General features: G+C 60.0%; 95 protein-coding genes, 1 tRNA gene and 3 pseudogenes (2 of these 99 running past the window's edge). 48 read left to right on the top strand and 51 right to left on the bottom strand.

Annotation, left to right across the window (positions count from 1 at the left end; translation table 11 throughout):
• From BLU11_RS13500 to BLU11_RS13540, 9 genes are all read left to right on the top strand, one after another.
• On the top strand, window positions 1-279 hold the 3' end of the coding sequence (locus BLU11_RS13500; protein WP_090274221.1) for a nitrous oxide reductase accessory protein NosL. 303 nt of this gene lie to the left of the window's left edge; the window shows 279 of its 582 coding nt (coding positions 304-582); the start codon falls outside the window, past its left edge; the stop codon is at window positions 277-279.
• A 60-nt stretch (window positions 280-339) separates the two neighbouring features.
• Window positions 340-534 (top strand): twin-arginine translocase TatA/TatE family subunit, encoded by a 195-nt coding sequence (gene tatA, locus BLU11_RS13505; protein WP_172828716.1) that lies wholly within the window; start codon window positions 340-342, stop codon window positions 532-534.
• Window positions 535-618: 84 nt separating this feature from the next.
• Window positions 619-1716 carry a methyl-accepting chemotaxis protein gene (locus BLU11_RS19700; RefSeq protein WP_090274223.1) on the top strand — a complete coding sequence of 366 codons (1098 nt, stop codon included), beginning with the start codon at window positions 619-621 and terminating at the stop codon, window positions 1714-1716.
• A gap of 94 nt (window positions 1717-1810) precedes the next feature.
• Entirely contained in the window at window positions 1811-2056 is a 246-nt protein-coding gene (locus tag BLU11_RS13515; RefSeq protein WP_090274225.1) for a glutaredoxin family protein, read from the top strand.
• A gap of 172 nt (window positions 2057-2228) precedes the next feature.
• Window positions 2229-2678 carry a hypothetical protein gene (locus BLU11_RS13520; protein ID WP_090274228.1) on the top strand — a complete coding sequence of 150 codons (450 nt, stop codon included), beginning with the start codon at window positions 2229-2231 and terminating at the stop codon, window positions 2676-2678.
• Between the two features lie 137 nt (window positions 2679-2815).
• Window positions 2816-3376, top strand: coding sequence for a hypothetical protein (locus BLU11_RS13525; protein ID WP_090274230.1), 561 nt, complete (start codon window positions 2816-2818; stop codon window positions 3374-3376).
• Window positions 3377-3391: 15 nt separating this feature from the next.
• Complete coding sequence (locus BLU11_RS13530) at window positions 3392-3658, top strand: DksA/TraR family C4-type zinc finger protein (RefSeq protein ID WP_090274232.1); 267 nt, start codon at window positions 3392-3394, stop codon at window positions 3656-3658.
• An 11-nt stretch (window positions 3659-3669) separates the two neighbouring features.
• Window positions 3670-4653 (top strand): diacylglycerol/lipid kinase family protein, encoded by a 984-nt coding sequence (locus BLU11_RS13535; protein ID WP_197674197.1) that lies wholly within the window; start codon window positions 3670-3672, stop codon window positions 4651-4653.
• Complete coding sequence (locus tag BLU11_RS13540; protein ID WP_090274234.1) at window positions 4650-5462, top strand: metallophosphoesterase family protein; 813 nt, start codon at window positions 4650-4652, stop codon at window positions 5460-5462. The genes BLU11_RS13535 and BLU11_RS13540 overlap by 4 nt, the downstream gene beginning before the upstream one ends.
• Here the strand turns inward: BLU11_RS13540 and BLU11_RS13545 are convergent.
• Window positions 5459-6175, bottom strand: a complete 717-nt coding sequence (locus tag BLU11_RS13545; protein WP_090274237.1) for a YebC/PmpR family DNA-binding transcriptional regulator — start codon at window positions 6173-6175, stop codon at window positions 5459-5461. The two genes, BLU11_RS13540 and BLU11_RS13545, sit on opposite strands and share 4 nt — an antisense overlap.
• Before the next feature lie 165 nt (window positions 6176-6340).
• Between BLU11_RS13545 and BLU11_RS13550 the strand changes: the two genes are divergently transcribed.
• The 3 genes from BLU11_RS13550 to BLU11_RS13560 all read left to right on the top strand — a co-directional run bounded on the left by BLU11_RS13550 (window position 6341) and on the right by BLU11_RS13560 (window position 9536).
• Window positions 6341-7060 carry a transporter substrate-binding domain-containing protein gene (locus BLU11_RS13550; protein WP_090274239.1) on the top strand — a complete coding sequence of 240 codons (720 nt, stop codon included), beginning with the start codon at window positions 6341-6343 and terminating at the stop codon, window positions 7058-7060.
• The gene (locus tag BLU11_RS13555; RefSeq protein ID WP_090274240.1) at window positions 7057-8013 is read left to right on the top strand and encodes a cation diffusion facilitator family transporter; all 957 of its coding nucleotides are present in this window, start codon (window positions 7057-7059) and stop codon (window positions 8011-8013) included. Before BLU11_RS13550 ends, BLU11_RS13555 begins: the two co-directional genes overlap by 4 nt.
• Window positions 8014-8315: 302 nt before the next feature.
• Window positions 8316-9536 (top strand): BaiN/RdsA family NAD(P)/FAD-dependent oxidoreductase, encoded by a 1221-nt coding sequence (locus BLU11_RS13560; protein WP_407920213.1) that lies wholly within the window; start codon window positions 8316-8318, stop codon window positions 9534-9536.
• Here the strand turns inward: BLU11_RS13560 and lnt are convergent.
• On the bottom strand, window positions 9484-11151 hold the full coding sequence (gene lnt / locus BLU11_RS13565) for an apolipoprotein N-acyltransferase (RefSeq protein ID WP_157718679.1): 1668 nt from the start codon (window positions 11149-11151) through the stop codon (window positions 9484-9486). The genes BLU11_RS13560 and lnt overlap by 53 nt on opposite strands.
• Before the next feature lie 760 nt (window positions 11152-11911).
• On the opposite strand from lnt, the gene dbpA reads away from it, so the two are divergent.
• Window positions 11912-13291 (top strand): ATP-dependent RNA helicase DbpA, encoded by a 1380-nt coding sequence (gene dbpA / locus BLU11_RS13570; protein ID WP_090274244.1) that lies wholly within the window; start codon window positions 11912-11914, stop codon window positions 13289-13291.
• Between the two features lie 174 nt (window positions 13292-13465).
• On the opposite strand, the gene BLU11_RS13575 is transcribed toward dbpA, so the two are convergent.
• The 6 genes from BLU11_RS13575 to tkt all read right to left on the bottom strand — a co-directional run bounded on the left by BLU11_RS13575 (window position 13466) and on the right by tkt (window position 19732).
• Window positions 13466-13939, bottom strand: coding sequence for a hypothetical protein (locus BLU11_RS13575; RefSeq protein ID WP_090274246.1), 474 nt, complete (start codon window positions 13937-13939; stop codon window positions 13466-13468).
• A 3-nt stretch (window positions 13940-13942) separates the two neighbouring features.
• The gene (locus BLU11_RS13580; RefSeq protein WP_090274248.1) at window positions 13943-14218 is read right to left on the bottom strand and encodes a hypothetical protein; all 276 of its coding nucleotides are present in this window, start codon (window positions 14216-14218) and stop codon (window positions 13943-13945) included.
• Window positions 14219-14266: 48 nt separating this feature from the next.
• Window positions 14267-15331, bottom strand: a complete 1065-nt coding sequence (gene fba, locus BLU11_RS13585) for a class II fructose-bisphosphate aldolase (protein WP_090274249.1) — start codon at window positions 15329-15331, stop codon at window positions 14267-14269.
• A gap of 143 nt (window positions 15332-15474) precedes the next feature.
• Window positions 15475-16635, bottom strand: a complete 1161-nt coding sequence (locus tag BLU11_RS13590) for a phosphoglycerate kinase (RefSeq protein ID WP_090274251.1) — start codon at window positions 16633-16635, stop codon at window positions 15475-15477.
• 50 nt (window positions 16636-16685) lie between these two features.
• Window positions 16686-17729, bottom strand: coding sequence for an erythrose-4-phosphate dehydrogenase (gene epd / locus BLU11_RS13595; RefSeq protein ID WP_090274254.1), 1044 nt, complete (start codon window positions 17727-17729; stop codon window positions 16686-16688).
• A 2-nt stretch (window positions 17730-17731) separates the two neighbouring features.
• Window positions 17732-19732 (bottom strand): transketolase, encoded by a 2001-nt coding sequence (gene tkt / locus BLU11_RS13600; protein ID WP_090274255.1) that lies wholly within the window; start codon window positions 19730-19732, stop codon window positions 17732-17734.
• Between the two features lie 229 nt (window positions 19733-19961).
• Between tkt and BLU11_RS13605 the strand changes: the two genes are divergently transcribed.
• Window positions 19962-20951, top strand: a complete 990-nt coding sequence (locus BLU11_RS13605) for an ArsR/SmtB family transcription factor (protein ID WP_090274257.1) — start codon at window positions 19962-19964, stop codon at window positions 20949-20951.
• 60 nt (window positions 20952-21011) lie between these two features.
• A complete protein-coding gene (metK, locus tag BLU11_RS13610) occupies window positions 21012-22202 on the top strand; it encodes a methionine adenosyltransferase (RefSeq protein WP_090274259.1) in 1191 nt (396 codons plus the stop codon).
• A 30-nt stretch (window positions 22203-22232) separates the two neighbouring features.
• Here the strand turns inward: metK and BLU11_RS13615 are convergent, their stop codons facing one another.
• Window positions 22233-22694 (bottom strand): c-type cytochrome, encoded by a 462-nt coding sequence (locus tag BLU11_RS13615; protein ID WP_090274261.1) that lies wholly within the window; start codon window positions 22692-22694, stop codon window positions 22233-22235.
• A gap of 72 nt (window positions 22695-22766) precedes the next feature.
• Between BLU11_RS13615 and ahcY the strand changes: the two genes are divergently transcribed.
• The 3 genes and pseudogenes from ahcY to BLU11_RS13630 all read left to right on the top strand — a co-directional run.
• Complete coding sequence (gene ahcY, locus BLU11_RS13620; protein ID WP_090274263.1) at window positions 22767-24173, top strand: adenosylhomocysteinase; 1407 nt, start codon at window positions 22767-22769, stop codon at window positions 24171-24173.
• A gap of 120 nt (window positions 24174-24293) precedes the next feature.
• Window positions 24294-25133: a methylenetetrahydrofolate reductase [NAD(P)H] gene (gene metF, locus BLU11_RS13625; protein ID WP_090274265.1), complete on the top strand. Its 840-nt coding sequence runs from the start codon at window positions 24294-24296 to the stop codon at window positions 25131-25133.
• Window positions 25134-25292: 159 nt separating this feature from the next.
• Window positions 25293-26684, top strand: a pseudogene (locus BLU11_RS13630) (DEAD/DEAH box helicase); the annotation flags it as partial.
• 181 nt (window positions 26685-26865) lie between these two features.
• On the opposite strand, the gene dld reads toward BLU11_RS13630, so the two are convergent.
• From dld to BLU11_RS13645, 3 genes and pseudogenes are all read right to left on the bottom strand, one after another.
• Window positions 26866-28590: a D-lactate dehydrogenase gene (dld, locus tag BLU11_RS13635; RefSeq protein WP_231702205.1), complete on the bottom strand. Its 1725-nt coding sequence runs from the start codon at window positions 28588-28590 to the stop codon at window positions 26866-26868.
• Window positions 28587-29726, bottom strand: coding sequence for an FMN-dependent L-lactate dehydrogenase LldD (lldD, locus tag BLU11_RS13640; RefSeq protein ID WP_090274269.1), 1140 nt, complete (start codon window positions 29724-29726; stop codon window positions 28587-28589). The genes dld and lldD overlap by 4 nt, the downstream gene beginning before the upstream one ends.
• A gap of 43 nt (window positions 29727-29769) precedes the next feature.
• A pseudogene (locus tag BLU11_RS13645) lies at window positions 29770-31463 on the bottom strand (L-lactate permease).
• Window positions 31464-31667: 204 nt separating this feature from the next.
• Here BLU11_RS13645 and BLU11_RS13650 point away from each other — a divergent pair.
• The 3 genes from BLU11_RS13650 (at window position 31668) to BLU11_RS13660 (ending at window position 33980) form a co-directional block, all read left to right on the top strand.
• Window positions 31668-32432 (top strand): FCD domain-containing protein, encoded by a 765-nt coding sequence (locus BLU11_RS13650; RefSeq protein ID WP_090274271.1) that lies wholly within the window; start codon window positions 31668-31670, stop codon window positions 32430-32432.
• Window positions 32433-32516: 84 nt separating this feature from the next.
• Window positions 32517-33116 carry a DUF3617 family protein gene (locus BLU11_RS13655; RefSeq protein WP_090274273.1) on the top strand — a complete coding sequence of 200 codons (600 nt, stop codon included), beginning with the start codon at window positions 32517-32519 and terminating at the stop codon, window positions 33114-33116.
• Window positions 33117-33179: 63 nt separating this feature from the next.
• Window positions 33180-33980, top strand: a complete 801-nt coding sequence (locus BLU11_RS13660; RefSeq protein ID WP_172828693.1) for a universal stress protein — start codon at window positions 33180-33182, stop codon at window positions 33978-33980.
• 56 nt (window positions 33981-34036) lie between these two features.
• Here the strand turns inward: BLU11_RS13660 and BLU11_RS13665 are convergent, their stop codons facing one another.
• On the bottom strand, window positions 34037-35221 hold the full coding sequence (locus BLU11_RS13665) for an acyl-CoA dehydrogenase (protein WP_090274277.1): 1185 nt from the start codon (window positions 35219-35221) through the stop codon (window positions 34037-34039).
• 256 nt (window positions 35222-35477) lie between these two features.
• Here BLU11_RS13665 and BLU11_RS13670 point away from each other — a divergent pair, with 256 nt between their 5' ends.
• Window positions 35478-36389: a LysR family transcriptional regulator gene (locus BLU11_RS13670; RefSeq protein ID WP_090274278.1), complete on the top strand. Its 912-nt coding sequence runs from the start codon at window positions 35478-35480 to the stop codon at window positions 36387-36389.
• Window positions 36390-36470: 81 nt separating this feature from the next.
• Here BLU11_RS13670 and BLU11_RS13675 read toward each other — a convergent pair whose 3' ends face one another.
• From BLU11_RS13675 to BLU11_RS13745, 15 genes and pseudogenes are all read right to left on the bottom strand, one after another.
• The gene (locus BLU11_RS13675; RefSeq protein WP_090274280.1) at window positions 36471-37229 is read right to left on the bottom strand and encodes an iron ABC transporter ATP-binding protein; all 759 of its coding nucleotides are present in this window, start codon (window positions 37227-37229) and stop codon (window positions 36471-36473) included.
• On the bottom strand, window positions 37226-38191 hold the full coding sequence (locus tag BLU11_RS13680; RefSeq protein ID WP_090274283.1) for an iron chelate uptake ABC transporter family permease subunit: 966 nt from the start codon (window positions 38189-38191) through the stop codon (window positions 37226-37228). Before BLU11_RS13680 ends, BLU11_RS13675 begins: the two co-directional genes overlap by 4 nt.
• Window positions 38182-39138 carry an iron chelate uptake ABC transporter family permease subunit gene (locus BLU11_RS13685; RefSeq protein WP_197674198.1) on the bottom strand — a complete coding sequence of 319 codons (957 nt, stop codon included), beginning with the start codon at window positions 39136-39138 and terminating at the stop codon, window positions 38182-38184. Before BLU11_RS13685 ends, BLU11_RS13680 begins: the two co-directional genes overlap by 10 nt.
• A gap of 86 nt (window positions 39139-39224) precedes the next feature.
• Window positions 39225-40154, bottom strand: coding sequence for a siderophore ABC transporter substrate-binding protein (locus BLU11_RS13690; protein ID WP_090274287.1), 930 nt, complete (start codon window positions 40152-40154; stop codon window positions 39225-39227).
• A gap of 199 nt (window positions 40155-40353) precedes the next feature.
• Window positions 40354-40929, bottom strand: coding sequence for a YceI family protein (locus BLU11_RS13695; protein WP_090274290.1), 576 nt, complete (start codon window positions 40927-40929; stop codon window positions 40354-40356).
• A 26-nt stretch (window positions 40930-40955) separates the two neighbouring features.
• Window positions 40956-41510 (bottom strand): cytochrome b, encoded by a 555-nt coding sequence (locus tag BLU11_RS13700; RefSeq protein WP_090274293.1) that lies wholly within the window; start codon window positions 41508-41510, stop codon window positions 40956-40958.
• Window positions 41511-41785: 275 nt separating this feature from the next.
• The gene (trpC, locus tag BLU11_RS13705) at window positions 41786-42580 is read right to left on the bottom strand and encodes an indole-3-glycerol phosphate synthase TrpC (RefSeq protein WP_090274295.1); all 795 of its coding nucleotides are present in this window, start codon (window positions 42578-42580) and stop codon (window positions 41786-41788) included.
• Entirely contained in the window at window positions 42577-43626 is a 1050-nt protein-coding gene (gene trpD, locus BLU11_RS13710) for an anthranilate phosphoribosyltransferase (protein ID WP_090274297.1), read from the bottom strand. The genes trpC and trpD overlap by 4 nt, the downstream gene beginning before the upstream one ends.
• Before the next feature lie 20 nt (window positions 43627-43646).
• Complete coding sequence (locus tag BLU11_RS13715) at window positions 43647-44243, bottom strand: aminodeoxychorismate/anthranilate synthase component II (RefSeq protein WP_090274299.1); 597 nt, start codon at window positions 44241-44243, stop codon at window positions 43647-43649.
• A 10-nt stretch (window positions 44244-44253) separates the two neighbouring features.
• Complete coding sequence (trpE, locus tag BLU11_RS13720) at window positions 44254-45732, bottom strand: anthranilate synthase component I (RefSeq protein ID WP_090274301.1); 1479 nt, start codon at window positions 45730-45732, stop codon at window positions 44254-44256.
• Between the two features lie 70 nt (window positions 45733-45802).
• Window positions 45803-46585: pseudogene (locus tag BLU11_RS13725) on the bottom strand (phosphoglycolate phosphatase).
• A gap of 1 nt (window position 46586) precedes the next feature.
• Complete coding sequence (rpe, locus tag BLU11_RS13730; RefSeq protein ID WP_090274305.1) at window positions 46587-47261, bottom strand: ribulose-phosphate 3-epimerase; 675 nt, start codon at window positions 47259-47261, stop codon at window positions 46587-46589.
• An 89-nt stretch (window positions 47262-47350) separates the two neighbouring features.
• Window positions 47351-48136 carry a co-chaperone DjlA gene (gene djlA, locus BLU11_RS13735; RefSeq protein ID WP_090274308.1) on the bottom strand — a complete coding sequence of 262 codons (786 nt, stop codon included), beginning with the start codon at window positions 48134-48136 and terminating at the stop codon, window positions 47351-47353.
• 3 nt (window positions 48137-48139) lie between these two features.
• Entirely contained in the window at window positions 48140-48817 is a 678-nt protein-coding gene (murU, locus tag BLU11_RS13740) for an N-acetylmuramate alpha-1-phosphate uridylyltransferase MurU (protein ID WP_090276506.1), read from the bottom strand.
• A 2-nt stretch (window positions 48818-48819) separates the two neighbouring features.
• Entirely contained in the window at window positions 48820-49809 is a 990-nt protein-coding gene (locus tag BLU11_RS13745; protein WP_231702206.1) for an aminoglycoside phosphotransferase family protein, read from the bottom strand.
• A 190-nt stretch (window positions 49810-49999) separates the two neighbouring features.
• Here BLU11_RS13745 and BLU11_RS13750 point away from each other — a divergent pair, with 190 nt between their 5' ends.
• The 11 genes from BLU11_RS13750 to BLU11_RS13800 all read left to right on the top strand — a co-directional run bounded on the left by BLU11_RS13750 (window position 50000) and on the right by BLU11_RS13800 (window position 63768).
• The gene (locus BLU11_RS13750; protein ID WP_090274312.1) at window positions 50000-52657 is read left to right on the top strand and encodes an LPS-assembly protein LptD; all 2658 of its coding nucleotides are present in this window, start codon (window positions 50000-50002) and stop codon (window positions 52655-52657) included.
• Window positions 52647-53936: a peptidylprolyl isomerase gene (locus BLU11_RS13755; protein WP_090274314.1), complete on the top strand. Its 1290-nt coding sequence runs from the start codon at window positions 52647-52649 to the stop codon at window positions 53934-53936. Before BLU11_RS13750 ends, BLU11_RS13755 begins: the two co-directional genes overlap by 11 nt.
• Window positions 53937-54929 carry a 4-hydroxythreonine-4-phosphate dehydrogenase PdxA gene (gene pdxA / locus BLU11_RS13760; protein WP_090274316.1) on the top strand — a complete coding sequence of 331 codons (993 nt, stop codon included), beginning with the start codon at window positions 53937-53939 and terminating at the stop codon, window positions 54927-54929.
• Window positions 54926-55738, top strand: coding sequence for a 16S rRNA (adenine(1518)-N(6)/adenine(1519)-N(6))-dimethyltransferase RsmA (gene rsmA / locus BLU11_RS13765; protein ID WP_090274318.1), 813 nt, complete (start codon window positions 54926-54928; stop codon window positions 55736-55738). The genes pdxA and rsmA overlap by 4 nt, the downstream gene beginning before the upstream one ends.
• The gene (gene apaG, locus BLU11_RS13770) at window positions 55731-56114 is read left to right on the top strand and encodes a Co2+/Mg2+ efflux protein ApaG (RefSeq protein WP_090274320.1); all 384 of its coding nucleotides are present in this window, start codon (window positions 55731-55733) and stop codon (window positions 56112-56114) included. The genes rsmA and apaG overlap by 8 nt, the downstream gene beginning before the upstream one ends.
• Before the next feature lie 7 nt (window positions 56115-56121).
• Window positions 56122-56934 carry a symmetrical bis(5'-nucleosyl)-tetraphosphatase gene (locus BLU11_RS13775; RefSeq protein ID WP_090274322.1) on the top strand — a complete coding sequence of 271 codons (813 nt, stop codon included), beginning with the start codon at window positions 56122-56124 and terminating at the stop codon, window positions 56932-56934.
• Window positions 56935-56986: 52 nt separating this feature from the next.
• Window positions 56987-57307 (top strand): thiosulfate sulfurtransferase GlpE, encoded by a 321-nt coding sequence (gene glpE, locus BLU11_RS13780; protein WP_090274324.1) that lies wholly within the window; start codon window positions 56987-56989, stop codon window positions 57305-57307.
• Between the two features lie 301 nt (window positions 57308-57608).
• The gene (locus BLU11_RS13785; RefSeq protein ID WP_090274326.1) at window positions 57609-59531 is read left to right on the top strand and encodes a PrkA family serine protein kinase; all 1923 of its coding nucleotides are present in this window, start codon (window positions 57609-57611) and stop codon (window positions 59529-59531) included.
• Window positions 59532-59606: 75 nt separating this feature from the next.
• Window positions 59607-60878, top strand: coding sequence for a YeaH/YhbH family protein (locus tag BLU11_RS13790; protein ID WP_090274330.1), 1272 nt, complete (start codon window positions 59607-59609; stop codon window positions 60876-60878).
• The gene (locus tag BLU11_RS13795; protein ID WP_090274333.1) at window positions 60875-62428 is read left to right on the top strand and encodes a SpoVR family protein; all 1554 of its coding nucleotides are present in this window, start codon (window positions 60875-60877) and stop codon (window positions 62426-62428) included. The genes BLU11_RS13790 and BLU11_RS13795 overlap by 4 nt, the downstream gene beginning before the upstream one ends.
• 95 nt (window positions 62429-62523) lie before the next feature.
• On the top strand, window positions 62524-63768 hold the full coding sequence (locus BLU11_RS13800) for a multifunctional CCA addition/repair protein (protein ID WP_090276508.1): 1245 nt from the start codon (window positions 62524-62526) through the stop codon (window positions 63766-63768).
• Between the two features lie 116 nt (window positions 63769-63884).
• On the opposite strand, the gene folK is transcribed toward BLU11_RS13800, so the two are convergent.
• The gene (folK, locus tag BLU11_RS13805; protein ID WP_090274335.1) at window positions 63885-64445 is read right to left on the bottom strand and encodes a 2-amino-4-hydroxy-6-hydroxymethyldihydropteridine diphosphokinase; all 561 of its coding nucleotides are present in this window, start codon (window positions 64443-64445) and stop codon (window positions 63885-63887) included.
• Window positions 64442-64804 (bottom strand): dihydroneopterin aldolase, encoded by a 363-nt coding sequence (gene folB / locus BLU11_RS13810; protein ID WP_090274337.1) that lies wholly within the window; start codon window positions 64802-64804, stop codon window positions 64442-64444. The genes folK and folB overlap by 4 nt, the downstream gene beginning before the upstream one ends.
• Window positions 64805-64860: 56 nt before the next feature.
• Here folB and plsY point away from each other — a divergent pair, with 56 nt between their 5' ends.
• Window positions 64861-65445, top strand: a complete 585-nt coding sequence (gene plsY, locus BLU11_RS13815) for a glycerol-3-phosphate 1-O-acyltransferase PlsY (protein WP_090274339.1) — start codon at window positions 64861-64863, stop codon at window positions 65443-65445.
• Between the two features lies 1 nt (window position 65446).
• Here plsY and tsaD read toward each other — a convergent pair whose 3' ends face one another.
• The gene (tsaD, locus tag BLU11_RS13820) at window positions 65447-66478 is read right to left on the bottom strand and encodes a tRNA (adenosine(37)-N6)-threonylcarbamoyltransferase complex transferase subunit TsaD (protein ID WP_090276510.1); all 1032 of its coding nucleotides are present in this window, start codon (window positions 66476-66478) and stop codon (window positions 65447-65449) included.
• Between the two features lie 223 nt (window positions 66479-66701).
• Here tsaD and rpsU point away from each other — a divergent pair, with 223 nt between their 5' ends.
• The 5 genes from rpsU to BLU11_RS13845 all read left to right on the top strand — a co-directional run bounded on the left by rpsU (window position 66702) and on the right by BLU11_RS13845 (window position 73737).
• Window positions 66702-66917: a 30S ribosomal protein S21 gene (gene rpsU / locus BLU11_RS13825; RefSeq protein WP_090274341.1), complete on the top strand. Its 216-nt coding sequence runs from the start codon at window positions 66702-66704 to the stop codon at window positions 66915-66917.
• Window positions 66918-67179: 262 nt separating this feature from the next.
• Window positions 67180-69051 carry a DNA primase gene (gene dnaG / locus BLU11_RS13830; protein ID WP_090274343.1) on the top strand — a complete coding sequence of 624 codons (1872 nt, stop codon included), beginning with the start codon at window positions 67180-67182 and terminating at the stop codon, window positions 69049-69051.
• Between the two features lie 88 nt (window positions 69052-69139).
• Window positions 69140-70996: an RNA polymerase sigma factor RpoD gene (gene rpoD / locus BLU11_RS13835; RefSeq protein ID WP_090274345.1), complete on the top strand. Its 1857-nt coding sequence runs from the start codon at window positions 69140-69142 to the stop codon at window positions 70994-70996.
• 166 nt (window positions 70997-71162) lie between these two features.
• Complete coding sequence (locus tag BLU11_RS13840; protein WP_197674199.1) at window positions 71163-73547, top strand: penicillin acylase family protein; 2385 nt, start codon at window positions 71163-71165, stop codon at window positions 73545-73547.
• 113 nt (window positions 73548-73660) lie between these two features.
• A tRNA-Ile gene (locus BLU11_RS13845) sits at window positions 73661-73737 on the top strand.
• 46 nt (window positions 73738-73783) lie between these two features.
• Here the strand turns inward: BLU11_RS13845 and BLU11_RS13850 are convergent.
• Window positions 73784-74959: an MFS transporter gene (locus tag BLU11_RS13850; RefSeq protein WP_090274347.1), complete on the bottom strand. Its 1176-nt coding sequence runs from the start codon at window positions 74957-74959 to the stop codon at window positions 73784-73786.
• A 97-nt stretch (window positions 74960-75056) separates the two neighbouring features.
• On the opposite strand from BLU11_RS13850, the gene BLU11_RS13855 reads away from it, so the two are divergent.
• Window positions 75057-75767 carry an AzlC family ABC transporter permease gene (locus BLU11_RS13855; RefSeq protein WP_090274349.1) on the top strand — a complete coding sequence of 237 codons (711 nt, stop codon included), beginning with the start codon at window positions 75057-75059 and terminating at the stop codon, window positions 75765-75767.
• Entirely contained in the window at window positions 75764-76072 is a 309-nt protein-coding gene (locus BLU11_RS13860; RefSeq protein ID WP_090274351.1) for an AzlD family protein, read from the top strand. The genes BLU11_RS13855 and BLU11_RS13860 overlap by 4 nt, the downstream gene beginning before the upstream one ends.
• Window positions 76073-76099: 27 nt before the next feature.
• On the opposite strand, the gene BLU11_RS13865 is transcribed toward BLU11_RS13860, so the two are convergent.
• Window positions 76100-77464, bottom strand: coding sequence for a sensor histidine kinase (locus BLU11_RS13865; protein ID WP_090274353.1), 1365 nt, complete (start codon window positions 77462-77464; stop codon window positions 76100-76102).
• Window positions 77465-77529: 65 nt separating this feature from the next.
• Here BLU11_RS13865 and BLU11_RS13870 point away from each other — a divergent pair, with 65 nt between their 5' ends.
• Entirely contained in the window at window positions 77530-79521 is a 1992-nt protein-coding gene (locus BLU11_RS13870) for a TonB-dependent receptor domain-containing protein (protein WP_090274355.1), read from the top strand.
• On the opposite strand, the gene BLU11_RS19585 is transcribed toward BLU11_RS13870, so the two are convergent.
• Window positions 79511-79762 (bottom strand): winged helix-turn-helix domain-containing protein, encoded by a 252-nt coding sequence (locus BLU11_RS19585; RefSeq protein WP_231702207.1) that lies wholly within the window; start codon window positions 79760-79762, stop codon window positions 79511-79513. The two genes, BLU11_RS13870 and BLU11_RS19585, sit on opposite strands and share 11 nt — an antisense overlap.
• 114 nt (window positions 79763-79876) lie before the next feature.
• The gene (locus BLU11_RS19590; protein ID WP_231702208.1) at window positions 79877-80206 is read right to left on the bottom strand and encodes a response regulator transcription factor; all 330 of its coding nucleotides are present in this window, start codon (window positions 80204-80206) and stop codon (window positions 79877-79879) included.
• 163 nt (window positions 80207-80369) lie between these two features.
• Between BLU11_RS19590 and BLU11_RS13880 the strand changes: the two genes are divergently transcribed.
• From BLU11_RS13880 to BLU11_RS13890, 3 genes are read left to right on the top strand one after another with little or no spacing between them, the layout of a single operon-like run.
• A complete protein-coding gene (locus BLU11_RS13880) occupies window positions 80370-80684 on the top strand; it encodes a hypothetical protein (RefSeq protein ID WP_090276515.1) in 315 nt (104 codons plus the stop codon).
• Complete coding sequence (locus BLU11_RS13885; protein WP_090274357.1) at window positions 80681-82297, top strand: PepSY-associated TM helix domain-containing protein; 1617 nt, start codon at window positions 80681-80683, stop codon at window positions 82295-82297. The genes BLU11_RS13880 and BLU11_RS13885 overlap by 4 nt, the downstream gene beginning before the upstream one ends.
• On the top strand, window positions 82294-82617 hold the full coding sequence (locus BLU11_RS13890) for a DUF3325 domain-containing protein (protein WP_090274359.1): 324 nt from the start codon (window positions 82294-82296) through the stop codon (window positions 82615-82617). The genes BLU11_RS13885 and BLU11_RS13890 overlap by 4 nt, the downstream gene beginning before the upstream one ends.
• 51 nt (window positions 82618-82668) lie before the next feature.
• Here BLU11_RS13890 and BLU11_RS13895 read toward each other — a convergent pair whose 3' ends face one another.
• The 4 genes from BLU11_RS13895 to BLU11_RS13910 all read right to left on the bottom strand — a co-directional run bounded on the left by BLU11_RS13895 (window position 82669) and on the right by BLU11_RS13910 (window position 90152).
• Window positions 82669-85884 (bottom strand): efflux RND transporter permease subunit, encoded by a 3216-nt coding sequence (locus BLU11_RS13895; RefSeq protein WP_090274361.1) that lies wholly within the window; start codon window positions 85882-85884, stop codon window positions 82669-82671.
• Entirely contained in the window at window positions 85881-87089 is a 1209-nt protein-coding gene (locus BLU11_RS13900) for an efflux RND transporter periplasmic adaptor subunit (protein ID WP_090274363.1), read from the bottom strand. Before BLU11_RS13900 ends, BLU11_RS13895 begins: the two co-directional genes overlap by 4 nt.
• The gene (locus BLU11_RS13905) at window positions 87090-88580 is read right to left on the bottom strand and encodes an efflux transporter outer membrane subunit (RefSeq protein ID WP_090274365.1); all 1491 of its coding nucleotides are present in this window, start codon (window positions 88578-88580) and stop codon (window positions 87090-87092) included.
• A gap of 159 nt (window positions 88581-88739) precedes the next feature.
• Complete coding sequence (locus BLU11_RS13910) at window positions 88740-90152, bottom strand: hypothetical protein (protein ID WP_090276518.1); 1413 nt, start codon at window positions 90150-90152, stop codon at window positions 88740-88742.
• A 284-nt stretch (window positions 90153-90436) separates the two neighbouring features.
• Here BLU11_RS13910 and BLU11_RS13915 point away from each other — a divergent pair, with 284 nt between their 5' ends.
• Window positions 90437-91666: a benzoate/H(+) symporter BenE family transporter gene (locus BLU11_RS13915; protein ID WP_090274367.1), complete on the top strand. Its 1230-nt coding sequence runs from the start codon at window positions 90437-90439 to the stop codon at window positions 91664-91666.
• Between the two features lie 246 nt (window positions 91667-91912).
• On the opposite strand, the gene BLU11_RS13920 is transcribed toward BLU11_RS13915, so the two are convergent.
• Window positions 91913-93697: an acyl-CoA dehydrogenase C-terminal domain-containing protein gene (locus BLU11_RS13920; protein WP_090274369.1), complete on the bottom strand. Its 1785-nt coding sequence runs from the start codon at window positions 93695-93697 to the stop codon at window positions 91913-91915.
• A 673-nt stretch (window positions 93698-94370) separates the two neighbouring features.
• Complete coding sequence (locus BLU11_RS13925; RefSeq protein WP_090274371.1) at window positions 94371-96161, bottom strand: acyl-CoA dehydrogenase C-terminal domain-containing protein; 1791 nt, start codon at window positions 96159-96161, stop codon at window positions 94371-94373.
• Window positions 96162-96332: 171 nt separating this feature from the next.
• Between BLU11_RS13925 and selO the strand changes: the two genes are divergently transcribed.
• The gene (selO, locus tag BLU11_RS13930; RefSeq protein ID WP_090276519.1) at window positions 96333-97766 is read left to right on the top strand and encodes a protein adenylyltransferase SelO; all 1434 of its coding nucleotides are present in this window, start codon (window positions 96333-96335) and stop codon (window positions 97764-97766) included.
• A 140-nt stretch (window positions 97767-97906) separates the two neighbouring features.
• Complete coding sequence (locus tag BLU11_RS13935) at window positions 97907-99697, top strand: SLC13 family permease (RefSeq protein WP_090274373.1); 1791 nt, start codon at window positions 97907-97909, stop codon at window positions 99695-99697.
• A gap of 51 nt (window positions 99698-99748) precedes the next feature.
• Here BLU11_RS13935 and BLU11_RS13940 read toward each other — a convergent pair whose 3' ends face one another.
• From BLU11_RS13940 to BLU11_RS13990, 10 genes are all read right to left on the bottom strand, one after another.
• Window positions 99749-101023 (bottom strand): bifunctional O-acetylhomoserine aminocarboxypropyltransferase/cysteine synthase, encoded by a 1275-nt coding sequence (locus BLU11_RS13940; RefSeq protein ID WP_090274375.1) that lies wholly within the window; start codon window positions 101021-101023, stop codon window positions 99749-99751.
• Window positions 101024-101052: 29 nt separating this feature from the next.
• Window positions 101053-102141: a uroporphyrinogen decarboxylase gene (hemE, locus tag BLU11_RS13945; protein WP_090274376.1), complete on the bottom strand. Its 1089-nt coding sequence runs from the start codon at window positions 102139-102141 to the stop codon at window positions 101053-101055.
• A 640-nt stretch (window positions 102142-102781) separates the two neighbouring features.
• A complete protein-coding gene (locus BLU11_RS13955) occupies window positions 102782-104200 on the bottom strand; it encodes an FAD-dependent oxidoreductase (RefSeq protein WP_090274381.1) in 1419 nt (472 codons plus the stop codon).
• Between the two features lie 94 nt (window positions 104201-104294).
• Window positions 104295-108743 carry a glutamate synthase large subunit gene (gltB, locus tag BLU11_RS13960; RefSeq protein ID WP_090274383.1) on the bottom strand — a complete coding sequence of 1483 codons (4449 nt, stop codon included), beginning with the start codon at window positions 108741-108743 and terminating at the stop codon, window positions 104295-104297.
• 473 nt (window positions 108744-109216) lie between these two features.
• Window positions 109217-110752: an AAA family ATPase gene (locus BLU11_RS13965; RefSeq protein WP_172828694.1), complete on the bottom strand. Its 1536-nt coding sequence runs from the start codon at window positions 110750-110752 to the stop codon at window positions 109217-109219.
• A gap of 16 nt (window positions 110753-110768) precedes the next feature.
• Complete coding sequence (gene aroB, locus BLU11_RS13970; protein ID WP_090274387.1) at window positions 110769-111848, bottom strand: 3-dehydroquinate synthase; 1080 nt, start codon at window positions 111846-111848, stop codon at window positions 110769-110771.
• A gap of 113 nt (window positions 111849-111961) precedes the next feature.
• Window positions 111962-112477 carry a shikimate kinase AroK gene (gene aroK / locus BLU11_RS13975; protein WP_090274389.1) on the bottom strand — a complete coding sequence of 172 codons (516 nt, stop codon included), beginning with the start codon at window positions 112475-112477 and terminating at the stop codon, window positions 111962-111964.
• A 5-nt stretch (window positions 112478-112482) separates the two neighbouring features.
• Window positions 112483-114657: a type IV pilus secretin PilQ gene (gene pilQ / locus BLU11_RS13980; RefSeq protein WP_090276522.1), complete on the bottom strand. Its 2175-nt coding sequence runs from the start codon at window positions 114655-114657 to the stop codon at window positions 112483-112485.
• A gap of 57 nt (window positions 114658-114714) precedes the next feature.
• Window positions 114715-115239, bottom strand: a complete 525-nt coding sequence (locus BLU11_RS13985) for a pilus assembly protein PilP (protein WP_157718680.1) — start codon at window positions 115237-115239, stop codon at window positions 114715-114717.
• 2 nt (window positions 115240-115241) lie between these two features.
• Window positions 115242-115343 carry the 3' portion of a type IV pilus inner membrane component PilO gene (locus BLU11_RS13990; RefSeq protein WP_090274391.1) on the bottom strand. It continues 522 nt past the right edge of the window, so only the last 102 of its 624 coding nucleotides appear in the window; its start codon lies off the right edge, out of view; it ends in the stop codon at window positions 115242-115244.

The following is a 115343-nucleotide window of genomic DNA, read 5'->3' on the forward strand; positions in this document are numbered from 1 at the left end:
CAGTGGGATCAACCTGATGACAGCCACCTGATCGACGCCACGCAGGCCTGGTATGTCGCCGGTACACCACTGGCGGGCGCAATGGGCGCCTCACTGGCTTCCTTCGCCGACCAGCAGGCAGCTGAAGCACTGGCGAATGAGCACAACGGAACGGTCATGCAGTTTGACGAGATTGACCAGGAGTTCCTGCAACAGGCAGCTGCAGCGCAGCACAGCGATATGCATGAAGCGATGCAGCACGGCGATATGCACGACATAGTGGACGGCGAAATGCATTAAGGCCTGAACACGACACAACCACGCCGGTCCAAGGCCGGCTCACTGCACGTAACGGAGTAAATCGACATGATGGGCATCAGTATCTGGCAACTTGTGATCATTCTGCTGATCGTGGTCATGCTGTTCGGCACCAAGCGGCTGCGCGGTCTGGGTTCGGACGTAGGCAATGCCATCAGCGGATTTCGCAAGGCGGTGAATGATGGCGAAAGCAACCCTCAGGCACTTGAGGCAGAGAAGCTGAAAAGCCAGCAGTAAGCTGCGACAAATTGCCCACCCTGGCTAACGTTCTGGCGGCCTCGGCCGATATGAAAGGAAACGAATCGGCAGGCAGAGGCAACCATGTGGCGCAGCGGTAGAAATGAAATACAGGCACTGCAGCAGGACAAGCAGCGACTTGAAGCGGAAGCAGCCAGGCAAGCCAAGCACATACAGCAACTGGAACAAGAGCTGGCAGATAGCCAGCGCCGCCACCAGCGTCAGCTGGATTACTACCGGGATGTGTCCGGCAACCTGATCCGTTTCAGCACCTCTGTCACCCACCTCGGCGATTCCTTTGAATACCTGGCCGGTCAGCTCAATCTCGACCAGGAGCATGCCGGTCAGGTGGCCACTGCCGCGCTGAGCAATCAGCAGCGCTTCGACGATCTGCAACACAAGGCCACGGCCATGGAGAGCGGGCTGATCGGCGCGTCTCGTCAGGTCGAAACGCTCTCCGATCACTCCGCGGAGATCAACGGCATCGTCGACCTGATCGGTGGCATAGCCAGTCAGACCAACCTGCTGGCGCTGAACGCCGCTATTGAAGCCGCTCGTGCCGGTGAGGCCGGCAGAGGTTTTGCGGTGGTGGCCAGTGAGATTCGCCATCTGGCCGAACGCACCGCCCAGGCTACCAGCGAAATCGTCAGCAAGATTGACGAACTGCAGAACATCACTGGCGCGGTGCAGCAGTACATACAGTCCCAGGGCACCCTGGCCGAAGACTTCAGCCGTACTACTCAGGACGCCGTGGCCGGCATGGATGTGCTGCACAGTCTGGCTGGGGAGATGCGTCTCGGCATCGAGAAGTCCGCCTTCCGGGCAGGCGTCGAGCTGGCCAATCTGGACGAGCTGTCACTCAAGTTCATTGTCTACAACCACTTGCTTGGCAGCTCCGACGCGCCGCTGCCGGCCCTGCCCAGCGAGCGCGAATGCCGCTTCGGCAAGTGGTACTACGGTGACGGCAGCCAGAACATTCAACAATTCGCGCATTTCCGTGAGATCGAGCGACCGCATACCGCCGTGCACAACGAAGGCCTGGCAGCGATGCGCTCCTTCAATGCGGATGCGCTGGAAGCTGCGGTCCAGCATCTGGGCGATATGGAGGAAGCCAACCTGGCGGTGATGCGTATCGTCGCCGAGGTAATGACCGCCTTCGAGCGGCGCCAGGCAACAACATGAGGCCGATATCGGCTACCCCGCACCGCAAAAAAAACGAATCTTTCCCCGCCCTGCTCGTCTCAATAGGACATACCAGCAACAGCGGGAGTTGAAGATGAACGATACGCCGAATTATGTTTACCAGAAGGAAGGCTGTCCCTTTGCAGCAAAGGCCACGGAGCTGCTGGACAGACAGCGCGTTCCCTACCGGCTGCATGTATTTGCCGATGCGACTGAAGAGCAACTGTTCAAGGACGAACATGACGTCGACACCACCCCGCAGGTGTTCATCGACGGCCAGCGTATCGGTGGCTATACCGAGCTGGCAGCGCACTTCGGTGAACAGCCTGAGTCGGACTGAGGACACGCTGGCCCCCTGACAGTTGGCGATATCACGATCCGTGCCCGGGTATTGCGCGACGCCGCACAATTCCGATGAATGGCCTATTGTATTTACCTTTCGAATGATTGATTCTCTGGCGGTCAGCATTGCTGTTTGTTTGCATCAGCGACATTCAAGGGAGAACAAGAATATGCTCAGAGCATATCTGGATACGGAATTCACCAGCCTCGGCAGTAATGCCCGCCTCATCAGTCTCGCGCTCGTGGCCAACAACGGTCAGGAGCTGTATCTGGAGTTGATCGACAACTGGAAAGTGGATGATTGCTCGGAGTTCGTTCGGGACACCGTGCTGCCCAAGCTTGATCTGCAATCCTATGGCCTGACCACCATACAGGCGCGGCATCACCTGCGTGCCTTTCTTTCCGAGATCGCGCCGGTCGACATTCTCACCGCGTCACCACACTGGGACCGACCGCTGCTGAACTGGCTGATTGGCGCCGATGGGCTACCTTTAGGTGTACGCATGCGCGCCATTTCCAACAGCACACCCAATTGGGATGATATGATGGAGGGCCCGCATCATGCGCTGACAGACGCGCGCCTGCTGGCTGGCCAGGCCGAACGTGTCTGTATGGTCTGATTATCGCAACCTGGGATTGCAGACCCTTGTCTGACTGAAAAGACCGGCCGGTTGACCGCGACGGGATTACCTTCATGATGCAGACATCGGCGCTTCCCTGGAAGCTGGCTCAGAACGCGCGCTTCTAACAGGACCCGGTGCTGCGCCAGGCGCTGGCACAGAATGACGATGCGCGGCTGATCAGCCGCAAGCAGCAGATGAAAGCTACATTGTTTCAGCTGGTGGCTGACCAGACCGGCAAATTGTTCGACCCCAGGGTATTGACCATCGTCTGGGCCAGGCCCTTTGCCGCCTACAAAAGTGCCGACCTGCTTCTGCATGACCTCTACCGCTTCTGTCGATTGATCCAGCAGACCGACCAGCCGGTACAAATAATCTGGGCAGGCAAGCCTTTTCCGTTTGATAAATTCGCCATCGACATGATCAATCGCCTGATACGCTTGTCTTACAAGAGTGAGCGTTTCGCGGTGCTCACCGGTTACGAAATCCATCTGTCACGGCTGTTGAATAGCGCGGCGCAGGACCGGGCCGATTACCTGCACTGGATGAACATCATCGAGCATCAGGTCCGGCCATTGTATTACCAGCAGCATGAGCATTGGCTGATGCTGGTGAAGCAGGGTATGGGGGAGATGCTGCCGCGATTCGATTCCGACCGCATGGCAGACGAGTATTATCGAATGATGTATGACCAGTGAAATCCGGAGGTGCTTATGGCAACGGGATGGGCGCAGGACGGTGCGGTGCAGGAGCAGATCGACGACACTATCAAGGATGCGGTCGAACGGGCTCGCAGCAAACTGCCGGCGGGCGACAGTCTGAGCCATTGCGAAGAATGCGACGCTCCCATTCCCGAGGCACGCCGCAAAGCCGTTCCCGGCGTTCGATTGTGCATCGACTGCCAGACCGCCCGGGATAATGAGCAGCACAATGCCAGCAGCTACAACCGCCGGGGCAGCAAGGACAGTCAACTACGCTGAAGGGGCTATAGGTGAATCATCCGCATCAGGATCTACCCACCCACTCGCCGGTATCACTGACCGGTAACGAACCGCTGTTCATGGTAATGAACAGCGGTTCGGGGAAAAACGATAGTACGGAAATCCAGGCGACCATCCAGGCTGCCTGCGAACAGGCCGGCCGCAACTGCGAGCTGATCGTGGTGGAGCACGGTGATCAGTTGCAGGCGGCCGCCGAGAAAGCTGTGGCCCTGGCCCGAACGCATGGCGGAATAGTGGTCGCTGTCGGCGGGGATGGCACCCTCAATGCGGTTTGTCAGACGGTGGTCGGCCAGAACGTGCCTTTCGGCGTGCTGCCGCAGGGCACATTCAACTATTTTGGACGCGCCCACAATATATCCCAGAACACCACACAAGCCGTGCATGACCTGCTCAATGGGCGGCTTGAGTACATAAGCCTGGGCCGGCTGAATAGGCGCTACTTTCTGGTCAATGCCAGCCTGGGGCTCTATCCGCGCCTGCTGGAAGACCGGGAAGCCTACAAGCAACGCTACGGGCGCAGCCGCCTGGTTGCGCTGTGGTCGGCAGTGGTAACCCTGGCCAAGGCCCATCGTCAACTGAATATACGGCTGGATTACGCCGGTCGGCACCAGCAATTGCGCTCGCCGACGCTGGTGGTCTGCAACAACCCTTTGCAACTGGAGCAGATAGGTATCGATCCGCAATTGCCGGAGGGTGCCGACCATCTGGTAGCCCTGACCTCTCGACCGGTGGGGACACTGGCACTGTACGGCCTGCTGATACAAGGCCTGATGAGTCGCATGGGCGAGGCGGACAATATCATCAGTATCGGCTTTCAGAAAATGTCGGTGCACCTGGGTCGGCGGCCACGCATGGTCAAGGTCGCCATGGACGGCGAGATATTCCGCATGCGCACCCCGCTCGAATTCAGCATTGCAGTCAAGGCGCTGCCACTGCTGATCCCTCGCACCGCTCCGGCACCGGAACACCCATGAGCAGGATTCTGCATTTTTCAGATCTGCATTTTGGTACCGAAGATGCAGCCGTGGCACAGGCGTTGTTGCAACTGGCTGAGCAACAACAACCTGATCTGTACCTGCTCAGCGGCGATATTACCCAACGTGCACGACGCAGCCAGTTCGCCGCCGCTCGCGCCTTCATCCAGCTGTTACCGGCAAAGCCGCTGCTGGCGGTACCCGGCAATCACGATCTGCCGTTGTTCAACCTGCCACTGCGCATGCTCAATCCCTACGGTAACTACCGGCGGGTATTCGGCAATGAACTGGAGCCGGAATTCGAGCGCGATGATCTGCTGGTGGTCGGCGTCAACACCACCCGCGCCGGTCGGCATAAGGACGGAGAAGTGTCGGCTGAGCAGATTCAGCGCGTAGCGCAGCGCCTGCAGCGGGCGCACGCAGACCAACTGCGCGTCGTCATGCTGCATCATCCGATCCGTGCGGTGGAAGAATCAGATGTCAGCAACCTCCTGATTGGCCGCGAACAGGCCGTGCCCTCCTGGATCGACGCCGGCGTGGACCTGCTGCTGGGCGGGCACATACATCTACCTTACGTGGTGCCGCTCCAGGGCAACCCAGATCAGCAGGCATGGGCAATACAGGCTGGGACGGGCATATCGCAGCGCGTGCGCGGCAACATACCCAATTCAGTCAACCTTATCGAGCACGACGCACATGACCGGCAACGCCGTTGCCAGATCACGCGCTGGGACTATGCATCAGCAGACAAGCGCTTCATACCGGTGGAAACAACCGAGTTGCAGCTGAGCGGCTCGGCCAACGCCTAGACCTCGGCGTTGTGGTAGATATTCTGCACATCTTCAACATCATTGAGCATGTCAATGAAACGTTCGAACAGCGGCAGGTCTTCCTCACTGATCGGCGTCGAGGTCTGCGGCAGGAACTGGATCTCGTCCACTTCAAAAGCGATATCGCCCAGCGTGTCCGTCAATGCCTGGCGCGCCTTGGCATACTCGGTATTCGGCGTGAATACGGTGATGATGCCGTCTTCATTCTCGATATCGGTAACGTCCACATCAGCCAGCATCAGGGTTTCGAGCACCGCTTCTTCATCATCTCCGCTGAAAGCCAGGATGGCGCAATGGTCGAACATGTGGCTGACGCTGCCCGGCGTACCCATTTTGCACTTGGTCTTGGTGAAGCAATGTCGCACATCGGCAATGGTGCGGTTGGGGTTGTCGGTCAGGCAGTCGACGATGACGATACAGTTGCCCGGACCAAAGCCCTCGTAGCGAGCTACGGCAAAGTCTTCGCCGCCACCACCCTTGGCCTTATCTATGGCCTTGTCGATTACATGGCCTGGTACCTGGTCTTTCTTGGCCCGCTCGATCAGACCGCGCAGCGCCAGATTGCCGTTGGGGTCGACACCGCCTGACTTCGCACTGACATAGATCTCGCGAGCATATTTGCTGTAGACCTTGGTTTTGGCATTGGCCGTTTTGGCCATGGATTCTTTGCGGTTTTGGTAAGCGCGTCCCATCGTGCAACCCCATCAATTCAGAAAGCTCGATTTTACGCCAGTTGCCCCGGAAGTTGACGGTTTTTTGCTTTACCCGCTGCGGATATAGCTTGAACCCCCACCGCTGCGCCAAGTCTGACCCTACAGAGCGTTTTCTTACATCCTGTATCACTATAGAGGCCAGGCATGCAAACTCCTTCAGTATTCAGGTCAGCGCTGTTACTGAGTCTGCTGATGCTATTGCTGCAAGGCTGCGATCGCTGGCCAGCCGATCCTCGCGATTCCCTTGACGCTGCCATAGAGCGCGGCAGCCTGAAAGTAGGTGTGGTGGCCAACCCGCCTTGGGTGAGCGGCACCAACTCCGACGCCCCGCGAGGCCTGGAAAGCCAGCTGGTGACGCAATTCGCCCGGGAACTGGGTATGACCGTCGAATGGAGCACCGACGGTGTGGAGGAACAGATCGAGGCGCTCAAATCGTTCCAGCTGGACCTGTTGATTGGTGGCTTTACTGCGTCCAACCCCTGGAAGACCGAGGTCGGTAACACCTTCCCCTACTACGTCGAACGCGTCCTGGTAGGCAGCAAGGGCACGCCTCCAACCACCATCGATGGCGAGACGGTATCCATTCTGCCGCACACCGTTCTGGTCCCGCTGCTGCGAGACCACAAGGCCATAAGCGACATACGCGAGACCCTGGAGAACAGCCCCTACCCGGTAGCAGCAGCGCAATGGCAACTCGGCGGGCTGGGATTGAACAGCTCCGAAATAGAATTGCTCAAGCACAAGCATGTACTGCTGACACCGCCCGGGGAAAATGCCCTGCTGATGGAGCTGGAGCGGTTCCTGTTCAGAAACAGGGATGAGCAGCAGCTCTCCGCACGCCTGTGGCAGGAGATGCAGCCATGAAGATTCGCCAAGGGTACGAATTACCCGCAGATAAGGAAAAACTGCTGCACAAGACCATACGCCTGGAATGGATTTCCATATTCTTCTCGCTGACCATCGTCGTCACCGTGTACCTGGCCATGGGTTCCTCCCAGGCCATGAAAATGGCGCTGCTCGAAGACCTGCTGGCCTTCGTGCCACCAGCGGTGTTTCTGCTGGCAATGCGGGTTCGTAAACGTTCGCCCGATGAAGGACATCCCTACGGTTACAGCCGAGCGATCCTGCTGGCCTTTCTCGCCGCATCCGTCGCAATCCTGATGTTCGGCCTGTTCATGCTATTCGATTCTGCCTCGTCACTGATCAAGCGTGAACATCCAACTATCGGCCACTTTCAACTGTTCGATTGGCAATATCCGATCTGGAGCGGCTGGGTCATGATCCTCGCCCTGACATATGCCATGGTTCCGCCGGTCATCCTCGGGCGTATGAAGATGCCACTGGCCAAGGAGCTGCATGAAAGCACCCTGTACGCCGATGCCGACATGAACAAGGCCGACTGGATGACTTCGGCGGCCGCGATTCTCGGCGTTATCGGCATCGGCCTGGGTTTCTGGTGGGCGGACTCGGTGGCAGCAGCCATCATCTCGCTGGATGTATTGAAGGACGGCGTCACCCATGTGCGCAAAGCCATGCTCAACCTGATGGATCAACGTCCTACCGAAACAATCGGCAATAAGCCGCTGGGGCTGGAGGACAAGATCGCCGATGCGCTGCTGCGTGAGCCGGATATTCTGGATGCCTGCTCCCGTTTGCGCGAGGAAGGTCACATCGTCGGCGGAGAAATCTTCGTGGTGCTGGCGCCCGACCAGACCAACGTGGCGCGCCGTGTACAGGAGATTGCCGAACAGGCGTGCACGCTGGACTGGCGGTTATACGACCTGATCGTGATGCCGGTGGAAAAAATAGAACGTTGAAGAGGAGCCTGTCATGTGGAATCCCACACCAGCAAAATCGCAGTCACCTTCCACCAACTCGACATTCTGGTGGTGCCGCTCCTTTGCCGCCCCTGCTGCGTCGCTATTGCCAGACCGCCGGGCCCGGCCCATACCGGCGTGGAGAAAGAAGGCGCTGCTGTAGCCCCATGATAGCTCGGTAGTCTACTGCGAGCGATCAAATCGACGTGCTATCATTGCGCGCCGGTGTGGCCGCATTATGCCGTCACCCTGTTATCCAGCTCCTTATCCAACTCCCCGCTGACGCAGGCAACGACTTTCCCGTGCAACCCGCCATTCCTTTCTACGATGTGATCATTCTGGGTGCCGGTGCCTCCGGCCTGATGTGCGCGGCGACCGCCGCCCAGCGCGGACGCCGGGTTCTGGTGCTGGAGAAGGCCAACAAAATCGGCAAGAAGATCCTCATGTCCGGTGGCGGACGCTGCAATTTCACCAATTATCAGGTGGAAGCGGATAACTTCCTGTCCAGCAATCCGCATTTCTGCAAGGCTGCGCTGAAACGCTATACCCAGTGGGATTTCATCGACATGGTGGAGCGCTACGGAATCGACTACGTAGAGCGCCGGCATACACAGTTATTCTGTCGCCATTCTGCGCGGGACGTGCTCGACATGCTGCTTGATGAGTGCGCGCAGGCCGGCGCTGAAATCCGGACTCATTGCGAGATCACCGAGGTCCAGGCGCTGGACTCACGCAACCTGCGCTACCGTATCCTCGGGCGGCAGGGCCAGGAACCTTTCCGGCTGGATTGCCAGTCGCTGGTGGTGGCGACCGGCGCACTGTCCATCCCGACCCTGGGCGGCAGCGGCATCGGTTATGAGATCGCCAGTCAGTTCGGGCTGGCGCTCACCCCGCGCCGCGCCGGGCTGGTACCTTTCATGTTCAGTGATGCCATGAAAGCCATTTGCGAACGGCTGTCCGGCCTGGCCTTGGAAGTCACGGCCAGCTGTAATGGCCAGAGTTTTACCGAGAACATGCTGTTCACTCACCGTGGTATCAGTGGCCCGGCGATCCTGCAGATTTCCAGTTACTGGCAGCCCGGCGACACCCTGAATCTCGACCTGCTGCCCGGTATCGACGCATTCCAATGGCTACGTGAAGCCAGACAGCAGCAGGGCAGACAGTTGCTGAAAACCCTGCTGGCTCAGCAGCTCGGTCGAGCCCTGGTAGCGGAACTGCAACTATTGTGGTGGCCCGACACGTCAGCAATACCGCTGGCCGATTACAGCGATAAGCAATTGCTGGAGATTGCCGAGCAGCTCAACCAATGGTCCCTGAAGCCGTCGGCGACCGAGGGTTACCGCACTGCCGAAGTGACTCTGGGCGGGGTAGCCACCGATGGCATCAGCTCAAAGACCATGGAAGCCAAAGACTGTCCCGGGTTGTACTTCGTGGGTGAGGTACTGGATGTCAGCGGCCAGTTGGGCGGCTTCAATTTCCAGTGGGCCTGGTCTTCCGGCTATAGCGCCGGGCTCGTCGTCTGACGGCGGGCCTGCCGCGCCACAGTGCCAGCCCAATCAGCATCGCTGCCAAACCCTGAGTCATGTTCAAGAACAGCTGCGGATGGCGACTGTAGAAACTGCCGCCCGCCGCTTCATCGAAGGGCACGGCAGCCAGCAATTCCGCTCTGTTGAATGCCGCACTGTTGGCCAATCGACGACCATTGGGCGCGGTAACCACCGAGGGTCCGTTGTTGATCAAATGCGCCATCGGCACGCGGTTTTCCACGCCGCGCAGGATCGACATGTTGGCATGCTGGAACGGTTGGGAAGTCTCACCAAACCAGTTATCCTGAGACAGGAACAGCAACATCTTGCCGGCACCGTCGGTGTTGACCGCCTCGGCAACAAAACCCGGAAATGCCGCCTCGTAGCACACCTTGGGTACGACGCGCATGCCGCCCATATCAAATATCACATGCTCATCACCTGCGCCAAGCGGACGCAGAAACTCACCAAACACCCAGTCTGTCACCGGCTTCAGCAGCGGCCATGACCAGGGTTCCGGCAAGTACTCACCGAAGGGCATGCGCAACATCTTGCGATATTGCGCAGCCAGTTCGCCCTGCCCATCCAGCATCGCCACGGTATTGAAACTGACTCGCTGCGCATCCTGCCAGCGCCGCTCGACATCATGGAAAATCAGCGGTACGCCTTGTTCGGCTACCGTCTGTGCATAGCGAGCACGCACACTGTAATTATCGAAATAGCCCTTATAGCGTGCCTCGGGCCATGCCACCCACTGCGCACCCGCAGCGATAAGCCGCTCGGTGGAAGCCAATTCCGGCGGATATTCCCGACTGAAGCCGATGGCCGGCTTCGGGATACCCAAGGTGATGGCGTCATTGGGCTGCACCAGCCCGATCTGACGGGTATCCCATTGCTGCATGCGCCGGTCCCACTGGTGCAGACTGGTATAGCCATAACCCAACCAGCCAATCAGCAGCGCCCAGGCCAGACAACTGATCGCCCGCGAAAACCGTGCCTGAAAATGTTTCTGCGGCGCCAGCAGATGAAAAACCAGCATGCTGAACAGCATCATCATCGCATCAAGCCCGGGCGCCCCGGTAAACTCGATGGCCTGCAACGCCGGTAGGAAGGATGTCTGTCCATCGGCGAAATGGGTCTTGAACAGCATGGGATAGGCCGCCATGACCGACACCATGACGCTGGGAAAGAGCAGCAGCTCCCAATCACACAGCCGTGCTGCAAGCCAGCGATAGATCATGCAACCCAGACCGATGACCAGCCCGAGATAACACCAGAACAGGGATGCCAAAACCGTGCTCAGCAGAGGACTGATCTGCTTGAGGTTAACCATGAATTCCGCCAGCCAGTAGCTGCCCCCGGCAAAACAAAGCGTGCCGGCAAACCAACCAAGCAACAGAGCAGACAACGGGCGGACATCACGCAGGGCAAATAACAGCGGCACCCAAGCCAGCCAGCCCACCCAGTACAGGTTTGCGCTCAACCATGGCACACATAGCAGAAAGCCGCTGAGCCCGGCTAACGACAATCGCAACAGCGTTCGTGCCAATGACTCATGCAGTCGCTCAGAACGGATATCCGCAGCCAGAAAGTCAGGAGTAGTATAGGGCATCAGCGCAGCTTTGTAACAAGGGCCTGACCGCACCCTAGGTTGCATGGAATAACACCGCAATACCCTGTTCGGGTGAGCATGGCAGCTTGGGGACATTGTTATGTTGTGCCCATTTCCCCTGCTGACAGATTAGCCTTATAATGCCCTGCTGACGTAAAGTTGACAGATTGCGCAATAAAGCATAAAAAACAACAGAACTCTGGCGGTAAGCTGCAGCTGATGACATTATGCTACCTCTTATAACGATCCGGATTGTCAGGGTTTTCAATCGCTCCACGCCCGATCAAGTTATAGCAGAAGCAAAAAGCAGCACATGGAATCTGTGCCAGGCGGAAGAAAAGCGGGAACCATTCTTGTCTGATTACCTCAAAGGCCATTGTCAGGCTGAGGCTGGCTGGCGCTCGTATGGGAGACTGAGGTTGCACAGGAACAGTACAACTGCATGAATAATCTTTCTGCACTGTATGTATAACCGTCTGCCAAAGTCGTTTTGTCATTTGTATCGGCTCGCCGATCACGTAAACGGCAGTAGTAAATTATGAGTAACTCGAAACGGGGCTGGAATTGGGCCTACCACAAGGCGCGGAGTTATCACGTCTCGCGCTTTCAGGCGTGTTACCGCGCGACACGCTTTCAGCTATTTGGCGATACCGGGTCTTTCGTCACCCACGGCGGCTTCCGTAAATCGCGGATCCGCAGCTGACCGGGCACGGCACGCCTTCTGTTACACTGTGGCACCTACCATCTGCAGGTTGCCACCGTGAGCACAAACCCCTTCTCCTCTCTTCCATTGCCCTCTTCCCTGCTGAATACCATTGAGCATCTGGGTTATCAGAGCATGACACCCGTGCAGTCTGCTGCATTGCCGATCATTCTCGCTGGACAGGATCTGATTGCGCGCTCACGGACCGGCAGCGGCAAGACAGCCGCCTTCGGTATCGGCTTGCTGACCCCGCTCAACCCGGCCTTTTTCGGCTGCCAGGCGCTGGTGCTCAGTCCGACACGGGAACTGGCAGGACAGACCGCAACGGCGCTGCGTGCGCTGGCCCGGGGTATCCCCAACATCAAGATCATCACCCTATGCGGTGGCACGCCCTTTGGCCCGCAAGCGGCATCGCTGGAACAGGGTGCTCACGTCATCGTCGGCACACCGGGACGAGTCAAGGATCATCTGGAGCGCGGCACCCTGAGTCTGGACAAGCTCAATTGCCTGGTGCTGGACGAGGCTGATCGCATGCTGGACATGGGCTTTCATGAAAGCATCAGCGAGATCATTGCCCACACGCCCGAGCGGCGGCAGACACTGCTGTTCTCCGCCACCTACCCACCGGGTATAGAGCAACTCGCCGGACGCTTCCTGCGCGAGCCGCAACAGGTGGTCATCACCGAGACCGAGCCGGTCAATCCGATCACCCAGCGCTTCTATGAAATCACTGCCGACGACAGAATGAATGCGGTACTGCGCTTGCTGGCAGCAGAGCGCCCACAGCCCTGCATCGTCTTCTGCCATACCCGCCAGCAATGCCAGCAATTGCAGCAGTTGTTGGCCGGCAACGGTGTGAGTGCTCAGGCGCTGCATGGCGATATGGAACAGCGTGAGCGCGACCAGGTGCTGGCGATGTTCGCCAATCAGAGCTGCAGCGTGCTGGTGGCCACCGATGTGGCCGCACGCGGCATCGATGTGGAAGGCGTCGCAGCGGTGATCAACGCTGAGCTGTCACCTGATCCGGCGGTGCATACGCACCGCATCGGACGCAGCGGTCGCGCCGGGCAGCCCGGCCTGGCCTTGAGCCTGGTGGCCCCGGCCGAACAGGGACGTGCGCGCAGCATTGAACAACTGCTGGATCAGTCGCTGCCCTGGCAGGATCTGGATACACTACCCGAACGCCTCGACAAGCCGTTGCTGCCGCCAATGCGCACGCTCGCGGTATCCGGCGGGCGCAAGGACAAGGTTCGCCCCGGCGACTTGCTCGGCGCTCTCACCGGCGAGGCAGGCTTGCCCGGCGATGCCATCGGCAAGATCAGCATCAGTGATTTTCAGGCGTTGGTAGCGGTGCGCTGGGATCTGGCCAATACCGCTTTGGAGAGAGTGGAGGAAGGCAAGATCAAGGGCCGCAGATTCAAGGTGCGCCTGTTGTAGGAATCACACCCCGCCTACGCTGTCACGCAGCAAATCGGAGTTGTAGCGCCCCGGTCCGCGTTCGGGCGCTACTCCTGCTTCTGACGGTCTTGAAGCAGGTCGTCGAGCACGCGCTCGACAACCCGAAACTCCCACCCAACACGCGCTTCAGAAGGTTCCGGTGCGGGAGCCGCTTCAGCCCAGCACGCGCAACCCGCGCTTGCCCCGGGGACGCGTCAGGCGGCCGAACAGCCAGCTGCCAACCCCGACCGACACCATGATGGCCAGCAGGCCCGGCATTTCCAGCGTTGCGGCGGAAAAGCTGTAGGTCGGCAGAAACTGCCCCACGACCTTAAACGCCAGCCAGATACCACCCGCTCCTGCCAGAGCAAACAGCAACCAGCGCCACGGACGGAATACCCGCGACAACCCCTCGGCCACCGGCAAGGCCACCGCCAGCGTTGTCGCCACCATGATCAGGAACAACTGCGCAAAGCTCAGCAGGTCCGGCCAGGTATCGGCGAGTCGCGCGGTAACACTGGTGGGTATTTCCAGCTGTTGCAGCGCAGCCATATGAATCTGAGTCTGCACCAGACAGCCGAGAAAGGTCGCCACCAGGACGGCCAACAGATAGAAAGCGATGACTCGCAGAGTAGCAACCAGCGACATTGTCTATTCCTTGTCAGGCAGGTCCGGCAGATTGCGCAGAGCCTGTTCATAAGCCTCTAAGTCAAAAGGCGTGTTCTGTTCCAGCATCAGGTTGATGTGGTAAGCCAATACCTGAGCCATCAGGCCCAGAATATCTTCACGCCCATAGCCAACCAGGGTCAGCTTGTTCAGCGTGGCCTGAGCCGCCGCTGGCTCGCCCGCAGCGAGCTGGTTCTCTACCGCTTCAACCAGCTTTGTATGGGCAAAGGCCTCATCGGCCGTGTCATCGGATGAATGCATGTCTCGGACTCGCAGAAAAAGGCGCCGGCATGCCGGCGCCGTTACCGATCAGTTGATCTTGGGATCCAGTTCACCGCTTTCGTAACGCTGGAACATGCTTTCCAGGTTGATCGGCTTGATGCTGGACGCATGCCCGGCGGTGCCGAACGCTTCGTAGCGGGCGATGCAGACATCACGCATGGCCTTGACTGTTTCGGCGAAGAACTTGCGCGGGTCGAACTCGCTCGGATGCAGCGCCATGTGGCGACGCATGGCACCGGTGGAGGCCAGACGCAGGTCGGTATCGATATTCACCTTGCGCACACCATACTTGATGCCCTCGACGATCTCCTCAACCGGCACACCGTAGGTTTCCTTGATGTCGCCACCGTACTCGTTGATGATCGCCAGCCATTCCTGCGGTACCGAGGACGAACCGTGCATCACCAGGTGGGTATTGGGAATACGGGCGTGGATCGCCTTGATCCGGTCGATCGCCAGAATGTCGCCTGTCGGCGGCTTGGTGAACTTGTAGGCGCCATGGCTGGTGCCAATGGCGATGGCCAGTGCATCAACCTTGGTCTGCTTGACGAAATCGGCGGCCTCTTCGGGATCAGTCAGCATCTGCTCGAGATCCAGTGTGCCCTCGGCACCTACGCCGTCTTCCTCGCCGGCCTGTCCGGTTTCCAGACTGCCCAGACAACCCAGCTCGCCTTCCACGGATACGCCGCAGGCATGCGCCATTTCAACGGTGCGACGGGTAACATCGACGTTATAGGCGTAGTCGGTCGGCGTCTTGCCGTCTTCGCCCAGCGAGCCGTCCATCATCACCGAGGAGAAGCCCAACTGGATCGAGCGTTGGCAGATCGCCGGGCTGGTGCCGTGGTCCTGGTGCATGCATACCGGGATGTGCGGGAACTCCTCGATCGCCGCGAGGATCAGGTGCCGCAGGAAGGGCGCACCGGCGTATTTGCGAGCACCCGCCGACGCCTGCACTATCACCGGAGAATCGGTCTTGTCGGCCGCTTCCATGATGGCGCGCATCTGCTCCAGGTTGTTGACGTTGAAGGCGGGGACGCCGTAGCCGTGCTCGGCGGCGTGGTCCAGCAGTTGGCGCATACTGATCAGGGCCATGATGTTATCTCCGTAAGTGATATCTGTTGAAGCGGCACGTTGCAAGCTTCAGGAAGCAAGCTGTCGATGCAGGCTGACAGCTTACCCTCTTGACTTCAATTAGTGAGGCCGAGCAACCGCTCGGGCTCCCGGTCACTGGGCGCTCAGCGCGTTCTCTGCTGCAGAATCTCGACGGCAGGCAATACTTTGCCTTCGACGAATTCAAGGAACGCACCTCCGCCAGTGGAAATATAGGAAATACGTTCAGCTACACCATACTTGTCGATCGCTGCCAGCGTGTCGCCGCCACCGGCAATGGAAAAGGCCTCGCTCTCCGCAATCGCCAGCGCCAGGGTCTTGGTGCCTTCGCCGAACTGATCGAACTCGAATACCCCAACCGGGCCGTTCCACAGGATAGTCCCGGAAGATTTCAGCAGCTCGGCAAACTGTGCTGCCGTCTGCGGGCCGATATCCAGAATCATGTCATCTTCTGCCACGTCGGCTACCAGCTTGACGGTCGCTTCAGCATCCTCGGCGAAGGCCTTGGCCACCACCACATCCACCGGCAAAGGTACGCTGACCTTGGCCGCAATGGCCTTGGCAGTATCCACCAGATCAGGCTCATACAGCGATTTGCCCACCGGCAACCCGGCAGCGGCCAGGAAGGTGTTGGCAATACCGCCGCCCACGATCAACTGATCGCATTTTTCCGACAGGGCATTGAGCACGTCCAGCTTGGTCGACACTTTCGAGCCGGCGACGATAGCGGCCATCGGCTGGGCCGGCTTGTTCAGCGCCTTGGCCAGCGCATCCAGCTCAGCTGCGAGCAGCGGGCCGGCACAGGCAACCTTGGCGAATCTGGCCACGCCGTGGGTGGAGCCCTGGGCGCGGTGCGCAGTACCGAAGGCGTCCATGACGAACACGTCGCACAGCGCCGCGTACTGTCTGGCCAATTCATCAGTGTTCTTCTTCTCACCCGAGTTGAAGCGCACGTTCTCCAGCAGTACAACCTGGCCCGGCTCTACCTCAACACCGTTCAGGTAATCACGTACCAGTGGTACCTTACGGCCCAGCGCCTTGCTCAGATAATCGGCCACCGGGGCCAGACTGTTCTCCTCGCTGAACACGCCTTCTTCAGGCCGTCCCAGGTGCGAGCAGACCATTACGGCGGCACCTTTCTCCAGCGCCAGCTTGATCGTCGGCAAGGACGCCAGAATACGCGCGTCACTTTTCACCTGGCCGTCCTTGACCGGCACGTTCAGGTCTTCACGAATCAATACCCGTTGGCCTTTGAGATCCAGCTCACTCATGGTCAATACGGTCATTTACTATTCCTTGTCGATATGGATAAAACATAAGGCAGCATGCTGCAAACTCAACTATCGCGGTTCGCCAGTTGCAGCCAGTAATCCGCTACGTCCAGCATGCGATTGGCAAAACCCCATTCGTTGTCGAACCACACCAGCAGATTGACCAGCCGCGGCCCTGCCGCCCGGGTCTGACTACCGTCGACGATAGCTGAATGCGGGTCGTGGTTGAAATCACAACTGGCGTGTTGCAGCTCGGTGTAGTCGAGCAGGCCGTGATACTCAGACTCTGACGCGGATTTGAGCAGACGGTTCACTTCCTCCGCGCTGGTATCGCGTGAGGTTTGCAGGGTGATATCCAGCGCCGATACGTTGACCGTCGGCACGCGCATGGCCTTGGCCTGCACGCGACCGGTCAGCTCCGGCAGCAGCCGCTCGATGCCCCGCGCCAGTCCGGTGGAAACCGGAATCACCGACTGGAAGGCCGAGCGGGTACGCCGCAGATCGCTATGGTGATAAGCATCAATCACCGGCTGGTCATTCATCGCCGAATGGATAGTGGTGATGGATACCTGCTCCAACCCCAACTGGCGATTCAGGATATCCAGCACTGGCACACTGGCATTGGTGGTGCAGGAGGCGTTGGATACCAGCCGATGCCGGGCGTCGAGCCGCTGGTGATTGACGCCGTAGACCAGTGTGCTGTCCACCGCCTCGGCGTTGGCCATCGGCTGGGAAAACAGCACCCGAGGCGCTCCGGCCTGCAGAAAACGCTCGCCATCGGCGCGGCTGGTGTATTGACCCGAGCATTCGAGCAATAGATCGATATCCAGCGCGGCCCAATCGATATCCTCGGGCTGCGGCGCGCACAGCACCTGCACGCACTGGCCATTGATATGCAGACAATCACCATCGACCCGCACCTCGCCGGGAAACCGGCCATGGGTCGAATCGAAACGAGTCAGGTACTCGACGCTGGCCTGATCGGCCAGGTCGTTCAACGCAACGATCTGCATCGCATTACCGCCCCGCTCATGCAGGGCACGCAGCACGCAGCGCCCGATACGGCCGTAACCGTTGAGGGCGATGCGATAGGGTCGGTCGCGAGACATGCTCACTCGTCTTCGAGCAGTTCGTCAGCCACCAGCAGGATGTTGTCGACGGTAAAGCCGAACTCCTCGAACAACTCCCCTGCCGGAGCCGATTCACCGTAGCTGTGCATGCCGACGACACGGCCATCCAGACCCACATACTTGTACCAGTAGTCGGCATGCGCCGCTTCGATGGCGATGCGCGCGCCGACTTCCAGCGGCAGTACCGCCTGACGGTATTCGGCATCCTGCTGGTCGAACACGCTGGTACAGGGCATTGACACCACGCGTACCTTGCGGCCCAGTTCGTTGAGCTTGTCCCAGACCTGCATGGCCAGCCCGACTTCCGAGCCGGTGGCGATCAGGATCAGTTCCGGCTCACCTTCACAGCCTTTGAGCACGTAACCACCACGGGCGATGGACGCCTCGGTTTCATGGTCGCGGATATGGCATGGCAGGTTCTGACGCGAGAAGATCAGCGCGCTGGGGCCATCGTTGCGCTGCAGCGCATGCTTCCAGGCCACTGCCGATTCGACGGTATCGGCCGGGCGCCAGGTATCCAGATTCGGCGTGGTGCGCAGACTGGTCAGCTGTTCGACCGGCTGGTGAGTCGGGCCGTCTTCGCCCAGACCGATGGAGTCGTGGGTGAACACATAGATGACCCGCTGGCGCATCAGCGCCGACATGCGAACCGCGTTGCGCGCGTATTCCATGAACATCAGGAAAGTCGCACCGTAGGGCACCAGGCCGCCGTGCAGCGCTACGCCGTTCATGATCGCGGCCATGCCGAATTCACGCACACCGTAGTACATGTAGTTGCCAGAGGCATCTTCCTGCACGACCGGCTTGCAGCCGTCCCACAGGGTCAGATTGGAACCGGCCAGGTCGGCCGAGCCACCGAGCAGCTCCGGCAGCATCGGACCGAAGGCGTTCAGGCAATTCTGGCTGGCCTTGCGGCTGGCGATGTTCTCGCCCTTTTCTGCCACTTCGCGGATGTAGGCCGAGGCCTTCTCGTCGAAGTCAGCCGGCAGTTCGCCAGCCATACGCCGGGTGAATTCGGCAGCCAGTTCGGGGAATTCGGCCTGATAGGCGGCAAATTTCTCATTCCACTGCTGCTCGGCCTTGCTTCCGGCGTCTTTTGCATCCCACTCGGCATAGATGTCGGCAGGAATCTCGAATGGGACGTGCTTCCAGCCCAGCGCTTCGCGGGTCAGGGCAATCTCGGCATCACCCAGGGCGGCGCCATGGGACGATTCCTTGCCCTGTTTGTTTGGCGAACCGAAGCCGATGACGGTCTTGCAGCAGATCAGCGTCGGCTTGTCGCTCTTGCGCGCGGTTTCGATAGCCGTCTTGATCTCGTCGGCATCGTGGCCGTCGACATTGCGAATCACCTGCCAGCCGTAGGACTCGAAGCGGCGCGGGGTATCGTCGGTGAACCAGCCATGCACTTCGCCATCGATGGAGATGCCGTTGTCGTCATAGAAGGCAGTCAGTTTATTCAGCCCCAGGGTGCCGGCCAGCGAGCAGACTTCGTGGGAGATGCCTTCCATCATGCAGCCATCGCCGAGGAACACGTAGGTATCATGATCGACGATATCGTGGCCGGGCTGGTTGAACTGGGCCGCCATGATCTTTTCCGCCAGGGCGAAGCCGACCGCGTTGGCCAGACCCTGCCCCAGCGGGCCGGTGGTGGTCTCCACGCCCGGCGTGTAGCCCAGCTCAGGATGCCCCGGGGTCTTGCTGTGCAATTGACGGAAACTCTTCAGATCGTCGATCGACAAGTCATAACCGGTCAGGTGCAGCAGCGAATAGATGAGCATGGAGCCATGGCCGTTGGACAACACGAAGCGGTCGCGGTCAGCCCATGTCGGGTTGGCCGGGTTGTGCTTCATGAAATCGCGCCACAGCACCTCGGCGATATCCGCCATACCCATGGGCGCACCCGGATGACCACTGTTGGCTTTCTGCACGGCATCCATGCTGAGGGCACGTATGGCATTGGCTCGGTCACGACGACTGGGCATGAACAACTCCTGTGATTTGGCAAGACAGAGGGCGAAACGGCTCGAAACCGGTGCACCGGAAATAAAGGACGGCATTTTCGCCCAAACAGCGGCAACGGGCAATGAAAACCCCGAATGCGTTACGCAAAGACCGTGGTTACGAGACGAATGGAGGCGGGCACGACTCTATATCAAAACTTTTTGATACAGATATTGCGATAACCCCGTCACCCCACTAGACTGCTTCGCCATGAATGATCCAATCCGTCTCGCGCCTGCCGCGCCTACCGCCACCGAACAACTGGCCGCCTTCTGCAAGGCCGCGAGTGATGTGTTGCGGCTGGATATCCTGCGGGTACTGCGCAATGACTCCTTCGGCGTACTGGAACTGGCGCAGATCTTCGATACCCGTCAGTCCGGCATGAGTCACCACCTCAAGGTGCTGGCCAACGCCGGACTGGTCAGCACCCGACGTGAAGGCAATTCGATCTTCTATCGGCGCAGCCTGCCGGACGCCAGCGGCCCATGCCAGCACTTGCACGAGCCGCTGCTGCAGGGACTGGATGCACTGCCCTCCGACCCGCGGCTGAGCCAGGCGATTGCGGTCGTGCATGGGCAGCGCGGCGAGATTTCCCAGCAGTTCTTCGCCCGTTTTGCCGACGGCACGCCAGCCCAGCAGGACCTGATTGCGCATTTCGGTCTGTATCGCGAGCCTTTGCTGAGCCTGATCGACAGCCTGGCGTTACCTGCCAGCGGCCTGGCCATCGAAGTCGGTCCCGGCGAAGGCGGTTTTCTGCCGGATCTGGCCTCTCGTTTCGACCGGGTACTGGCACTGGATAACGCACCGGCTATGCTGGAAAGGGCTCAGCAGCAGTGTGCCGAGGCGGGTCTGAGCAATGTGGATTGCCTGCTGGCAGATGCCTTGCAGCCATTGGAGCTGCCCGCCGCCGACTGCCTGGTATGCAATATGGTGCTGCACCATATGCCGGCTCCGGCCGAGGCGCTGAAGCGTTTTGCTGATCTGCTCAAACCCGGCGGCAGTCTGGTACTGACCGAGCTGTGCAGTCATGACCAAAGCTGGGTCCGGGATACCTGCGGCGATCTCTGGCTGGGCTTTGACAAGGATGACCTGGCGCGCTGGGCCGAGAACGCCGGACTGGATGTCGGCGGCAGCCTTTATATGGGCCTGCGCAACGGTTTTCAGATTCAGCTTCAACAATTTACCAAGGACGACCGGTAATACGCGCACAAAGCGCTGTTTGCCCGGTAGCCGACCCCTGTTAACGAAAGGGCTATGACTATGAGCGACTACTCGATTTTCACTTCCGAATCGGTCTCCGAAGGCCATCCGGACAAGCTGGCTGACCAGATTTCCGACGCCGTGCTGGATGCCATCCTCTGCGAGGACAAATATGCCCGCGTGGCCTGCGAAACCATGGTGAAAACCGGGGTTGCCATCGTTGGTGGCGAAATCACCACCAGCGCCTGGGTCGATCTGGAAGATTTGGTGCGCGGCGTGATCAAGGACATCGGCTACACCTCCTCCGAGGTCGGTTACGACGCCGATACCTGCGGCGTGATCAACATCATCGGCAAGCAGTCACCCGACATCGCCCAGGGCGTCGACCGCCAGAACCCGGAAGACCAGGGCGCCGGCGATCAGGGTCTGATGTTCGGCTATGCCAGCAACGAGACCGACGTGCTGATGCCCGCCCCCATCACCTTCGCCCACCGTCTGGTCGAGCGCCAGGCAGAAGTGCGCAAGAATGGCACACTGAACTGGCTGCGCCCGGACGCCAAGTCGCAGGTGACCTGCCGCTATGACAACGGCAAAGTCGTAGGCATTGATGCCATCGTACTGTCGACTCAGCACAATCCGGAGATCGAGCAGGCCGATCTGCGCGAAGCGGTGATGGAAACCATCATCAAGCACGTGATCCCGGCTGATCTGCTGCACGCTGACACTCAGTACCACATCAACCCGACCGGCAAATTCGTCATTGGCGGTCCGGTGGGCGACTGCGGCCTGACCGGCCGCAAGATCATTGTCGACACCTACGGCGGCATGGCCCGCCATGGCGGCGGTGCCTTCTCCGGCAAGGACCCGTCCAAGGTCGACCGCAGCGCTGCCTATGCCGGCCGCTACGTGGCCAAGAACATTGTCGCCGCCGGCCTGGCCGATCGCTGCGAGATCCAGGTGTCCTATGCCATCGGCGTGGCCCAGCCGACCTCGGTATCGATCAACACTTTCGGCACCGGCAAGATCAGTGATGACAAGATCATCAAGCTGGTACGCGAGCACTTCGACCTGCGGCCCTACGCAATCACCCGCATGCTCGATTTGCTGCATCCGATGTACCGCGCCACTGCCGCCTACGGTCACTTCGGTCGCAACCCGTTCGAGATGACAGTAAAGGATGAGACCTTTACCGCCTTCCCATGGGAGAAGACCGACCGGGCTGACGCGCTACGCGCAGATGCGGGCATCTGATGGCACAGCCGCCGCGAAGGGTTCTCAGCGTCAGCGCCGGAAGCCGTCGTGGCAGCCTTTGCAGCTCTGCTGCACCGCAGTGAAAGCATCCGTGACCTGAGCGGGAGATTCAACGCCTTGCTCGGTGACCACAACCAGGTCAGCTACCGCACTGCGGTATTGATCAATGGCCTGGGCGAAGCCCTGGGGGTCAGACCAGACTTCGGGCAATGCAGCGTTCTTCTGCTGCGTGTCCCCCGGTTCAGGGAAATACGCCCAGGGCGCTTCGACCGAGTCGGCCAGGGCCTGGGCATGACCGGCAAAGGCCTCGCCGTCGAACGGCAGACGCTCGCGTAACATGCCGCCCATCGGCTCACTGTGGCTGAGAAAGTGCTTGAACGCCGCCTGGCGCTTGCCCTCGGGTGAGTTGGGGTCGACTTCGCTGCTGCAGCCGGCCAAGGTCAAACCAAGTGCAGCGAACAGCAGGATTTTGGGGTTTGGAACAGCAAACATCGTTACATCCCTTTGGAACATTGAGGGCGCTATCTTAACGCGTCTGACATCTGAAACTGATTGGAGAAATATATGAGCGCAGTTATGCAAGGCGATTTCGCCGACTACAAGGTGGCTGACATCAGCCTGGCCGACTATGGCCGCCGTGAAATCATCATCGCCGAGTCCGAGATGCCGGCGCTGATGGCCATGCGTCGCAAATACGCTGCCGAGCAACCGCTCAAGGGCGCGCGCATTCTGGGCTGCATCCACATGACTATTCAGACCGCGGTGCTGATCGAGACTCTGGTCGAGCTGGGCGCTGAAGTGCGCTGGTCATCGTGCAACATCTTCTCTACCCAGGATCATGCTGCCGCTGCAATTGCTGCTGCCGGCGTGCCGGTCTTCGCCTGGAAGGGCGAGACTGACGAAGAGTATGAATGGTGCATCGAGCAGACCATCCTCAAGGATGGCCAGCCGTGGGATGCCAACATGGTACTGGACGATGGCGGCGACCTGACGCTGATCCTGCATGAGAAATTCCCCCAGGTGCTGGACAACGTGCATGGCGTCACCGAAGAGACCACAACCGGTGTACACCGCCTGCTCGACATGCTGAAGAAAGGCACGCTGAAAGTGCCGGCGATCAACGTCAACGACTCGGTCACCAAGAGCAAGAACGACAACAAGTACGGCTGCCGTCACAGCCTGAACGACGCCATCAAACGCGCCACTGACCACCTGCTGTCCGGCAAGAAGGCGCTGGTCATCGGTTATGGCGATGTGGGCAAGGGCTCGTCCCAGTCCCTGCGCCAGGAAGGCATGATCGTCCGTGTAGCTGAAGCCGACCCGATCTGCGCCATGCAGGCGTGCATGGACGGTTTCGAAGTGGTGTCGCCCTATATCAATGGGGTCAACGATGGCACCGAAGCCAGCATCAACCGCGAGCTGCTGGGCAATATCGACCTGATCGTCACCACCACCGGCAACGTCAACGTCTGTGACGCCAATATGCTCAAGGCGCTGAAAAAGCGTGCCGTGGTGTGCAACATCGGCCACTTCGACAACGAGATCGATACCGCCTTCACCCGCAAGAACTGGCACTGGGAAGAGGTCAAGCCGCAGGTGCACAAGATCCACCGCACCGGCAAGGACAACTTCGATCCGGCCAATGATGACTACCTGATCCTGCTGGCCGAAGGCCGTCTGGTCAACCTGGGTAACGCCACTGGCCACCCCAGCCGCATCATGGACGGCTCTTTCGCCAACCAGGTGCTGGCGCAGATCCACCTGTTCAAGCAGGGCTACGCCAAGCTGGATCCCACCGCCAAAACCGAGCTGCTGCGCGTGGAAGTGCTGCCCAAGGAGCTGGACGAGGAAGTCGCACTGGAGATGGTCAAGGGCTTCGGCGGCATCGTCACCCAGATGACCCAGACCCAGGCTGATTACATCGGCGTACCGGTGAACGGCCCGTTCAAGCCGGATACTTACCGCTACTGAGGGCTTGCAGCTTGTGCACCTGGGCAGGCGTAGCGCACTTGCGCTACGCCTGCCCCCGGGGGCTGAAGCCTGTCGTCGAGCGAACGCCCGACAACCCCAGCGTGAAAGCAGAGATGAGTCATGACTACCAATAAAGATATTCCTGTCAGCTTCGAGTTCTTTCCAACCAAGACCGAGGCTGGCCACGAGAAGTTGATCGCTGCGGCCCATGTGCTGGCCGAACAGCAGCCCGAGTTCTTCTCGGTGACCTATGGTGCCGGTGGCTCCACCCGCGACCGCACCATCAATACCGTGCTGCAACTGGATCAGCAGGTGAAGATTCCCACTGCGCCGCACCTGTCCTGTGTGGGCGACAGCAACGAAGACCTGCGCCAACTGCTCAATGAATACCGCGAGGCGGGCATCCGCCGCATCGTTGCCCTGCGCGGCGACCTGCCTTCGGGTATGGGCCGCGCTTCCGGTGAACTGCGCTATGCCAACGAGCTGGTGGAATTCATCCGCGCTGAAACCGGTGATCATTTCATCATCGAAGTCGCCGCCTACCCCGAAGCGCACCCGCAGGCGCGCAATTTCGAGGCGGACCTTGAGAATTTCATACGCAAGGTCCAGTCGGGCGCTGACAGTGCCATCACCCAGTATTTCTTCAACGCCGACTGCTATTTCCACTTTGTCGACAGGGTCCGCAAGGCTGGCGTGGAAACCCCGATCGTGCCGGGCATCATGCCAATCACCAACTACACCAGCCTGTCGCGCTTCTCCGATGCCTGTGGTGCGGAAATCCCGCGCTGGATCCGCAAGCAACTGGAATCCTACGGTGACGATACTGCCAGCATCAGCGCCTTCGGCACCGAGGTGATAAGTCGGATGTGCGAGCGGCTGCTGGCCGGCGGCGCGCCCAGCCTGCACTTCTATACCTTGAATCAGGCACAACCGAGCCTGGCAATATTGCGCAACCTGTAACCGAACCGCCAGGGGGTGGCGCGCCTGCGCTACGCCTTGCAGGCGCGCTGTAAAGCTTTTTTCTACGGGGCCGGTTGATTTCTGTTACAATCCAGCCTCTTCTTTTTTCGGCCGCACGGACAGTCCTTGTTCGCAAACGGCCATCACAGGGTTATCTGAATGTCCTTTGCTTCTCTCGGCCTGTCCGACGCGCTGGTGCGCGCCGTGGCTGCCACTGGTTATACCACGCCTACACCTGTCCAGACCCAAGCCATCCCGGCCGTACTGGAAGGTCGCGACCTCATGGTTGCTGCACAGACCGGCACCGGCAAAACCGCTGGTTTCGCATTGCCGATTCTCGAATTGCTGTTCCCCAATGGCCAGCGCGCCGCAGGCTACAAGCGGGTTCCGCGTCAGGTCCGAGCGCTGATTCTGACACCGACCCGCGAACTTGCGGCCCAGGTGCATGACAACATTCGCTCCTATGCCACTGACCTACAGTTGCACAGCACCTGCATCTTCGGCGGCGTCGGCGCCAACCCGCAGATGAAAGCCATCGCCCCCGGTCTGGATATCCTGGTTGCCTGCCCGGGCCGACTGCTGGATCTGGTTGGTCAGCGCGCCGTCGATCTGTCTGCTGTCGAGTTTCTGGTATTGGACGAAGCCGATCGCATGCTCGACATGGGCTTCATCCACGATGTGAAGAAAGTCATCGCCAAGCTGCCGGCCAAACGTCAGAACCTGCTGTTCTCCGCTACCTTCTCAGCGGAGATCACCGATCTGACCAACCGCATGCTGCATAATCCAGCGCGCATTCAGGTCACCCCGCTGAACACCACCGTCGAGCGTATCGAACAACGTGTTTACCGTGTTCCGGCCGGTCACAAGCGTGCTCTGGTAGCGCATCTGATCACCGTTGGCGCGTGGGAACAGGTGCTGGTATTTACCCGCACCAAGCATGGCGCCAACCGTCTGGCTGAGTATCTGGACAAGAACGGCCTGCCGGCCGCGGCGATTCATGGCAACAAGAGCCAGAGCGCCCGCACCAAGGCCTTGGCCGATTTCAAAGCCAACAAGATCCGCGTACTGGTTGCCACCGATATCGCTGCTCGCGGCCTGGATATCGATCAACTGCCCCACGTGGTCAACTTTGAGCTGCCGAACGTAGCGGAAGATTATGTACACCGCATCGGCCGTACCGGCCGTGCCGGTCGCAGCGGCGAAGCCGTCTCGCTGGTCAGCGCTGACGAGGAAAAGCTGCTCAAGGCCATCGAGCGCCTGACCCGTCAGAAGTTCGATGAAGGCGATCTGCAGGGCTTCGTCCCGCCAGCTCAGGCCGAACTCAACAGTGACCGTCCGGAGCGTCCGCGTGGCGCCAACAACGGTCGCGGTCAGCGCCCGGCTGGCGGGCAAGCCCGTAGCCAGGGTCGCAACGACAAGTCACGCAGCACCACCAGTAATAAGCCGCGTCGTCCTCAACAGGCCCGCCCGGGCATCACCGAGCCGGATGATGCGGTCGCTCGCGAACGCCGCCTGCAGGCCATGGGCAACCGGGCGGTACCGGAGGCTCCCAAAGGCAACCGTCAGCGTGGTCACCGGGAAAAGCCGGCGCTGCTGAGCAACTGATCAGCATCCTGGGCGCAATCTGCGCCCTTTGCTCATTCGGCTGGACGCCCGGAACAACCGGGCGCCAACCAGATCAACGACGGCGCCTAATGCATAACTGGTCAGGAACCCGGACGTTATCGCACCACTACCCCCCGCAGCACTCACCCCACCCATGCTTCTTCGACGTATGGCCAATACCCGGATTGAAGGTATTGGTTGGATCCAGCTCGCGGTAGAAACCGGCGAGCGCCGGCTTCGCCACGTACAGATGCCCGACATTGTGCTCGGCCGGATATTCTGCGCGACGCTGGTCCAGTAGCGCCCACATGCGGTGCTCCATATCCAGCGCAGCGACTCCCTTCTTGATGATGTAGTCCTGGTGAAACACGTGACAGAAGAAATGCCCGTAGTAAAGCTTGTGGACGATCTGCTCTTCCAGCTCGGCCGGCAAGGTTTCCACCCACTCACGATCATTACGGCGCAACGCGATATCCAGCGCGACAATATCTTCGACGCTGCTGCGGTGCGCCTCGCGATAGCGAATCGCCGCACCGGCAATGGCGAAGCGATGCAGGAAGGCCTTGCGCCCCTCCTCCGCGGTGCACTCGAAATAACCAGCGCTGTCGCGTCCGGCAAAATACGCGGCGAGGAAGGTGCGGGTCTGTTCCAGCGTATCGTCGGACACCCGCAGCAGCAGGTGGTGCTCATACCGGTCACGGTAGACGCGCATCCGCGGCGGCAGATGACTGGGTAGCAGGTTCATCGCAACCTGAAGCATCCGGTCGGTCACGCCACGCAAGCCGAAACGTTCGAAGAAACCATCGATCCGGCTCTTCATGGCGAAGGCCGCCGGTACACGCGCGGTGCCGAACCTGTCGATCAGCAGGAAGGTATCCTTGCCGTATTTCTCACCGATATCAAAGGCGGTGCGGTGGATATATTCCCCGGCGATCGGCAGGCGCGGCAGGTGGGTCAGCAGATGGCGACGCACCTCGGTGAGATCCTCGGGCTCGTTGCTGCCGATATAGAAGACGCTGCTCGGCTCCTTGGCAAAGGTATCCAGACGCACGGCGAACAAACACAGCTTGCCGGCAGAGCCAGACGCTTCGAACAGCCGCGACGGATCAGCATTGAACCGCGCCGGGGTATCGGCATCCACCTCGCGCACATGCTCAGCGTAATGGGCATCCGATGCCGTGGGTCCCTCATCATTACGGATATGCTGCGGGCCGTAGTCGGCGTTCTGCAAACGCTCGAGGATCTCTTCGGGGCTATCGCCCAGCTCTATCCCCAGATGATTGACCAGCTCAAGGCTACCGTCTTCGCGCACCTGTGCATAAAGCGCCAGCTCGGTGTAGGCCGGGCCGCGGCGCACCAGTGCGCCGCCGGAATTATTGCAGACGCCGCCAAGCACCGAGGCACCAATGCACGACGAGCCGATGACCGAGTGCGGTTCGCGCTCCAGCGGCGCCAACGCCTGTTCCAGACGATCAAGGGTGGCACCGGGCAGGCAGACCGCTTGCCGTCCATCGTTGATCAGCTGTACACCGGTGATGCGCAGCGTATTGACCAGAACGATATCGCGATCATAGTCGTCGCCATCCGGCGTGGAACCGCCGGTCAAGCCGGTGTTAGCTGCCTGCATGATTACAATACAGTCAGCAGTCACGCTGGCGAGCATTAACTGCCACTGCTCCAGCAGCGTACCGGGACGCACTACCGCCAAGACCTTGCCTGCGCCGCTGCGATGCCCGCGACAAAAGCGCCGCGTGGTTTGCTCACCGGTCAACACATGGGAAGTGCCGACCACACCGCGCAGTTTGGCGAGTAGCGCAGCACGGCGATACTCTTTGGCAGCCGCGATGGTCACAGGTTCCGGACCAACAGTTCGGGAGTAATATCGCTGATGGATTTTGCTCCGGTCAGCACCATCGCCACGCGCATCTCCTTTTCGATCAGCTCCAGCAAATTGGTCACGCCATTTTCTCCATGCACCGAGAGCGCATAAATGAATGCCCGACCGATCAGCGTGCAGTCAGCACCAAGCGCGAGCATCCGCACCACATCCAGTCCGGTACGAATGCCGGAGTCGGCGAGGATCTTGATCTGCCCCTTGACCGCATCCGCGATAGCCGGCAGCGCCCGAGCGCTGGACAGCACACCATCGAGCTGGCGCCCTCCATGGTTAGATACGACGATACCGTCGGCGCCGAAACTCACCGCATCCTTGGCGTCCTGAGGATCGAGAATACCCTTGATCACCATAGGTCCATCCCAGAATTCGCGAATCCACTCCAGGTCGTTCCAGCTGATCGACGGATCGAAGTTAGCCCCCAGCCAGCCGATGTAATCGGCCAGGCCTGTGGGGTTGCCGCGATAGGCGGAGATATTACCCAGGTCATGCGGCTTGCCCAGCAAGCCGACATCCAACGCCCAGCGCGGATGAGTCATCGCTTGTAGTACGCGACGCATCGGACCATTTGCACCGCTCATGCCCGAATGAGCATCGCGATAGCGCGCGCCCGGTACTGGCATGTCGACAGTGAAAACCAATGTAGTCACCCCGGCGGACTTGGCCCGCTCGAGCGCATTCTTCATGAAGCCGCGATCACGCAACACATACAACTGGAACCACATTGGACGATCGATGGCTGGCGCCACTTCCTCGATCGGACAGACTGAGACAGTCGACAGCGTGAAAGGAATGCCCTTGGCCGCCGCCGCACGCGCGGCCTGCACCTCGCCGCGCCGAGCATACATACCCGTGAGTCCCACCGGGGCCAGAGCCACAGGCATCGCCAGAGTCTCATCAAACAGCCGGGTTTCCAGGCAGAGTTCGGACATATCTTTCAATACCCGCTGGCGCAGGGCGATGTCGGCAAGATCTGCGGTATTGCGCCTGAGCGTATGTTCAGCGTACGCACCGCCATCAAGGTAGTGAAACAGAAAAGGTGGCAACCGGCGCTCAGCGGCGGCGCGGTAATCGGTGGAGGCGGAAATGATCATCGAACTAATCCCATACTGTGTCGTAAATAGTCAACGGCTGCCATCAACTCATGGCCACCGGGTCGGTCAGGCCCAACACATAACAGCCCAGCAGCGTCAGAATACCGGCCAGAGTTACATAGTAGAGCGTCGGCCCCGCAGTCTTGCGCAGTGTCAGCCCTTCGCGCCCCAGCATCCCGACGGTCGCCGAAGCGGCCACCACGTTATGGATCGCGATCATATTGCCAGCGGCAGCACCCACGGCCTGGCCTGCAATCACCAGCACGGTGGACAGTCCCAGACTGCTTGCCACGCCGAATTGAAATTGACTGAACATCATGTTCGAGACGGTATTGGAACCCGCCAGGAACGGCCCAGCGCACCGATGGCCGGCGCAAACAAAGGATAGATACCGCCCACGTTGTCAGCAACGAAGTGGGCCAGAGCCACTGGCATGCTGGGCAGATCGGCAGCATTCACGCCCGAATTGATCAGAATACGCACCATGGGTACGGTGAACAGCAGCACGAAACCTGCGCTGAACAGCACACCGCCGGATTCCCGCACCGCCCGACCGAACTCGCTCAAACGCATGCGGTGAATAAAGAAAGTCGCCAACACCACCGCCACCAGCACGCCGCCGGGCAAGTAAAGAGGATCGAGACCGGCATTGATGCCCGCCTCACCCAGAATACCGGTGAAAGTAATCGCCACGCTTTTCAGAGCTGCGGTCACCCCCGGGAAAACCCGACTGATCACCAGCAGAATGCCCACCAGCACGTAGGGAATCCAGGCTCGCAGACTGCTCATAGGACGGCTGCCGAGGTCCTCCACACGCATCTCGATGGTACCCACCCAGCTCGACGGCCAGTCCTTGCGATCCGCGAATTGCCAGACGTTTTGTGGTACCAGAAAGCCAGAGCGCGCCGCCAGGACCACTATCGACAGCCCGACCAGCCCACCCAGCAGCGACGGAAACTCCGGCCCGAAAAATATACTGGTCGCCACATAAGGCAGCACAAAGGCCAATCCAGCGAACAGCGCGAAAGGCACAGCCTCCCATCCTGCCTTCCAGCTTTTATCCCGACCGAAGTACCGCGTCAGCATCAACACCATGATCGCAGGCATGACGACGCCCACCATCGCGTGAATAATGGCAACCTTCACCGTTACCCACTGCACATAATCCGTCCAGGCATATCCATGGACCGCCAGCAACTCGCCGAGCGCGCCGTTATCGACACCGGCGGTAACACCGACAATGATCGGCGTACCCACTGCACCGAAGGACACAGGCGTGCTCTGCAATAACATCCCCATCAGTACCGCTGCCATCGCCGGAAAGCCCATCGCCACCAGCAGCGGCGCGACAATCGCCGCCGGAGTACCGAACCCGGAAGCTCCCTCGATGAAGCAGCCAAACAACCAGCAGATGATCACCACTTGAATGCGCGGGTCAGGACTGATGGCTGCAAAGCCGAGGCGAATTGCCGCAATGCCACCAGAATATTTCAGGGTATTGAGCAACAGAATAGCGCCGAAGATGATCCATAACAGACTCAGCGTGATGATCAGCCCCTGCAAGGTCGAGGACAACACCCGGTTGAAACTCATGTCCCAGGCGAACAGAGCGATCAATACGGTGACAGCATAAACCACAGGCATGGCGGTCCTGGCCGACCAGCGAAGCCCGATCAATAAAACACCGGCCAGAAGAATGGGGGCAAAGGCGAGCACAGCGAGAAGTGCAGAAGACATATGGCGCTCCGTAATTATTATTGGAGAAGCTTCTGGCAAATTGGTAATACCAATTTGCCAGGCATGTGGATCATCGTAAAAAAGCTGTACTGCAGTGTCAAACAGGATTTACTAGACATTGGTCTTATAAGCGGAAAAACTTTTCGATAAGAATTTTAGTCGGCATACTTCTCCATTCATTGGTCAGACCAACAGGAGTACTGGATGGAGATCGGTCAGATCCAACAAAAGCGGCTATCAGACAATATCGTTGAACAGCTCGAGTCGATGATGCTCGACGGCATATTGAAGCCAGGAGAACGATTACCGGCGGAACGCCAGCTGGCGGAGCAGTTTGGCGTTTCTCGGCCCTCCCTGCGCGAGGCGATTCAGAAACTCGCGGCACGCGGCTTGTTGGTAAGCCGTCAGGGCGGTGGTAATTACATCACCGAATCCTTGGGTTCCAGCTTCAGCGACCCGTTGCTGGAGTTACTCGAAGGCCGCCCCGAGGCCCACCGGGATCTGTTGGAGTTTCGTCATACGCTGGAAGCCGATTGCGCTTATTATGCCGCCCTGCGCGCGACCGAAGTGGACCATCAGCATTTGCGCAAGGCCTACGAGGCGCTGCAAGCCTGTTATACCCGGGAAGGAGGCAGCAGAGCTGAGGAGGGTGCCGCCGATGCGCGCTTTCACCTGGCCATCGCCGAGGCCAGTCACAACATCATCCTGTTGCACACCATTCGCGGCCTGTTCGACCTACTCAAGCGCAACGTAGTGACAAATATTGGTGGCATGTACGCCTTGCGCCCGGGTACCCGCGCCATGCTGATGCGCCAGCATCGGGAATTGCTGGAGGCGATTATCGAAGGCCGTGCCAAGGATGCCCGACGTCATGCCAGCGAACACATCGATTTCGTACGCGAGGTGCTGGCCGAACACCAGCAGGAAGAGCAACGTCGCAGCCGAGCTAAACGCCGGGACAAGCACTGAGACAGTCAAAACCGGACGTTTTTTACCGCAGCGGCTATAGTGATAAGTCCCAATGAAGGGTTGGCTATTTGTCAGGAGATCTAGATGAAGAAAAGCGCCCCATCCGCACTCGTGCTGCTGGTTCCGCTTACGTTGTCTGCGCACGCCTATGAGTTGAGCCCCAAACCGGAAGCAGGTTTATGGCGTAGCGAAACGCGCATTTTGATCAATGGCGAGGACCCTATGCCAACCATTCGGCAATCCCAGCAACAGCTGCTCGAACAATTGCCGGCAGACCAGCGGGATGCGCTGGAAGGCGTCGCAGCCCAGCGCAACCCCGGCATCAGGATGGAATGCATCACGCCACAACAGGCGTCCAGCATGGTGCACATCGATGAAATGAGAAGGAAGATCCAGCGCAATGTGCCGGAGTGCGAACTGACGGTGAGTTCAGCGGAGCGCTCCCGCTTGCGCGTCAGCGGCGATTGTCGCGGCGAGAACGGCTTCGAAGGTGATATGCAGGGCGAACTGGAAATCATCAGCAGCCAGGAAATCCGTTCATCCTTTCTCGGGCATGGCCACTTTCAAGTGGTCCATGAGGGTGGGGGCAGCGGCCAGCCATCGAACATTCAGCAGCTGGAAATTTCCCGCTGGACATCACCGGACTGCGGCGCGATAACACCGAACGAACGCCTGTCATTCTGATTTAAGCCTTCTGCTCCGGTCACCGTCGACTAGACTGACTATATGACAACAGGAGATGAGGCCATGCTGAAACATTGTATTCTCGGCTTTGATTATTCCGAAAGTTGGCAGAAAACCTGCGATAGATTGCCATCAGTGGTGCAGATGGCTGGCATCCACAGGTTGACCATAGTGCATGTGGTGGATACCACCCGCCGGATGAGCGTTGAAGATAGCGAAGCCGCTGCTGCCGGCCACCTCAAGGACCTGGCAGCCAATCTGGGCAGCGAGCTGGGGATCGAGGTGGATTACGAGGTGCGTCGCGGCTTCGCGGCTACCGAGCTGCATGAAGCCGCGCGACGCCATGATGCCAATGGGATCATCGTTCTCAACCAGAGCCACTCCGCGGGCCGCGCCTTTTTCTACGGCAATATCACGCTGAACCTGGCGCGGATAACGCGTGTGCCCCTGTTGATCCTCGCAGCAGACGGTCCGGCAGTGGAGCCCAGCGCGCCTGTGCTGCTGGCCACCGACGGCTCGGCGCCAGCCCGCGTTGCCCAGCGTTGTTTCGAACATTTTCTGCAAGATGGCAGGCAGGGTATGGTGGTATGGGTCAAAACCGAACATGACGATGACGAAGCCACTATCACTAATCTGACGGCCGACCTTATCAGCCGCCATGGTCAGGTTGTGTCTCGCCATGTGAAAGGCGACGCAATACAACAGATCGTCAAGGCGGCAGAAACTGAGCAGGCGGCGCTGGTCATTCTAGGCAAGCGCGGCACCACACCGCTTCAGGATCTGATGATCGGCAGCACCGCCGAAGGCGTGGCTCGGGAAAGTCGTCAACCTGTGCTAATCATTCCTGCCAATACGGCGTTCTGAAAGCAAAAAGCCCCGGTAACCGCTACCGGGGCTTTAGTAGAACGCGTGCTTGGTACTTAGAAGAACGCCTGCAAGCCTGTCTGAGCACGCCCCAGAATCAATGCGTGCACATCGTGAGTACCTTCATAGGTATTCACCACTTCCAGGTTCACCACATGGCGAATGACGCCATACTCATCGGAAATCCCGTTGCCACCCAGCATGTCCCGCGCTACCCGGGCGATATCCAGCGATTTGCCGCAGGAGTTGCGCTTCATGATGGAAGTGATTTCCACCGAGGCGGTCCCTTCGTCCTTCATGCGGCCCAGGCGCAGACAGCCCTGCAATGCCATGGTGATTTCGGTCTGCATGTCGGCCAGTTTCTTCTGTACCAGCTGGGTCTGCGCCAGGGGGCGACCGAACTGGAGACGGTCCATGGTGTACTGGCGGGCGGTGTGCCAGCAGAATTCAGCCGCGCCCAAGGCGCCCCAGGCGATACCGTAACGGGCCGAGTTCAGGCAGGTGAAGGGGCCACGCAGGCCGGTCACGCCCGGCATCAGGTTCTCTTCCGGCACGAATACATCGTCCATCACGATTTCACCGGTGATGGAAGTACGCAGGCCGACCTTGCCCTTGATCGCCGGAGCGCTCAGCCCCTTCCAGCCCTTCTCCAGAATGAAGCCGCGGATCAGATCATCTTCGGTCTTGGCCCAGACAACGAACACGTCGGCAATCGGACTGTTGGTGATCCACATCTTGGCACCCTTGAGCAGGTAGCCACCATCGACTTTCTTCGCCCGGGTGATCATCGACCCCGGATCGGAACCGTGGTTCGGCTCGGTCAGACCGAAGCAGCCGATATATTCACCGCTGGCCAGCTTCGGCAGATATTTCTGCTTCTGCTCTTCAGTACCGAATTCATTGATCGGCACCATTACCAGCGAGGACTGCACACTCATCATCGAACGGTAGCCGGAGTCGACACGCTCTACTTCACGGGCGATCAGACCGTAGCATACGTAGTTCAGGCCACTGCCGCCGTACTCGACAGGAATGGTCGCGCCCAGCAGCCCCAACTCGCCCATTTCACGGAAGATGCTGGCATCGGTGTCCTCGTTGCGGAACGAGTTGAGCACCCGTGGCATCAGCTTGTCCTGGCAATACTGCGCCGCCGAGTCGCGCACCATGCGTTCTTCTTCAGTGAGCTGCTGATCCAGCAGCAGCGGGTCTGCCCAGTTGAAAGTTGCTTTACTGTCGGCCATGAAAACTCCGTATGTCGCTTGTTGTGATGATGCAGATGAATACCCTGCAAGAGATGCAACAAGACTAGTCGCCCCCAACCATGCGAGCAACCGCGTTTTTCTCAGCACACTGTGCTAGATTGGAACTCCGAGAATCAGCTGCCAGTGTCATGCTGTCAGCTGCAAACCAACCCGGCGAGGCCTGACAACGTCCAGCCTCCACGGCCAGCGTAGCGCTTGCAGCTCAAAGCGTGCCGCTGCTCAGCAGGAGCCCCCCTTGCGCCGAAAAATCCCCCCGACCCAGGCATTGGTCTGCTTCGAATCTGCCGCCCGACATGAGAGTTTTACCAAGGCTGCCGATGAACTGGCGCTGACGCAGAGCGCGGTATGCCGACAAATTGCCAACCTGGAGAGCTTTCTCGATATCCAGCTGTTCCGCCGCACGCGCCGCGGCGTGCGCCTGACGGAGGCCGGCCAGACCTATAGCCGGCGCATCGCCAACCGGCTGGACGCCGTGGAACGTGACACCTTGTCGGTGATGGGCAATCACGGTACCGCGACTCTGGAGCTGGCGCTGGTGCCGACCTTCGGTACGCAATGGTTGCTACCACGGCTCAGTCGCTACCTTGTGCAACATCCGCACGTGACCATCAACATGACCAACCGCACCCGGCCCTTCCTGTTCGCCGACACCGAGTTCGATGCGGCCATCTACTTCGGCGATGGAGAATGGTCGGGTACCGAAGTGCATTTTCTGATGAACGAGTCGCCGGTGCCCGTGTGCAACCCCGGACTGCTGGCGGGCCAGGCGCAACTCACAGCGGAGCAGATCAGCCAGCTGCCCTTACTGCAACAATCTACCCGTCCCTACGCCTGGCGCCAGTGGTTCGCCGCCGCCGGCATGCGGGTGGAGCATGACCTGAACGGCACCCGACTGGAGTTGTTCTCCATGCTGGCCCAGGCTGCCATGCATGGCATGGGGGTGGCGCTGATCCCACCTTTCCTGATTCGCAGCGAATTGGAGAGCGGCAAACTGGTCATCGCCTGTCCGCACAGCTTCGACAGCAGCAATGCCTATTATCTGGTGATTCCCGAGCGCAAGGCCGAGTCAGCCACGCTGCAGGCATTCAGGGATTGGGTAATCGGTGAAGCACAAGCGTATGGGCAAGAGGCCGGTGCCGTCTCGTAGCGCCCACTGGCTTGGTGGGGGCGGCCTCGACCGCGAATGGGCCTGACAGGAAAGCTTCGCGGGCAAGCCCGCCCCACAAGATCAGCGGTAATAAGTGCAGATGCGCTGCCCATCGACCTCGTGCACATTGATCTCCATCTCATACAGATCACGCAACACGTCACCACGGATGATTTCCTGCGGCGTGCCCTGATAGGCCGGCTGTCCCTGGCGCATGGCAATGATGTGATCGGAATAGCAGGAGGCGAAGTTGATGTCGTGCAGCACCACCACCACGGTCTTGCCCTTCTCATCGGCGGCGCGGCGCAGCAGCTGCATCATGTCCACGGCAAAGCGCATGTCGATATTGTTCAGCGGCTCATCCAGCAGCACATATTCAGTGTCCTGACACATCACCATGGCGACATAGGCGCGCTGCCGCTGGCCGCCGGACAACTCGTCGATCGGCCGGTCGCGGTATTCATTCAGCCGCAGGTAGTCCATGGCCTCGTCGACATGGCGCAGGTCTTCGGCGGTCAGCCGTCCGCCCGAATGCGGGAAGCGGCCGAAGGCGACCAGATCCCGCACGGTCAGGCGCAGTGCGGTCTGGTTGTCCTGGCGCAGAATGGACAGGCGCCGAGCCAGCTGATTGCCCGGCGTACGGGTAACGTCCATGCCGTCAACCATCACAGTGCCGGCACTCATCGGCGTCAGGCGGCTGATCATCGATAGCAAGGTCGACTTGCCGGCGCCATTGGGCCCGATGATCGAGGTGAAGCCACCTCGGGGAATGCTCAGGCTGACATCATCGACGACCAGTACATCGCCATAGCGTTTGGATACGCCCCGGGTTTCAATCATTGTCTGACTCCGCGCATCAGCAGCGCTATGAACAGCAGGCCGCCGGCCAGTTCGATGACCAGCGCCAGCGGCAGGGTTGAGGACAGCAGGTGCTCCAGCAGCAGCTGACCACCGACCAGGCAGATAATGCCCGCCAGCACACTGGCCGGCAGGGTCCAGCAGTGTTTCTGGGACCCGGTGAACCAGTAGGCCAGATTGGCAATCAACAGACCGAAGAACAGCGTCGGCCCGACCAGCACCGTAGCAACCGACACCAGAATGGCGATCACCGCCATGACCCCGAGCACCACCCACCCGTGGGCCACCCCCAGATTGATGGCGATATCGCGCCCCAGACTCAGTACATCCAGGCTCCGCCACCAGCGCCACAGCAGCAGTCCCGCCAGCGCCAGAGCTACCGCGGCAGCGCCGAGCAGTTGGGTGTTGACCCGACTGAAACTGGCCTGGGCGACACCGGCACTGATACCGAATTCGCTCGGATCAAGCACCCGCCCACCCAGCTCCGTCAACTCACGGAACAGCATACCGGCCAGCATGCCGAGCAGTATCATCAGGTGCAGGCTGCGTACCGAACCGGAGAACAGCAGGCGAAACACCAGCAACGCCATCGCCACCATCAAAAGGACCTGCACAGCAAAGCGCAGCGAAGGTACCCATTCGGCCAGAACACTGCCGCTCAGCACCAACAAGGTCAGTGTGTTGACCAGCACATAGAGCACATCGAAGCCCATCAGCGAGGGGGTCAACAGACGGCTGTGGGTGATGGTCTGAAACAGCACGGTGGACACGCCGATGGCGCAGGAAGTGAGTAGCAACGCCAGCAGGCGACTGCCGCGGTATTCGACAATGAAGCCCCAGTCGGCCTGCACATTCACCGTCATGAAGCCGAGCATGCACAGCAGCGCGAGCACTCCCAACAGCAGTACCCGGGTGGCCGGACGACGCCACAGAGTCAGGACCATTTCGCCCTCCCCTGCAACAGCACCGCAAGAAACACCACGCAGCCGCCGATCGACAGCAGGTTGGACGAAGGCACTTCATAGGGGTGGATCAACAGTCGACCGAGCAGGTCAGCTGCCAGCAGCAATGCGGCTCCCAGCAGCGCCATCAGCGGCACCGCCCGGCGCAGATTGTCGCCGGCTACCAGCCGCACCAGATTCGGTGCCACCAGGCCGATAAAGGGAATCACCCCGGCGGTTACCACCACGCTGCCAACGATCATGCCCACCAGCACCACCCCGGTGCCCATCAGCAGCGAGTAGTTCACGCCGATATTGGTGGCAAAATCACGGCCCATGCCGATCACGGTGAACCGATCCGCCAGGATCATCGCCGCCACCGTCAACCCGGCTGCGACCCACAGCAGCTCGTAGCGCCCGCGCAAGATGGCCGAAAAATCACCGCTGTTCCAGGCCCGCAACGACTGTGACAGGTCGAAATGGTGGGCGATCAGCCCGCTGGCGGCATGCACCACCCCGGCCATTACCAAACCGACCAGAGGCACGATCAGCGCCGAGCGCAGCGGCATGCGCTGCAACACACCGAGAAACAGCAGGACGCCGCCGGCAGCGAAGGCGCTCACCACCAGAAACCGCGCCCACAGCGGCAACCCCTGGGGCAGCACGATAGCCAGCACCAGCATGCCCAGCGCCGCAGCCGCCATGGGCCCGGTGGTCGAGGTATCTACCAGCCGGTTGCGCGCCATCATCTGCAGAATCGCTCCGGCCACGGCCAATGCCGCGCCGGCGAGAATCAAGGCAATGGTGCGTGGCAGGCGGCTGACGAAGAGGATCTTCGAGACCCGGTCATCCGGGTCGGCGGTGAAGACATTCAACAGGTTCATGCGGCTGGCACCGACGTTCAGACTGCACAACGCCAGCACCACGACCACCACTGCGAGCAATAACAAACAGAGGGCACCCTTGCCGGGCGCCCTCTGTGATGAAGAAATAGAATGTGACATGCATCCTGCCTGAACATCGAAAGGGCGATGACTCAGCGCGCCGCGGAGAACACCTTGATCAGTTCATTGACGCTGTTCTGCATCACGCCGATACCGCTGTTATCCAGCAGATACCAGCTGGCCGGGTCCAGATAAACGATCTGATCCTTGCTGCCGGCACTGGTGGCCTTGACCAGCTCGTTATCCATCAACTCGGCAGCCGCCGTGCCTTCACGGCCGATAGCCGCATCCCGGTCCATCACGAACAGCCAATCCGGGTCCGCTTCCAGCAAAAACTCGAAGGACACGGCTTGGCCATGCCGACCGGTTTTCAGATCATCCACCGCCTGCTCGACACCGAACACGTCATGGATCAGGCCGAAGCGGGTGCCCTTGCCGAATGCCGCCATCTTGCCGCCGGTTGTGAGCAGCAGCAGGCCGTCGCCCTGCTTCTCGGTCAGGCCGCGCAACTCAGCCACAGAGGCCTGCAACTGGGCGACCAGCTCGGCTGCCTTGTCCTGCTTGCCGAACACTTCACCCAGCAACAGGGTATTGCGCTCGACACTGCCCAGCAGGTCGTTCGGGTCCGGTGTCAGATCAATAGTAGTGCCGAACCTGGACACTTCGTCGTACTTGCCCTGGGCCCGACGACCGAGAATGATCAGGTCCGGCTCGGCATTCTTCAATACCTCGAAATCCGGCTCGAACAGACTGCCAGCACGAATGAACTCGCCTTCGCGATATTGCTTGAGTACTTCTGGCGGATTGGAGGAAGGAATGCCGCTGACCGTTACACCCAATTGAGCCAAGGTATCCAGCGTCGACCAGTCCAGCACCACCACCTTCTGCGGCTGCACCGGCACCTCGGTCCGACCACTGGAGTGGGTAACCGACACATTCTCAGCCATAACCGCGCCGGCTCCCAATGCGAGCGCAACACAGACTCCAGACAGAACAGCAAAACGGGAAAGACCTGACAGCATGACAACTCCTTTTACCGACCATAAGCCAAGACCTTAGACCTCCCCTGCCTCGGCAGCAGAGCGCCTTCAGGCACCGGCAAGTCGCGGGTACTTAAGAATAATTATTGTTTGCGATCCTAGCGGAACCGCTTTGCCAGTGCAATCAGCCAGATACAGAAAGGCGAGCCCGCAGGCTCGCCTTCTGGTACCGCACTACCGCTTACTGGCGAATGCCTTCAATGGTCAGATCCAGCTCGACCACTGCAGAGGCCGGCCCCAGATCCATGGACACATCGTAGTCGGCCAGTTTGAAGCTGGTGGTGCCTTCAAAGCCGGCACGGTAGCCGCCCCAGGGATCGTCACCTTCGCCGATGAAACGTGCGTCGATCACCACCGGCTTGGTGACACCGTTGAAGGTGAAGTCACCGGTGACCTTGGCGGTATCTTCGCCGGTCATTTCCACACCAGTGGAAACAAAGGTCGCATCGGGATACTTGCCCACGTTCAGGAAATCATCACTGCGCAGGTGCTTGTCACGCTCGGCGTGGTTGGAGTCCACGCTGGCGGTGTTGATGGTCACATTGACCTTGCTGTTTTCCGGGTTCTCGGCGTCCCAGCTGAAGGTGCCATCAAAATCATTGAAGCGGCCGTGCAACATGCTGAAACCCATGTGCCCGGTCTTGAAGTTGATGAAGGCGTGCTGACCTTCCTTGTCTATCTGATAATCAGCCGCGTACAGCGAGCCAGACAAAGCCATCAGGCCACCCAGAGCGATACCCGAAAAAATCTTCTTCATGCTTGTTTCTCCTTTGATTCAGTCAATTACCGCGCTCGCATGCCCAGCATGCGGCGCAATGTGTCGTCACGATCAAGAAAGTGATGCTTGAGAGCGCCCAGGGCATGCAGCGCCGCCAATCCCAGTACGCCTATCGCCACCCAGTAATGCACTGCCCCGGCACGGTCGGCTTGATTAGTCAGTCCGGTTATCGAGGCGGGAATATCGAACCAGCCGAATACACTGATGCCCTGCCCTTTGGCGGTGGAAATCAGGTAGCCGCTGATCACGATCACAAACAGCATCAGGTATAGCAGCCCATGCACCACCCCCGCCATGCTTATTTCCCAGCGCTTGTGGTTGGGCAGATGCGCAGGGCGCGGATTGCTCCAGCGCCATACCAGACGCAACAGCATTACTGCGGCCAGCGTTATGCCGATGCTTTTGTGCCAGAACGGAGCGCTTCGGTAATAGGGGCTGTAGTAACTCAGGTCAGTCATCCATAACCCGAGTATGGCCAGACCGATCACCGTCAGCGCCACCACCCAGTGCAGCAGAATGGCCACCGACCCATAGCTGTTCTGTGTGTTTTTCAGTTGCATTGGAGAACGTCCTGTATTGGATGATGTGAGAGATCATACATCGGTACAGGAAAACAAAAAGCGCAAATAGTGGGGAGAGAATATCGAATTTTATGATAGGTTCTGCGGTGCACTGCTTTTGGCGGAACAAGTGCAGGGCCGCACTTCCCGGACCGTTTGGTGGCTAGGGATAGCCACCAATGAGCGCCCATGGATGGCTTGAGCGTGTCCGGGCAGGGTGGGTGCCAGCGCAGCGTTGCACACACCGACCACACCACCAAGCATTCGCTTCAGTCTTAGAAAAACAGACGTCTCAACTCTGCACCCGGATCAGCGGCACGCATGAAGGCTTCGCCGACGAGGAAGCTGTACACCTCGTTATCCAGCATCAGCTCAACATCGGTGCGAGTGAGGATGCCACTTTCGGTGACGGCCAGGCGGTCAGCTGGCACGCGGGGCAACAGTTGCAGCGTGGTATCCAGCGAGACTTCGAAGGTGTGCAGGTTACGGTTGTTGATGCCCACCAACGGCGTGTCCAGTTTCAGCGCACGGTCGAGCTCGGCACCGTCGTGTACCTCGACCAGCACATCCAGCCCATGCTCGACAGCCACGGCATTCAGTTCGGCCATCTGACCGTCTTCCAGCGAGGCCACAATCAGCAGTATGCAATCGGCGCCCATGGCGCGGGCTTCAACCACCTGGTACGGATCGACCATGAAGTCCTTGCGGATCACCGGCAGATCACAGGCCGCGCGGGCCTGCTTGAGGTAATCAGAGCTGCCCTGGAAGAAGTCCACATCGGTCAGCACCGACAGGCAGGCGGCACCGCCCTGCTGGTAGCTGGCAGCGATGTCGGCCGGGTTGAAGTTTTCGCGAATCACGCCCTTGCTTGGCGAGGCTTTCTTGATCTCGGCAATCACCGCCGGCTGCTTCAGCGCAGCCCGCTTACGCAGGGCATCGGCAAAGCCGCGGGGTGCATCGGCACTGGCGCACAGCGCCTCCAGTTCTGCGAGTGATACCTTGGCCCGGTTTTCCTTCACTTCTTCATACTTGCGGGCAACGATGTTTTCCAGAATGGTCGGCAAGCTCATTTCAGCAGCGCCTCCTCGCGAAAGATTTCAGTAAAGGAGGCCAGTTCGGCCAGTTTTTCCCGGGCCATGCCCGAGTAGAGCGCGTCGGAGGCCAATTCCACCCCTTCTTTCAGCGTCGACGCGACATCCGCCGCATAGAGCGCGGCGCCGGCGTTGAGGATGATCATGTCCGCGGCCTTCTCGCCGACTTCCGTTTCGCGCTTGCCCAGCGCATCACGGATCAGCTTCAACGAGGCTTCCGGGCCTTCCACGGTCAGACCGATGAGGCTGCGACTCTTGATACCCAGCTCCTCGGGGCTGACTTCGTATTCAGTGACCTTGCCGTCTTTCAGCTCGGCGATGTGCGTCGGCGACGCGAGGCTGATCTCATCCAGGCCATCGCGCGAATGCACGATCAATACGTGTTGGCTGCCAAGGCGACCCATCACTTCAGCCATGGGCCGGCACAGCGCCTTGCTGAACACGCCGATCACCTGGTGTTTGACGCCAGCCGGGTTGGTCATCGGGCCGAGCATGTTGAACAGCGTACGCATGCCCAGCTCGCGGCGCGGACCCACCGCATGCTTCATTGCACCATGGTGGGCGGGGGCGAACATGAAGCCGACGCCGACGTGTTCCACGCAGCGCGCCACCTGTTCAGGGGTCAGGTCCAGATTGATGCCAGCCGCCTCCAGCAGATCGGCACTGCCGCTCTTGCCGGATACCGCGCGGTTGCCGTGTTTGGCCACCTGGCCGCCGGCGGCGGCCACGACAAAGGCTGCCGCAGAGGAGACGTTGAAGATATTTGCGCCATCACCACCGGTGCCGCAGGTGTCGACCAGGTTGTCTCCCGGGATGACCACATTGGAAGCCAGTTCACGCATGGCCAGCGCCGCGCCGGTGATTTCGTCCAGGCTTTCACTCTTCATACGCAGTGCGACCAGCATGCCGCCAATCTGCGCATCCGTGCACTGGCCGGTCATGATCTGCCGCATCACGTCCTGCATTTCCTCGGTGGACAGGTCGATCTGTTCGACGACCCTGGCCAGTGCTGTGGTGAAATCCATATTGCTCTCCTGATATTCGTTCAGCTGCGCATTCCGCCTTGCTGTTTGAGAAAGTTGGCCAGCAGTTCGTGGCCTTGTTCGCTGAGGATGGATTCGGGATGAAACTGCACCCCTTCGATCATGTACTGGCGATGGCGCAGACCCATGATCTCATCCACAGTGCCGTCCGCGTGCTGCGTCCAGGCGGTCAACTCCAGACAGTCCGGTAGCCTATCACGCTGCACTACCAGCGAATGGTAGCGAGTCACCGTCAGCGGATTGGCCAGGCCGGCGAACACACCCATGCCCCGGTGATAGACCGGGCTGGTCTTGCCATGCATGGCCTCGCGGGCGCGGACCACCTCGCCGCCAAAGGCCTGGCCGATGCTCTGGTGACCCAGACAGATACCGAGGATCGGCAGCTTGCCGGCAAAGTGCTTGAGTGCCGGAACCGATATGCCCGCTTCGTTGGGCGTGCAGGGGCCGGGGGAAATGACGATGCGCTCCGGTTGCAGAGCTTCGATCTGCTCGATGCTCAGCTCGTCGTTACGCACCACTTTCACCTCGGCACCCAGCTCGCCGAGGTACTGCACCACGTTCCAGGTAAAGGAGTCGTAGTTGTCGATCATCAATAACATGGGCGGCTCCTCACTTGGCAGCTTGTTCGGCCAGCGCTACGGCACGGAACATGGCGCGGCGCTTGTTGATGGTTTCTTCCCATTCCAGCTCAGGTACCGAGTCGGCGACGATGCCGCCGCCGGCCTGCACGTGCAGTTCGCCGTGTTTGATCACCGCGGTGCGGATGGCGATAGCGGTGTCCATATTGCCGTTCCATGCCCAGTAACCGACAGCGCCGCCATAGACGCCGCGTTTGACCGGCTCCAGCTCATCGATGATTTCCATGGCACGGATCTTCGGCGCACCGGATAGAGTCCCGGCTGGCAGGATCGCACGCAGCGCGTCCATCGCAGTCAGCTCCGGACGCAGCCGGCCCTGCACATTGGAGACGATGTGCATGACATTCGAGTAGCGCTCGATGATCATCTTCTCGGTCACCTGCACCTGGCCAATCTGCGCCACCCGGCCGACATCATTGCGCCCCAGATCGATCAGCATCAGATGCTCGGCCAGTTCCTTGGCGTCAGACAGCAGATCCTGCTCCAGCGCCAGATCGGCTTCTTCGGTAATACCCCGTGGCCGGGTGCCGGCTATCGGCCGCACCGTGACTTCGCCTTCTTCCACCCGTACCAGTACTTCGGGCGAACTGCCGACCACATGGAAATCGTCGAGGTTGAAGAAGTACAGATAGGGTGTCGGATTCTGACTGCGCAGCGCGCGGTACAGATCGATCGGCGCAGCCTTGAAGTCGATGCTCATGCGCTGCGATGGCACCACCTGCATGCAGTCGCCGGCGAGAATGTACTCTTTGACGGTATCGACAGCGTTCTGATAATCCTCGCGGGTGAAGCTGGCACGGTATTGCAGATCGCGCTCAGCGACGGCGGCAAGATCGAGACCGGGGCGCGGAGTGAAAGGAGCGGCCAGTTGCGCCAGCAGTTGATCCAGCCGGCGATTGGCCTGTTCCCAGGCATCGGTATTGGCCGTATCAGCCAGCACGATGACGTGCAGCTTGCCAGCCAGGTTATCGAACACCACCACCTCATCGGACACCATCAACAGGATATCCGGGTTGTTCAGCGGGTCGGGATTCGGCGAGTCGCCCAGGCGGCGCTCCACATAACGTACGCAGTCATAGCCGAAGTAGCCCACCAGACCGCCGTTGAAGCGCGGCAGACCGGGAATGCTCGGCACCTGATAGCGCGCCTTGAACTGCTCGACAAAGGCCAGCGGGTCATCGCATTGATGGGTTTCGGTCTCGACGCCATCCACCTGCACGCTGGCGGTATAGCCATGCACCTTCAATACGGTGCGGGCCGGCAGGCCGATGATCGAGTAACGCCCCCACTTCTCGCCGCCCTGTACGGATTCGAGCAGGTAGGAATAAGGCGCATCGGCCAGTTTCAAATAGATGGACAACGGCGTGTCCATGTCAGCCAGCACTTCGCGCACGACAGGTACGCGGTTGCAATGCTGGGCAGCCAGGCGGAGAAATTCATCTTGAGTCATGATCAGCCTCACGGGCGGGTAGATGTCACACACAAACCGAGGGCCTGCGCAGAAGGCAGGCGACAGAATATCAGGAACGCCAACGCCAGCGGGCGAACGCCTTCATCATTCCCATCAGTATGCGGTTGCTGACAAACACGGCTGATCCATCGATTGAAAAAGTAACCGCCCAAGACTATATGAGCGCATCGAGTGAATCAACCAGCAGGTCCGGGTTCTCCAGCGCGACCGGGCGGCCGTGATTGTAGCCATAACTCACCGCCACCACCCTGACATCGGCGGCGCGGGCCGCCAGTACGTCGTTGCGCGAATCGCCGACAAACAGACTCTGCTGTGCGGTTACCCCACCAGCGGACATGACCCGCAGCAACCCTGCTGGATCGGGCTTCTTCACCGGCAGCGTGTCACCGCCAATGATCCAGTCGAATTCGCCCAGGCCCTTTTCTTTCAGCAGCGGCGCGACAAAGCGTTCGGGTTTGTTGGTGATGACTGACAGCAATACGCCGCGTTCACGCAGCCAGCCCAGCAGCTCTGGCACACCGGCATAAACAGTGGTAGCTGCATGGCCGCCCGAATACGCCTGCATGAAGTCAGCCAAGGCCGCCTGGGCTTCGGCCTCATCGACCTGGGCGTGGTCGATACTGCCGGCCAGGGCGCGACGTACCAGCACGAGAGCGCCGTTTCCGACCCAGTTTTTCACTTTGGCCACACCCGCGGCCGGGCGCCCGCGCAATGCCAATACTTGGTCCACCGCCGCCGCCAGGTCGGGCACCGAGTCAACCAGAGTGCCGTCCAGATCGAACATCACCAGGCGTGGCAACTCGCCGCCGAACAGCCGCTGCAAGGCGCTCATGTCAGCGCTTTACCTGGGCCAGTTCAGCACGCATCTGGTCGATCACAGTCTTGTAGTCCGGCGCGTTGAAGATCGCCGAGCCAGCCACGAAGGTGTCGGCACCGGCTTCGGCCACCTGGCGGATGTTCTGCACGTTCACACCGCCATCGACTTCCAGACGGATATCCCGGCCGCTGGCATCGATCAATGCCCGCGCTTCGCGCAGCTTGTCCAGGGTCCCGGGGATGAACTTCTGTCCGCCGAAGCCGGGGTTGACGCTCATCAGCAGGATCATGTCGACCTTGTCCATCACGTATTTCAGCGCATCCAACGAGGTAGCCGGATTGAATACCAGCCCGGCCTTGGCGCCACCTGACTTGATCAGCTGCAATGAGCGGTCAACGTGGTCACTGGCTTCAGGATGGAAGGTAATGAAGGACGCACCGGCTTCGAGGAAATCACCGATGAGGCGGTCCACCGGACGCACCATCAGGTGCACGTCGATGGGCGCAGTGACGCCATATTTGCGCAACGCGGTGCACACCATGGGGCCGATGGTCAGGTTGGGTACGTAGTGGTTGTCCATCACATCGAAATGGACGATATCGGCACCCGCCGCCAGCACCCGGTCCACATCTTCCCCGAGACGGGCAAAGTCGGCGGACAGAATGGACGGGGCAATTGCGTAATCAGGCATGGCAGACCTCAGAGGATAATCGGAACCGAGATATTCTACCCTGTCGGGTGCTATTCGTGGGCCACTCCTATATGAAAGCGCCTGACGTTTCACCTGAATCCGCGGTAGCGCTTTACCTTCTCGTACGCCTGTTGAATACGGTGCACCTGTTCACTGGCGGCGGCGAGTTCGGCTTCGCTCACTCCTCCGGCCATCAGTTTATCCGGGTGGTGGCGGCTGAGCAGCCGGCGATAGGCGCGCTTGATCTGCGCGGGCTCAGCGTTGAGCTCAACACCGAGAATACCAGCCGCCTGCTGCAAGCCGCCGCCGGTAGTGGCAGGCGCGGCACCTCCCGACTGGTGGCGCTGATGACGCTGGCGCATCCTCTGCTGCTCCGCCTTGCTCAGTCCGGCCAGCGCTGCCCAGCGGCCCAATAACTGTTGCGAGGCCACGCTTGGCTGCCGATGCACCAGCGCCATTCGCCAACAACAGTCCAGCAACTCGGCATTACGCCCCGGCTGCTGCCGGCAGAGCCGCCGTAATTGCCGTTCCACCCGCGTGGCCGGCAGCTTGCCCCGATTGAAGCTTTCCATTGCAGCCAGCCGCTGCGGCTCGTCCAGTCGATACTGACGCATCAACTCCCGGGCCAGCTGTAGATGCTCGGGCGTGACTCGGCCGTGCGCCTTGGCCACCCGCCCCAGACACAGAAACAGCACCTGATGAAATTCCGGCTTCAACCCCAGCCATCGGGCCAGCTGCGCCGGCAGCTCCGACCAGCGCCGCAGCCCCCAATGCCGGTCCAGAGCATGGCCGAGTACACCACCGAGAACAGCGCCAGGCACACCGGCGACCACGCCACCAAGCAGAACTCCCGCAACGGTCACCGGCCACAGCATCTATCAGATCTCCCTGGCATACTGATCTGCCAGCCGCAGGCGTTCCGGGGTGCCAACGTCAATCCAGTTGCCGGCGTAGCGTTCGCCACTGATGAGTCCTCGCTCGGCAGCGGCACGCAACAGCGGGGCCAGGGGTTGCGGGCCGTCGACCAGACCGTCGAACAGCTGCGGCGACAACACAGCGATCCCGCTGTAGGTCAAGGCGCTGCCCTGTTCGGCCTCGGTAACCGGATTGGCTATCACTCCCTCTCTGAGCAGAAAATCGCCGCGCGCCTTGAAGGGCGGATTGTCGACCAGCATCAGATGCGCCAGCCGCCCCTCAGGCAACCGCAGCCCGGAAAAGTCGAAATCAGTCCACACATCGCCATTGACCAGCACAAAGGGCTCATCACCCAGCAGAGGTAACGCTCGCAGAATACCGCCAGCGGTTTCCAGCGGCCGCTCCTCCGGCGACCAGTTGATCTGTACACCATACACAGCGCCATTTCCGAACGCCGCTTCAAGTTGCTCTCCCAGCCAGGCGTGATTGATGACCAATCGATCAAGCCCGGCCCGCTGCAGCGCTTCGATATGCCACTGAATCAGCGGCTTGCCGGCAACCGGCAGCAAGGGCTTGGGGGTATGCAGGGTCAATGGGCGCATGCGCTCGCCCTTGCCTGCGGCCAGGATCATTGCCTTCATCATTACAGCTCCAGACTGCCCAGCAGGCGCACCAGTGGCGCCAGGCGGGCGTCAGCGGAGCAAGCTTCGCGCAGGTATTGGATGAAGCGCGGAGCGTCCTCCAGATAGTGAGGCTTACCATCGCGATAGCGTATGCGGGCGAATATACCCAGTACTTTGAGATGGCGCTGAACGCCCATCAAGCGTGACTGACTGAGAAAGTCGTCAAACCGCTCCGGCAGATCGATGCCCGCCGCGCGCGCCTGCTGCCAATAACGCTGAATCCAGCTCTCACGTTGGGCCAGCGGCAAATTGAAGAAAGCATCGGCAAACAGCGAGGTCACGTCATAACTGGCCGGACCGTACAAGGCATCCTGAAAATCCAGCACACCGGGCTCACCCGGCGCTGTCATCAGATTGCGCGGCATGTAGTCGCGGTGCACGAACACCTTGCTCTCGGCCAGATGGCTGTCCAGCAACACAGAGCACAGGGCAACCCAGTCCGCGCGCTGCTCTGCGTTCAGCTCTCGCTGCAGATGCCGGCCAACGAACCAGTCGGGAAACAGTTCCAGCTCGCGGCGCAGCACGGCCTCATCGTAATCCGGCAACTCAGCGGGCCGACTGCTTGCCTGCCAGCGCACCAGGGTACTGATGGCGCCCGCGAACATGTGCTCGAGCTCTGCTTCTGTGATGCCCGCCTGGATACTCTGCAGATAGGTGCACGCACCAAGATCTTCCATCAATAGAAAACCCTGCTGCGGATCGGCGGCCAGAATAGCCGGCGTTTTCACCCCGGCGCTGGCCAGCAGACCGGCGATGCGCATGAAGGGCCGCACATCTTCCTGCTCCGGTGGTGCGTCCATGATGATCAGGCTGTGCACCCCGTCACTCCAACGGAAATAGCGACGAAAGCTGGCATCGGCGCTGGCTGGGGCCAGCTGCCCGGCACCCTCTTCAGCCCAGTTCTGACGGTTGCGCGCCTCGGACAATGCCGAGGGCAACCATGCTTCCAACAAACTTCGTCTTGCATCCACCATTGGGTTCCTCAGCTTCCAAACAGACCGGCACTGGCTCTGGCGCCTCACAATGCTTTATTATCCACGATCTCGATACGCAGAAGCAGCATGCATGTTGCAATTGCCTCGCACAAGTTCCCGAGTCATCGCGAGCCTGCACGCCCGACTGAAACCCGGATAACTATAAATGGCCTACCCTAAACCTCCGTTCCGCCCTTCCTTCTCCCTGTTGCTGGCAAGCGGTTTGCTGCTGGCGCAACCCGTCGTCGCGCTTGCCGCCGCGCAGGTCGAATGTCGTGCCGGCAGTGATGGCAGCTGGGTCTGCGCCCCGCTGAAAGCCACCGCAGAGTTGCCGCCACGACCTGGAAAACCCGTTGTGCGTGCTGCCGAGGCCGAGCCTCGCCAGCGTGTCAGCGAAACCCGCCAACCCGCTACCCGGCCGCCAATAGAGAATTTCAGCGAGCTTGACTGGGTGCCTCGCGACCAATTGACCGCTACCCAGCGCGCAGCCATTGCCCCTTATTGCAGCGGTGACTACATCGAGCCGCCACGGGCCGGCCGGGATGACGATACGCCCTTCGATGAGTTGCCGGTCTATGCCAGCGCCGATTCCAGCAGCTTCGAGCAGCGCAACCAGACCGGTACTCTGCAAGGCGATGTACTGCTGCAACAGGGCCGTTTGCAGGCACAGGCCAACGAGGCCAGTTTCGACCAGAACAACAATCTCGTCCGACTGAATGGTGACGTGCGCCTGCGCGATCAGGGCGTGCTGGTGCTGGGTGATCGGGCGCAGATGCAGATCGACAGCGGCGAAACCCGCATCGAAGAAGTGCGCTATGTGGTCCATGACGCCAATGCCCGTGGCAGTGCTGAAAAGCTGATGCGCCGTGATGATGCCGTCATTGTAATGACCGATGGCAGCTATACCACCTGCGACCCCGGCCGCAATACCTGGAGCCTGCACAGCGATGATATCGAACTGGACCAGGAGAAGGGATGGGGCGAGGCCAAGCATGTCACTCTCAAGGTCAAGGATGTTCCGGTGTTCTATACCCCGTACATCTACTTCCCGCTGGATGACCGTCGCCAGACCGGCCTGCTGCCGCCGTCCATCAGCAACTCCACCGACAACGGCACCGAACTGGTCACGCCCTACTACATCAACATTGCGCCGAATTACGATGCCACGCTGTACCCACGCATGATGAGCAAGCGCGGCATGCAGATGGAAGGCGAATTCCGCTACATGCAGCCGGACCACGAAGGACAGCTCAGCGCCTCCTTCCTGGATGACAAGGAATACGACGATAACCGCTGGCTGTATGGCTGGGAACACCTGGGCGGTCTGCAGAGTCGCTGGACCACCGAGGTCGAGTACTTCGATATCAGCGACCCCTTCTATTTCCAGGACCTGAACAGCTCGCTTGATGCCCGCAGCGACACCTATGTCAATCAGCGCGGCGCCATGACCTACCGAGGCAATGGCTGGCAGTTCCAGGCCGCCCTGCACGCCTACGAACTGGCGACCATCACCTCGGTTACGCCCTATGAACGTCTGCCGCAATTGCGTCTGGATGGCGGTCACTGGTTGGGCGACAGTGGGTTCAAGGTCGACTATCGGGCCGAGTACGCCTATTTTGACAGGGATCTCGACCAAGGCTTCCTGATTGGGGAAGACGGCCTGCACCTTGATGCCTTAGGTAATGCCATTCTGACGCCCGATGAAAACCTTATCGGTCTACAGCGCGCCACTGGCCATCGCGTCAGCCTGAGCCCACGCATCAGCTATCCCATGCAGAACAGCTGGGGCTACTTCACCCCGGCCACCCGCCTGCAGTCGACTTATTATGATCTGGACTTCGACGCCCGCGGTGACGGCTTCGATTATGCCGGCGCCGATACCACCCCCTCCAGCACCATTCCCGTGGCCAGCCTGGATGCAGGACTGTATTTCGACCGTGACATCAGTTGGTTCGGCAGAGACCTTCGCCAGACCCTGGAGCCCCGCGCCTTCTATCTGTATGCGCCGGACCGCGACCAGGATGACCAGCCGCTGTTCGATACCAACGAGAACACCTTCAGCTACAACGCGCTGTTCCGCGATGATCGTTTCAGCGGCAACGACCGCGTCGGCGATGCCAACCAGCTGGCACTGGGTGTGACCAGCCGGGCGCTGGAAAGCAATGGAGTGGAGCGCGCTCGCGCCAGCTTCGGGCAGATCCTGTATTTCGAGGATCAACGCGTGCAACTGCTCAATACCGAAGGTCAGCGTCGCGAGGAGAACGACAGCTCCACCTCCGCCTACGCTGCCGAGTTCATGTATCGAGTCAGCAATGCCTGGAAGCTGCGCGGCGACGCGCTCTGGGACCCCAAGGAGAACAATAACAACGCTGGCAGTCTGCTGGTCAACTATCAGCCCGAGCCGCGCAAGGTCATCAACGCCGGATATCGTTTCCGCAACGAAACCAATACCTTCAACGCCCTGACCGGTAGTTTCAATGAAGACGAGAACCGCCGTATCGACCAGTCGGACATGTCGTTCATCTGGCCGCTCAACCCACAGTGGAGCATGATCGGCCGCTGGCAGCATGATTTCGCCGGTGACCGAACCCTGGAAGCCTTCGGTGGTCTTGAATATGAAAGCTGCTGCTGGAAGCTCCGCTTCATTAACCGTTACTGGGTCGACTACAACGAGTTCGAATCGGTTACCCGTGATGAAGGCAACCGCGGCATCTTCCTGCAGGTGGTCCTCAAAGGGCTTGGCAGCGTTACCGGCAATCGTGTCGAAAGTCTTCTGGACGAAGGCATCCCTGGCTACAGAGAGCGTGAAAACAATGCATTTTAAGTTACACCACAAGCTGGTCGGCCTGTGCGCCGGCCTGCTGCTCAGCACCGGCCTGCAGGCTCAGATGGTCGAACTGGATCGGGTCGCCGCCATCGTCGATAACGACGTCGTCATGCAAAGTCAGGTGCAAGAGCGGTTGAATACCATTCGCCAACAGTTGGATGAACGGGGCACCGAGCTGCCCCCCGAAGACGTGCTGCGCACCCAGGTGATTGACCGGCTGGTGCTGGAAAGCATCCAGTTGCAGATGGGCGAACGAGCCGGTATCCGCATCGACGACACCAGTCTCAACCAGACCATGCAGCAGCTGGCCGAGCGTAATGGAGTGAGCATGGAACAGTTCCGTGCCACGCTTGAACGTGACGGCATCAGCTATAACCAGGCACGCGAGCAGATCCGCCGCGAGATGATCATCAACCGCGTGCGCCAGCGCCGGGTGGCCGAGCGTATCCAGGTGAGTGATCAGGAAGTACGCAACTTCCTCAATTCCGAAATGGGTCGCTATCAGACATCCGCCGATTACCGTCTGGCCATGATTGTCCTGCCGGTATCGGAAAACGCCAGCAATGAAGAAGCGCGCAGCAAAGCCGAGATCGCCAATGAGATCTACCAGGAGCTGAGCGAAGGTGCGGACTTCACTCGCCTGGCTGTCAGCCGCTCTGGCGGAGAACATGCCCTCGAAGGTGGTGAGCTGGGCTGGCGCAAGGCGGCTCAGCTGCCACCGGCCTTCGCCAATGCAGTGGACGAACTGGAAATCGGCGGGACCACGCCTCCCCTGCGCTCGCCCGCAGGCTTCCACATCCTCAAGCTGCTGGAAAAGCGTGGCGGGGATAACCTGCTGGTGGACGAGTTCAATGTGCGCCACATCCTGATCAAGCCCAGCGAGATCCGCAGCGAGGCAGAAACCGCCCAGCTGATCCAGCGCCTGTACGAACGTATCCGCGCCGGCGAATCCTTCGAGACCCTGGCGCGCTCCTTCTCGGAAGATCCGGGTTCGGCGCTCAACGGTGGTTCGCTCAACTGGGTTACTGCCGACGCCATGGTTCCCGAATTCCGCGAGGTCATGACCACCACGCCGGAAAACCAGATTTCCGCGCCCTTCCAGAGCCAGTTCGGCTGGCATATTCTGCAGGTGCAGGGGCAACGTCAGGTCGATATGACCGATGAAATGCGTGAACAACAGGCCCGCAACCTGTTGCAGAACCGCAAGTTCGATGAAGAGCTGCAAACCTGGTTGCTGGAAATCCGTGACGAAGCCTATGTTGAGATTAAAAGCTAAGTGACTGCCTCCGCCATTGCTCTGACCGCCGGCGAACCCGCCGGCATCGGTCCTGATCTGTGTCTGCTGCTGGCTCGTGAGCCCTGCGCCCATGAACGTGTGGTCATCGCTGATCCCGACCTGCTTGCAGAACGCGCCCGCCAGCTCGGTCTCGATATAGAGCTGCGACCCTACGACCCGACACGCCCACCGGCGGCCCAGCAGGCCGGTCAGCTCAGCGTCTTGCCGGTGTCTCTGGCCGCGGCCTGCCAGCCGGGCAAGCTGAATCCGGCCAACGCACGCTATGTGCTGGAAACCCTGCGCCTGAGTGGCCAGGGCTGCATCGATGGGCAGTTTGCCGCAGTAGTGACAGCGCCCGTGCACAAGGGTGTCATCAATGACGCCGGGGTGCCCTTCTCCGGACATACCGAGTTCTTCGCCGATCAGACCGGCACCGAGCAGGTGGTGATGATGCTGGCCTGCCCCGGCCTGCGGGTGGCCCTGGTCACCACGCATCTGCCCCTGCGAGAGGTAGCCGATGCCATCACTCCAGAAACATTGGAGCAGGTGATACGTATTCTGCAGCAGGATCTGCGCCGCAAGTTCGGTATCGGTGAGCCTCGCATCCTGGTCTGCGGCCTCAATCCCCATGCCGGGGAAGGCGGTCATCTGGGCCGCGAAGAAATTGACATCATCATTCCACTGCTCGAGCGCCTGCGCGGCGAGGGCATGTTGCTGGACGGTCCCTTACCGGCCGATACGCTTTTCACTCCCAAACATCTGGATCATGCCGACGCGGTATTGGCGATGTATCACGACCAGGGGCTGCCCGTGCTCAAACACAAGGGCTTTGGCCAGGCCGTAAACGTGACGTTAGGACTGCCGATCATCCGCACCTCGGTAGACCACGGCACAGCGCTGGATCTGGCCGCCACCGGACGTGTTGACGTAGGCAGCCTGACCGTCGCCCTGAACACCGCCATCAGCATGATCGAAGCCCGAGGCCGGCAATGAACGAATTTGCTCCACACCGGGCGCGCAAGCGTTTCGGTCAGAACTTTCTGCACGATCACGGCGTGATCAATCGCATCCTGCGCGGTATCGCTCCGCGTGAAGGCCAGCGCCTGGTCGAGATCGGCCCGGGCCAGGGTGCCCTTACCGAAGGCCTGCTCGCCAGTGGTGGTCGGTTGGATGTGGTCGAGCTGGACCATGATCTGCATCCGCTGCTGCTCGCCCACTTCGGTGGTAACCCGCAGTTCACCCTGCACAAGGGCGACGCCCTGAAATTCGACTTCCGCTCCCTGGTTCAACCAGGCGAGAAGCTGCGGGTCGTAGGCAACTTGCCGTACAACATTTCCACGCCGCTGATGTTCCATCTGCTGAAGCAGTCCGACTGCATCGCCGACATGCACTTCATGCTGCAGAAGGAAGTAGTGCAGCGTCTGGCCGCCGGCGCCGGCATGAACCACTACGGTCGTCTGGGCATCATGGTGCAATACCATTGCCAGGTGGAGCACCTGTTCGATGTGGGTCCGGGCGCCTTCAATCCGCCGCCCAAGGTTGACTCGGCGATAGTGCGATTGACGCCCCACGCGACCTTGCCGCACCCCGCCGATGATCCACAGGTGTTGGAACTGATCGTTCGCGAAGCCTTCAACCAGCGCCGCAAGACCATGCGCAACACGCTCAAGGGTCTGCTGGATGCCGAGGCTATCGCCGCTGAAGGAATCGACCCGACACTGCGTCCGGAACAGGTCGACCTTGCCGGATTCGTGCGCCTGGCCAATCGGCTGGCCCAGCAACAGCGAGCCAGCCATGATTGATTCGCAGCTGCACAGCATTGTCATCGATACGCAACCTCGCTATCTGAGCGAACAATCCGATCCGGCGACCAAACGCTTTGCCTTTGCCTACACCATCAGCATTCACAACGCCGGCCAGGTGCCGGTGCAGCTGCTGGACCGGCACTGGCTCATCACCGACGGCAATGGCAAGGTTCAGGAGGTACGTGGTGATGGCGTCATCGGCGAGCAGCCAGTTATCGAGCCCGGCGCCAGCCACATATACACCAGTGGCTGCCTGCTCGAGACCCCGGTAGGCACCATGCAGGGCAGCTATGGTATGCGCAGCAACACAGGAGTCGATTTCCGAGCCCCGGTCACGGTCTTCCGTCTGGCCAAACCCAACGCACTCAACTGAGACCAGTATGGCCGTATACGCTGTCGGAGATATCCAGGGCTGCTTCAAGCCGTTGCAATGCCTGCTTCAGGAAGTGGACTTCAATCCTTCGCGCGATACGCTCTGGGCAGTGGGCGATCTGGTCAACCGTGGCCCCGACTCGCTGGCCACCCTGCGCTATCTGGACAGCTTGGGCAATGCCTGCATAAGCGTACTGGGCAATCACGACCTGCACCTGCTGGCCGCCGCCCATGACATCAAGCGTCTGCGCAAATCCGATACGCTACTCCCCATATTGCGAGCTCCCGATCGAGACCACTTGCTGTATAACCTGCGCCAGCGTCCCCTGGCGCATATGGACAGCGAGCGAGGCCTGATCATGACCCATGCCGGCGTACCGCCGATCTGGAGCGCCCAGGACACCCTGGCGTTGGCTGCCGAGGTCGAAGCGGTACTGCGTTGCGACCAGCAACTACCCTGCTTTCTCGACGATATGTACGGCAACGAACCGGCATGCTGGAGTCCTGAACTGGACGGCACAAAGCGCCTGCGGGTGATCACCAATTACCTGACGCGCATGCGCTTCTGTCGGCCTGACGGCACCTTGGATCTCAAGTCCAAGGACACGCCCGGCCAAGCCCCACAAGGTTATGTGCCCTGGTTCACCCTACCCCGCCGTGACCCCGAGATCGGCATCATTTTCGGCCACTGGGCTGCGCTGGAGGGCAAGGTGGAGGTTCCCGGCATTCATGCACTGGATACCGGCTGCGTATGGGGCAATCAATTGACATTGATGAATGTCGACACCGGTGAAAAACGCCACTGCTCGTGCCACGATTGACCGCCACCAACAGCTGCCCTAGGCTTCGCACATACCCTCACCGGAGCACATCATGAGCGATTTTCAGCGTATCTCCCCCGAAACCGCAGCCCAGCTGCTGGCCGCGAATGCCCACACAGTGGACATCCGTGACCCGCAAAGCTATCACGCTGGCCATATCCGCGACGCCGTACGCCTGGACAACGATAATGTGCAGGAATTTATCTCCTCTGCCGACCAGCAAAGACCCTTGGTCGTCTGCTGCTACCACGGCAATTCCAGCCAACAGGCCGCCGCCTGGCTAGCCGGCATCGGCTTCAGCGAAGTCTACAGCCTGGATGGCGGCTTCGAGCTCTGGCAACAGCAATACCCCGATCTTGTCAGCCGCGACTGAGCGGCTTCCTGCCTGCAATTGCACATTTTTTCACACATCCTCTGTCACCCTCGCGCAAACCAACTATCCTGAAAGCAAGGCAATCAAATAATTCAAAGCAACGCCGGTCCACCGGCTTCCGATAACAGGGAAGCAAGTCGATGTGCAGCGCCGACCTGCCTTCGACCCACTTCCCGGGCCTTGTCTGCAGGCAGTAATGGGGGGATTTGCGCATGCCATCAACTTTGCCCTTCGCTGCGTGGCAGATGGGTTCCTACCCGGAAGTCTCGGACCTAATTTTCAGTGAAAGCGAGGTCGCGCCATGAGCATATTCAGTCATTTCCAGAGTCGATTCGAGACCACCCAGCAGGAGGAAATGTCCCTGCAGGAGTACCTTGATCTGTGCAAGGCCGATCCCTCTACCTATGCCACCAGCGCCGAGCGACTGCTGATGGCCATCGGCGAGCCGGAGCTGATTGATACCTCACTGGACCCGCGGATGTCGCGCATCTTTTCCAACAAGGTGATCAAGCGCTACCCCGCCTTTGCTGACTTCCACGGCATGGAAGATGCCATCGAGCATATAGTGTCGTTCTTCAAGCACGCCGCTCAGGGCCTGGAAGAGCGCAAGCAGATCCTCTACCTGCTCGGCCCGGTGGGCGGCGGCAAGTCGTCCATTGCGGAAAAACTCAAAGCGCTGATGCAGCAGGTGCCCTTCTATGCCATCAAGGGCTCGCCGGTTTTCGAATCCCCCCTGGGGCTGTTCAATGCAACGGAGGATGGCGCGATCCTCGAAGAGGACTTTGGCATTCCCCAGCGTTACCTGACCAGCATCATGTCGCCCTGGGCGGTCAAACGTCTGCATGAATTCAATGGCGACATCAGCCAGTTCCGTGTGGTCAAACTGTACCCGTCGATCCTGCAGCAGGTTGCTGTCGCCAAGACCGAGCCGGGCGATGAGAACAACCAGGATATTTCTGCACTGGTCGGCAAGGTGGATATCCGCAAACTGGAAGAATTTCCGCAGAGTGACCCGGATGCCTACAGCTATTCCGGAGCCCTGTGCCGCGCCAACCAGGGGTTGATGGAATTCGTCGAGATGTTCAAGGCACCGATCAAGGTGCTGCATCCGCTGCTCACCGCCACCCAGGAGGGCAACTACAACAGCACAGAAGGCCTCGGCGCGCTGCCCTTCAATGGTGTGATCCTGGCTCACTCCAACGAGTCGGAATGGCACACCTTCCGCAACAACAAGAACAACGAAGCCTTCATCGACCGAATTTACATCGTCAAGATCCCCTATTGTCTGCGGGTCAGTGACGAGATTCAGATCTATCAGAAGCTGTTGACCCACAGCTCGCTGGCCAGCGCCCATTGCGCCCCCGACACGCTGAAAATGCTCGCCCAGTTCAGTGTGCTATCACGCCTCAAGGAGCCGGAAAACTCCAACGTCTATTCGAAGATGCGAATCTACGATGGCGAGAATCTCAAGGATACCGATCCCAAGGCCAAATCGATCCAGGAGTACCGCGATACCGCAGGGGTAGATGAGGGCATGACCGGCCTGTCCACTCGCTTCGCCTTCAAGATCCTGTCCAAGGTCTTCAACTACGACAATACCGAGGTCGCCGCCAACCCGGTGCACCTGTTGTATGTACTGGAGCAGCAGATCGAACAGGAACAGTTCTCGGCAGAAGTCAGCGAGCGTTACCTGCGCTTTCTCAAGGAATACCTGGCGCCACGCTACGTGGAGTTCATCGGCAAGGAAATCCAGACCGCGTACCTGGAGTCCTACAGCGAATACGGGCAGAACATCTTCGACCGCTATGTGTTGTATGCCGACTTCTGGATTCAGGATCAGGAATATCGCGACCCGGATACCGGCGAGATTCTCGACCGCGGCGCCCTGAGCGAAGAGCTGGAGAAGATCGAGAAACCCGCGGGCATCAGCAATCCCAAGGATTTCCGCAACGAGATCGTCAACTTCGTGCTGCGCGCCCGCGCCCACAACAACGGCAAGAATCCCACCTGGCTATCCTATGAAAAGCTGCGGGTAGTGATCGAGAAGAAGATGTTCTCCAATACCGAGGACCTGCTGCCGGTAATCAGCTTCAACGCCAAGGCGTCCACCGAGGATCAGAAGAAGCACAACGACTTCGTTACCCGGATGGTCGAACGCGGCTATACCGAAAAACAGGTACGCCTGCTGTCGGAATGGTATCTGCGCGTACGCAAGGCGCAATAACGCTACTGCTACGCAGCACGGCCGGCTTCGTGCCTGAGGTACGGCATGAAGCCGGCCCTCCCCCGGAGGGGCATTATGAGCTATGTGATCGACCGTCGTCTGAACGGCAAGAACAAGAGCACGGTCAACCGCCAACGCTTTCTGCGCCGTTACAAGGCGCATATCAAGAAGGCAGTGGAAGAGGCGGTAGGCCGCCGCTCCATCACCGACATCGAACATGGGGAGCAGATCAGCATTCCCGGGCGGGATATTGATGAACCCATCTTTCATCACGGCCCCGGCGGCCGGCAGACCCGCGTTTTCCCCGGCAACCGCGAGTTTTCCACCGGTGATCGTATCGCCCGCCCAGAAGGAGGCGGCGGCGGAGGTGGCGGCAGTCAGGCCGGCAATTCCGGCGAAGGCGAAGATGACTTCGTCTTCCAGATAACCCAGGAGGAGTTTCTCGACTTCATGTTCGAGGACCTGGCGCTGCCCAACCTGATCAAGCGACACCTGACCGGCACTGATACCTTCCGCACCGTGCGCGCCGGCATCAGTCAGCAGGGCAACCCTTCGCGCATCAATATCGTACGCTCCATGCGTGCAGCCCAGGCCCGCCGCATCGCCTTGAGCGGGGGCAGCCGGGCGCGACTGCGCGAGGCGCTCAAGGAACTGGAGCAGCTGCGGTTGCAGCAGCCCGACAATCTGGGTGACATTCAGGCCCTGGAGCAGGAGATCGAGCAGCTGCGCAGCCGTATCGATCGCGTGCCCTTCCTGGACACCTTCGACCTGCGCTACAACCTGCTGGTCAAGCAGCCCGATCCCAGCTCGCGGGCGGTGATGTTCTGTCTGATGGACGTGTCCGGCTCCATGACTCAGGCCACCAAGGATATCGCCAAGCGCTTCTACATCCTGCTGTATCTGTTCCTGCAGCGTAACTATGAACGCATCGATGTGGTCTTCATCCGCCACCACACCAGCGCCAAGGAAGTCGATGAGGAAGAGTTCTTCTACTCGCGGGAAACCGGGGGCACCATCGTTTCCAGTGCCCTGCGGATGATGCAGCAGATCATTGCCGATCGTTACTCGCCCGAAGAATGGAACATCTATTGCGCCCAAGCCTCCGACGGTGACAACTGGAACGACGACTCGCCGATCTGTCGCGAGCTGCTGATCCGTCAGTTGATGCCGGCTATGCAGTACTACTGTTACGTCGAGATCACACCGCGAGAACATCAGGCACTATGGTATGAATATGAGCAGATTGCCGAGTACTTCCCCGACAGTTTTGCACAGCAGCAGATTGTCGACGCGGGGGATATCTACCCGGTGTTCCGCAAGTTGTTCCAGAAGAGGATGGTCACATGATCCGACAGCCCATCTCCACCGAATCGGAATGGACCTTCGACCTGATCCGCGAGTATGACCGCGAGATCGGTCGTATCGCCTGTGATGTCTATGGCCTGGATACCTATCCCAATCAGATCGAGGTCATCACCGCCGAGCAGATGATGGACGCCTATGCCTCAGTGGGCATGCCGCTGGGCTATCATCACTGGTCCTATGGCAAACACTTTCTGCATACGGAAAAGCACTACCAACGTGGGCAGATGGGTTTGGCCTACGAAATCGTGATCAATTCCGACCCGTGCATTGCCTATCTGATGGAAGAAAACACCATGACCATGCAGGCGCTGGTCATTGCCCATGCCTGCTACGGTCACAACTCCTTCTTCAAGGGCAACTACCTGTTCCGCAGCTGGACCGATGCCGGCTCCATCATCGACTATCTGGTGTTTGCCAAGCAGTACATCAGCGAATGCGAAGAGCGATACGGCATCGACGCGGTGGAGGACCTGCTGGACTCCTGTCACGCCTTGATGAATTACGGCGTGGACCGCTACAAGCGGCCCTACCCGGTTTCGGCCGAAGAAGAACGCCGCCGGCAACGCGAGCGCGAAGAATACCTGCAACGTCAGGTCAACGATTTGTGGCGAACCATTCCGGTCAGCCCCGACGCCCATGATCGGCACCACGAAGAGTCGCGATATCCAGCAGAGCCCCAGGAAAACCTGCTGTACTTCATCGAAAAGAACGCACCGCTGCTTGAGCCGTGGCAGCGTGAGGTGGTGCGCATCGTGCGCAAGGTGGCGCAGTATTTCTACCCTCAACGCCAGACCCAGGTGATGAATGAAGGCTGGGCCACCTTCTGGCATTACACCCTGCTCAACCACCTGTATGACGAAGGCAAGGTGACTGATGGCTTCATGATGGAGTTTCTGCAGTCGCACACCAGCGTTATCTATCAACCGCCTTTCGACAGCCAATGGTTCAGCGGGGTCAACCCCTACACTCTGGGCTTTGCGATGATGCAGGATATCCGCCGCATCTGCGAACACCCTACCGCCGAAGATCGCGACTGGTTCCCTGATATCGCCGGCAGCGACTGGCTTGAAACAATCAAGTTTGCCATGCGCACCTTCAAGGATGAAAGCTTCATTCTGCAGTATCTGTCGCCCAAGGTGATTCGCGATCTGAAACTGTTTGCCATCGTCGACGATGAGCAGGACGATCATCTGCAGGTGGCAGCCATCCATGACGATGCAGGCTACCGTCGAGTGCGCGAACTGCTCGCCGCCCAATACAATCTGGGCAACAACGAGCCGAATATCCAGGTATGGAAAGTGGACCGCCGGGGCGACCGGTCACTGTCCCTGCGTCACCAGCGCTATGAAGGCAAACCCTTGGGCGAAACCACCGAACGCATGCTGAAGCATCTGCATCGGCTATGGGGATTCGACATTCATCTGCAGAGCCTGGATGGCGATACCGTCAAAAGCGAGTCCCATATACCGCCTCGCCCAGCCAGCAACGAGGTGCCGATACCGCGCTTCGATATGAACATCCCGCCGATCTGAGCAGGCTGGCGGATCGATAGAAGCTTTTGAAGAACACCTGAGAGCGTTTTCAGAGGATTCTTGGCCTGCCAGGCACAATGCCTTACAGTCGCGCCATGAAAACAGATTTCAATACCTATCTGGTCGGCGGGGCCGTCCGCGATCAACTGCTGGGGGTGCCCTGGCACGAGCATGACTGGGTTGTGGTTGGTGCCACCCCCGAACAGCTGGTTCACGCTGGCTTCCGTCCGGTCGGGCAGGATTTCCCCGTATTCCTGCATCCACGCACCGGCGAGGAGTACGCGCTGGCCCGCACCGAGCGAAAAAGCGGCCGCGGCTATGGTGGTTTCACCTTCCATGCCACCCCGGACATCACTCTGAAACAGGACCTGCAACGCCGCGACCTGACCATCAACGCCATGGCCATGGACGATGCTGGCGTGGTCATTGATCCCTATGGTGGCCAGCAGGATCTGAGTGCGCGGCTCTTGCGTCATGTCTCCCCGGCATTTGCCGAAGACCCGCTGCGGGTACTGCGGGTGGCGCGCTTTGCTGCGCGCTATGCGCCGCTGGGATTTCGTGTAGCAGATGAAACCATGCAGCTGATGCGCGAACTGGCAGAGTCCGGCGAACTGCAGGCACTCACCGCCGAGCGCACCTGGAAGGAGATCAGTCGTGCGCTGATGGAGAGCCGACCCGAGGTATTTATCCGGGTGCTGCATGAGTGCGGCGCACTGGCAGAATTGTTACCGGAAGTGGACTGTCTGTTCGGCGTGCCGCAACCCGAAGCGCACCATCCCGAGGTGGATACCGGCGAGCACGTATTGCTGGTGCTGCGCAAAGCCGCCGAGATGGACCTACCGCTGCCGGCACGCTGGGCCTGTCTGCTGCATGACCTGGGCAAGGGACGCACGCCCGAGCATTTCTGGCCCAAGCACCATGGTCACGAAGCCAAGGGGCTGGCGGCGGTCAAAGCAGTCAATCAGCGCTGCAAGGCGCCGCGTGATTGCCAGGAACTGGCGCTGTTGACCTGCGAGTATCACACCCACTGTCATCGTGCTCTGGAATTGAAACCCGGCACCCTGCTCAAGCTGTTCAAGACGTTCGATATCTATCGCCGGCCGGAGCGGTTCGAGCAGTTTCTCGGTGCCTGTGAGGCCGATGCCCGTGGCCGCACCGGACTCGAACAGCGGGACTATCCCCAGGTCGACTATTTGCGGGCCGCTGCCACAGCCGCCCGCTCGGCGGATGTAAAAACGCTGCTGGAACAGGGGTATCAGGGCGCCGAACTGGGTGCGGCGCTGGAGCAGGAAAGATTGCGGCTGATTGCAGAACACAAACAAGGGCAGGCAAACCAGTAAGCCGCAGGATTGCGAGCTGATCCTGATCGCCGGGCTGGTACTGCACTGTGTTTGCGGAAGGCCCGACCCGGGGCGACAGTGTCCGCAAGCACGCCTGCGTCGCTCTCAGAGGTCGCTCAAGCCACACCGCTTCCCGGGGCGGGACTGACGGCCAGCCGCTGACGCAGCAACAGATCCGGCGTCAGCGACTGGCCACGCCAATCGAACGCCACCGGCCAGACCTTCTGATTCCCACGCCAGCCAGCCCAGAGATCGGCATGGGTCTGCTGCCCGCCGGGGAGTGGTGCATGCGGTGCCAGCAACGCCAAGGGCCACAGCACAAAGGCGTTGCGCCGCACTTCAGGTCGAGGCAACGTAATGCCGTGGTGCTCGCCGGTAAGGTCGCCATACACCAGAATATCGATATCCAGGGTAATCCGACCCGGAGAGAACTGCTGACGCCGACCACACGCCGCTTCAATCGCCTTGAGCGCGGCCTGCAGGTCAACCAGTTCCAACTGACACTCCGCGCCAACCACCATGTTGTAGAAGCGTGTGCCGAGAATGCCCACCGCATCGCTTTCAAACACCGGGGAGAGATCCAGCGGTCCGAGCAATTGTTCGAGTGCATCCAGCCCCCGACGCAAATGGTGTTCGCGCTCGGTGTTGCTGCCCACACCAAGAAAGATGGCTGTCATGCTGGACGCTGTCCGCGCTCGATGATCACGCCCACACCACCACCGGCCTCCTTCACCGCACCGGGTTTGGTAACCGTCAGTCGTACCCAAGGCACGTTGAATTCATCCAATACCAGCGCTGCGACCCGCTCGGCCAGAGTTTCTATCAATTCGAAGTCAGTCGATGAGACATAGTCCAGCAGTCGCTGGCTGACCGCGGCATAATCCAGCGCCTGATTCAAATCATCATCCGCCGCAGCCGCACGAATGTCCCAAGCCATATCCAGGTCAAACAGCAGGCGCTGACGGATGGTGCGCTCCCAATCGTAGACACCGATTACAGTCTCGACTTCCAGCCCTCTGATAAATACCTGATCCACCCTTTTCTCCCGTGTCGACTACAATGGCCTTTCGATCAACCTCGGCCAGGCGCACCATGACCGTTGAATTCAACCTGTTGCTGTGTGTGGCATATCTGCTCGGCTCGGTTTCCTTTGCCGTGCTGCTCGCCCGCCTGCGCCACCAGCCGGATCCGCGCCATTTCGGCTCGGGCAATCCGGGCGCCAGTAACATGCTGCGCCTGGGCAACCGCCCACTGGCCTTGGCCACCCTGCTCGGCGACATGGGCAAGGGCGCCCTTGCCGTCTGGCTGGCCAGCCAGGCCGGGCTGGAGCCGGTCCAGCTGGCTTGGGTCGGTCTCGCCGCCGTCGCTGGCCACATCCTGCCGCTGTATCACCGTTTCCATGGCGGCAAGGGCGTGGCCACCGCTGCTGGCGTGTTGCTGGTGCTGGCCTGGCCCGCCGCTGCGGTAGCTGCGCTGGCCTGGCTGAGCGCCTTCGCCATCCGCAGCATTGCTTCGCTCGCCTCGCTGGTCGCCTGTGTCGTTCTGCTGCCCTGGCTGGCCTGGCACAGCCCCGAATTGCAGCTGCCAGTGAGTCTCATGGTACTGATGATACTGCTGCGCCACAGATTGAATATCGGCCGCTTGCTGGCCGGCAACGAAAACCGTTTCCGCCACTGACTCAGCTGACGATAGACGGCAACTGTTCAAGCGGCCAGCGGGCACGCGTAACCAGTCCCTCACGGTCCTGCTGTCCCGCCAGCAGCCGCTGGCAACCCGCGTAGGCGATCATGGCGCCGTTATCGGTGCAGAATTCGGTTCGGGCATAGAAGAGTTCGCCCTTGAGTCCGCGGGCCATGGCTTCCAGCGAAGCACGCAGGCGACGATTGGCACTCACCCCCCCGGCAATCACCAGCCGCTTGAAACCGGTGGCCTGGAGTGCACGACGGCATTTGATGGTCAAGGTTTCGACCACCGCCTGCTCAAAAGCCAGAGCAATATCGCAACGTGTCTGCTCGCTGTCATCACCCTCGGCAACACAGCGCTGCCAGGCGGTCAACGTCGCGGTTTTCAGGCCACTGAAGCTGAAATCCAGCCCCGGCCGGTCAGTCATCGGGCGTGGAAACACGAACCGACCCGGCTGGCCATGTTCGGCAAGGCTGGCGATTTCCGGACCACCGGGGTAGCGCAGCCCCATCAACTTGGCAGTTTTGTCGAAAGCCTCGCCCGCTGCATCATCCAGCGATTCGCCGAGCAGCGTGTATTGACCGATGCCATCCACCTTGACCAGCTGTGTATGGCCACCGGATACCAGCAAGGCAACAAAGGGAAAGGCCGGCGGCTGATCTTCAAGCATGGGCGCCAGCAGATGACCTTCCATGTGATGCACGCCCAATGCCGGCACCTGCCAGGCAAACGCCAGCGCCCGCGCGAAGGCGCCGCCCACCAACAGCGCGCCCACCAGTCCCGGGCCGGCGGTATAGGCGATACCGTCCACCTCGCTGACTGTTACACCTGCGCGCTCCATCACTTCCCGCATCAGCGGCACCAGGCGCTTCACATGATCCCGCGAGGCCAGCTCGGGGACCACGCCGCCATACACGCGGTGCAGATCGATCTGGCTGAACAAGGCGTCCGCCAGCAGGCCGCGTTCGCTGTCGTACAGCGCAACGCCGGTTTCATCACAGGAGGTTTCAATACCCAGAACACGCATGGAGTCAGGAATGCCGGTCAGCTTGGAAATGAGGCGTGCATGATAATCCCCATGATCCACGCAGACCAGCCTTTCCTGACCGCGATCTGACTGCCGGCAACGATCAAACGCATCCACCCTTTGCATTTCTCCACCGAAGGCGGTAACATCCGCTCCCCTTGAAATGCAATCGCTCTGATCCTTGTCGGGGCTATTACTCACAGTTTTTTGAGAAAGGTACGAAATGCCTGCCGTCAAAGTAAAAGAGAACGAACCCTTCGACGTGGCCCTGCGTCGTTTCAAGCGCTCCTGCGAAAAAGCTGGCGTCTTGGCTGAAGTCCGCCGTCGCGAGTCCTACGAGAAGCCCACTACTGAGCGCAAGCGCAAGGCAGCTGCTGCTGTCAAGCGTCACGCCAAGAAGCTGCAGCGCGAAAACCGTCGTCGCGAGCGTCTGTACTGAGTTCAGCTGCGACGTCCTGTCGGGCCTGACATCAGGCCCGCCGAGCAAGCGGCTTATCGCTGTATCGGCAGGACAGAAGTGATTAGTGCACACATTGGTCCGGCCTTCCGGTAATACTGGAAATGGCTGGATTTCTGTGTTGCTTTTGCATGCTATCATCTTGCCCCGATAGCCGCTTGCCCAACGCCTGCCTTCATGCCGTTGTGGCAGTCTCAGGGTCCTCGGCCCTGATATCCATTTCCACGTTTGCAAGGCAGCATGCATGGCCGGGCTGATCCCACAGGGTTTCATTGACGATCTTCTTGGACGCACCGATGTGGTCGAGGTGGTCGGCTCACGCCTGAAACTCAAGAAGACCGGCAAGAACTACTCGGCACTGTGCCCCTTCCACAACGAAAAATCGCCCTCCTTCAGTGTCAGCCCCGACAAGCAGTTCTATTATTGCTTCGGCTGCGGCGCTGGCGGCAATGCCATTGGCTTCCTGATGGATTTCGAGCGCCTGGATTTCCCCCAGGCCGTCGACGAACTGGCACGCCAGGCTGGCGTGGAAGTGCCTCGCGAAGATAGCGGCGGCAACCGCGGCCCACGGCAAACGCGTCAGGACAGTCCGCTGTATCCCGTACTGGAAAATGCCGCCGCCTATTATCGGCAGCAGCTGCGCCGCCATGCCCAGCGCAAGCGGGCGGTGGAGTATCTGCAGCAGCGCGGCCTCAGCGGTCAGATCGCCAAGCTGTACGACCTCGGTTTCGCTTCGCCTGGCTGGAATAACCTGATGGGACATCTGGCCACTGACAACAGTGAAGAGAAGCTGCTGATCGAAGCCGGGCTGGTGGTGGAGAACCCCGACAGCGGCAAACGCTACGATCGCTTCCGCGACCGGATCATCTTTCCCATCCGCGACAGCCGCGGCCGGGTGATCGGCTTCGGCGGTCGGGTACTGGGCGACGACAAACCCAAGTACCTCAACTCACCCGAGACCCCGGTTTTTCACAAGGGCCGGGAACTGTATGGGCTGTATGAGGCCCGCAAGCAGAACCGCCAACTGGACGACATTCTGGTGGTGGAGGGCTACATGGATGTCATCGCCCTGGCCCAACACGGCGTGACCAATGCCGTCGCAACCCTGGGCACGGCCACCAGCGAAGAGCACCTCAAGCGCCTGTTCCGTATCGTCAACAGCGTGGTGTTCTGCTTCGATGGTGACAATGCCGGCCGTCAGGCCGCCTGGCGTGCATTGCAATCCTGTCTGCCAGTACTGGAAGACGGTCGCCATGTGCGCTTCATGTTCCTACCCGATGGCCAGGATCCGGATAGCCTGATCCGCAGCGAAGGCCACGACGCCTTCCGCGCGCGCATGGTGCAGCAAGCCCAGCCCCTGACCGAATATCTGTTCCGTCATCTGGCTGAAGAAGCGCCGCCGGACAGCCTGGAAGGCAAAGCCCACCTGGCTACCCTGGCGCTGCCACTGATTGAACAGATCCCCGGCAGCCTGCTGCGCCGCCTGTTGCGGCAGTCCCTGGAATCGCGCACCGGGATGGACCTGGATAGCCTGCCGACGTCAGAACCGGCAAGTCCGCCCAGCATCGACTACGATTATGATTATGGCTCTGAGCGCCAACTCAATGAAATGCCCGACTGGGCCGCTCCAGCGCCGAGCGCAGCGCCCAGTCGCACTCAACGCCGCCCCCAGAAGCGCGAGCGCAGCGCAGTGGAAAGCCCGGTCATGGGCGCCACCCGCACGCTGCTGCATCACCCGCATCTGGCCGGCCTGGTGAAACAGGCCAGACAGTTGGCCAATGAGGATGACGAAGAGGCGCAGCTGCTGATTGCATTGATCGACGCCCTGCAGAAAAACCCGCAGCTGTCGACAATAGAGTTATTGGCCAGGTGGCATGGAACAGCCTTGGGAGACCAGCTCAACCAGCTGGCAGAAAAGGAATGGCTGCTGAATATTCCCAGCGCCAACCTTGAACAACAGTTTTTCGACACCATAAACATACTGATGGCAAGGCAAACCGACCGTCAGATTCAATACCTCCTCGACAAGTCGGCCCAGGCCCCACTCACCGCCGAGGAAAAACAGCTGCTGCGGGAGCTTCTGAGCAGAAGACATACACCAACTGTCGGAACCTGACAATCAGGCAAACTGGCAAGACACCCTGATTTCAGGGTATAATCCGCAGCTTACTTTTTGCACACCTAGGCATTCACATAGGGTTGTTATGTCCGGAAAAGCGCAACAGCAATCCCGTCTCAAAGAGCTTATTGCCCGCGGTCGCGAGCAAGGCTACTTGACCTACGCGGAAGTCAACGACCATCTGCCTGAGGATATCTCAGATCCGGAACAGGTTGAAGACATCATTCGCATGATCAACGACATGGGAATCACAGTCTTTGAGGCTGCACCCGATGCCGATGCTCTTCTGCTGGCCGATAACGATGCCGATGAAGCCGCCGCTGAAGAAGCTGCCGCTGCTCTGGCCGCCGTGGAAAGCGACATCGGCCGGACAACCGACCCGGTGCGCATGTACATGCGCGAGATGGGTACCGTCGAGCTGCTGACCCGCGAAGGTGAAATCGAAATCGCCAAACGCATCGAGGAAGGCATCCGCGAAGTCATGGCGGCCATCTCCATGTTCCCCGGCACCGTCGAAGGCATCATTACCGACTACCAGCGCATCGCCGAAGAAGGCGGTCGCCTGTCGGATATCTTCAGCGGTTACATCGACCCTGACGATGACGGCATGTCCGGCACTGACAATGCCATTGTGCCCGGCGAAGCCACCAAGGCAAAGAACGACAAGAAGTCGGACGACGACGAGAACGAAGAAGAAGACGACACCGAAGAAGAGGAAGAAGGTGATGGCGGTCCGGATCCGGAAATCGCCCGTCAGCGTTTTGGCGCCGTCAATGACCAACTGCAGAAAGTCCGCAAGGTACTGAAGAAGCACGCTCGTAACAGCCCGGAAGCCATTGCCGAGCTTGAAGCACTGGCCCTGCTGTTCATGCCGATCAAACTGGTGCCCAAGCAGTACGAAGCACTGGTGGTTCGCGTCCGCAGCACCCAGGACAGCGTCCGCGCCCAGGAACGCGCCATCATGCAGCTCTGCGTGCGTGATGCCCGTATGCCGCGCGCCGACTTCCTGCGCAGCTTCCCCGGTAACGAAACCAATGATCAGTGGGTCGACGGTCTGCTGGCTGACAAGCCGCGCTATGCCGAAGGCCTGGAAGCGGTCAAGGCGGACATCATCCGCGCGCAGAAGAAACTCGTTGCGCTCGAGCAGGATTCTCAGCTGACGATTGCCGAGATCAAGGACATCAACCGTCGCATGTCGATCGGTGAAGCCCGTGCTCGTCGCGCCAAGAAGGAAATGGTCGAAGCCAACCTGCGTCTGGTTATCTCGATCGCCAAGAAGTACACCAACCGCGGTCTGCAGTTCCTCGACCTGATCCAGGAAGGCAACATCGGCCTGATGAAGGCTGTAGACAAGTTCGAATACCGCCGCGGCTACAAGTTCTCGACTTACGCCACCTGGTGGATCCGGCAGGCCATCACCCGCTCGATCGCTGACCAGGCGCGCACCATACGAATTCCGGTGCACATGATCGAGACGATCAACAAGCTCAACCGCATCTCCCGTCAGATGCTGCAGGAAATGGGTCGCGAACCCACGCCCGAAGAGCTTGGCGAGCGTATGGAAATGCCCGAGGACAAGATCCGCAAGGTATTGAAGATCGCCAAGGAACCGATCTCCATGGAAACCCCCATCGGTGACGACGAAGACTCGCACCTGGGTGATTTCATCGAGGACGGCGCCATGGAATCGCCGATCGACTCGGCCACTGTGGAAAGCCTCAAGGAAGCCACGCGCGACGTACTGTCCGGCCTCACTGCCCGTGAAGCCAAGGTACTGCGCATGCGTTTCGGCATCGACATGAACACCGACCACACCCTGGAAGAAGTCGGCAAGCAGTTCGACGTCACCCGGGAGCGGATTCGTCAGATCGAAGCCAAGGCTCTGCGCAAGCTGCGTCACCCGACCCGCAGCGATCACCTGCGCAGCTTCCTCGACGAGTAAGCGCACCGCACCAACAGAACGCCCGGCTTGCCGGGCGTTTTTGTTTCTGCCGCCTGCGGCGAATAAAGTTACCGCTTCGTTCTATGCGACTTTCCCATTTCTCGCCTATTCTGCTTCGGCAGCATCACCCAAACGGGTGTTTGAATAATAACAAGAGGAAAGGAATATGCAGCAGTATATGCAGCGTGGAAGTCTCGCTCAGCTAGGATTGATCAGTACCTTCCTGGTGCTGGGTGCGTGCAAGTTTGGTGGCAGTGGCGGTGGTAGCGATAGCCCTCCTCCCGCCGGCTACAAGGCAACCATCGAACGCACTACCTACGGCGTTCCCCATATTACCGCGGATAACCTCGGAGGCGCAGGCTACGGCCACGGTTACGCCATTGCAGAGGACAACCTTTGTGTACTGGCAGATGCCTTTCTGACCTTCCGTGGCGAGCGCTCACAGTATTTCGGGCCGGATGAACCCGCCTCACCCATGAGCACCTTCGGTTCACCGCCCAATCTGGAAGCGGACTTCTTCTTCCGCTTTGTCGTCGATGATCAGCAGGTCAGTAAATTCAAGAATGCACAGTCCGATGACGTGCGCGAGCTTCTGCGCGGCTTCACTGCGGGTTATAACCGCTACGTAAATGAGATACAGGATGGCCAGCATGCCGGGCGCCACACCGACTGCCGCAACCAGGAATGGCTGACGAGCGTAACCGAAGACGATCTCATGCGCCGGCTCGTTGGGCTCAACCTGGCCGCCAGCAGCGCCAACTGGGTGGAAGAAATCGCCAGCGCGCAGCCGCCGGCCATAGGTGCCACCACGCTGCGCAGCCGCAGCGCTCCGCGGGAGCTGGACATCGACCCGGAACGTTTCAAGCTGGGCCGCAAGAACGGTATCGGCAGTAACACCTTCGCCTTTGGCAGCGATGCTACCGAAACCGGTGAAAGCCTGCTGTTTGCCAATCCCCATTGGTATCACCTGGGCATCGACCGCTTCTATCAGGTGCACATGACCGTCCCCGGCAAATTGGACATCTCCGGCGCCGCCATCATGGGCTCGCCCATGATCCAGATGGGCTTCAACGACGATATCGCCTGGGCACATACCGTCTCCACCGCCTATCGCTTCACCCTCTATCAGTTGCAGCTGGCAAATGGCGATCCTACGCGCTATATCCAGGATGGCCAGGAAAAATCACTGGAGGCGACCGAGATCACCATTCAGGTCAAGCAAGACGATGGTTCGCTGGCGCCCGCTTCCCGCACCTTGTATCGCTCTGTTTACGGGCCGATGATCAATCTCGCCGGTATGGGCCTGCCCGGCTGGAACGAACAGATCGCCTTTACCCTGCGCGATATCAACCTGGAAAACACCCGCTCCTTCGAGAACTTCTTCGCCTGGAATCAGGCGGAGTCGCTGAGCGACTTCTATGACATAACCCGGCAGTACGTCGGCATCCCCTGGGTCAACACCACAGCTATTGGCCGCGACGATGAGCGTGCGCTCTATTCCGACATCACCGCCGTGCCCAACGTACCCGACAGCATGTTGGCTGACTGCCTGGCTCCAGGTCTCGGTCCCGTCGTCATCCAGTTGGTACCGGGCTTGCCGCTGCTGGATGGCACCCGCAGCGCATGCGACTGGCGCACCGACCCCGACTCGAAGCAACCCGGCGCATTCGGCCCCGGCAAACTGCCCAGCCTGTTCTCCACCGACTATGTCGCCAACATGAACGACAGTTACTGGCTGAGCAATCCCGAGCAGCCACTGACCGGTTTTGATGGCATCATCGGGCGCGAGAATTACCCGCAAACCCTGCGCACCCGCATGGGTCATACCCTGGTGAGGGAGCGTTTGACGGGTACTGATGGCCTGAACGGTCACCAGGCCAGCAGCGAGAATATCCGCGATATCGTCCTCAATAGCCGGGTCTACAGCGCCGAGCTGCTGAAAGACGAGGTGCTTGCCAGCGTATGCGACGCGGGCGCACCGGATATCGAGCAGCAGGCCTGTCAGATTCTGGGCAACTGGAATAATACCGGTGAGGTCGACGCGGTCGGTGCGCATATCTGGACTGCATTCTGGGTCAAGTTGCAGGATCTGGAGCTGGATATGGATCTGTACGCTACGCCTTTCGATGCGGCCGATCCAATCAATACACCAGCCGGTTTGAGCACCAGCGGCGCCGTGCAGGACGCTATTCGCGGAGTGTTCTCCGATGCTGTGGCAGAATTGGTCGAAGCCGATATTCCGCTCAACGCCAAGCTGGGCGATATCCAGTTCTTCCTCAAACCGGGCGAGCAGATTTCCCAATATGGTGGCGAAGGTGAGGAAGGTTACTTCACCGTGCTGCGCAATACCTATATGCACGTCGTGGATTTTCCGGAGGATGAACCGGTGCGAGCCTATACCTTCCTGAGCAATTCCCAATCCACCGACCCGACCAGCCCGCATTATGCCGACTACACCGAAGCCTATGCGGCAAAGAACTGGCACCGAGTACCCTTCACCCGAGCGCAAATAGAAGCTGAGCGCATCTCCAGCATCGATATCAGCGAATAGCACCAACCCGGATACAAGGCACCACAGGTGTCTTGTATCTTCCACACCCACTGCAATGCAGCCTAGCCAGAGCCAACCGCAGTACGTATAATCCGCGACTGTTGTAAATAAGTGGGCCTATAGCTCAGTTGGTCAGAGCAGTCGACTCATAATCGATTGGTCGTAGGTTCAAGTCCTACTGGGCCCACCATTTTTCCGGTCATTTCAGACCTCTCGCCGCCCCCTGTATTCCAGTATTACAGCGAAGCAGCGGCCTCAGCCCCCATCTCGTCATCAGTCCTACCCAGCCGCCAGGTCATCACCAGCACCACCAGTGCACCAAAGACCATACAGACCCACGCCCATTGCAGCGATGCCATGGTATCCCTGATGACGCCCGCGAGCAGCGGCATCAACGCCGCTATGGCATAGCCACCACCCTGCACGAACGCCAGCAACGCGCCGGCCTGGGCCGGGGAGTCAGCATGATCCAGGGTGACGATCAGCGACAGCGGAAAGAGGGCACCAATGCCCAGCCCAAGCAAGACGATGGCCGGTAGCATGAGTGATATTGGTGCCAGAATCAGGCAGCCCAGCCCGGCCAGCATCAGCAGAATGACAAAGGTCAGCAGCGGTCGACGATCCGGGAAACGATGCACCAGGGATGACACGGCCAGCCCGGATACCACTTCCATCGCCGATAGCGCGCCGAGCAGGTAGCCGGCGTGGACCGGTGAGCGCCCAAGATCAATGTAGTAGGCCGGCAGCCATGCGAGCACAAGCGTGTAAGCGCTGGTGCCAATACCGAAAAACGCTAACAGGAACCAGGCCCGCGCGTTGCGGTATGGCAGTACGACCCGGTCCGCCGTGCGCTGTCGGCCGCCGGCATAGCGCATCCAGGCAATCAGTGCGAGCAAAGCCGGAATCAAGGCTACGCCCAGTACCAGGCGCCAGCCGCCTATTTCCGCAGCCGGTGCCGCCCCGGCTGCGGCGATCACCGCTCCGCCCATGATGCCGGTGGTAAACAACCCCATGAGCGAGCCTGCCCGCTCGGGGTGGTTTCTTTTCAGCCAGGCGGGCATCAGAGCCTGGACCATGGCGATCCCGGTGCCGGCAACAGCCGCCGAGACGATCAGCCAGGCGGCCGAATCAATCAATAATCGCGCCGCGCTGGCCAGTGTGATCAACAGCATGCCGAGCGCTATTCCCCGCACCTCGCCTACCCAGCGTTGCAGCCACGGTCCGGCAAGAGCACAAACGCCCATCAGAAAAACCGGCAAGGTGGTCAATAGACTGGCCTGGGTGCTGCTGAGCCCGAGATCCTGCTGGAGTATGTCCAGCAACGGCCCGATGGAGGCCATGATCGGCCGAAGATTGAAACCAATAATTAAGGCAAGCCCCGCAATCAGCGAGTACCGGGGAGAGGTCGACATGAGTTATTTCCGGGAGGGGGAACGCGGGCGGTATATTAACATGCCCAATCCAAGGCGTGCGCCATTGGAACCCGATGCAAACCAATGAGAATGCGAGATGCCAGAAAACACTGTAAATCTGTATGAATTCAATCGCCAGGATGTCTGGGCAGGATTCAAGCAGCTTGTACCCATTGCGATTTTTGTCATCGCTTTCGGCGCGGCCTTTGGGCTTGCGGCGACTCAGGCCGGGTTATCGCCTTCCCTGAGCATGTTCATGAGTACGCTGGTGTTCGCCGGTGCCTCCCAGTTCGCCGCGTTGGAGTTGTGGGGCACGCACATTCCGGTAGTTCCGCTGGCCCTTACGGTCTTCGCCATCAATGCCCGCCACCTGTTGATGGGCGCCTCGCTTTACCCGTGGCTGCGTTATTTATCACCGGCCAAGCGGTACGGCATCATGCTGGTGGCGTCCGATGCCAATTGGGTGATGTCGGTACAGGCATTTCATCGCGGGCAGCCAGGCTTCGGACTGCTGTTCGGTGGCGGTCTGGCACTCTGGTCTTTCTGGATTTTCGGCACCTGGCTGGGTATTTATTTTGGCGGCGCCATACAGGACGCGACCCTGTATGGGCTGGACATGGTGATGGGCTGTTTCCTGCTGGCCATGGCGGTTGGCGGCGACAAAAGTATCCGGCTGTGGATTATCTGGGCAATTGCAGCTGGCTCAGCTCTGCTCGCCTACTGGTACCTGCCAGAGAACAGTCATGTCGTGGTAGGCGCCCTGGCCGGCGGTGTGCTGGGTGCGGTGTGGACGGAGAAGCTGCCATGAACATCGAGACAGTTGGTCTTGGCGCGCCGATCATAGTGCTGATCATGGCTGTTGTGACCCTGACGACCCGCTGGGGTGGCGTCTTCGTCATGTCGTTTGTGCCCATCAGCTACCGGGTCAAGCAGTTCATCAGCGCCATGTCCGGTTCAGTGCTGGTAGCGCTGCTGACGCCCATGGCCCTTGAGGGCGATACCAGCGCACGCCTGGCGCTACTGACAACAGCACTCATCATGCTGGTCTGGAAAAAACCCTTGCCTGCCATTGCTGCCGGTATTCTGATGGCTGCAGTTTCAAGACAGTTCTGAACTCGCAGGGAGGTACTGCGCAGCCTGTCAAACCGGATCAGTCTGGCTTACTTCCATGAGCAGAACCTGTAGCGCATTTCCGCGCCCCTGGACGAAACCGGACTGCCCGCCAGCGTTCTCCACAATACGCCGAACAATAGCCAGTCCGAGGCCTGTGCCTGTGCCGCTTCGGCGGCCCTTGCGAAAGCGCTGGAACATGGCTTCCCGCTCTGCCGTCGGCACGCCCGGGCCTTCGTCGGCCACTTCCAACATAATACCTTCGGCACGGCGGCAGACATTAACCTGGACGGTGCCAGCACCGTGCGTCAAAGCGTTATCCAGCAGGTTGACCAGAACTTCACGCAGCTCATCGGTGTTCCCCTGACATCGCAGACTGTCCTCAATATGAACAGTGATGCCACGGCCCTGCGCTTCGAACAACGGCAACAGCGAAGCCGTCACCTCACGGCTCAGGCGCGACAGGTTGGTCTGCTGCTCCGCTCCACCTCGCTCGGTAGCGCCTTCCTGGTGGGCCAGTTCCAGCAACTGGCTGACCAGCCGGCGCAACTGGCGCATCTCCGCTTCCAGCGCGGGCCAATCCAGCTCGCCGCTATGGCGCGCATCCTGCAGCCGCAGATCGAGTACCGCCAAGGGTGTACGCAGTTCATGAGCGGCGTCGGCGATGAAGCGGCGCTCGGCCTCGTAGGCTCGCGCCAGGCGGTCGAGTGCACAATTGGCCGCCACGGCCAACGGATAAAACTCACCGGGCAAGCCTTGCAAGGGTATACGCCGCTCAGGTGTATCCGGACCAATACCTTGCGCCAACCGAGCCGCGCGGCGTACCGGGCGCAGTGTCCAATTGAGCAGTAACAGGATAAGTAGAATGCACAACAGCCCCACCGGCAGCATCAGGATCAGGCTGTGGCGCAGACGTTCCAACAGCAGTTGGTCGAGCATGGCGCGCTCGTTCTGGTCATTGCGCGACACCATCAGAGTCGCGCCATCTGGCAGTCGTACCGGCGCATTGATGCTGTACCCACCATGAGGGCTCCAGCGCCACCAGGATGACTCGGGCGCCAGCGCCGCTGTGCGCAGACGCCGTGGTCGATCCATATAATCGGAGTACCCGAGCAACTGCCCGTCCACCGCATACAGGGTGTACTCCATCTGCCCACCGGCATGATAACGCGGCAACTCGGCCAGAGGCCGATCGCTGGTGAAACCTTCGCTGACTGCTTCAGCCTGCACCAGCAGTACGGCGCGGCGCAGTTCGTCCCGCGTGCCATACATGTGCAAGGCGGACACGCCGAAACCCAGCACGAAGACCAGCGACAGCGCTATCAGCATGCGGGAGCGCAGACGCCGACCGGGCTGTGATCCATTCGTCAGGTTGCTGTCAGCTTGCAGTGGCATATTTGCGGCCAACAATAATGATAACAACTATCATTTGCATTACTCTTACAGGGAACGAATTGCGCATGCCAGCACAAAGCATCCACCGCTACAAGTTTTTTTCACCTGCCGCCCTTACCTTGGCGATTGCCAGCACGCCTTATTTGGCCGCTGAGCCAAATAAGGCAGACCCTGTTCAGCTCAACAATATGGTGGTGACCGCCGCCGGATATGAGCAGCAATTGATCGATGCACCAGCCTCCATCACGGTGATCGGCAAAGACGACCTGGAGGGCAAATATTACCGGGATGTCACCGATGCACTGCAGGACATTCCCGGTGTATCCATCGAGGGCGGTGCCGGCGGCAAGCTGGAAAGCACCAACATCAATATTCGCGGGCTTGGCGAGTCCTATACTTTGTTTCTGATCAACGGCAAGCCGCTGGGCGCCTCCACCGAGGCCTATTACAACGGCTTTGGTTCGGCCACCCAGGTCGGCTGGCTGCCGCCGCTATCGGCCATTGAGCGCATCGAGGTGATCCGCGGACCAATGTCGTCGTTATATGGCTCCAGCGCGCTGGCCGGGGTGATCAATATCATCACCAAGGAGGTCGGAGACGAGTGGAGCGGGCGCGTCAGCCATGATCGGCTATTGCATGGGGATAGTGACGCCGGCGGCTCGCAGCAGACCAATTTTTACCTCAGCGGGCCGCTGGCCGAAGATCGTCTGGGGCTGACCCTGTTCGGCTCCCGGTATCAACGCGACGAGGATGAAATCCAGGGCGGCTACACCGACAAGGAGCGGATCGACGGCACTGCCAAACTCAACCTGGTGGTCAACGAGGCCAACAGCATCGAGCTGGAGGCAGGCCGCGCCGAGCATGACAACCAGCGCACCGCCAAATCCGGCTCGCCGGGCGAAATGAACAATATCCGCACCCATTACGGCCTGACCCATAAACTTGACTGGGGCAATGATTTCGAGACCCGCAGTTTCTTCATCAATGAAGAGGTGGAGATCGAGAATGGCAGTGTCGAATCACGCTACGACAGCAGCCTGGTCAATACCAAGACGGTGTTGCCGCTGGCCAACCAGACCCTGACCCTGGGCGGTGAATACAAGTGGGAGACCACCGATCATGACGCTGGGCGCTTCTACGGCCGTGCCAACAACCTGGAACTGGAGCGCTGGCAGCGCGCCCTGTTCATTGAGGATGAGTTCTACGTCACCGACGACCTGTCTATCACTGGCGGGCTGCGTTATGACGAGAACGAACATTATGGCGAAGAGCTGATCCCGCGCCTCTATGGGGTGTATCGCCTTACCGATGAATGGGTGGTCAAGGGCGGTGTGAGCGGCGGCTACAAGTCACCGACGTTGAAGCAGTCCGACCCCAATATCGTCGAGAATGCCGCCCGCAGTCGCGCCTTCGATATGGGCAACGCCGACCTCAAGCCAGAGAGCAGCATCAACTATGAAGCCGGGTTGATGTGGGATGCCGCCAGTGGGATCAACTCGGGGGTCACCGTCTACTACACCGAGTTCGAGGACCAGATCGGCAAGCGCATCATCTGTGATACCCGTGACGGTTCCGACCCGGTATGCGACGTCAATGGTGTCACCCGTGAATACATAAACCAATACATCAACCACGACTCGGCGGAGCTGCGTGGCGTGGAGATGTTCTTCAACGTACCTCTGGGCCCGGTGGATCTGAAGACCAACTACACCTACTCGGACAGCGAAATCACCGACTCCAAGGACTCACCGGAAAGCGTCGGCCAGCCATTCAACAATCTGCCCAGGCACATGGTCAATGTCGGCCTGGACTGGGCCGCCACCGATGCGCTGGGCCTCTGGGCCAAGGCTCGCTACAAGAGCAAGACCGTGGAAGACAGCGACAGCCGCATCCCTTCCTACACCCTGGTAGACATCGGCGGCCTGTACCGGCTCAGCGACAGCTTCGATGTCTATGCCGGGCTGTACAACCTGTTCGACAAGGAAGTCACGGCCGAGGACTACGGCAAGACACTGGATGGGCGACGACTGAATGTCGGTGTGGCGTTCAATTTCTGAGCGTCTGGGCCGGGGCCTGCGCCAGCCGGTAGCCCAACCCGCGCAGTGTCTCGATCGCGCTGTCGGCACCGGCTGCGGCCAGCTTGCGCCGCAGCCGCGAGACCAGCGCTTCAATGGCATTCGGCGTCACGGCCTCGCTCAATGAATACAGGCGATCCTCCAGATGGTCCTTGACCACCACCCGCGGCGCGTTGCACAGCAGCTCCTCAAGCAATGCCAGCTCGCGTTTGGACAGCAGCATCGGACGCTTGCCGACTAGCACGTCGCGGCTGTCGCGGAAGAACGACAGGTTGCCCAGCTGCAGACAGCTTTCTCTACGCTGCCCGGCGCGGCGCAGTACCGCCCGCAGGCGCGCCTACAGCTCCGGCATGGCGAAGGGTTTGAGCAGATAGTCATCGGCGCCCGCATCCAGGCCGGCGATCCGACGCTCCAGCGAGTCGTAGGCAGTGAGGATGATGCACGGCAGATCGCTGTTGCGGGTCGAGTTGCGTGCGGCCAGCAACGACAGGCCGTCCATATCCGGCAGACCGAGATCAAGCAGCATGGCGTCGTAGCGACACAACCGCAACATCGCCATGGCCTGCCGCCCGTGCTCGGCCACGTCAACCACGAACCCGCTGCGCTGCAGGTGTTTCAACAACAGCTCACGCAGTGAGGGATGGTCTTCTATGACAAGCAGCTTCATGCGATTTCACCCGCCGTGGCCTCGTCAGGCTCCGGTCAGTTGGAACTGGAATAGTGATGCGAGGAATGTAACAAAATGCTTATGATAAGTATTCTTATTTGTATACTAAGCGGCTATTCGCAACCGTTAATCGTAAATCTGCCCCTATTGAGTGATGCTCATCATGCTTGTGTCATACCGCTTGCTCACTGATCTTTCAGCGCCCGTGCGTTATCGGTTGGTCATATTATCCCGCACGCTGCTCGCCATCGGCGGCGGCTATCTATTTACCGCGCTGAGCACCGCCAGCCTTGCCCTCGCCCTGCCGCTGCCTCGGCCGCAAGCGGTACTGGCTGCAACCCAACTGTCCTTCGCGCTGTATTGCGCGGTGATCATCTGGGCCTTCGCCGCTGCCAGCGTCCGGCGTGCCTGGCTGGTTACCGCCGGGCTATGTGCGGTGCCGGCTACCTATTTACTGTTGAACGGAGCGTGGTCATGAAACAGCTCGGTTTTCGTCAAACCAATGCCTGGCTGCATACCTGGACCGGCCTGTTGCTCGGCTGGCTGCTGTATGCCGTCTTTCTGACCGGCACGCTGAGTTTCTTCCATCAGGAAATCAGTTTCTGGATGAAGCCCGAACTGCACGGGTCGGTAGCCGGTGATGGCAGCGCCGAGCGCGCCATCGCACGCTTGCATCAGTTGGCGCCGGATGCGGCCCAGTGGAATATCAATCTGCCCACCGAGCGCAACCCGGCGCTCGATGTGCAGTGGTTCGCTCAGGGCGAGCGTATCGGCAAAGGGGGCGGTCAGCGCCTGAGTCTGGATGCCGCAACCGGTGAGCCAATAACGCCACGTGAGACCCGCGGCGGTGGTTTTCTCTATCGCTTCCATTTCGAACTCTATGGCCTGCCACGAGTAACTGCGCGCTGGATCGTCGGTATCGCCACCATGGTCATGCTGGTCGCCATCGTCAGCGGTGTGGTCACCCACAAGAAGATCTTCAAGGACTTCTTCACCTTCCGCCCGCGCAAGGGCCAGCGCTCCTGGTTGGATGCGCACAATGCCACCGCCGTGCTGGCGCTGCCCTTCCACTTCATGATCACCTACAGCGGCCTGTTGCTGTTCATGTACATGCTCATGCCCTGGGGGGTGAACAGTGCTTATCAGGGCGATATGCAGGCCTATTTCAGCGAAGCCGGCAATCGCCGGGGTGCGCCCGAGCGCAGCGCAGACCAACCGAGTCGCGAGCCGATGACCGCAGAGCTGAGCGCCATCGCGCCATTGCTGGCCCAGGTGCAGCAACATTGGCCACGCGGCGCCGCCAGCATTCAGATAAGCAACCCGAATACCCAGCGGGCCCAGATCGAATTGCGCGAGCAGGGCAGCGACAGCTTGCTAGAACGCGGTCGTGGCCAACGGATGCGCTTCGATGGTGTCACCGGCGCGGCGCTGGAGATGCCAGCCACACCCCCGACCTCAACTACCAATGCGGTATATAACGTGTTCAGCAGCCTGCATCTGATCCGTTTCGCCGGCCCACCGCTGCGCTGGTTGTTCTTTATCAGTGGGTTGTTGGGTACCGCCATGATCGCCACCGGCCTGGTGCTATGGGTGGTCAAGCGTCTGCCCGAACGCCGCAAACTCGGTCGCACACCGTTTGGCCACCGCCTGGTCGAAGTATTGAATGTCGGTACGGTAGCCGGCCTGCCGCTGGCTATCACCGCGTATTTCTGGGCCAACCGCCTGTTGCCGGCCGGACTGGCTCAGCGCAGCGACTGGGAAATCCGCAGCTTTCTGATTACCTGGCTGCTGTGCCTGCTGCATCCGCTGCTGCGCTCGCACAAGCGCGCCTGGCAGGAGCAGCTGATAGCCGCTGCCGTACTGTTCGCTGGACTGCCACTGTTCAGCCTGGCGCTGCCGCATAGCGGTCTACTGCATACCTTGACCACCGGCAAATGGCTGCTGGCAGGTATGGACCTGACTCTGCTGGCCAGTGCGGCGCTTTTGGGCTGGGCCGCCTATGCGTTGGGCCGCCATCAACCCGCCGCCGCTCGCAGCCCACAACGGCAGCCGCGCAAAACCATGGCCACTACCGAGGAGGTATCGGCATGATCAGCCTGAGTCTGGCGCTGTGCATCAGCGCCTTCGGTAGCCTGTGCCTGGGCATGCCGCGGCATTTCGAGCAGGCGCTCAAGCGCAAACCACATCTCTGGGCGAGTCGGGCCCTGCGCTGGCTCGGCTGGTTGCTGCTGGGTTTGGCGATCATGCCAGCAGTCGACGCGCTCGGCCCTTCCGTGGGACTGGCATTATGGGCATCGGCCCTGACCATTGCCGCGATGGGACAGGCACTATTGCTGACCTATCGGCCACGCCTGATCGTTCCAGTAAGCCTGTTGGCGCCACTGCTGGTGTTGCCCCTCCTCGGAGCATGACCAGCAGCTTCTACAGGCGGTTGCCGTCAGCGGTAACCGCCTTGAGCCGCATCAATCCAGCACCTTTCGCTCTCCCGCCCCCTCTGGTGTCAACAGCACATACAATGCCGGCACCACAAATAGTGCCAATACCGACACCGAGACCAGCCCGAAGATAATCACCAACGTCAACGGTCGATAGAAGGCGCTGCTGACCGCCAAGGGTACCAGGCCAACGATGGTGGTGATGGCGGTGGTGAGCAGTGGGCGCAGGCGCCGGGCGGAGCCGGCGGCAGCAGCTTCGGGAATGCTCATGCCTTCTTTCAGGAAACTGTTCATGGTGTCGACCATGATGATGCCGTTGTTGATGGCGATGCCGATCAGTGAGACCAGACCGATCATGGCAAAGAACGAGAAGGTGATATCGAACATCCAGAAGCCAAGGGCGGAGCCGATCACGGCCAGAGGCATGGTGGCGAAGATGATGAAAGCCTGACGGAAGCTGCTGAACAGGATGACCAGCACACCGACCACCAGCACCACGGCGATAACCAAAGCTACCAGCGCGGAGGAGAAGGTTTCGGTGGTGTCCGCGGCTTCACCACCGATCACGGCACGGTAGCCGGAAGGCCATTGCTGCTGCATTTCATCCAGATGCGGCTGCACTTCGGCGAAGACCTCACCGACGGTGCGGCCTTCGTTCTTGGCCATGACGGTCAGCGCCCGCTCGCCGCCAACATGGGATATGGCGATAGCGGACTCGGATTGATTGGGTTTGAGCAACTGCTGGACGGCGAGGGAGCGGCCATCCTGGGTGAAAGCCCGCACCCGGCTCAGTTCTTCGGTGCTGCGTGGACCGCCGGCTTCACCGGGGCGGCTGGGCCATTCGGTGCCCAGGCGAATATCGATATTGTCATCGCCGTCGGCAGTGACGAAGGTGCCGACTTCATCGGAGCTGAAGGCGATACGCAGCTGTGAAGCCAGGTCGCCGTGATCAATGCCGAAGAAGTTGGCTGCCTCACGGTCAGGCTGCAGCGCCAGTTGCGGCTTGAGCATACCGATGTTGTCGCGTACATCGACCACGCCCTGGGTGCCGGCCAACAGCGTCTGCACCTCTCGGGACAACCGCAGCAGTTCATCCATGTCCGAACCGATCAGCTGGATCTCGATCGGATCACCCATGCTCGGGCTGCTGGATTCCGGCACCACCAACAGCTGTGCAGCGGCGACATGTTGGTCCAGATAGACGGCAAGCTCGCGGCGCAATTCGTCGGCCAGCTCGTAGGACATGGCGTCACGCTCTTCCAATGGACGGAAGATGGCGGAGAAACCAATGAAGTTCTCCGCCTCGCTGGGCTGCAGATTCGCTGCCATCGAGCCAGCGGCAAACGGGCTCTTCAGACCCACCAGTTTGACTACACTCTGGAAATAGGGCTTGTCGCGCAGGATCGCGCCGACATCATCGGCTATCGCCTGGGAGGTTTCCAGCTGCACCGTGGGCGGCAATTCGATGTTGATGCCCAGGCGTTCGCCGTCCGTCGGCGGGAACAGCTCGACCCGCGCCTGGGTGAATGCCCACATGGAGAAGACAAACAGGGCGATGGCGCCGATCACCCACAACCAGGATTGCCCGCGGCGCCCCACCACCCAGCGCGCATTCCAGCTTTCCAAGCCATTGACCGCACGAGCCGTGACACGGTCGGACAGACCCTGGCGCTGCGGGTCCTCGGATTTGCGCTGCTTGCCCAGCAAAGCGCGGGCCAGCGGCAGAGTGCACAGCATGGCGACAATGAACGAGAGAATCAGACAGACCACGGTGGTGGTCGGCAATACGCGGATGAACTCGCCGACGGTACCGCTGATCGACATCAGCGGTGCCAGCGCGAGTATGGTGGTCAACTGTGCGGCAAAGGCAGGCAAGGCGTAGCGTTTGACCGTGGCCAGTACGGCCTGGCCGAAGGTCTTGCCGCCGTTGTAGATCTCGTCGTGCAGACCTTCCAGCAGGATGATGAACACATCAACGATCATCACCAGCGCGATGACCATACCGATGACTACCAGCTCGTTGAGCGAGTAGCCCATGATCAGGATGATCAGCAGCACCCCGGCAAAGGTCACCGGCACCGACAGACCGGCGAGAATCGCCTCGCGCCAGGCAATGGTCAGCAGCAGGATGATGAAGACCACCGCCATGGTCTGCAAGGCGCTGAAAAACACTTCGGCCAGCGATTCCATTATCTGGTCCGCTTCGTCTTGAATGACGCTGTATTCCAGGCCGGACGGCCAGGCGCCCTGCTCCTGCATCTGTGCCAGCGCTGCATGCAGGTCCGCCACCAGATTCACCGTATCGGCGCCGGGGCTTTTGCGCACCGAAAGTTCCAGCGACGCTGCATAGGCTTCGCCATCCGCACTGAAGAAGGCACGTGAGGTTTCGGTTTCCTGCATGCGGCGCACCGATGCCACTTCATCAAGACGCACCGGTCGATCGGCACCGGGACCACTGAGCCTTGCCACCGGCAGCGCTCGCAGGTCATCCACATCACGGAAGCGCCCTTCCAACCGCACCACGGCGCCGATATCGTCGCTATGGATCTCGCCAAATGGCTGTTCCACGTTGGCCTGCTGCACGGCGTTGCGCACGGATGAAGGCGACAACCCCAGCGCCAGCAGTCGCTCAGGACGCAGCAGTATTTGCACGATCTCCTCGCGTTCCCCGCCGATGTTCACTTCCCTGACGCCGGTCACCCGCTCCAGCATATCGCGGATGCGCCGAGCCTGGTCGTTCATGGTGGCCGAGCCGGCTTCGCCATGCAGGGTGAAGGTGAGAATCGGACGGTCATCCACGGATGCCTGCTCTATCGCCGGGCGTTCCACGTCTGCCGGCAACTCAGCCTCGGCATCGGCCACAGCGGCGCGTAACCGGGTCATGGCGTCGATAGGGTCGGCGGAAGCATCGAATTCAACGGAAATGACCGAGAAGGAATCATAGGAGGCGCTGTCTACCTTGCGTACGCCCTCCAGGGTGGTGACTTCGTCTTCGATGATATCGGTGACTTGCTCTTCGATGGTGCGCGGGTCGGCGCCCGGCCAGGCGGTGGTGATGGTAGCTTGGGGGATATTCAGATCCGGCAGGGATTCCTTGACCAGTTGGGTATAGGCCATCAGCCCGCCCAGCAGCAGAGTGATCAGCAGCAGAATGCCGAAGATCGGCTGCAGGAAGAAGAACCGTGCCAGCGGGTGGGCCGAGCGTACCTCGTCGCTTTCCTGCCGGCCGTTGGCGGTGCTCATTCAAACTCCCCATCGGTTTGCAGAACCCGCACCCGCTGACCATCGTAGAGTGCGGCACGCCCATCGGTCACCACCAGCTCGTTCTCCTCTACCCCATCGAGAACGGCACGGTAGGCGCCAGCCTGCTGACCCAGTTCTACCCGACGCTCGTTGACCCGGCCACTGTCCCTGTCCACCACGAAGAGAAAGGTCTGATCGTTACGAAAGCGCAGCGCTTCCAGGGGTACGGCCAGATTGTCCTGCAGCGCCGGCAGGGCAATCCAGACCGCGACGAACTCGCCATCCTGCAACCGGGGATTCTCGCCTTCGGTGTGCGCGATGACTTCAAAGGTGCGGGTTTCCGGATCAAGGGACGGACTGATCGCATGCACATTGCCGGCCACTCGGTCCTCGCCGATCAGCGGATCGACATCACGACCGTCCAGCGGTGGCTCGCCACCGATCACCACCCGGGCACCGTTCTCGACCTTCCGGAAATCATAGGACGGCAGATCCACCCGCACCTCGAAGCGGTTCGGATCGATCACCAGCGCCGGCACCGTGCGCAGCGCATTCTGCTCGGAGTTTGTCTGCACTATGCTGGGCATGAAATAGCGGCCCTTCTCGATATTCAGCCGCGCCAACACCCCATCGATGGGCGATATCAGACGCGACTCATCGACACTCAACTGCGCCTGCGCCAGTTGCGCACGGCTGTTGTCCCGTGCTGCGGTGGCCTGCTCCACCTGCACCACGGCCTGGTCCAGTTCCTGCTGCGAGGCTGAACGCTGCTCGATCAGCGTTTCGTAACGCTGGCGGGTTACCTTCGCCAGGGAGAGGTTGGCTTCGGCTTCGGCCAGTGACGCCCTGGCCGCCTGCAGATCCGCCTGCACCCGCTCCGGAGCCTGATGGGCAATCAATTGTCCGGCCTTGACCGGACTACCGATCCGCAGATCCTCATCCACGTGGGATACCACCCCCTGTTGAGTGAAGGTGAGAAATTCTCGCTGGCGGGAACGGGCGGTGCCCTGACTGTAAACCCAGGCCTGCAGGTTGCGATGTTCCACCGGCGTTACCTTGACGCTGACCACCTGCGCACCGCCATCCTGCTGCTCGGCGGCGCTGGGCTGAGCGTCCTGCAGCGGGTCCGGCTCCTCCGCGCCGCCACAACCCAGCAGTCCGAACAGCAAGGCCATGCCAATGGCGCTCAGTCGAGTCTTGTTCATTTATCTGCGCTCTTCTGGTGGGTTGGTGGAAAAGCTGCCGGCAGCAGCGGGCGTCACCGCAAGAACCTTGGGCGTGGGCTCGAAGCCGCCGCCCAAGGCCAGATGCAGGGCGATACGGTTTTCGATGCGCGCATGACGGGCAGTGATATGGGCGCTGCGGCCATTCAGGGCGCGCTGCTGGCTTTCCAGTACGTTGAGAAAGGGGTCTATGCCTTGCTGATAGCGGTTATAAGACATGTGCACTGCCTCTTCGGCAGCGCTGGCAGACAAATCCAGACTGGCTTCGCGCCTTTCCAGCACCGTATCCACCGCCAGCATACTTTCCACTTCTGCCAGCGCGTTCAGCGCCGTTTCGACATAGCCATGCAGCGCTTCATCCTGCTGGCCTTCAGCGATATCAACCTGGGCTACCAGGCGCCCGCCCTGAAATACCGGTTGCATGATCTGCCCGGCAATTGACCATACGAGATTGCTGCTATCAAACAGACCAGACAGCTCGCCGCTGGCATAACCCGCCGAGCCGCTCAGTGATAAAGAGGGTAGAAAGGAGCGCTGGGCTGCGCCCAATTGGTAACCGGAGGCCAGCAAGGTCAGCTCCGCGGCGCGTACATCCGGCCTCCGTTCCAGCAGCTCCGCAGGTACCCCTGCCGCTGGCGCTGCTGGTACGCCGGGCAGTGCGTCGGCCGTCTGCAGAGTGCCCGCCGGGTAATAACCGAGCAATATGTCGAGCTGACGCAGGGTACGCGCCAGGGCCTCACGTCGCTGCTCCAGCCCTGCTTCTGCAGAGCCCAGATTGGCTTCGGCCAGCTTGGCATCCGCTGGAGAGGCAATGCCGACCTGCGAGCGATTGCCAATCTGCCGGGACATCTCCGCCAACGCCTCGACGGTGCTCTCGGATAGTTCTACCTGAGCACGTGCATGAACGATGTCGTAATAGAGTTGCACCACCTGAGCCACGACCGATTGCCGGGCGCCGCGTAATTGCTCGGCGCTGGCCAGAAATTCAGCGCGCGCAGCCGAAGTCAGTGCCGACAGCCGGCCCCATAGATCCAGCTCCCAGCTGACGTCCAGTGAGGCATTGTGATTGTTGCTGATGAAGGCCATGTCATCGGTCAGCTCCCCCAATGGCCCAGCCATGGCACTCATGTTCTGCCGCTGGCGGGCGCTATTGAAGCCTATTCCGGCCTGGGGGAGCTGATCACCCCGGTTCAGCCTTACGCGCGCTTCTGCCACTCGGGCGCGGGCCAATGCCTGAGCCACACCCGGGTTGCGCAGCAACGCGGTGTCGACGAACCGATTCAGTTGGTCATCATCGAAGTCCTTCCACCAGCGCTCTACCGGTGCGTAACCATCAGCGAGGGTGCCATCGAAGGTCTCTGGCAGGGCGAACGGCAACTGCGGTTCTGCCGGCGGCGCTACGCTACAGGCGCTGGACAGTATGGCCATGACCAGAACAACGCAGGGTAGCGACTTGTAAAAGCTGAAATTCATTCACCGTCCTTTTCTGGCTTCCGAATGAGTTATTCATTCTAGCCCAGCCAACCCACCACCGGCTGACTTCCCGGACCCCATCTTGGCTCCGCTGCGATATGCTCGCTTGGCGAACACTATCAAGACATCGTCCCTTTGGGGAAATTCCGACAGTGGCGCTCAGTCACGCCGCAACCGCGCCATCAGTCGATGTCGCCAGCTGGACTTCTGCTGTTCCTGTGGCGTTGGCCAGTCCAGTTTCTTGCTTTCACATTGGACTATACCGTTGGCTCCCAGGCGCAAGCGCCAACGCTGGGCCCTTGTGTGTTGCTGGCCCGGTTCGGTGAGTACCAGCAGCAGGTTATAGTCGTGCTGCTTTTCGATGGCGTGGCCCTCAACTGTGGAAAAGGCTTCCCCATCATCGGCGAGAGTAAACAGGCGGTTACGGGTAGGCTCTATCAACTCACACAGTGGTTCACAGTCCAGATTCACTCGCTCTTGAATCTCATTCTGCTCCAGCGCCGCCTTATCCAACTGCAAGTGGGTGCGATAGCAGATGATATGGCGCTCTTCATTGGCCCATTTGCCGGAATGCTCCAATACATCTCGCGGTAGATCAGCCAACTTGTAGTAGTCCAGCCAGACCAACTGCTGCGCCATCAGCTGTTTGGTATAGGGCATCAACAGACGGTTTTTCCAACGCGCCCTGCCCTTGCGCAACCAACGGGTGAGCAGGGTGATCAAATCGTCACGCAACAGATCGCGGACGCCATACACCATGGCAATCCCCAGCAACAGAGTGATGGACAGCTGACTGGCGCTGCGAGCGTTGAACAGCACATAGGTAAACAGTCCCATGATCAAGGTGGTGCTCGCTGCCTTGACCAGCTTGCGGGTCCCCGATCCCAGCTCGGTGAGCTTCGAGCGCAGCAGCACAGGATACTCCAGCAGCCGGTGATACAGGCTCATGCGGTTCCATACCCGGGTTGGCTTGCCACGGAAGTCGGCCAGGTACTCGCGCTCCTTGCGGATCCGATACTCCTCCAGCAGAAACTCCTCGACTGTCTCACGCAGCTCCGCATCCAGTTCCGAGTAACCCTCCAGCGTCATGCATTCCAGCAGGAACTGCTCGGCGTACCAGGAGAAATAGATATCCATCTGCCGGAAATAACGCTGCTGACTGCTCGGCTCGGGTACCGTTCGGCGCAAGCGCTGGGCATAGGTCTCACTCAGACGCAGGGCCCGTGTTATGGGCTCGGCCGTGGCCACACCGGCGCTCTGTAGCTGCTGACGCAATCGGTCCACCGAGGCTTTGTAGCGGAACAACCAGGAACCGTAGGTAATCTCGTAATGGGGCGACATCAGCGCGAAGGAGCTGTCCTCCTTGCTGGCACGCTCCTGGGCTGGCAGGCCCAGCAGACCAAAGCGGTGCAACAGGGAGGTGAGATAGAACTGCTGCTCGGACATTGTCCAGGCGGCAAAATTGCTCTCGTGGGGCGTGAACAGGTACAGTTCAATCTCGTAGCGGCCCGGCTTCTTGAGCGTGCGGGTCAGCTGCAGACGGTAATCACCCTTGCGTTTCAGTGAGAACACGGTCACTCCCTTCGATGTTCATGGCCATTCTTGGGCCTGACTGCGACACCTCCCTGGCAGGAGGTATGGCCCGCTTCAATCCTAGCATGACCGCGCCAGCGCGGCGTGGGGCCACAAGATAACCAGGACATTCGCGCTGCCATTGCGGTGTCGAGCCAGGTTAATATGAGCTCCACGGCACAATCCTCTGCTGCACAGGAAATCATGGTGATCAATACCAATTCATACCTGTTGTCTGGCCGGCCTTTTCTGCACGATTTTTCGCCTGCAGCCAAGGGCCGAATGTGAGTTTCTTCAAGGACCTGTCCCTCTCCTCCTTCAGCGCCGGCTTTGTCGCGGTACTGGTAGGCTTCACCAGTTCTGCCGCGCTGGTGTTCCAGGCTGCCCGCGAGCTTGGGGCCACACCGGCCCAGATCGGCTCATGGATGCTGGCGCTCTGCCTGGGTATCGGTCTGTCCGGCATCTATCTTTCCTGGCGATTCAAGGCGCCGGTAGTCACCGCCTGGTCAACGCCGGGCGCCGCGGTATTGGTCACCGCTGCGTCCAGCGCGAGCCTTCAGGAAGCCACCGGCGCTTTCATTATCTGTGGACTGCTGATGGCGCTATGCGGTTTCTTCGGCTGGTTCGAACGCATCATGCAGCGCATTCCGCCGGCAATTGCCGCAGGCATGCTGGCTGGTGTGCTGCTGCGTTTTGGCATGGAGGCCTTCGCCGCACTGGAAACCGCATTCGGCCTGGTATTGCCGATGCTGCTCACCTACTTGCTGGCTCGGCGATTGATCCCGCGCTATGCGGTGATAGCGCCTCTGGTGGTCGGTATTGCGGTGGCGGCGACTGCTGGCATGCTGGATTTCAGTGCATTGAGTTTCACCGTCACCACGCCACAGTGGGTTACGCCGTCTTTCAGCGTGCAGGCACTGATGGGCGTGGCCTTACCCTTGTTCGCTGTGAGCGTGGCATCGCAGAACCTGCCCGGGCTGGCGGTGCTACGGGCCGCTGGCTACCAGACACCCGCTTCGCCGTTGATCGGCTGGACCGGAATGGCAACCCTGGTGCTGGCCCCCTTCGGTGCCTTCGGTATCAACCTGGCTGCCATTACCGCAGCCATCTGCACCGGTCCCGAGGCCCATGACGACCCCGGCAAGCGTTATACCGCTGCGATTGTGTCCGGTATCTTCTATCTGATTGCGGGTATTTTCGGAGCCAGCATCGGTGCATTGTTTCTGGCATTTCCCAAGGAACTGGTGCTGGCCATTGCCGGTTTTGCCTTGATCAATACCATCGGCAGCGGGCTCGTCAGCGCACTGCAGGAAGAACGCCACCGCGAAGCGGCGCTGATAACCTTTCTGGTCACCGCCTCAGGCGTATCGCTGCTGGGAATAGCCTCGGCGTTCTGGGGGATGGTAGCGGGCGCCGGCGCATTGCTTATCCTGCAAGCGCCCGGCCTGCAGAGCCAGCTCAGACGCAACGGGAAGACGGAGCCAGCCCAGGCTCAATCGACAGAGAAGAGCTGAAGTTCTGAAAAGCCCAAAAGACGCCCATTAAAAAACCCCGCCGAGGCGGGGCTTCGCAAAATAACGTCCTGATCATCATCCTTAACGAGAGCACTTCCTGTAGCTTGTTCCCTGCTCCCTATTGGTGTTTCTCCGCTTCCTGCGATGCATCCTTGCGAAACCAATAGTACGTAGATGGTATGGATCGGCCCATAGGCTATTACCGCCACGCCTTGTAGGCCTTCTCCTACACCTCAACAAAGTGTCTCAGAACTGAGCCGCCTCCAACTCAAACAGCGACTCACTACCCGCGCGCACCGCCGCGCTCAGCGACTGGACTCTCGGCAGCAAACGCTTGAAATAGAAGCGAGCGGTGGCCAGCTTGGCCTGGTAGAAACCATCCCCGTCCTGCTCCACAGCCAGCGCGGCCTTGGCCATGCGTGCCCACATATAGCCATAGGCGGTATAACCGAAGGTATGCAGATATTCCACCGACGCAGCGCCGACTTCATTGGGGTTGGCCTTGCTGCTTTCGATGACCTGAGCCGTCAGCTGCTTGAGGTTTTCCAGTGCGGCCTGCAACGGCTGAACAAACTCGTCCATGTCAGCTGCGCCATTGTCAGCAATGAAGTCCTCGATTTCATCAGCGAACACCTTGAAGAACGCGCCGCCATTGGCAACGGTCTTGCGCCCCATCAGATCCAGCGCCTGAATACCGTTGGTGCCTTCGTAGATCTGCGCAATACGCACATCCCGCACCAGTTGCTCCTGACCCCACTCGCGAATGTAGCCATGCCCGCCGAGCACCTGCTGGCCGTGTACGCAGTTTTCGAAGCCCACGTCGGTGAAGAAGGCCTTGGCCACTGGCGTCAGCAGTGCAACCAGATCTTCGCCCTTCTTCTTGATCTGCTCATCTTCAGCAAACTTGCTGATATCCAGCTGCATGCCGACATAGGTCGAGAAGGCGCGGCTGCCTTCGATCATGGCCTTCATGGTCAGCAGCATGCGCCGCACGTCCGGGTGCACTATGATCGGGTCGGCGGCCTTGTCCGGCTGTATCGCACCGGTCGGCGCACGGCTCTGGATGCGTTCACGCGCATAGGCGACAGCGGTCTGGTAGGAGGCTTCGCCGCAACCGATGCCCTGGATGCCGATGGACAGGCGCTCGTAGTTCATCATGGTGAACATGGCGTTCAGGCCCTTGTTCACTTCGCCGATCAGATAGCCCTTGGCACCGTCGAAGTTCATCACACAGGTGGCCGAGCCCTTGATACCCATCTTGTGTTCGATCGAGCCGCAGCTCAGGGTATTGCGCTCGCCCAGACTGCCGTCTTCGCTGACCAGGAACTTGGGCACCAGGAACAGGGAAATACCCTTGGGGCCGGCCGGTGCGTCGGGCAGCTTGGCCAGAACCAGGTGAATGATGTTTTCGGTCAGGTCATGCTCACCGCCGGTAATGAAGATCTTGGTACCGGTAACGGCATAACTGCCATCGGCCTCGGGTACAGCCTTGGTGCGGATGATGCCCAGGTCGGTGCCGGCATGCGGCTCGGTCAGGCACATGGTGCCAGCCCAGGTGCCGGCGTACATGTTCGGCAGGTACTTTTGCTTGAGCTCTTCGCTGCCATGGGCGTCCAGCGCCAGGGTGCTGCCGGCGGTCAGGGCGATATACAGGGCAAAGCTGCTGTTGGCGCCGTAGATCATTTCCTCGACCTGCACACCGAGGGTCTTGGGCATGCCCAGTCCACCGTATTCGGCATTACCTGCCAGCCCTACCCAGCCGCCTTCGGCATAAGTGCTATAGGCTTCCTTGAAGCCGGCAGGAGTGGTGACTTCGCCGTTGTTCCACACCGCGCCTTCTTCGTCACCGTTGCGATTCAGTGGCGCTATGGTCTGCGAGGTGATCTTGGCGGCTTCCTCCAGCATGGCATCAGCGGTTTCAGCATCGATGGCGCCATTCAGGCCGGGCAGGCTCTGCCACAGCTGGTCGGCTGCAAAGGTTTCATTGAGAACGAAACGGATGTCACGCAGGGGGGCTTGGTACTCGGCCATGGGAACTCCTCAGTCAATATGCCCGCTCGAACGGGTCGATTGGCCGATTGTAGACCGAGAACTTTTTAAACGACAGCGTCTTGTTGTGACTTTTATCTTTATTATGGTCACGAACTGTCGAATTGGCCGGCTTTGGTGGGGCGGTTGGTTTGTGCCCTGGTCGCAGGATAGTATTCCCCTCATCTGAACGCGCACCCCGCCATCGATGGCGCTCGTCTACGGCCGTCCCTGGCCGCAGACGGTTCTGACGAGGGGAGTATTACCCTACGCCTGACTAGCTCGGAGTGGTTGATGGAAGAATCTGGATACACCGCAGCGGCGCGCGGTCACGCAGCCAACAGCGTGCTGGCGTGATAAGCGGAAAGCGGGTTTGTGTGGGAGCGGTCTTGCCCGCGAGGGTTTCCTGCAGGCCGTTCGCGGTCAAGACCGCTCCCACAAAAACAGCCCGGAATTGACTGGAACCATAAAACTTTCCACAGACGCTTACCCATACCAAAGCGGTACCCGCAGCCCCTACAGAGGATACGGGTCTGGTGGGTATTAGCCCACTTCAGAACCGTGTGCGGCCAGGGACGGCCGTACACGAGCGCCATGGATGGCTGGGTGCGCGTTCTCAAGTGGGCTAATACCCGCCAGGACCCTACACCGCACCAGCAATAGCTCCAACACGAACTCAGAACTGCTCGGCAGTCATCCGCATCAAGGCATCAGCACCCGCTTCCAGCGCCTCGACATGTGCCTGAGCACGCGGCAGCAGACGTTTGAAGTAGAACTCCTGGGTGGCCAGCTTGGCCTGATAGAAAGATGCTTCGGAGCTGCCTGCGTCCAGTTTCTGCTGGGCGACCACCGCCATCTTCAACCAGAAGAAGGCGTGGATGACATAACCGGAGAACATCAGGAAGTCCGTGGCTGCGGCGCCGACTTCTTCCTTGTTCTGCATGGATTTGACCGCGACCTTCTGGGTCAGCTCGCCCCATTGGGCATTCAAGGCCGTGAGCTTGTTGAAGTACCCGCCCAGCTGCGCATGACCTTCATTGGCCTGGCAGAACAGATGTACTTCCTTGGAGAAGGCCCGCAGCAGTTTGCCCTGACTCATCAGCACCTTGCGACCGAGCAGGTCCAGCGCCTGAATGCCATTGGTACCTTCATAGATAGGAGCGATGCGGCAGTCACGAACCTGCTGCTCCTGACCCCACTCGCGAATGTAGCCGTGACCACCGAACACCTGCATACCCAGCAGAGTGACTTCCAGACCGGTATCGGTCATGAACGCCTTGCAGATGGGCGTCAGGAATGCCAGCTGATCTTCGGCGTTGGCGCGAACCGCTTCGTCGTTTGAGTAATGTGCATTGTCCAGCAGCTGAGCGGTGTAATAGGCGAGCGCGCGGTTGCCTTCGTTGAAGGCTTTCATGGTCAGCAGCATGCGGCGGACATCGGGATGCACGATGATCGGGTCAGCTGGCTTCTCCGGTTCGGCCGGACCCGACAACGCGCGCATCTGCAGGCGGTCCTTGGCGTAGGCAACGGCGTTCTGGTAGGACACCTCGCCATGGCACAGGCCCTGCATACCGGTACCCAGGCGGGCGCCGTTCATCATGGTGAACATGCAGGCCAGACCCTTGTTGACCTCACCGATCAGAAAGCCGGTGGCGCCGTCGAAGTTCATCACGCAGGTGGCCGAGGCCTTGATGCCCATCTTGTGTTCGATGGAGCCGCAGACTACGCCATTGCGCTCGCCCTTCTCGCCGTTGGCGTCGGGCAGGAACTTGGGCACGATGAACAGCGAGATGCCCTTGGTACCGGCGGGCGCGTCGGGCAGTTTGGCCAGCACCAGGTGGACGATGTTCTCGGCCAGGTCGTGCTCGCCGGAAGAGATGAAGATCTTGGTGCCGGTCACCGCATAGCTGCCATCAGCCTGGGGCGCGGCGCGGGTCTTGATCAGGCCCAGATCGGTGCCGCAGTGGGGCTCGGTCAGGCACATGGTGCCGGTCCAATGGCCTGGTACCAGTTTGTTCAGGTACAACTCTTTCTGTTCCTGAGTACCATGGGCGCGGATCGCCGAGGCGCAGCCGTGGGTCAGACCGGGATACATGTTCCACGCGTAGTTGGCCGAAGCAGTCATTTCATTGACCACCAGACCCAAGGATGAAGGCAGACCCTGCCCGCCGAACTCGACCGGGCCGCTCATGGCCGCCCAGCCGTTGTCAACATACTGCTGGTAGGCTTCCTTGAACCCCTTGGGCGTGGTGACTACGCCATTGTCGAAGTGACAGCCTTCTTCGTCACCGGTGCGATTCAGTGGAGCCAATACTTCGCCGGCAAATTTGGCGCTTTCCTCAAGGACGGCATCTACCAGGTCAGATGTCGCATCGGTCAGACCATGGGTTTGGTAACCGGCAGCGAAATCAAATACTTCATCCATGACAAAGCGCATATCGCGCAGCGGGGCTGTGTAACTCGGCATCGGTGTCTCCAGTGAAGGTGCAGCGCGTGGCTGATCAATATTCATACGATTGTTTGACATTAAAGCCGTGCTGACCGGCCGGTCAACGGAATCCACCGTCCATTACATCGCTTGATACACAGCCATAAGGCAGGCAGCATGAAAGCCTTTCCATCCGTAAACGGCATGCTTATGACTACTCTGGCTGATCTGCATTTCGACAACCGCTTCGCCCGGCTTGGAGATACCTTTTCAACCAAGGTGGTACCCGATCCCTTGAACAATCCACGCCTGGTGGTCAGCAGTGAGGATGCCATGGGGCTGATTGATATGGATCCAGCGCAAGCAGATGATCCTCAGTTCACCGAGGTATTTTCCGGACGCCAGATCTGGAGTGCGGCGGAGCCACGCGCGATGGTGTATTCAGGCCATCAATTCGGCGCTTATAACCCGCAACTGGGCGATGGGCGAGGCTTGCTTCTGGGCGAGGTGGTCAATCAACGAGGCGAGCATTGGGATATGCATCTCAAGGGGGCCGGTAGCACGCCTTACTCCCGCATGGGCGATGGTCGTGCCGTACTGCGCTCCTCGGTCCGCGAATTTCTCGCCTCCGAGGCGTTGTACGCGCTGGGCATTCCAAGCAGCCGGGCATTGTGTGTGACAGTCGGCGACGACCCGGTGTACCGCGAGCACCAGGAGCGCGGCGCCATGTTGCTGCGCATGGCGCCCTCGCATATCCGTTTTGGTCATTTCGAGTTCTTCTATTACACCAGGCAGCATGACGCCCTGCGCCAGTTGGTCGACTTCACCCTGCAGACCTGCTATCCGGCATCGCAACAGGCGGCCGAGCCGGTGCTGGATATGTACCGGCAGATTGTGCGTCGCACGGTGGACATGATCGCCCGCTGGCAGGCCTATGGTTTCTGCCATGGGGTGATGAATACCGACAACATGTCGATTCTCGGTATTACCTTCGACTTCGGGCCCTATGCCTTTCTCGATGACTACGACGCCGGCCACATCTGCAACCATTCCGATCATGAGGGTCGTTACGCTTTCAACCGGCAACCGGCGATCGGACAGTGGAATCTGGCCTGTCTGGCGCAGGCGTTGACGCCCTATGTAGAGGTGGAGCAATTAAAGGCAGAGCTGGCCACGGTGATGCCGCTCTACCAAACTGAATATATGCGGCTGATGCGTGCCCGGCTGGGCTGGGCGGGCGAGCAGCCAGGTGATGAGGAGCTGCTGCAGCGCCTATTGCAACAGATGCAGGACAGCGCCAGCGACTACCACATCACTCTGCGCCTGTTGGCCGAAGACGATGCCGGCGCGCGTGATCAATTCATTGACCGTCTCACCTTCGATATCTGGTTTCAACAGCACCAGGCCCGACAGTCAGCGGACCCCAGCGCCCTGGCCGACCGGCTGAGCTGCAACCCTGTCTATGTACTGCGCAATTATCTTGCCCAGCAGGCCATCGCCGCAGCTGAGGAAAACGACTTCAGCGAAGTGCGGCGACTGCACCAGATCCTGCGCCAGCCCTTCACTCGCCAAGCCGGACAGGAACGCTATACAGCCTCGCCACCGGATTGGGGCCGTCGGCTGGAAATCAGTTGCTCTTCCTGATATCTGCCCAGCCACTTATACCTAAAACGCATAAGAAAGGCATTTTCAGGTCTTGGACAGACTAAGCGCCAACCTTTAGGGTAGCCGCTCTGTCTGGTTCCAGTTGCGGAACCCATACCTCACACGAGATTCAGGTGCCGATGAACTGGGATACCCTGGCCATGCTTGGCGTGGCCGCCCTGCTAGGCTGGGTCATGTATGCCTTTGTGCGCGAGAAATTCAGCCCCGATGTAGTGGTGGGTATTGCTGTTGCCATTCTGCTTGCCACGACACTGCTGACCCCGGCGGAGGTGCTTGGCGTGTTGTCCAACAGCGCCCCGATCACCATCGCCTGCATGTTTGTCCTTTCCGCGGCGCTGGAGCGCACTGGCTGTGTCGATAAACTCGGCAGTCTGCTCGCCCGCATCGGTGGCACCAGCCCGACGCGCATGCTGTTCGCCTTGCTGGTCACCGCCATGCTGCTGTCCACCTTCATCAATAATACCCCGGTCGTTGCCATCCTGACCCCGGTGGCGGTAACCCTCGCCGCCAGGGTCGGCAGCAAGGCATCGAAGATGTTGATCCCGCTGTCCTATGCCACCATCCTCGGCGGCACCATGACCATGATCGGCACCTCGACCAATATCCTGGTCGACGGCGTTGCACGTCAGCAAGGGCTGGCCCCCTTCGGCATGTTCGAGATCACTCTGGCGGGCGCTATCTTCTCCGTCATCGGCCTGGCTTTCATCATGCTGCTCGGCAATCGTCTGCTGCCCGACCGTGACAGCCTGTCCGATCGCCTGCGTCCGACCCGCAGCCGCACCTTCATGACCGAACTTCTGGTGCCCCACGGCTCCCCGGTCATCAATCAGACCATCGCCGATGCGCAGCTCAACGGCGACAGCGGTATCCAGGTACTGAAACTGTTCCGTGGCGACGACGAGCTGAGCACCCCGCTCAACACCACCACCCTGAACGCCGGCGACCGGCTAATATTGCACGCCAATGTGCGCGACTTCGTTGAGCTGCGGCAGAACGGGGTGCTCGAGTTCAACCGGGACCAGAGCTTCGAAACCATCTCCACCCGTGACGTGGTTCTTGCCGAGGCGGTAGTGGCACGCAGTTCGCGCTACATCAACCGCCCCATGCGTGATCTCAACCTCACCGCGCGCTACGGCATTCATGTGCTGGCCGTGCACCGTCAGGATGAGCATATTCAAGATAACCTGGACGACTTCGAACTGCAGTTCGGCGATGTGATGCTGGTGGAAGGCTCGCCGACACTGATCCGCAAGTTCGCTGACAATGGTGACCTGATCAGCCTGAACACCGTACAGGAGCGCGCTTACCGTCGTAACAAGGCACCAATTGCCATCGCAGCTGTGCTGGGGGTGATGGTTCTGGCAGCGCTGGGCATCATGCCGATCGAAGGCCTGGCAATCATTGCCGCCGCCCTGGTGGTCGCCACTGGCTGCCTCGAAATCGAGGACGCCTACAAGGCCATCGACTGGAAGATCCTGGCGCTGATATTCGGCATGCTGGCGATCAGTATTGCCATGAACAAGGTGGGGCTAGTGGACAGCATAGTCGGTCAGGTGATGACCCTGTCACCGCTGCTCGGCCCGCTGTTCATGCTGTCCTTCATCTACCTGCTGACCTCGATTCTTACCGAGATCATCAGTAACAACGCAGTGGGGGTCCTGCTGACGCCCATTGCCATCGGCGTGGCCCATCAGTTGGGCGCCGATCCCCGCCCCTTCGTGGTGGCCGTGATGTTTGCCGCCAGCGTCAGCTTTGCCACCCCGATCGGCTACCAGACCAACACTTTCGTCTACAGCGCCGGCGGCTATCGGTTCATGGACTTCGTGCGGATCGGCATGCCGTTAAACCTGATCATGTGGGCTGCGGCAACACTCATCATCCCGCTGATCTGGCCGCTGTTTCCGGCGTGAGGTGCGAACAACAAAGGCGGCCGAGGCCGCCTTTGTTGTGTTCAGCAATACTTACTTCGATGCTTCCAGCGCCTGCTCCAGATCGGCGAGAATATCGTCGATATGCTCGATACCAATCGACAGCCGTATCAGATCCCGCGGTACGCCAGCCTTTTCCAATTCTTCATCATCCAGCTGACGATGCGTGGTCGAGGCCGGGTGACACGCCAGGGACTTGGCATCACCGATATTCACCAGCCGCAGCACCAGATCCAGCGCATCGATGAAACGCGCGCCAGCTTCTTGACCACCCTTGATACCGAAGGACAGAATCGCCGCCGGCGTACCGCCCATGTAGCGCTGGGCCAGTTCGTATTCGGGGTTATCCTTCAAGCCCGCAAACTTCACCCAGGCCACCTGCGGATGCTGCTGCAGGTACTCGGCGACCTTCTGCGCGTTCTCGCAATGACGCTCCATGCGCAGGCTCAGGGTTTCCAGCCCCTGCAGGATCAGGAAAGTATTGAACGGCGACAGCGCCGCGCCCATGTTGCGCAGCGGCACTACTCGACAACGACCGATAAAGGCCGCCGGGCCGAAAGCCTCGGTGTAGACCACGCCGTGGTAGGACGGGTCAGGCGTATTCAGCAGCGGGAAGCGATCCTTGTTATCCGCCCAGGGAAACTTGCCGGAATCCACCACCATGCCGCCCAGGCTATTGCCGTGGCCGCCGATATACTTGGTCAGCGCATGCACGACGATATCCGCGCCGTGCTCGAAGGGCCGGCACAGCACCGGTGTGGCCACTGTGTTATCAACGATCAGCGGCACGCCATGGCGATGCGCTGCATCGGCCAGTGCCTGCAGGTCGACAATGTTACCCGCCGGATTGCCAATCGACTCGCAGAACACCGCCTTGGTGTTCTCATCGATCAGCGCTTCCATGGCAGCAATATCATTATGCGGCGCGAAACGCACCTCGATCCCCTGGCGCGGTAGCGTATGAGCGAACAGATTGTAGGTACCGCCATACAGCTTGGCGGTGGAAACAATATTGTCGCCCACCTCGGCAAGGGTCTGTATCGCATAGGTGATCGCCGCCATACCGGAAGCTACCGCCAATGCAGCTACCCCACCCTCCAGTGCCGCCACTCGCTCTTCCAACACCGCATTGGTCGGGTTGGTAATCCGCGTGTAGATGTTGCCAGGTACCTTCAGGTCGAACAGATCAGCACCGTGCTGCGTGCTGTCAAACGCGTAGGAGGTAGTCTGGTAGATCGGCACCGCGACCGACTTGGTGGTCGGGTCGGGGCTGTAGCCAGCATGTATTGCCAGGGTTTCGAGCTTCATTATTGTTCTCCCTTGTGAAAAGTCCGTTGTCAGCCCTGGGCGACAACTGCATTCGGATCATGATATTTGGCCGAAAACTCATGCACCGCCTCAATGAACACACCAGCATGGACCGGGTCCACTTCCGGGGTGATGCCGTGGCCGAGGTTGAACACGTGGCCAGCGCCCTTCCCGTAGCTGGCCAGGATACGCTCCACTTCGTTGCGGATGGCTTGCGGATTGGCATACAGCACAGTCGGATCCATATTGCCCTGCAGCGCCACCTTGGAGCCAACCCGCGAACGGGCCACACCGATGTCCATGGTCCAGTCCAGACCGACACCGTCAGCGCCGCAATCAGCAATGCTTTCCAGCCACAGACCACCGTTCTTGGTAAACACGATCACCGGCACGCGACGGCCATCATGCTCGCGAATCAGGCCGCTGATGATCTTGCGCATGTAGGCCAGGGAAAACTGCTGATAAGCGTCGGCAGACAGGTTGCCGCCCCAGGTATCGAAGATCTGCACCGCCTGGGCGCCGGATTTGATCTGCTCGTTCAGATAGGAAGTAACCGACTGGGCCAGCTTATCCAGCAGCAGATGCACCGCTTCGGGCTGGTCATACATCATTGCCTTGATCTTCCGGAAGTCCTTGGAAGAGCCGCCTTCAACCATGTAGGTCGCCAGGGTCCAGGGGCTACCTGAGAAACCGATCAGCGGCACTCGGCCATTCAACTCGCGGCGAATGGTGCTGACCGCATCCATGACGTAACCCAGATCCTTGCGCGCATCGGGAATCGGCAGGGCTTCGATATCCGCCAGGGTATCGATGCGCTTGCGGAATTTCGGACCTTCACCGGTCTCGAAATGCAGACCCAGGCCCATGGCATCGGGAATGGTGAGAATGTCGGAAAACAGAATGGCCGCATCCAGCGGGTAACGCTCCAGAGGCTGCAGCGTTACTTCACAGGCCATTTCCGGATTCATGCACAGACCCATGAAATCACCGGCGCGGGCGCGGGAGGCGCGGTACTCGGGCAGATAACGGCCAGCCTGGCGCATCATCCACACCGGGGTTACGTCGACAGGCTGACGCATCAGCGCACGCAGAAAACGGTCATTCTTCAATTCAGACATGAAATCGGCATCCAGTTACGTAAATGGAGTCCATTGTAACCGTTATCGCAAGGAAGATAAGGGGCGGTGCGGCAAAGGGGCGCGGCGGGCTCGTTGTTACTGGCATGTTGATGTGCCTAGTGTGCAAGGACTGCGGTTACCGGTCGGGCCAGCTCGACACGCTGCAAGTACGTCCCTGTAAGCTCGCGGTTGTCATCCCTGACAACCGACGGTCGAGCTAACCCGACCGGTAACCGCTGCCGTCATCTCCGTGCGAGACCGGGACGCAGAGCGTCCCCGCAGGCATTCCCACGCTGGAGCATGGGAACGATCAAGTAAGGAGCCAGCACTCGATTTTGATGGTTCCCATGCTCTGCGTGGGAACCTCGCTGTGGACGCTCCAGCGTCCGGCCTGGCCGGTATGCACGGCGGCGGGATTAAGACGCAGAGTATTCCATCAGCAACTCAGCAGCTCACAGGGTTGATGGTCTGGCCTGGCTTCGCAGACCGTTTGATGCCAGGGATGGCATCAACGAGCCCCCAGGGATGGGTTCACGGCGTGTCTGCGAAGCCAGGCCAGACCATCGACCCAGGCACCAACACGCCCAAACAACGCCAACGCAAACGCAAACCGCCAGCAGACATCACCCTAAAATCGACATCAAACCTCGAGATAATCCAGAATCCCCTCAGCCGCCTGCCGCCCTTCCCAGATCGCAGTGACCACCAGATCAGAGCCGCGCACCATGTCACCGCCGGCAAACACCTTGGGATTGCTGGTCTGGAACTTGTACTGCGCCTGTTCCGGGGCGAGCACGCGGCCCTGCTCATCCACCTGTACCTGCACATCGACAAACCAGGGCGCCGGGCTGGGACGGAAGCCGAAGGCGATGATGACCGCATCGGCCGGCAGGATCTGCTCGGAACCGGGAATAGGTTCCGGGCTGCGGCGGCCGCGGGCGTCCGGTGCGCCAAGGCGGGTCTCAATCACCTTCACGCCTTCGACCTTGCCATCGCCGACAATTTCGATAGGCTGGCGATTGAACAGAAACTTCACGCCCTCGTCCTTGGCGTTCTTCACTTCCTTGCGCGAGCCTGGCATGTTCTCCGCATCTCGCCGGTAGGCACAGGTGACCGCACTGGCGCCCTGGCGAATCGAGGTACGGTTGCAATCCATCGCGGTGTCACCACCGCCAAGTACCACCACCCGCTTGTCCTGCATATCGACAAAATCGCCCACCGACTTCTCAAAGCCCAGGTTGCGATTGACGTTGGCGACCAGGAAATCCAGCGCATCATGCACGCCCGGCAGCTCCTCACCCGGGAAGCCACCTTTCATATAAGTGTAGGTACCCATGCCCATGAAGACCGCATCGTATTCATCCAGCAGTTGCTGCATGGTCACGTCCTTGCCGACCTCGGTATTCAGGCGGAACTCGATGCCCATGCCGGTGAAGATCTCGCGGCGGCGAGACATGACATTCTTCTCCAGCTTGAATTCGGGGATGCCGAAGGTCAGCAGGCCGCCGATCTCGGGGTTGCGGTCGAATACCACCGGACTGACTCCCGCGCGCGCCAGCACGTCGGCGCAGCCCAGGCCCGCCGGACCAGCACCGATGATCGCCACGCGCTTGCCGGTCGGCACTACCTCGGACATGTCCGGCCGCCAGCCCATGGCAAAAGCGGTATCGGTGATGTACTTCTCCACCGAGCCAATGGTGACCGCGCCAAAATCATCATTCAGGGTGCAGGCACCTTCACACAGCCGGTCCTGCGGACACACCCGACCGCAGACTTCCGGCAGAGTGTTGGTCTGGTGAGACAACTCTGCAGCCTCGATGATGTTGCCCTCAGCGACCAGCTTCAGCCAGTTCGGAATGTAATTGTGTACCGGGCACTTCCACTCGCAGTAGGGGTTGCCGCATTCCAGGCAACGGTGCGACTGCTCGGCCGCCTCCTGGGGTTTGAACGGCTCGTTGATCTCGATAAAGCGCGTCTTGCGCTGGCGCAGCGGGCGCTTCTTCGGGTCCTTGCGGCCCACCTCGACGAACTGGAAGTCGTTATTCAGACGGTCTGCCATTGTTGCACCTCGTTACTGCAGCGCCGGGTCGTTCGCTCGTCGCTGCTTGATATCCATTGCCATCGGCGGGCCTGATCGCGCCCGCCGCTGCGAGTTATTGCGGGTTGGCCAAGGTGGTCCGCAGCAATGCCCGCAGGCTTGCTGCCTTCGGCTTGACCAGCCAGAACCGGCGGATGTGGTTGTCCAGATCCTCGAGCACCTCGGCACCCCAGGCGCTGCCGGTTTCGGCAACGTACTCGGTCAACACCTGGGTCAGGTGGCTGCGGTAGGCTTCCATCGCTTCGCCGCTGATGCGTTGCAGCTCCACCAGCTCATGGTTGAGCTTGTCGAAGAAGCTGTTGTCCTGATCCAGCACGTAGGCAAAGCCGCCGGTCATCCCCGCGCCGAAGTTGTAACCGGTCTTGCCGAGCACACAGACCATGCCGCCGGTCATGTACTCACAGCAGTGATCACCCGCCCCTTCGACGACCGCGTGACAACCCGAGTTGCGAACGGCGAAGCGCTCCCCAGCGGTACCAGCAGCGAATAGCTTGCCGCCAGTGGCACCGTACAAGCAGGTATTACCGATGATCGCGCTCCGCTCGGAGCGGAAAGCGCTGCCCCCAGGCGGTACTATCACCAGCTTGCCGCCGGTCATGCCCTTGCCAACGTAGTCGTTGGCATCTCCCTGCAGATACATATGCAGACCACCGGCATTCCACACGCCGAAGCTCTGGCCTGCGGTACCGCTGAAACGGAAGGTGATCGGTGCGCCACTCATGCCCTGGTTGCCATGGACCCGGGCAATCTCGCCGGACACCCGCGCACCAATGGAGCGGTCACAGTTGGTCAGGCTCAGCTCATAGTCGCCGCCGGTAGCCCCTTCAATAGCGGCACGCGCCATGTCCACCATGCGTTCGGCGGTCTGTCCCTTGTCGAAGGGGGCGTTACCCGGTAGCTGACAATACTGCGGCTTGTCCGCCGGCACCGCATCACTGAACAGCAACGGACGCAGATCCAGCCCCTGCTGTTTGCTGGTGGCGCCCGGCAGGACTTCCAGCAGGTCGGTACGGCCGATCAGATCCTTGAGCTCCCGCACGCCGAGTTTCGCCATCCACTCACGCGTTTCGGTGGCAACGTAGGTGAAGAAATTCATCACCATCTGTACCGTACCGATGTAGTGGTTGTCGCGCAGGTTCTTGTTCTGCGTGGCGATGCCGGTGGCGCAGTTGTTCAAGTGACAGATACGCAGGTACTTACAGCCCAGGGCAATCATCGGCGCGGTACCGAAGCCGAAACTCTCGGCGCCGAGAATCGCCGCCTTGATCACATCCAGACCGGTTTTCAGGCCACCGTCGGTCTGCACCCGCACCTTGCCGCGCAGATCATTGCCGCGCAGGGTCTGGTGCGCTTCGGACAGGCCCAGTTCCCAAGGCGAACCGGCATATTTGATGGAGGTCAGTGGTGATGCACCGGTGCCGCCGTCGTAACCGGAAATAGTGATCAGATCGGCGTAGGCCTTGGCCACACCGGCGGCGATGGTGCCTACGCCCGGCTCGGCGACCAGCTTGACCGAGACCAGCGCCTGGGGATTGACCTGCTTGAGGTCGAAAATCAGCTGCGCCAGATCCTCGATCGAATAGATATCGTGGTGCGGCGGCGGCGAGATCAGGGTCACGCCGGGGACCGCATAACGCAGCCGGGCGATCAGCTCGTTGACCTTGCCGCCGGGCAGTTGCCCGCCTTCACCAGGCTTGGCGCCCTGGGCCAGCTTGATCTGCAGCACTTCGGCACTGACCAGATATTCCGGCGTCACGCCGAAACGGCCAGAGGCGATCTGCTTGATCTTCGAAGTACGGATACTGCCGTAGCGCGCCGGGTCCTCACCACCCTCACCCGAGTTGGAGCGCGCACCGAGCCGATTCATCGCCTCGGCAATGGCCTCATGGGCTTCGGGCGACAGCGCGCCGAGAGAGATACCCGCGGAATCGAAGCGCTTGAACAAGGATTCCAGTGGCTCGACCTCGGCCAGCGAGATCGGCGTCTGGTCATCCCGCAGGCGCAGCAGATCACGCAGGGTCGATACCGGCCGCTGGTTCACCAGCGCGGCGTATTCCAGGTACTTGTCATAGCTGTCGCCCTGCACTGCATCCTGCAACGCGCGAACGATATCGGGGTTGTAGGCATGGTACTCGCCGCCGAACACGAACTTGAGCAGCCCGCCCTGCTGAATGGTCTTGCGCGGATTCCAGGCCTCGCTTGCCAGCAGCGCCTGTTCGACCTGCAGGTCAGCGAAACGCGCGCCCTGAATGCGACTGGGTACGCCCTTGAAGCACAGGTCGACGATCTCATCGGCCAGACCGACCGCTTCGAATAGCTGCGCGCCACGGTAGGAGGCGACGGTGGAAATCCCCATCTTCGAGAGAATTTTCAGCAAGCCCTTGGAAATGCCCTTGCGGTAACTCTTGAAGACCTCATACAGATCGCCGATCACCTCGCCGGTACGAATCAGGTCGGCCAGCACCTCATAGGCCAGGTAGGGATAGACCGCCGAGGCACCGAAGCCGATCAGCACCGCGAAATGATGCGGATCGCGGGCGGTGGCGGTATCCACCAGGATATTGCAGTCGCAACGCAGACCGACGGCGATCAGATGATGGTGCACCGCGCCGACCGCCAGGGCCGCATGCACTGGCAGCTTGCCCTGTTCAATAGCCCGGTCGCTCAGCACCAGCAATGTCTTGCCCGCCCGTACCGCGGCCTCGGCCTGCTCGGTGATGGCGGCCACCGCGGCATCCAACGGCACATCGGTAGCCACGTTGAGATTGATGACCTGATGGGCGAACCCCGGACGCTCAAGGTTCATCAGGGTGCGCCATTTCGCGGGGGAGACTATCGGGCTGCTGAGAATGGCGCGGTTGGCGTGATCCGGGGTCTCTTCGAAGACGTTGCGCTCGGCGCCCAGGCAGGTTTCCAACGACATGACGATGGCTTCGCGCAACGGGTCAATCGCCGGGTTGGTGACCTGGGCGAACTGTTGGCGGAAGTAATCGTAGACCGTACGCACTCGACTGGACAGCACGGCCATGGGCGTGTCGTCGCCCATGGAACCGACCGCCTCCTGGCCGTTTTCACCCAGGGGGCGCAATACCTGATCGCGTTCCTCGAAAGTGACCTGGAACATCTTCATGTACTGCTGCAGGGCTTCGGATGCGAGGAATTCGTCACGGTGGTCCCGGTCGTCCAGCGTGCCCTGGATGCGCAAAGCATGCTGCTTGAGCCACTTGCGATACGGGTGCCGGGACTTCAGCCGGCCTTCTACTTCATCGGTGTGCAGGACTTCACCGGTGCGGGTGTCCACAGCGAGGATCTGACCGGGGCCGACCCGACCCTTGCTGACCACGTCTTGCGGGCGGTAACCCCAGACGCCGACTTCCGACGCCAGAGTAATGTAGCCGTTGGCAGTGATGACATAGCGCGCCGGCCGCAGCCCATTGCGGTCAAGCAGGCAGACAGCGTAGCGGCCTTCGGTCAGCACGATACCGGCCGGGCCATCCCAGGCTTCCATGTGCATGGAGTTGTATTCATAGAAGGAGCGCAGGTCTGCATCCATGGTTTCCATGTTCTGCCAGGCCGGCGGCACTACCATGCGCACCGCCCGGAACAGATCCATGCCACCGGCCAGCAGCAGCTCCAGCATGTTGTCCATGCTGGATGAATCCGAACCGGTGACGTTCACCAGCGGCGCCAGGCTGTTCAGGTCGGGCAACAGCTCGTTGACGAACTTGTTGCGCCGGGCATGGGCCCAGTTGCGGTTGGCGGTGATGGTGTTGATCTCGCCGTTGTGCGCCAGCAGGCGGAACGGCTGGGCCAGCGGCCAGCGCGGCAGCGTATTGGTCGAGAAGCGTTGATGGAATACGCTGATCGCGGTCTCCATACGGGGGTCGCCGAGTTCGGGGAAGAATTTATCCAAGTCGGCGGGCATCATCAGGCCCTTGTAGGAGATCACCTTGGGCGACAGGCTGCAGACATAGAAGTCCGGATCGTCCTGCAGGGCGATTTCCACCCGGCGGCGGACATAGAACAGTTTGATCGCAAACTGCTGCTCGTCCAGCCCCTCGCCGGAGATGAACAGCTGCTCGATATTCGGCTGGCAGCTCAGCGCCAGCGGGCCGAGAACGCTGCTCTCCACTGGCACCGCGCGCCAGCCGATCGGCAGCAGCTGCTGATCGGCCAATGCGCTGGCAAATGCCTGATGAGCGCGCTGTTGCGCCTGTTCGCTGGCGCCAGTAAAGACCATTCCCACGGCGTACTGCTGCGGCAGATCCACCGTCAGCTCATCCTGCGCTACGGCACGCATGAAACGGTCAGGCATCTGGATCAGCAGGCCGCAGCCGTCACCGGTCTTGCCGTCGGCATTGATGCCGCCGCGATGGGTCATGCAGGTCAGCGCCTCGATGGCGGTTTCCAGCAAATGATGACTGGCCTGCCCTTGCATATGGGCAATCAAACCGAAGCCACAGTTATCCCTGAACTGATCAGGCTGATACAGACCTGCTTTCATAGACACGCTCTCAATATTTCCATGTATTTCAGGCATTTACAGGATATTTTCAGGGTCAGAAAGACCGCTATCAACTGTAAAAGAGAGCTTGATTCTACACAGCCCCCCAAGCCACGACAATTATTTTTGCCGCAAAAACATATCTAACTGTCGTAAAAGTGAATGCTTTTCTTAAAAGTATTTATATTTTTGAACCAAAGGAGTGCATACTTCATTATTCTGCACCGTGACGGGGCAGAATCGGGACGCAGACATTTCAGCTGGTTCTCCCCAAGCTGTGCATCGGAACCTGCGTTATGGGTACCGGGGTTCGGATTGGCTGGCCTGTGCGGCGGCGGGAATGGGACGCAGAGCGTTCCGGCAGGCATTCCCGCTGGAGCGCGGGAACAATCAGAGTGACAGACGAAATCGGAGCTATGACCACTCGATGGTTCCCATACTCTGCGCGAGAACCATCGGAACGGTCAGCCTGCTTAGCGCAGCGACTGTTGGATGCTGCCGATACTACGTGGCCACGGCTTCAGTTTACGCAGGGATTCGGGTAATCGCGCCGCACCCTGCTGGGCCTGGCTACGCCCGGCATAGGCGCCTTGAGTGACGACGAACCATGGCTTGCCTTCGTGCAAGGTCTCGAAGTAGCCCAGATCCGCCACACCAGTTTGCGCACCAATGAAGTCCAGAGCAGCTTGGCGTGAACGGCTGCCCAGCAATTGCAGCGCATATTCACTCGTGGCACGTTGGCGATACCAGTCTGCCTGATGGTAGGCACCGGCTTTCCGGGCGGTTACCGCTGGCGCCGGGGCAGGTGCTGCTACCGGAGCGGCAGCCTCAGGTTTGACCGCAGGCTCTGGAGCAGCAACCACCGGCGGCGCCTCTACCGGTAGCGGCTCGGGCATGGCAATGGGCTCGGGCAAATCATTGGCATTGGCCGCAGTACCGCTGATCGCCGGCTCTTGGGTAAGAGCTCCGGCGTCCTCTGGGGCAGGCCCGCTGTTGGCCACGGTCGTGCCGAGCGGCTCGGCATCAGGCTCTTCGGCTATGCGTTCGAGCATGTTGCCTGCGTCATTGGGCATCTGCAGAATTGGCCCAGCCACTCCGGCATCGGTAACATCTACCGTTGCCACTTGATCAGGCAGACTGAGGACCGTGCGGGTGGGCTCCGGCTCATCGCCACCCATCATCCAGGCAATGGCTACGCCGGTACCCACCAGCACCAGCGCAACCAGCGAGCGCAACGGCAAGGCCGTGCCCTTCTTGCGCTCTACCGGTCCTGCCGGCTCGATTGCTTCCACCATCGTCTGCCTGGCCGCCTGGTTGATTTCACCCGGCCAACCACTGCTCTGCTGATAGATATGCCGAATCTGCTCGTCATCCAGCAACTCGATGCCCTGGCCAGCGGTTTCCAGCCGCTGGCTCAGATAATCCCGGGTTTCTTCAAGCGTGAACGGCGCCAGATCGATCAGTTGCAGCCAGACCCGATCTGCCGGCATATCAACGACCTCCAGCAGTCCGGCAACGGTTTCGTCCGCGAACAGAAAAACCCGCGGAGCGGCTCTTCCGCCAGATTGGCTCAGATCAGCCAACAACTGCACAGCCTCACCATCAAGACAATGAGCGTCATCCACCACCAGGTACAATTGCATGCCGGTCAGATGCAGCTGATCGGCGCGTTCCAGCAGCGCCTTGGTATCCGCGACATTCAGAGCCTGGCAGATAAAGCGCGCCAGCGTCGACGCATCGGCAACTTCCCGCCCGGAGGTAACGATGCATTGCACATTTTCCTTGTTGCAGCTGGCGACCAGCGCCTGGCGCAGCAGTGTCTTGCCCGCACCCGAAGGTCCGACCACGACCTGCACCTGCTCGGAGAAATGCGCCATATGGTGCAGTTGCGCCAGTACCGGCTTGCGCTTGGGCGTGAAAAATCGAAACCCCGGCGTACGCGCAGCGAAAGGATCATGCTGCAGTTGATAATGATCGAGAAAATCTTCTGTTGCGCTCAAATCGCTCATTCCCGCTTCCCGTTGATCACTCATCGCCGGCTGCCAACACGGAGCGCAGCGCCTTCCCATCAAAGTCTGCGGTGACTACCGCCTCACCCAATCGCTTGAGCAATACCAGGCGCAACTGACCATCCAGCACCTTCTTGTCCACCGCCATCAGACGTGTGAAATCCTCCGCCGCCATATCCGCCGGCGGCGTCACTGGCAGCCCGGCAGCGGCGACAAGCTGCGTGCAGCGGCGCTCTTCCTCAGGCGTCAGCCAACCGAGAGTACGCGACAGCTGCAGCGCCATGATCATACCGGCGCCGACCGCTTCGCCGTGCAACCAGGTGCCATATCCCTGATGCGCTTCAATCGCATGGCCGAAGGTATGTCCCAGATTGAGAATCGCCCGCACTCCGCCCTCACGCTCATCCGCCGCCACCACTTCCGCCTTGATTGCACAGGAACGGGCGATCGCTTCGGTCACCAATTCCGGCTGCAGTGCGCGCAAAGCCTGCATATTCTGCTCAAGCCAGTCGAGAAATTCGATATCACGAATCAGGCCGTACTTGATGATTTCCGCGAGCCCGGCACTGACTTCGCGTTCCGGCAAGGTGCGCAGGCTATCGGTATCTATGAGTACAGCCTTGGGCTGATAGAAGGCACCGATCATGTTCTTGCCGGCAGGATGATTTATACCGGTCTTGCCACCCACCGATGAATCCACCTGGGACAACAGCGTGGTCGGGATCTGAATGAAATCCACACCGCGTTGATAGCAGGCGGCAGCGAAGCCTGTCATATCACCGATGACGCCCCCACCCAAGGCAATCAAGGTAGTACGGCGGTCATGCCGCGCACCAAGCAAGGCATCGAATATCTGCTGCAGGGTCGACCAGTTCTTGAAGGCTTCCCCGGTAGGCAGGATCACCGGTAGCACCGAGTAATCTGCCAGCGTCTGGCACAGCCGCTGCAGATACAACGGAGCAACGGTATCGTCCGTTACTATGCAGACCTGCCGACCGGCGATATGCGGCGCCAGCAGCTCCACCCGCCCAAGCAGGTTGCTGCCTATGTGGATGGGGTAACTGCGATCATCGAGATTAACGGTCAATTGCTGCATGGAACTCCCAATAGTCAGACCCGGAAACTCAGAAAGGATACATCAGTCCCCAAAGCTGCGCATAAAGCCGTAGAGATCTCATGCTCGTCACACTGGCTGGCGTTGCTGGATACCTAGCTCAACTCTTTATCGAGCTGGGCCATGATGGTATTGACCACCACTCGGGGGCCACGCTGGTCGGTATCGATGGTGAGGTGGGCAATTTCCCGGTACAGCGGATCGCGACGGGCCATCAGATCGCGCAGTACCGTTTCCGGGTCGGCGGTCTGCAGCAGCGGTCGCTGGCGGTCCTTGCTGGTGCGCTGAAGCTGCTGGTCGACACTGGTACGCAGATAGACTACCAGGCCGTTGTCCGCCAGTGCCCGACGATTGGCCTCACGCATGACCACACCGCCACCGGTGGCAAGAACGATCCCCTGTTCCTGCACCAGCTCGGCGATCATGGCTTCTTCACGCTCGCGGAAGCCGGTTTCCCCCTCCACATCGAAGATCCACGGGATATCGGCGCCGGTTCTGGCTTCGATTTCCCGGTCTGAATCCTTGAAGGGGTATCTGAGTTCCTTGGCAAGCAGACGCCCGATGGTACTTTTACCAGCTCCCATCGGGCCTATCAGAAAGACATTACGCAACGCGGTTACCTGGCAAGGCTGATGGCTCCGTTATTGATGATGCGCGGAGTCAGGAATACCAGCAGCTCGGTCTTGCTCTCAAAGCTGATATCACGCCGGAACGCTCTGCCAACGATGGGCAGGTCGCCCAGGAAAGGTACCTTTTCCTGACTCTTCTGCGATTCACTGGAGAATACACCACCAATGACGATGGTTTCACCATCGGCGACCAGAATCTTGGCATTGACCTCGTTCTTGCGGATGGTCGGCACACCATTTACTTCCCTGGTGAAGTCCGGCTCATCCTTGGTCACGATGACTTCCATGATCACCTGATTGTCCGGGGTGATCTGCGGGGTCACTTCCAGCGATAGTACCGCCTCGGCGAAGGCAGTAGTAGTGGCGCCGCTGGAGCTGGCTTCCTGGTAGGGAATTTCCGAACCTTTGAGGATCTTTGCGGTTTCCTTGTCCGAGGTAACGACCTTGGGCTGGGAAATGATTTCGCCGTTACCGGTGCTTTCCATGGCCGACAGTTGCAGATCGAGAATGGTATTGTCAGTAATGAAACCGATACCGATACCCGAGGTGGCGCCCAGCACGCCCATATCAACGAAGGGGGTATTCAGTGGAATTTCCGGAATACCGATGAAGCCAGCAGTATTGCGCGAGACTTCCTGGGTAGAGCCGTCGGGGTTGGTGACTGTGATCGGATTGGGATCCTCGGCAACTCCCATATTCCCATCCTTGCCATACGCATTGAAGCGGCTTCCCAGGTTCACGTTACCGCCCCAACGCACGCCCAGCGCCTTGTCGAAGCCGACGTTGGCCTCAACGATACGCGCCTCGATCATTACCTGACGTACCGGAATATCCAGCTGGGTAACGATACGACGCAGCTCGTCGAGTTTGGTCTGGGTTTCCAGAGCAATGATGCTGTTGGTACGATCATCCACGGTGATCGAACCACGCTGCTCACCTTCGCCGGCGGTGACCGAGGCAAACAGGGTGGCTATATCCGATGCCTTGGCATAGTTGACCTGAATCAGCTCACGACGCAGCGGCGCCAGTTCGGCGATCTGCTTCTGTGATTCCAGCTCCTGACGCTCACGGGCGGCAATTTCTTCAGCCGGCGCAACCAGAAGCACGTTGCCGATCTGGCGCTTGTCCAGACCTTTGGTTTTCAGTACCAGATCCAGCGCCTGATCCCAGGGCACGTTCTGCAGACGCAGGGTGATGCTGCCCTGCACGGTGTCACTGGCCACCAGGTTCAGGTCGGTGAAATCGGCAATCAGCTGCAGCACCGAGCGCACTTCAATATCCTGAAAGTTCAGCGACAGCTTCTCGCCGGTATAGGAAAACGCATCGGCGCGACGCTGTTCAACCTCGGTCTGGCTGAGCGGCTTGAAGCTCACGATCAGCCGGCTCTCGGCCTGATATACCAGATGCTCATAAAAGCCGGTCGGCTCGATGGTGATGCTGGCGTCGCTGCCGGAAGTGCTGGCATTGACGAAGTTGACTGGCGTAGCAAAATCCTTGACGTCCAGACGTACCCGCAGCTCATCGGGCAGGCTGGTATTGGGGAAGTTCAAACGTACACGGCCGCCCTGCTCCTCAACATCCACGCGGATGGACGGGTCAGAGAGATCGACGATGACGTTACCTTCGCCCTGGTCTCCGCGCTGGAAATCCAGGCTGCGGATGGCCGGCCCTCGAGATACCGCTGCAGGACTGCTGACCGCGGGCTGGTCGCTGCCGCGCCAGTTATTGCCGGCCTGTGCAGGTGCCACTGGTGCCGCGGGTGCCGCTGCATAGCCGGGCGCCTTGTCAGCACCGACCATGATGAACAGATTATTACCGTCAACACGGGTGGTATAGGGTGCCAGATCGGTCAGATTGATGATCAGACGAGTTCGATCATTGGCTTCAACCACGGTGAGGCTGCGCGCATTACCCAGCCCCAGCTCGCGAGAACGCTCGCCCAGCTTGTTCTTCACACCGGGCAGATCAATGGCAATCCGGGCCGGTTGCTCAATCGTGTAGCCTTTCGGCGCAGCCGCAACCGGCTCATCGAAGGACAGCTTGAGTTCCACCCGCTCTCCCGGCAGCGAAGCCACATCAATATTTTGAAGATCGGCGGCAAGAGCCAGCGGGCTGAGCAGCGCAAGCACGGCTGCGAATGAAAACTTCCTGGTTAGAGGCATTTGATTGCGTTCCACGCGTGACTGTTTACAGTTCATGTTATCTCTCCCTGGTTGACCTTATCCGCGCTCAGGCAAGCTGAGGGTACGCGGCCGCTCCAACCAACCACCTTCACCGTCCGGCACTATCTCGACCACATCGACACGACCTTCCTCGATGCTGGCAACCCGGCCGTGGTTTCGACCCAGATAGTCACCGACTTTGACTCTGTGCACGCTTCCCGCGCCACGGATGAGCGCCTGCATGCCCTGCTGATTGCTGAGCACACCGACCATCTCGAACCCTTCGATATTGAAGCCCTCGAGGAACTGTCGAACTCTGTTTTCATCCGGCTTGATATCCTGCGAACCTTTCTGTCGCTGCGTCAGATCGACACGAATCGGCGGCTGGAAAGGGCTGCGCAGGGACGAAGCGCTGTAGGTGAATGCCTCATAGGGTTTGAACCGGGGCAGCGGCTCGATCTTGCCTGCTGGACGCGCCCGGGTCTCTTCCATGAACACCTGCAGATCGCTGAAATCGTTGCCACCGCAGCCGCCAAGCAGCACCGCGCTCAGCATTACCACGCAGGTTAATTGTTTATGCATGCTCATTCTTGGCCCTCCGCATCATGATAGCGGTAGGTTTTCGCCAGGATGTTCATCTTCAGCAGGTCGGGATTGCCCTCGCTGAGCGGCACGATATCGAAATC

The organism is Halopseudomonas litoralis, assembly GCF_900105005.1.
GTDB classification, from domain to species: domain Bacteria; phylum Pseudomonadota; class Gammaproteobacteria; order Pseudomonadales; family Pseudomonadaceae; genus Halopseudomonas; species Halopseudomonas litoralis.

What these genes read in the sequence shown, in the direction of transcription:
- BLU11_RS19700 (WP_090274223.1), top strand. Translation starts at nt 619, where the DNA reads ATGTGGCGCAGCGGTAGAAATGAAATACAGGCACTGCAGCAGGACAAG.
- BLU11_RS13515 (WP_090274225.1), top strand. Translation starts at nt 1,811, where the DNA reads ATGAACGATACGCCGAATTATGTTTACCAGAAGGAAGGCTGTCCCTTT.
- BLU11_RS13520 (WP_090274228.1), top strand. Translation starts at nt 2,229, where the DNA reads ATGCTCAGAGCATATCTGGATACGGAATTCACCAGCCTCGGCAGTAAT.
- BLU11_RS13530 (WP_090274232.1), top strand. Translation starts at nt 3,392, where the DNA reads ATGGCAACGGGATGGGCGCAGGACGGTGCGGTGCAGGAGCAGATCGAC.
- BLU11_RS13540 (WP_090274234.1), top strand. Translation starts at nt 4,650, where the DNA reads ATGAGCAGGATTCTGCATTTTTCAGATCTGCATTTTGGTACCGAAGAT.
- BLU11_RS13545 (WP_090274237.1), bottom strand. Translation starts at nt 6,175, where the DNA reads ATGGGACGCGCTTACCAAAACCGCAAAGAATCCATGGCCAAAACGGCC.
- BLU11_RS13550 (WP_090274239.1), top strand. Translation starts at nt 6,341, where the DNA reads ATGCAAACTCCTTCAGTATTCAGGTCAGCGCTGTTACTGAGTCTGCTG.
- BLU11_RS13555 (WP_090274240.1), top strand. Translation starts at nt 7,057, where the DNA reads ATGAAGATTCGCCAAGGGTACGAATTACCCGCAGATAAGGAAAAACTG.
- lnt (WP_157718679.1), bottom strand. Translation starts at nt 11,151, where the DNA reads ATGCCCTATACTACTCCTGACTTTCTGGCTGCGGATATCCGTTCTGAG.
- BLU11_RS13575 (WP_090274246.1), bottom strand. Translation starts at nt 13,939, where the DNA reads ATGTCGCTGGTTGCTACTCTGCGAGTCATCGCTTTCTATCTGTTGGCC.
- BLU11_RS13580 (WP_090274248.1), bottom strand. Translation starts at nt 14,218, where the DNA reads ATGCATTCATCCGATGACACGGCCGATGAGGCCTTTGCCCATACAAAG.
- fba (WP_090274249.1), bottom strand. Translation starts at nt 15,331, where the DNA reads ATGGCCCTGATCAGTATGCGCCAACTGCTGGACCACGCCGCCGAGCAC.
- BLU11_RS13590 (WP_090274251.1), bottom strand. Translation starts at nt 16,635, where the DNA reads ATGACCGTATTGACCATGAGTGAGCTGGATCTCAAAGGCCAACGGGTA.
- epd (WP_090274254.1), bottom strand. Translation starts at nt 17,729, where the DNA reads ATGTCTCGCGACCGACCCTATCGCATCGCCCTCAACGGTTACGGCCGT.
- tkt (WP_090274255.1), bottom strand. Translation starts at nt 19,732, where the DNA reads ATGCCCAGTCGTCGTGACCGAGCCAATGCCATACGTGCCCTCAGCATG.
- BLU11_RS13605 (WP_090274257.1), top strand. Translation starts at nt 19,962, where the DNA reads ATGAATGATCCAATCCGTCTCGCGCCTGCCGCGCCTACCGCCACCGAA.
- metK (WP_090274259.1), top strand. Translation starts at nt 21,012, where the DNA reads ATGAGCGACTACTCGATTTTCACTTCCGAATCGGTCTCCGAAGGCCAT.
- BLU11_RS13615 (WP_090274261.1), bottom strand. Translation starts at nt 22,694, where the DNA reads ATGTTTGCTGTTCCAAACCCCAAAATCCTGCTGTTCGCTGCACTTGGT.
- ahcY (WP_090274263.1), top strand. Translation starts at nt 22,767, where the DNA reads ATGAGCGCAGTTATGCAAGGCGATTTCGCCGACTACAAGGTGGCTGAC.
- metF (WP_090274265.1), top strand. Translation starts at nt 24,294, where the DNA reads ATGACTACCAATAAAGATATTCCTGTCAGCTTCGAGTTCTTTCCAACC.
- lldD (WP_090274269.1), bottom strand. Translation starts at nt 29,726, where the DNA reads ATGATCATTTCCGCCTCCACCGATTACCGCGCCGCCGCTGAGCGCCGG.
- BLU11_RS13650 (WP_090274271.1), top strand. Translation starts at nt 31,668, where the DNA reads ATGGAGATCGGTCAGATCCAACAAAAGCGGCTATCAGACAATATCGTT.
- BLU11_RS13655 (WP_090274273.1), top strand. Translation starts at nt 32,517, where the DNA reads ATGAAGAAAAGCGCCCCATCCGCACTCGTGCTGCTGGTTCCGCTTACG.
- BLU11_RS13660 (WP_172828693.1), top strand. Translation starts at nt 33,180, where the DNA reads ATGCTGAAACATTGTATTCTCGGCTTTGATTATTCCGAAAGTTGGCAG.
- BLU11_RS13665 (WP_090274277.1), bottom strand. Translation starts at nt 35,221, where the DNA reads ATGGCCGACAGTAAAGCAACTTTCAACTGGGCAGACCCGCTGCTGCTG.
- BLU11_RS13675 (WP_090274280.1), bottom strand. Translation starts at nt 37,229, where the DNA reads ATGATTGAAACCCGGGGCGTATCCAAACGCTATGGCGATGTACTGGTC.
- BLU11_RS13680 (WP_090274283.1), bottom strand. Translation starts at nt 38,191, where the DNA reads ATGGTCCTGACTCTGTGGCGTCGTCCGGCCACCCGGGTACTGCTGTTG.
- BLU11_RS13690 (WP_090274287.1), bottom strand. Translation starts at nt 40,154, where the DNA reads ATGCTGTCAGGTCTTTCCCGTTTTGCTGTTCTGTCTGGAGTCTGTGTT.
- BLU11_RS13695 (WP_090274290.1), bottom strand. Translation starts at nt 40,929, where the DNA reads ATGAAGAAGATTTTTTCGGGTATCGCTCTGGGTGGCCTGATGGCTTTG.
- BLU11_RS13700 (WP_090274293.1), bottom strand. Translation starts at nt 41,510, where the DNA reads ATGCAACTGAAAAACACACAGAACAGCTATGGGTCGGTGGCCATTCTG.
- trpC (WP_090274295.1), bottom strand. Translation starts at nt 42,580, where the DNA reads ATGAGCTTGCCGACCATTCTGGAAAACATCGTTGCCCGCAAGTATGAA.
- trpD (WP_090274297.1), bottom strand. Translation starts at nt 43,626, where the DNA reads ATGGATTTCACCACAGCACTGGCCAGGGTCGTCGAACAGATCGACCTG.
- BLU11_RS13715 (WP_090274299.1), bottom strand. Translation starts at nt 44,243, where the DNA reads ATGTTATTGATGATCGACAACTACGACTCCTTTACCTGGAACGTGGTG.
- trpE (WP_090274301.1), bottom strand. Translation starts at nt 45,732, where the DNA reads ATGACTCAAGATGAATTTCTCCGCCTGGCTGCCCAGCATTGCAACCGC.
- rpe (WP_090274305.1), bottom strand. Translation starts at nt 47,261, where the DNA reads ATGCCTGATTACGCAATTGCCCCGTCCATTCTGTCCGCCGACTTTGCC.
- djlA (WP_090274308.1), bottom strand. Translation starts at nt 48,136, where the DNA reads ATGCTGTGGCCGGTGACCGTTGCGGGAGTTCTGCTTGGTGGCGTGGTC.
- murU (WP_090276506.1), bottom strand. Translation starts at nt 48,817, where the DNA reads ATGAAGGCAATGATCCTGGCCGCAGGCAAGGGCGAGCGCATGCGCCCA.
- BLU11_RS13750 (WP_090274312.1), top strand. Translation starts at nt 50,000, where the DNA reads ATGGCCTACCCTAAACCTCCGTTCCGCCCTTCCTTCTCCCTGTTGCTG.
- BLU11_RS13755 (WP_090274314.1), top strand. Translation starts at nt 52,647, where the DNA reads ATGCATTTTAAGTTACACCACAAGCTGGTCGGCCTGTGCGCCGGCCTG.
- rsmA (WP_090274318.1), top strand. Translation starts at nt 54,926, where the DNA reads ATGAACGAATTTGCTCCACACCGGGCGCGCAAGCGTTTCGGTCAGAAC.
- apaG (WP_090274320.1), top strand. Translation starts at nt 55,731, where the DNA reads ATGATTGATTCGCAGCTGCACAGCATTGTCATCGATACGCAACCTCGC.
- BLU11_RS13775 (WP_090274322.1), top strand. Translation starts at nt 56,122, where the DNA reads ATGGCCGTATACGCTGTCGGAGATATCCAGGGCTGCTTCAAGCCGTTG.
- glpE (WP_090274324.1), top strand. Translation starts at nt 56,987, where the DNA reads ATGAGCGATTTTCAGCGTATCTCCCCCGAAACCGCAGCCCAGCTGCTG.
- BLU11_RS13785 (WP_090274326.1), top strand. Translation starts at nt 57,609, where the DNA reads ATGAGCATATTCAGTCATTTCCAGAGTCGATTCGAGACCACCCAGCAG.
- BLU11_RS13790 (WP_090274330.1), top strand. Translation starts at nt 59,607, where the DNA reads ATGAGCTATGTGATCGACCGTCGTCTGAACGGCAAGAACAAGAGCACG.
- BLU11_RS13795 (WP_090274333.1), top strand. Translation starts at nt 60,875, where the DNA reads ATGATCCGACAGCCCATCTCCACCGAATCGGAATGGACCTTCGACCTG.
- BLU11_RS13800 (WP_090276508.1), top strand. Translation starts at nt 62,524, where the DNA reads ATGAAAACAGATTTCAATACCTATCTGGTCGGCGGGGCCGTCCGCGAT.
- folK (WP_090274335.1), bottom strand. Translation starts at nt 64,445, where the DNA reads ATGACAGCCATCTTTCTTGGTGTGGGCAGCAACACCGAGCGCGAACAC.
- plsY (WP_090274339.1), top strand. Translation starts at nt 64,861, where the DNA reads ATGACCGTTGAATTCAACCTGTTGCTGTGTGTGGCATATCTGCTCGGC.
- tsaD (WP_090276510.1), bottom strand. Translation starts at nt 66,478, where the DNA reads ATGCGTGTTCTGGGTATTGAAACCTCCTGTGATGAAACCGGCGTTGCG.
- rpsU (WP_090274341.1), top strand. Translation starts at nt 66,702, where the DNA reads ATGCCTGCCGTCAAAGTAAAAGAGAACGAACCCTTCGACGTGGCCCTG.
- dnaG (WP_090274343.1), top strand. Translation starts at nt 67,180, where the DNA reads ATGGCCGGGCTGATCCCACAGGGTTTCATTGACGATCTTCTTGGACGC.
- rpoD (WP_090274345.1), top strand. Translation starts at nt 69,140, where the DNA reads ATGTCCGGAAAAGCGCAACAGCAATCCCGTCTCAAAGAGCTTATTGCC.
- BLU11_RS13840 (WP_197674199.1), top strand. Translation starts at nt 71,163, where the DNA reads ATGCAGCAGTATATGCAGCGTGGAAGTCTCGCTCAGCTAGGATTGATC.
- BLU11_RS13850 (WP_090274347.1), bottom strand. Translation starts at nt 74,959, where the DNA reads ATGTCGACCTCTCCCCGGTACTCGCTGATTGCGGGGCTTGCCTTAATT.
- BLU11_RS13855 (WP_090274349.1), top strand. Translation starts at nt 75,057, where the DNA reads ATGCCAGAAAACACTGTAAATCTGTATGAATTCAATCGCCAGGATGTC.
- BLU11_RS13860 (WP_090274351.1), top strand. Translation starts at nt 75,764, where the DNA reads ATGAACATCGAGACAGTTGGTCTTGGCGCGCCGATCATAGTGCTGATC.
- BLU11_RS13865 (WP_090274353.1), bottom strand. Translation starts at nt 77,464, where the DNA reads ATGCCACTGCAAGCTGACAGCAACCTGACGAATGGATCACAGCCCGGT.
- BLU11_RS13870 (WP_090274355.1), top strand. Translation starts at nt 77,530, where the DNA reads ATGCCAGCACAAAGCATCCACCGCTACAAGTTTTTTTCACCTGCCGCC.
- BLU11_RS19585 (WP_231702207.1), bottom strand. Translation starts at nt 79,762, where the DNA reads ATGCTGCTGTCCAAACGCGAGCTGGCATTGCTTGAGGAGCTGCTGTGC.
- BLU11_RS19590 (WP_231702208.1), bottom strand. Translation starts at nt 80,206, where the DNA reads ATGAAGCTGCTTGTCATAGAAGACCATCCCTCACTGCGTGAGCTGTTG.
- BLU11_RS13880 (WP_090276515.1), top strand. Translation starts at nt 80,370, where the DNA reads ATGCTTGTGTCATACCGCTTGCTCACTGATCTTTCAGCGCCCGTGCGT.
- BLU11_RS13885 (WP_090274357.1), top strand. Translation starts at nt 80,681, where the DNA reads ATGAAACAGCTCGGTTTTCGTCAAACCAATGCCTGGCTGCATACCTGG.
- BLU11_RS13890 (WP_090274359.1), top strand. Translation starts at nt 82,294, where the DNA reads ATGATCAGCCTGAGTCTGGCGCTGTGCATCAGCGCCTTCGGTAGCCTG.
- BLU11_RS13895 (WP_090274361.1), bottom strand. Translation starts at nt 85,884, where the DNA reads ATGAGCACCGCCAACGGCCGGCAGGAAAGCGACGAGGTACGCTCGGCC.
- BLU11_RS13900 (WP_090274363.1), bottom strand. Translation starts at nt 87,089, where the DNA reads ATGAACAAGACTCGACTGAGCGCCATTGGCATGGCCTTGCTGTTCGGA.
- BLU11_RS13905 (WP_090274365.1), bottom strand. Translation starts at nt 88,580, where the DNA reads ATGAATTTCAGCTTTTACAAGTCGCTACCCTGCGTTGTTCTGGTCATG.
- BLU11_RS13920 (WP_090274369.1), bottom strand. Translation starts at nt 93,697, where the DNA reads ATGGCCGAGTACCAAGCCCCCCTGCGTGACATCCGTTTCGTTCTCAAT.
- BLU11_RS13925 (WP_090274371.1), bottom strand. Translation starts at nt 96,161, where the DNA reads ATGCCGAGTTACACAGCCCCGCTGCGCGATATGCGCTTTGTCATGGAT.
- selO (WP_090276519.1), top strand. Translation starts at nt 96,333, where the DNA reads ATGACTACTCTGGCTGATCTGCATTTCGACAACCGCTTCGCCCGGCTT.
- BLU11_RS13935 (WP_090274373.1), top strand. Translation starts at nt 97,907, where the DNA reads ATGAACTGGGATACCCTGGCCATGCTTGGCGTGGCCGCCCTGCTAGGC.
- BLU11_RS13940 (WP_090274375.1), bottom strand. Translation starts at nt 101,023, where the DNA reads ATGAAGCTCGAAACCCTGGCAATACATGCTGGCTACAGCCCCGACCCG.
- hemE (WP_090274376.1), bottom strand. Translation starts at nt 102,141, where the DNA reads ATGTCTGAATTGAAGAATGACCGTTTTCTGCGTGCGCTGATGCGTCAG.
- BLU11_RS13955 (WP_090274381.1), bottom strand. Translation starts at nt 104,200, where the DNA reads ATGGCAGACCGTCTGAATAACGACTTCCAGTTCGTCGAGGTGGGCCGC.
- gltB (WP_090274383.1), bottom strand. Translation starts at nt 108,743, where the DNA reads ATGAAAGCAGGTCTGTATCAGCCTGATCAGTTCAGGGATAACTGTGGC.
- BLU11_RS13965 (WP_172828694.1), bottom strand. Translation starts at nt 110,752, where the DNA reads ATGAGCGATTTGAGCGCAACAGAAGATTTTCTCGATCATTATCAACTG.
- aroB (WP_090274387.1), bottom strand. Translation starts at nt 111,848, where the DNA reads ATGCAGCAATTGACCGTTAATCTCGATGATCGCAGTTACCCCATCCAC.
- pilQ (WP_090276522.1), bottom strand. Translation starts at nt 114,657, where the DNA reads ATGCCTCTAACCAGGAAGTTTTCATTCGCAGCCGTGCTTGCGCTGCTC.
- BLU11_RS13985 (WP_157718680.1), bottom strand. Translation starts at nt 115,239, where the DNA reads ATGCATAAACAATTAACCTGCGTGGTAATGCTGAGCGCGGTGCTGCTT.